Origin of the sequence: Silvanigrella aquatica (assembly GCF_001907975.1) — a bacterium.
GTDB lineage: Bacteria > Bdellovibrionota_B > Oligoflexia > Silvanigrellales > Silvanigrellaceae > Silvanigrella > Silvanigrella aquatica.
Window position 1 is genome coordinate 1060060 of the sequence record NZ_CP017834.1, and the last position, 104218, is coordinate 1164277.

The following is a 104218-nucleotide window of genomic DNA, read 5'->3' on the forward strand; positions in this document are numbered from 1 at the left end:
TCACAAATTATTCATGATTTAAAAAGTCCTCTTGCCGTTTTTGAAGAGATTTTAAATAATCGCCATATTAAAAATAATATAGTAAATAGGAAAGCAAATTTAGCTTTTGCAAAGATGAATTCTCTTATAGAAAGTATTAGAGATCCTAAAAAGGAAAAATATTTAAATAAAGAAAAAAAAATGTTCGATATGTCAAGACTATTTTCTGAAATAAAATGCTATGCAAAAACTAGAAATGTAAAAATTATTATTTCTCCACATTTCAATATTCCAGAAATATATTGTGATCATCTTAAAATTGAAAGGTGTCTTCAGAATTTAATTCGTAATGCAATTTATTATTGTCATTCTTTTTGTAAAGTAGAGTGGCAAATAAAAAATAATAGTGATCTTTATATAGAAGTTATTGATGATGGAAATGGAGTTTCTTCTGAGATTGAAAATACTATTTTTGAATGGAGAATTACAGGCAATAAATTAGAAGGAACGGGAGTAGGACTTAGTTATGTGAAATATGTAGCAGATATTCATGGGGGTGAAGTCTCATACTTCAGAAGAAATAATGCAACAGTTTTTTATTTATATATTCCAAATATTTTAAATTTTAATCAAAATAGTATGAGTTCGAAATTAGTGCGTAATTATAATTCTATTTTTGATTTAAAAAATGAAATATTTTTTTTAGTGGAAAATCATTTATATATAAATAAAATAAAACATATAAAATGGCCAAATAATATAAAAATAGTATATCTTAAAAGCTGTGATATTGAGATTGATTTTTCTAAATGTTTTTGCTTTTATACTGACTCAAGCACAGATTTTATCGAAAAAGCATTGACATTAGGTGTAAGTGTAGTGCTTCATAAGCAAGACTATAGTAGTCAAATAATTCTTAAAAAGGTCTTACAGACAAAAAAAATGAATGGTGTAAAATAATGATTCTTGAAGAGCTCAGTATTTTAATTGTGGAAGATTCTAAAGATGAATTGGAAAAATTCATTATACTTTCTCAATCATGCGGATTACAGGCTTTTGGAGCCTCTACGTTAGATGATGCCAAACAAATGCTATCTCTAAATGGATATGACATTTTATTAACGGATATTCATTTAGGAAATGAAAATGCAGAATCAAATAAATTAGGGTTTGAAGTAATTCAATTTGCATTGGAATCGCAACCGCAACTTATTATTTTAGCCATGTCATATGATTTAGACAAATCTGTGTTTGATAAGGCATTAGAATTAGGCGCCTCACATTTTATAAGAAAGCCTATATATAATTCAGATGAAATATTAATTTATATTAAAATGGCTTTACAAAAAAAACACTCTAAAAATATTAATAGCTCTACTGATTTTAGTATCAATAAATTCATTGATGATAAGTCTTTTAAAATTTTTAATAGTGGAGTTATTGTATCTGCAAAACATGATAAATTTTTATCTGGTGTTGCAAAAAATAAAAAAATTCCATTGGTTCTTTTTGGTGAAACAGGAACAGGAAAAGAAGAATTTGCTAAAATATTACATAAAAAAAGAGTGGATCAAGAAGGTGTAATTCCTTTCATAACAGTAAACTGTCCTTTGCTTGATAATGATTTGACTTCATCATTATTATTTGGACATAAAAAAGGTGCTTTTACCGGTGCAAATGAAACAACAAATGGTTATGTTGCCGCAGCAAATGGAGGGATTTTATTTTTAGATGAAGTTCATACGCTTGATTTAACAACACAAAGAAAATTACTTCGCGTTTTAAATGATGGAAATTATAATAGAGTAGGTGATTTGCGAAGCATACATTCTTATTTTCAATTGGTCGTAGCTACGACTCGCGACCTTGATGAAGAAGTGGAAGCAGGTCGCATGCTTGCTGACTTTAAATATCGTATTAGTGGTGCGGAACTAGTGTTAGATCCTCTTCGCGAAAGACTTGATGACATTCCTTTTTTTGTGGCTATTTTTTTTAGACGTGAGAAAATTGATGTCTCAGAAGATTTAATTTATGAAATCAGTGAAAAATGTAAATATTGTAATTGGAAAGGGAATATTCGTCAGTTATTCCGTGTTTTACAAAGGATGTTAATTAATGCGCAACTCCATGAAGAAGTTTTAAATATTAGTCATCTGGTCATTCCAAGTAATGACCCAAAAAATTTAATTTCAAGAAAAATTAAAAATTGCTTATCTGAAAATAAATTCGCAATGAATGAGCATGAGTCTCATGCAAAAAGTTTATTGGAAAATGCTTTTCAAAATGATTGTTCTTTAAGTGAAACTATGGATGCTATTGAAAAATCTATTTTAATTAATGCTATTAAAAGGCACAATAGCATTGCAAAGGCTCATCTTGCTTTGGGAATCAGTCGTAATGCAATTGACGCAAAAAGAAAAAAATATAAAATTTAATCATCTTATTGAGACACTCTTTCATTAGCAGATTCTAAAATTTAATTTTTATTTTCATTGCATTTTATTCATAGAGGTGATTGCAAAATCGATCCTAACAGGTGTATCTCTCCTGAGGAGTGGTGCCTTAAGCTTACCGATTTAGAGAAGGAGTTATTCTATGAAAAATGACCTTAATATGAGAACCCAGGATTTCCTAAATCAAAACTCAATCATATCAATTCAGAGCTTGCCGAAGAGCGCTCTTGCCGATCCCTCATTTCAAGATCCTATTTGGGAATTAGCTAAAGACAATGGTTGCGAAACCCCCTTTTCAAATGAATTTTTGCAGCTTTTGATTTATGTAAGAAATATTAATAAACTAGCTTTTCATACTGCCGAAGGCGCGGAGGCTTGTACAGCAAAATCATGGCGTGCCAAAGAACACAATCCAGATAGAAATTTAAATGGAGGTGGTGTCATGACTGTGATACGTGCCAACCATCTTGAAAAATCCGCTGTAAATTATAGCTGTGTTTGGGGGCCAAAATATCCCGCTATTGAAGGAGAATACGCCAATAAGCCTTTTGCGGCCGCAGGTGTATCGCTTATTTCACATCCAAGAAATCCTTATGCCCCCATAATGCACCTTAATGTGAGGTGTATTAAGGTATTTGATCAAGGCAAGGTCACAACTTGGATTGGCGGCGGGGCCGATCTCACACCTATGGTACCTTATGCGGAGGATACAGAACTCTTTCATAGTGCAATGAAAGAAGTATGTGAAAGAACTCCTCATATTGCAAATTACGACAAATATAAAAAATGGGCTGATGATTACTTCTTTATCCCACACAGAAAAGAGTCTCGTGGTGTTGGTGGTATCTTTTTCGACTTTGTAAAAATTGAACAAGAATCAGATATGTCCTTACTCCTCGATGTGGGACAATATGCAGCAAGAGCTTATGCCGAAATTTTATCTCGACGTATTGATACCCCTTTTGACAATGCCCTTCACGAAAAGCATCTTTATTGGCGCGGCCGCTATGCTGAATTTAATTTGGTTTATGATAGAGGCACAAAATTTGGTTTGATGTCCGGTGGAAATCACGAGGCCATATTTTGTTCTTTACCCCCTCAAGTAAGATGGTGAAATATGGTTGAAGTTGGTTTTTTTTCCCTTTGCTTAGGGCTCTGCTTTTCAATTTATGCTTTAGTGATGGGAATTTATTCCTTAAATAAACCATTATCGGGCGTAGTGGCTAGTGCGCGAAACGCCCTGATTGCTGTATTTGTTTGTGTTTTATTGTCATCACTTGTGATGTGGAATGCAATATTTTTTCATGATTTTTCAGTAAAATATGTCTACAAGCATTCTGCAGTTGATATGCCCCCTCTTTATTTATTTACCTCATTTTGGAGTGCCCTTGAAGGAAGCCACCTTCTTTGGACATTGATTATGAGTGCCATTGTCGCCTTTGCTCTTGCTACGGTAAGAAAATCTAACCTTTCTTTATATCCTGCACTGTGCGTCGCCTTTGGTTGCGCATTGACCTTTATGCTGTTTTTGAATGTGACTTTTTCAGCACCCTTGGAACGCTTTTTTCCTGTAGGAAAATTCGGCGAAGGGATGAATGCGTTATTGCAAAACCCCTATATGGCAATACATCCTCCTATGTTATTCACAGGATATTGTTTACTTATTGTTCCCTTTGCCTATTCTTTCGCAGCTTTAATCAGGGGTGGATTCACTACGGAATGGTTGGCCACGGTCAGAAGATGGTCACTGCTTGCTTGGGCTGTATTATCAATAGCTATTTTCTTAGGTGGAAAATGGGCCTATGTTGAGTTGGGTTGGGGTGGTTATTGGGGATGGGATCCTGTTGAAAACAGTTCACTTATGCCTTGGCTCGCGATTACTGCTGCTATTCATACTTTACTTATCACTGACAAAACAGGGCGTTTGCCGCGCTTGCTCCTCTTTCTAAATATGCTTGCCTTTGCTCTTACTTTTCTTGGGACTTTTATTACAAGATCGGGAATTATCAGTAGTGTGCACTCGTTTGCGGAAAGTGAAATTGGCCCGTCCTATTTAATTTGGGTTGTCTTTTTACTGGCATTAACTTCCGGATTAGTTTTTACACGAGGACATCTTATTCAAGGTGCCGCAAAAACAAACGAGTGGCGTGTGTCAAAAGAAAGTGCACTTTTATTTACTAATTTTTTCATTTTATTTTTACTCGCACTTGTCTTTATTGGAACTATATTGCCGCTTGTAGTAGAAGCAACTCGTGGAATTAAAATTTCAATTCAACAACCTTTCTTTAATGCCTTTGCTCCCTGGATAGGAGGGGGATTGGTGTTATTGCTTGGTGTGGGAAATTTAATGCGCTGGAGAAATGGTAAAATTGAAGATCCTCTCACCTGTTTGTTGTTTCCTTTATTATGGGCGGGTCTGTTAACTTATTTTTTAGCGGAACGAAAAAATTTTGATGCTGTAAGTTCTCTGACATTTTTAATAGTCTTATGGACTTGTGGTGTTTTGATAATGGATTTGGTTTATAAATTACGCTCCATGCGTTGGAATGGAAAAGCCTTTTTAATTTATAATCGACCTTATTTAGGTGCATTTATAATTCATATTGGTTTTTTATTTGCTATTGCCGGTTTTGCAGGAAATTATCGTGGTATTTCTGCAGAAGCTCATTTGAATTTAAATGAATCAACTCAATTTAATGGGTACACGATTACAAATCAAGGATTAGGATTTACCAGAGAATACAATGCTCAATATGTTATTGGAAAATTAAAATCTGTTGATAATCAAAGTGGCGAAACTTTTTTTGTTAACCCTATGCGGAGCAAATTTACCAATAATGAACAGTGGTTTAATGAAATAGGAATACATTCCACTTTTTGGCATGATTTATATATTGTACTCGCTTCTTTTGATGTGAATAATCAAAGTGTCACTTTAAAATTAAATTGGAATCCCACTGTAAAATTAGTATGGACGAGTTTAGTTATAATGGTATTAGGCGCCTTTATTTCTCTCACTCACCGCATTAGAAGAAGGAGTTTGGATTTTGATGACAATGGAAAAGTTTCTTCTACTGAAAATACCATAGAAGAATTTTTGCAGGAATCCATTCGCACGTCTTCTATTCAAAATCCACAATTTGCTTCTAAGGTAACTTCATTAAGCATTATTATTTTTGCTTTGTTTGTAACTTTACTTGGATTATCGGGTTCCGCATGGGGACAATCACAAAATGGGAATAGTATTCAAAAGGAAGTTCGTCCCGTAATGTTAAATCCGCAACTTGAGGAAGTTGCCAAAGAATTGCGTTGTCCTACTTGTATTGGCATGAGTGTATTAGAAAGTGGCACTTTGCAAAGCGTTGCTATGCGAACTGAAATTGAAAAACAATTGTCTGAGGGAAAGTCAAAGGCTGAAATTATAAGCTACTTTAAAAAAGCTTACGGACCTTGGATTTTAAGAGAGCCCGATGTTCATTCCTCTATAGGATTTGTAATTTGGAGCATCCCTATTTTGGGGCTTTTATTGGGACCACTATTTATAGTATTTGCCTTAAGAAATTCTAGAAAAAAGAAAAATCAAGATGATCAAAATTTACTTAACGAAATCAAAAAATTTATTGAGGAACAGAAAAAGGGAATGAAATCATGATAACAATATTGATTTTGTGTTTTATCTTGGCAATTCCCCTGTTATTTTTTGTGCTTTCACCTCTCTTATCTTCAAATAGTAAAAAGCTTATGACGCAATCTATTGTAGGATTTAGCAGTGAAAATGACTTAAGAAGCGTTATTAATATTAGAGATGAAATACTTCAAAAACTTATTTATGGTCAATCATCAAATGAACATGTCGAAAAATTGACTGAAGAAGATGCGTTAAAGGCTTTAGTTACTTTATGTGACCGTTTAAAGAATTCTGGATTAGCTTGTTTCCCTAAGCAAATAAAGAAATGCTCAAATGATTCAAAAAATGAAAACGGGTCATCCTGTTTAGGTTTCTTAATTGTAGTATTAGTCACATGCTTGAGCACGATTTTTTTAATAAATTTTAAATTGCATGCAGCGCAAGATAATGTAAATGCAAATGTAAATCAAAAAAATGTGACAGCGCCTCCCGATTTAAAAATTCCTCCACCAACAATATTACCGCAAAGTGGATATTGGTTGCCCTCAATCAATCAATATATTTTAGCTCCTATGCAGGGCGGGATACATATCTCTTATATTGGAATGTTTGCAAATACCTTTCACGCAAAGGGAGCGCTTGTTCAACTTCCCTTACCAAAGGGATTTGTTGATTTACAAATTTTTGGTAATCCTGATCTTATTTTTGAAAAAAATTCCAATGGCGGTTCTCCACTTTTAAACATGCCCTTAATTGAAGGAGTTAATCAACTGAGCGTTGAATTTTTTCTTCCAGCTCATTTTGGTACAGTACAATGGCAATCTGATGATATTCACTTCTTGCCCGGAGTGACAATTGTGATGATGCCCGAGTATTTTGGTGCTTTAAGAAGTTTATTATCAAATTTTAGCCAGTCAATAAATGTTTGGCCCCCTCGTATTTCAAATGTACCTTCAAGTTTTCGTTCCTTTGTCGGTGCAGATCCATTAGACAATTCAGTAACTTCACAAAGAGATTCTAGTGTGCTATCGCGTCAACTTGTTCGCGTAGGCGATTCCGCAGCAGATTTTCCAACTTTTGATATTAATGGAATTCTTCCTTCGCGCACACCAATTTATGTCTTTGTCGTTTTTCTGGCGTGTTTCCTGTTTGGGGTCACCATGATCTTTATTTTTAAAACGTCAAAATAATTTACTTGCTTACAATTTTTTATAAAAAAAAATGAAACTCTTCTTGCTCGGATTAATTCTCATGGTTACAATATAAATTGTCTGACATGGAGGTTTCGTTTTATGATATTAAATAGTGACTCAGTTGAACTTATAAGAACAAATGCAATTCGTCTTGCAAATTCGATCCGCACAAAAGATGATCTCGTCGATCTCGCTACAGCAAGCTCTTTCGAACAAGTTTTTTCTGCCATTGAAACAATTCTTACCAATACAGAAATGTATTTTGATGATAATTTATTGATACAGCTTGATGTTCAAACTTGGCAAAGTTTTAAAGCAATTTTACTTGTGTATACATTAAACGTTGTCAATCGCCAAATTAATCTAGCACGTGAAGCTGGTTTTGCGTCTCATGCAAACCGTGATTTTGGCGCAAGTACAACAAATCTTTAATTTATTTTCACGTCTCCCTTGCACTCTCCTTTTTCCTCAAATATGATGTAGTTGTAATTTTTTTGAAGCTTAAAGTCTGTTTCGTTAGTTAATATTGTACACAGTTTTTTTTATTGTTACTTTATTGGAGGATCTATATGAAACGTCTGCTCAAGACTGCGTCTGTTTTGTCGTTAATTGCTCTCCCATTTGGTGCTCATGCTCAAGCGCCAACTGATGTTTCGAATTTCTCGCCACGTTTAAAATTACAAAGCCGTTACTCTTTAACGGATTCATACCGTGCTAATGAACTCGATTTAATCACAGCGACGGCACGTTTTGGAATGAATTATCGTTATAAAAACGTATTTGGAACTCTTGAAGTGCAAGCGGGTAGTGCTTCTGAGCCAGATACTTCTTCTACACCTGCAACTACTTCATCAAATGGTCCTCAAAATTTAATGCAAGTTCGTAAAGCAAGTATTGGATTAGATATTATAAAATCAGATCCTGCAACTGTAAGTTTAATTATGGGTAGAGATCGTTTAGTGGGCTCTGTGTATTATGCACCCGATGCTCTAACACAAATTTTAGCAACGAACCTTGATAACGTTTCAAGTTCAACAAGCTCCGATGGCTTAGGCTTAAAGTATGCTGGGAAGTTGGATTTTGGTAAGTTAGGTGCCCAGGTGGGTATGTATAATAACTTAGCGGTTGCAACGCAGACAACAGGAGCTGGTTGGTTTGGAAATTCTTCAATTGTAGCAGGAGATAACTCTTTTGCAGCGGCACCAAAAACTCAATCTCGTGCTATACAAGCAGTAGCAAGTGCTGACATAAAAGTAGACGAAGGAAATGTTGAAGTTCGTGTTGCTTACGGCTCGCAGCCTAATGCTGTAAAAAGTGTAACTTCTGCAAAATTATATACTGTAACTGATGTGACAAATACAGAAGCATCATTAGGTTATAATTATCAAGAAGGCGCCATTAGAGCAGGTTTATGGTACCAGGGAGTAACTACGAGCAAAGACTCAACAGGAACTTTAGGAAACTCCTCTACTGTGAGTTACACAGCGAGTACAACAGATAATTCACAGACTATAACCACTATAGGTGTCGGTTTAACTGGTAATACAAAGCTATTTTCTATGACAGGTTTTTTAGCTGATGGTGATGTTTTAACATATGCTTTAGGTTATCAAAATGCTACGGGTCAATATATCTCTTCTACAAGAACATTAACAACAGATATGTATAATTTTGGCTTTGGTTACATGCAGGGTAATTTTTCTATTGAATTAAACTATGCAGCAACTTCTGCAAATTATTCCGCATATACTAATAATGATGGTGTTTCTAATCAAGATACAGCGAGTCTTGTTTACTTAGTTGGAACGCTTGCAGTCCTTTAATATAATTGACTTTTAGTAACTAAAAACTTGTCACTCCTTTTAAAATTGGAATGACAGGTTTTTTTAAATTGTACTTGTTACTTTATTTAGATTTTTTGGCAAATCCGGGTTTCTCTCTCTTAAATGTGCAAGTTGAGCGGCAAAGGGATAAAAACGGTGAATTAAGGTGACAACGTCACAGAGAGAATCTAAAGAAGGTGCTGTCGGGATGACAGTGGTATTTTTTAAAAGATTTTTATTTTCTTCAATTATATTTTCTGCCGCAATAGCAATAATTTTAGCTTCTTTTTCTTGGAACTTATCAATTAATTTTAAAATTCCCGATAATGCTTCATCTTTCTGTAAATAAACGATGAGAGGGAAGTTTTTTTGTACTAATTCAAAAGGACCGTGTAAAATTTCGGCACCACTAAAAGCTTCAGCGTGTAGACCACAGGTTTCTTTAAATTTTAAGGCAGACTCTAGAGCAATAGGAAATGTGAAACCTCGTCCAATGGTTAAGACACTTTTTTCATGTTGAAGAAGCTGAAGTGCAGAATGATATTGCTCAGAATTTTTCTGAGATAATAAACAAGGCAGTTGGGCAAGATGATTTTTTAAATCCTGATTTTGCCTCCAAAAGGCAACAAGTTGAATAACTCGAGTAAGAGAAGCAATAAAACTTTTAGTTGCGGCAACTGAACTTTCCTTTCCTGCATTTAAAGGAATAAAATATTCACTTTCTTTCTCTAAAGGCGAATTGAGTTCATTTACAATTGATAAAGTGACAGCACCTTTTTTTCTGGCTGTTGCCATACATTCAATTAAATCATCGCTTTTACCAGATTGAGAAATAGCGAACACAAAACCATTTTTATAATTGATATTAGATTTATAAATAGTATGGACTGAAGGAGCAATAGAAGATGTTGGAACACCAAGTTGTGTTTCAAAAGCATATTTTGCAAAATAGGCTGCATGATCAGAGCTCCCCCTTGCAATTGTGGAGGCAAAATAAGGAGGGTGTTTTTGCAATCTTTGCACAAGTTCTTCAATAACAGGCAATCCTATTTTTTGTTGGCTTTCAATAATAGACGAACTTTCTTCTGTTTCTGACTCCATTAAAGATTGAGAACTCATAAACAATTTCCTTTACTACATTAAGAGGGGGTAATTTTGTTCATTTTTAGCAATACTTTTTTCAATGGTTGAATTCACAATAGCTTGCACGCTTCCTGTTAACTTATCACGTAGGGATTCTTTTTTAGGAGTAAAAATTTGATAAACTTGATAATTCTTACTACATTCCAATAGGTAATCGTCCGTTGTTTTAAGTTCATCTACTAATTTAAGTTCGAGTGCCTTTAATCCATACCAATATTCACCGGTAGCAACCACATCAAGATCTACAGTGTTACGATATTTTTGCACATGATTTTTAAATAAAGTATGGACATCTTCAATTTGTTCTTGGAATTTTGCTTTTTTCTTTTCCGTAATTTCTCCTAGTGGTGTGAGTGTTCTTTTATATTCCCCTGCTGTGATTTCAAGATATTCAATATCATTTTTATTCAGTAATTTATTTAAATTGGGCAAGCTAGCAATAACCCCAATGGAACCAATAATAGCAAAAGGTGCAGCAATAATTTTATCTGCAAGACAGGCCATCATGTAGCCGCCACTGGCTGCAACTTTATCAACACAGATCGTAAGCGGAATTTTGTGGTCTTTTATACGCGCAATTTGCGATGACGCTAAGCCATACGAATGAACCATACCGCCGGGACTTTCAAGTCGAATAACAATTTCATCGCAGGTACGTGCTGTCTGCAAAAGTGCTGTGACCTGTTCTCTAAAAACGGTGACGGCGCTTGCGGCAATATCTCCGTTAAAATCTAGCACAAAAACTCTTTTAGGTTGTTCCTTGGGAGTTTCTTTTTTACTTTCAGCTTTTTCTAATTTCTTTTTTTCTTTAGCTTCAATTTTTTCTTTTTTTTCAATTTCTTTTAATTCTGATTCTGATAATATTTCATTTAATATTTTATTTTTACTTTCTTCATATATTTTATTTAAATTCTTAACATTAATTTTTATTTCTTGATTTAATTTTTTCTTTCTCAAAGTAATTAAGGCTAAAATCCCAATGAAAAGAAGGAATAAACCAATAACACCAAAAAAGGCGAGTGTGAGTTGAAACCAGTTAAAAAGCGATGGGGACATATACGAAGCTCCTTCGGTCAGTTTTTAGAATAAATATTAAAAGGTGTATTTAAAATTTTAGAAGCGGGAACAAAACCTTGAAACAAAATATCTGGCTTTTGATCGAATTGAGATTGGGAATTCAATATTCCAACGGCGGGCAGTCCATTTATTTCCCAACGCGCGATCAATTTTTGAATTTCATCTGATGTATCTGTGAAATTGAGTTCGACAGCAATAAAATGATCATTGATATATTGAATGAGTTGAGGATCTTTCCAGGTTGTTTCCTTCATTTCCATACAAGCGGTGCACCACTCAGCCCAAATATCGAATAAAATAGGTTTCCCCGTTTTTTTAGCTTTTTTAACAGCGTCATCAAAATTATATGTCCAATGAATTGAATTTTTGTCTGAAATATTTTCTTCTATAATACTTTTGTTACTTAGGTTATAAAAACTATTTGTGGACGCTAATGTTAACCATAATGCTAAAAAAGTACAGCTTAATGTTAAGCCTATTCTTGATAATTTGCCAATAAGATCTTTTTTAGGTGTGAGAATTATAAAAGTAATACTCAACATAAAAACAATACTTAATGTGAAATAATGTGGTTTGCTATAAATTTCCTGGATAATAGGAATTTTTTGAAAGGGAGTTCTCACATAATACAATGCCAGTGCAAACATCAGTGCGGCAAAAAATATTTTAACAAAATGAACGGCTCTTGGAAATTTGGGCAACTTGCTGATGCGTTGACTAAAATAACCTAAGGCAATATAGGGAATACCAAAACCTAATGAGAAAAAAAACATATAAGTAAATCCTGTAAGAGGATTTTTATTTTGGGCAATAAGTAATAAAATGGTACTTAATACGGGACCTGTGCAAGGAGCTGAAATAAATCCACTTACGGCTCCCATTGTGGCCACAGCAGCGCGAGGATAGTTTTGAGCTAAAGGAATTTTATGTGCTAGGGATTGAATTGCGGTAAATTGAAATAATCCAAGCATTGATAAACCTAAAACAAACATTAAAATAGCAACGAACCAGTTGACAATAGGATTAGCTAAATGTGAACCAAAAATGCTCCCTGTCATACCAGCAAAGACACCAAGAAGTGAGTATGTTAATATCATTCCTCCCACATATATGAAGGGTAAGGATTTTAATTTTTTCTTTGTTTTTCCTTTATCTCCAAACTGTGCCATGACATTTAATGTAATAGGGATCATAGGGTAGACACATGGTGTTAAATTCATGAGGAGTCCTGCGAGAAACAGTGCAGGAAATAGAATCCAACTCCCCTGCTTAATGGCATTTTGGATTTTGAGAGCAATATTATCATTAAGAAGAGTGATTTTTTCAGAGGAATTAGATTCCATATTTTCAATGAGCTTTATTTCATTTTGAATATTTTGAGCTTTATTTTGAAAAAAAGAGCCATGATTTTCTAAATTTGTATTAAACGCGGATTTATTTTTATCAGCCTGTGATGTTTTGCCTTCTATAATATTTAAGAAAAGTGAAGAAGGAACAAGGCAAACGGATTGTGAGCAAGCTTGTACTTTAATTTCAAGTATATCATTTTGATTTGGGCTGTGATTTATTTCTACTATAAAAACAGATCCATTTTTAAAAATATTTTTTTGTGTTTTATAAAAGGGGTCTAAATATTTTTGAGAAGGTTTTTCTGCTTGGTATTTTATGACAAAAGGAAGACTGTTTTCTGGTAAAAAACTAAATTTTAATTTGTCTTCATAAATTTTAAAATTATTTTTTGTATTCAATTGAATATAAATTTTAGATTTCGATAATAACTCTATTTTTAAAACTTTAAATTCAATAACATCTTGAATTTTTATATTATTATTTAATTCATGATTTTCTGATTGTGTTGGAGAAAATAATTCCTCTGCCCCTGTTGAATTTTGAACTAATAAATTTATAAATAAAGTGAGAAACGATAATAAATAAATTTTTAATAATCTAGTCTTTTTTTGACGCACGTTTTACCTCTGTTTAAATTCTTAATTTGACCAAATGCCGTTGCATAGGTAAATTGCTTAAGCGCTTCGTTAAAACGAATTGAGACTAACTTTGGAGCAAAATTTACAATGGGCAACACAAAATCATTTCAATTAAATCGCGTATCTCCTTCAAAGGGAAACAGAAAAATATTAACAATTGTAATGGATGGAGTGGGTTACACCAATCCTGGTGCTAATATTACTTCTGAAATGAGCAATGAAAAAGGAATTCTTCCCTCTGAATCCTTTTTAACAGGAAATGCTGTAAATGCAGCGTATACTCCTAATTTACAACGTTTGGTTTCCTGTTCTCTTTTTCGTACCCTCAAGGCTCATGGCACAGCTGTTGGTTTACCAAGTGATGATGATATGGGCAACAGTGAAGTCGGTCATAATGCTCTCGGAGCGGGTCGTATTTTTGCGCAAGGAGCAAAACTTGTAAATGCGGCTCTTGAATCGGGAAATCTTTTTAAGGGTGATGCCTGGCAAAAAGTTGTTAATAGAGAAGATCTTAAAAATAAAACAGCGACCTTACATTTATGTGGACTCCTATCAGATGGAAATGTTCACAGCCATATTGATCATTTATTTGCTTTAATTAAAGGAGCAAAAAAAGAAGGAGTGAAAAAAATCCGTCTACACATGCTACTCGACGGACGAGATGTGGGTCCTTTAACAGCTATAAATTATATTGAAAAACTTGAAAATTTTTTAAAAGAAGAAAATAGTCCAAGTTTTGATTGTAAAATTGCATCAAGTGGGGGGCGCACCTTCGTTACAATGGATCGCTATGAAAGCGATTGGAGCATTGTAGAAAGAGGATATCAAGTCCATATTTTAGGCGAAGGAAGAGTTTTTTCCTCCTTATTGGAAGCTGTTGAAAAATTAAGAGAAGAAAAAAATTATTACGATCAGGACTTGCCTCCTATTGTTATTCATGAAAATGGAAAACCCCTTGGTACAGTTGAAGACGGGGATAGCTTTATATTTTTTAATTTTAGAGGTGATAGAGCAATTGAAATATCGAGAGCTTTAACGGAACAAAATTTTACGGCATTTCCAAGAAAGCGTTTTCCTAAAATTTTTTACGCAGGAATGATGCAATATGATGGTGATTTAAAATTACCCGAGCTCTTTTTAGTAACACCACCCGCCATCGATCGCACCATGACAGAATTATTAAGCAAGGCTTCTGTAAAACAATTTGCTTGCAGCGAAACTCAAAAATTTGGACATGTGACTTATTTTTGGAATGGCAATCGTAGTGGAAAATTTAATGCTGAATTTGAAAAATATGTTGAAATTCCATCGGATTTAATTCCTTTTCAAGAACGTCCGTGGATGAAATCAGCAGAGATTGCTGATGAAACAATTAAACAAATGTATGCTAATTCATTTGAAATTGGTCGGATTAATTTTGCAAATGGCGATATGGTTGGTCATTCCGGTGATTTTGCTGCCACAGTTCTGTCAGTTGCCGCAGTAGATTTAGCTTTAGGTCGTATTATGAAAGCAGCTAAAGAAACAAACACCATTTTAATTGTTGTTGCTGATCATGGTAATGCCGATGAAATGTTTGAACTTGATAAAAAAACAAAAAAAGTAGTTTATGATAAAAATGGTTTGCCAAAGTTGAAAACCAGTCATACTTTATCTCCTGTTCCTTTTGTCATTTATAATGAGGAAATTCTTGAGCATAAAATTCAATTAAAAGATAATCTTCCTCTTGCTGGACTTGCTAATGTGGCAGCTACCATATTGGAATTGGCAGGATTTCAAGTCCCAGATTTTTATGAACCTTCTTTAATTGAAATAAAGGGAAGTAAAACAATAAATAAAAAGGAAGATATTCTGATTAAAAAAAATAATGAGAATTTATTTCAAAATAAAAATTTTTCAGAAAGATATCATCACTCTAAAATTGCTCTTGAATTTGCTGATACCATTGCAAAATTGAGATCTCCCAGCGGCTGTCCTTGGGATAAAGAGCAAACATTTTTATCCTTACGACCTTACTTAATTGAAGAAGCTTATGAAACAATTGAAGCTATAAATTCTTTAGGTGATAAGCCTTCACAAAAAAAATTAAGTCATTTTTGTGAAGAACTTGGTGATATATTGTTGCAAGTTTATTTGCACTCTCAGGTTGCTTTAGATGATAAATTATTTCAAATTAGTGATGTTTTTGAAAATATCAATCATAAAATGATCACGCGACATCCACATGTCTTTAAAATTTCTGATAATGATATTAAGAATGCAGATGATGTGAAAATACAATGGGAAAAAATCAAACGAAATGAAAAACCTGAAAATTCTCAACATGAATTTCAAACACTTCTCAAAAAAGCATTAAAAAAGAGAGCGCTTCCTACTTTAAATTTTGGAACAGAATTATCTAAACGAGCAAAAAAAATTGGTTTTAGTTGGAGAACTTTACCTGAGGTTTTTTCTGATGTGTTATCCGAAGTAAAAGAATTGCAACATGAAATAGAAAATAATGAAATTGATACGCATAAAATTGAAGATGAAATTGGTGATGTTATTTTTTCATTATGTAACCTTGTAAACTTTATTAAGGAAACAAGGAAAGATGCAGAACATTTTGATTTTGATTTGATGGCACGTGCATCCTGTGAAAAATTTATAAATAGATTTTTTGAGATGGAAAAAATTATGCTTGAAAAGGGTGCTCCACTTGATGAAGAAACGGCGCAAAAAATTTCATTAGACCAGTGGAATGATCTGTGGAGCCAGGCTAAAAAAAGACGCTATAGGTAATATTAAAAACTTGCCAAATAGCCTGTGGCGTAGCATGTTTACTAACCGTTGTGAGATGCAATTATAAAGGATGCAACTATGGTATTAAAAAATTTATTTGGAAAAAAAGACCAGTCAAAAAAGATTGAAAACACAAATACAAGTACCTCAGAAAATCAGGAAGATTCTTCGCAAAGTGAAGCCGCGCAACAACCCTCAGAACCCACACCTGCTGTGCATCTTGAAACAGCAATGGTTGACAATGCTCGTAACGATACCGCAGAAACCCGTGCCAAAGTTTATCAGGAATTACTCTTTTCTGACTTACTATTAGCACTTTCCGATTCCGCTCCAGGCGAAGAGGATGCCGATGCAGGCAAAAATGCTGGAGCAAATCCTAGCGTAAATGTGGCTATATTAGCAAATTCTCAAGGAGTTCAATTTGCCGCTGCTTTTACCAGCGCTGCCGCCGCACGCAGATGGCGTGCTGAGGGAGGACAATATGTCTCCATTCGTGGACAAGATGTTTTTAAACTTCTTGAGCCCAGCCCTGCGGAAGTCATTGTATTAAACCCGGGTAGTGCTCCTTTTATTGTTCTAAATAAAGTCGAATATCGACAGTTAGCAATGGGTATTGTTCCTCAAACTCAACGTAGTCCAGTACAGCTGAATGTTTCACCAGATCAAGCGGGCGCAGCATCGGGACAAAATGAAGGTATGCAAATTGCATTTCCTCCCGACGCCTTTAACGATATTCAAAAAGAGCATGCTTTAAAAATTCTTTCTTCCTTTGAAAATATAGAAGCGGCCGCTCTCGGTGCCATTCTACCTCCAAATGCGGCACAGGATTCAGGTTGGTTGCGCACTGTTTTCTTAAGAGTCATTGGTCTTGAAGAAAATCAAGAAAAGGTTCAGAGTTTTTGCCTGAATGTTCGAGATTCTATGAGGAAAGATAACGACTATTTTGTTGAAACTCAATTTGAAGTAGGCGTTATGCCCGACCCTAATTTCTGGCTCGCAATGCATCAAAACAATTTTATTTTATTAGATAAAAATCCTCCTCAAATGCCCCCTTCTGAAAGTACAGCTGTGCAGCATTGATTTCTTTTAAGTGAGGTTTGTTTACTTATGTTGGATTCTATTCTTGAAAATGCTGTTAAAAGAGCAGAGCATTTTTCTCAAGCATTGTTGTGGTATAAGGATAATTTAAGTCATAATGAAAATTATCGAAAGAATTTTAATTCTTTACTAAATGAACTTAATGCTTGTGCTCGATCAAATAATGCTACAAAGCAAGTTTTTTTTATTGCTGTAGGCAAATCGGCGCAAGTAGCACAGCTTGCTGTTTCTATGCTTGTCAGTGTGGGCATTGTGGCGCGGTTTGTTCATCCTACAGAAGCCTTTCATGGTGATTTAGGTGTTGTAGGAAAAAATGACACGGTTATTTTAATATCTAATAACGGAAGAAGCAGTGAATTATTGCAACTTTTACCGGGCTTACAGGAAAGAAACGTAACAACATATGTTCTCACTTCAAAAGACGATTCCCCTCTGGCAAATGCGGCGCATCATCTTTTATTAATACCACCTTTTGAAGAAATGTGTCCCTTAACTCAGGCACCGATAACAAGCACAATCACCTCTCTTGCTTTGTGTCAGCTTCTCGTTGCGGCCACTGTCGAATCAAGAGAATACCCTATTGAAGAATATGCGCGAAATCATCCTGGTGGTGCTATTGGAAAAAGAATATTTTTAAAAGCAGATTCTCTTATGATTCAAGGTAACGATTTGCCTTTGGTGAATAAAAGAGCTCCTTTTCAATCGGTCGTTTCAACTTTTACAAAGTATTCTAAAGCCGCTGTTTTGGTTGTTGAAGAACAAAAGTTTTTGGGACTTATTGCGGAAAAAGATTTGCGATTTGCTATGGAAAAATATGGAGCAAGCGTATTTGAATTGACCGCATCAGATATTATGAATAAAAATCCAACAACCATTGAACCAGGCCTTTTAGCTGCCGATGTTCTTAGACTTATGAGTGAAAAGTCGCCCCCATTTAATTTGTTACCTGTTGTAGATAAAGCGGGAAATGCGGTTGGTATTGTTCGTATGTTAGATTTTGTAGCAGCAGGTGTCAGTATATAAAAAAAGAAATAAATTTAAATTTATTTCTTTTTTTCTTGTGGAATGTTTTGTGCTTTTGCTAAAGCTTCTAAGGTATTTAATGCCAATGTGCGAATGCGGTTATCTTGATGATACTTTGAAAGCCAAACTATTTCTCTCTTAATTTCACCACTTTCTACTTTTTTCATAATGGGAAAAAGTCTAAACTGTACCCAAGGTTGCTCTCTTCTAAAGCTTAATATCCATATTTGAGGATTATTTGCAACAATTTGTGTAATTTGTTCCATAAATGTTTCGCGATAAGAAGTTGTTGTTGCAGCAAAAATAATGTTTAAATAGCCAAATTGTTCTTCTGTTAATTTATCCTTTTCATTTATCATTTCAGTTAGGTAACGGTTCATTAAAATGGGTGTCCATATTTTTACCATTTCAGGGTATTTAATGCCTTTACCATCACTCGGCGCAATTCCATAAAGAGAAGAATCCTGTAATTTTGTATTGTCTTTTCTACGAATTTCATTAGCAACTCTCGTTATCCATTTATTTAATGCCTCAATATAACCTTTGTAATTATTTGTTTTAAGATCATCAATCCAACTGCTCAAATAGCCTCTGTCAATTTCTCTTTCAATGATTTCTCGCGCTTCTGGGATTTTAGCCATTAAGGCTAAGGATAAAAAAGCTTGCTCACCAGGTTTTGGAGTATATTCTTTATCTTCTAATATTTTTTTTACGTAATCTGTAAGTGCTTTTTCGCATCCAGGTAATTTTTTTTGTGTTAAAGCATTAGCAAAATAAGCACGACGATCTTCATTTATTAAAATATCTTGAGAAATTTTTTGATAAAAATCTTTTTGGCCGTCATATTTTTCACAAAAAACATTTACAAATTCTTTTGGATTTTCCTTGTTACCTTGGGAAGCCTCTTTGTTTTGATTAGCAAATAAGCATGTTGAGTATAATAAAATTGAAAGAGTGTAGACTTTTTTAAGCATGAATAATCTCCGCTTGCCAATAACAATAATTTTTATCTTCAATTATGATGTTGAATGACACAAATTTAATTTTAGAATGTTCTTTCATAATTTTTAGAAATTCATTTAAAGTATAGTATTCATTTTTAAACTTAATACATTTTTCTTCCGCTTCGAATTTATTGCTAAATAAAAGACAAAATGGTCGAAATATAGAGGGTGAATAACATTTTTCTGGTTCCACAGAATATTTTATTTTGACTTTTAATTGTAAAAAAGTGCTTAATTCTTCTTCCAGTGATTTGATAGCTCGAACAAATATGCTGCGATGTTTTGGAAATTCGATTTTTTTTAAGCTTAACATTGGTATTAAGGCTTGTCTTAATTGAGTCGCTCTATTTTGAATGATAAACCATGCAACAGCTGCCCAAATTGCAAATACGGCAAATACAAAATGAAAAATAAAATTTGAAATCAAAAATTTCTCCTTAACTTTACAAAACGCTTGTCTTTGTGCAAAATCTATTATGCAAATTATTGCATATTGTAAGAATTCTTAGCACAAAGGGAGTTATTCCTGAATGGGATCTGAAAACAATAAAACACAACCTCCCCATGGGGCAACAACAGCTCTTGATTTACCTCAAACTCCCGTTGAAGATATAGAAAAAATTGCCAATGATGCCTACACCTCTTTAAAAGAGAAATGTTTAGGATATCTCGATCTCTCGGTGGAACCTATACTCTATAAAGCATACCGGTTTGCACACAATTTGCATGCAGGGCAAAGGCGAAAAAGTGGTGAACCCTACATTATTCATCCTCTTGCTGTTGCTGAGATTTTAGCAGAATTTAAAATGGATGAAACCTCTCTTATTGCAGCTATCTTACATGATGTCGTTGAAGACACACATGTTTCTCCCGAAGAAGTATCTAAAGAATTTGGTGAACCAGTTGCTGCTCTTGTGGAAGGTTTAACAAAATTAGCAAAGGTACAATTTCGCTCTTCCCAAGAAAAAATGGCAGAAAATTTTAGAAAAATGATCGTTGCCATGTCTCGTGATATTCGTGTGATTATAGTGAAACTTGCAGATCGTACGCATAATATGCGCACACTAAGAGCGCTTAATTTAGAAAAAAGACAGAGAATTGCTGAAGAAACTCTTGAAATTTATGCCCCTCTCGCAGGAAGACTTGGGATGTATAAAATAAAAGCGGAGCTCGAAGATTTATGCCTGAGAGAGTTAAAACCTTCTGTCTATTATAGCTTAATTGCAAGAGTTGCGCAAAAGAAAACAGAACGCGATAAAATTATCGAACAGGCTCGTGAACACCTTTCCACGCGATTGCAGGAATCCGAAATTAAAGCAAAAGTTTATGGGCGCGCCAAACATTTTTATTCTATATATCGTAAAATGTCTGATAAACAAATTGAATTTGAAGATATTTATGATCTTTTTGCTTTACGTGTGATTGTAGATACTCCTAATGAGTGTTACGAAACTTTAGGAATTATTCATAATATTTACCGCCCTGTGCCAGGACGTTTTAAAGATTTCATCGCAATGCCAAAAGCAAATCTTTATCAAAGTTTGCACACCACCATTGTTGCGGCAAAAGGGGAGCTGCTTGAAGTGCAAATTCGAACAGCTCAAATGCATCATATTGCGGAAAATGGTATTGCAGCCCATTGGGCATATAAAGAAAGAAGAAAAGATCCTAATAATACCCAATTAAATCCTGCTGATTTTGAAAAATTTAAATGGCTAAAACAAATCGTAAGACATCAAAAAGAATTGTCCGATCCCGATGAGTTTTTAGAAGCGGTTAAAGTCGATCTCTTTGATGAAGAAGTCTATGTTTTTTCACCAAAAGGCGATGTTTTTGAATTGAGAAAAGGTGCAACCTGCCTCGATTTTGCCTTCGCAATTCATACAGATTTAGGATTAAAAACTACCGGTGCAAAAATTAATGGTCGAATTGCCACCCTAAGAACCCGTCTCCACAGTGGCGATGTGATTGAATTATTAGTTGGAAATAAGGTTAGAGCTACAAAAGATTGGCTTAATTTTACAACAACTACGAAGGCGCGTAATAAAATTCGTGCCTGGTTAAGAAGCGAAGAGCGCACCCATTCAAAACAAATTGGCCAAGAAATGTTTGAGGATGAGCTTACAAAATTAGGTTCTAGTTTTGAAAAATTGCAAAAATCAGGAGTTTTTCAGGAAATTAATAAATATTTTAGCGTTGGAGGATATGAAGATTTTGTCCTACAAATTGGCTATGGAAAAATCGATGCGAAAGGTGCTGCAAATAAACTTTTAAATGCATTGCAACTACAAAAGCCGCAGGAGAGCGGCACGGCAACAGATACAAGTAAAACTCTGCAACAGGAAATGCAGGAAGCGCGTTCTCTGCAAGAGGCATTTAAACAAAGACAAGGAAAAAATAGAGCCGGTGGTGAGGATGCTGTACGTGTACAAGGCATGACTGGTATTGTGGTGCGTATGGCTCGTTGTTGCGAACCTCTGCCTGGGCAACCCATTGTTGGATTCGTTTCCCGCAGTCGTGGAGTTACGGTGCATGCGGCAAGCTGTCAGTGGGCTTTGTCAAACGATCCCGCGCGACGCGTAGATTGTTCTTGGAATGTGGTCTCAACAGCGGCGCACAATGTGCGTGTTCGCATTACAGCACATGATAAACCAGGTATTTTAGCTGCAATTACAAAAATGGTTTCGACCTCACAAATTAATATTGCGGGAATGGAGTGCTTTACCAATCCACAAAAACGTGCGGTCATATTATTAAAATTAGAATTGGCGGATATTCATCAATTAAAAGATATTCATCAAAAAATTGAAGCCGTTGATGGCGTCATTCATGTAGAAAGAACCATGGGATGATAAATAATAAATATTTTCCATTTTCATTGCTTTTACTGGCCGAAGCTTTTGAACGTTTTGCTTATTTTTTTGTTTCCTTTATTCTTATCTTTTTTATTTCTGCAACCGTTGAGAATGGTGGACTTGGATTTACCCATGAAGTAACTATAAAAATAGGAACTTATTTTTCATTTGGAATTCTTTTTTTACCCCTATTAGTAGCTCCTTTTATCGATAAAAAAATCGGTTATTTTAATGGGGCTTTTTGGGGTGGAATAAGCCTTATATTATGTTATTTCTTAGCATTCATTTCGACCTACTTTTTATCTTGGATTATTTTTGTTTCATTAATATTATGCGTCATAGGTTCTGCTTTACTTAAACCTTCTGTGAGTGTGCTTGTGGGACGCTTAACTCAATTTTCATCTCATTCTCAGGATATGGGTTATATTTTATTTATAATCATTGTAAATGTGGCTTCTTTAAGTTCGGCTTATGCTTCTGCAAAATTTGTTAATGCATGGGGGTCTTTTAAGCCCGTTTTTATTTTATCTATGATATTTATGTTATTTTATAGTTTTATTATATTTTATTTGAATAAAAATTTTCCTTTAAAAGAAACGACTGTGGAAAAAAATAATTCTTTTCACGAATCAAAAAAATTTATTCCTATGCTGCTAATTTTAAGCTTAATGATCGGTATTTCGACAACTATTTCTTCCAAAATTTTTTCATTTCCTGATTCCTTGTTATTTTGGTCTGCTTTTGTAATAGGCATGGTAGGATTATTTTATTTCTGGAAAAAATCATTTTTATTCATAAAGAAACGTTATACTATTTTAACGTGTATTTCTTTTATAATATTTATGATTATGAATTTATTTTTAAAAAATTTTGGAAGCATGTCCTCGTTTTTACCAGGAATTTTTTCTTCTTTAGATATGCTCATTAATTTTTTTATTTTTCCTTTATTGCTTTCCTTCTTGTCTCGCTCTGTTCCTTTAAGCGGTCAAGCGACATTTCAAGCCTTGGCTTTTTTCTTTTTTAGCATTTCCAGTATTATGACAAATAACTATCTTCCCTATTTAGGTCTAAGTAGCAAGGGGAATTTAGGATTGTTGTCCTGCTCTTTGGTTTTGATTGTTTCTTTGACCTTTGTCCTTTTTATGAAATGGCAAAATAACACCCTTAAAAACACTTAAGTTATTTAAATTTCGAAAAAATTTCTATCTTGAATATTTCATTTTAAGGAAGAATGGACTGAAACTTTTTAATATTTTTTTAACTGTTTGGAAAGAAAGCGGAGTATAGATGAAAGTCTTTGGATGGGATTTTTAAATGCTTGAAATCGATGTGTCAATTAATTGACACATCGATGTTTTCGTGTTTTAAAAAATCCTGATATATCATAAAAAAACACAAAAAAATGAGTGATTATGATGGTATTCAAAAAAATATTATATAAAAATAGTTTGAAGAATTGTCTTTTACTTTTATTCATTTTGATTACAATTATTTTTATATTAGTTGAAATTCGAAATGGTCGATATTGGCAAAGTGATTTTGAAGTTTACTACAAAAGTGCACTAAGAGCCTTGCATGGTGAAAACTTATATCGTCCGGATGAAGATCAATTTTATCGATATAAGTATTCACCTGCCGCAGCTTATTTATTTATACCCTTTCTACTTTTTTCTTTTGCAAAAGCAAAGTTTATATACTCATTTTTCTTAACTTTTATGATGTATATATGTCATATTCTTTGTATTAAATTTTGTTATAATGATTTGCAAAAAATGAAGGATTTAAATTATAAACGCTCCATTTTAGTTTTTATGGCGCTCATTCTTCCAATATTAGCATTCTATATCAGAGAGCTGCATTTAGGTCAGGTGAATATAATTCTTTTATTATTATATTTATTGTCGTTTTATTTTTACCGAAGAAATCTTTTTATTTCTGCATTAATTCTTACATTATCTGGTTTTATAAAGCCTTATTTTATAATATTTATTATGTACTTTATCTATGAAAAGCAGTTTAAATATGTATTTTATATAATGTTATCATCAATTATTTTTTTCTTTATTCCTTTTTTTACTTATAACTTGTCAATGTCTATTGAACAGAATATGCTATGGATTAATGAACTTAAGTTAGAAATTTTGTTAGAAAATAATATTAAAGATGGTAGAGCTATTTCTATTTTTTCATTATTTAGCAAATATATATCATTTGACATATTTAGACATAAAATTTTATCACACCTAATTATATTATTGACATGCTGTGTTTTTATAATTTCCTTTTTAAGAAAGACTGCTAAATTTCTTCCACGGGATGAAAAATTATTTTATGATTTATCTTTGTTTTGTGTTTTTATTCCTCTTTTGATATCAAATGGCTTAAATACCTATGTTATAATTCTTCCTGCATTGTATATTATCTTAAAAAATTTAAACAAAAAGTATCACATAAAAATAGTAATTTTTATAATATCATGTGTTTTTATTGGTTTTAACTTTACTGATGGGGGTGTTTTTACAAGTTGGATTAAAAAATTATTGCTTTTGCCATTAGGGGCTATATTATTATTGGGGGTTTTATATTCTTCGATTAATAAAATTAAAGATAATGATGAATATGTATATGAAAAAAAGATGAATGATTTATGAATTTATATCATCATAATTTTAATGCCAGCGAATATTTTTTTATCAAATAATTTAGAGCCATAATTAAGAGAATAAATGGCTCTAAGGATATATCTTATTTTCTGCTCTCAATAAAACGAATTTTTTCAACGTTATTATTAAGAAAAAAAGCTCTATTTTCTTTAGCTTCGTTAAAGAAGTTATCGTTATTTTCTACAAAATTTGAAATACTTCCTACTAAAAAAGCTATATTTATTAAAAATGTTTGCTTGCTTTTTTCATAATTTGGTGCTGATTTAGGAAAGTGCTCATTAGTCCATTGTTCCCAATCTATATTAGTCATTGCCTCATAAATTTCTTCTTTATAAAAAAATGCTTTCATTTCATTTTCATCATCAAATAAACTTCCAATAGTATTCATATATTGATGACCTCCCTGAGGTAAAATATATCCTCCATTTCCAAATAAAAATTCATGGTCTATAGCAATAGTAGTCCCATTTTGAGCAACTAAATAATTGTTATCATTTCTATCTGTGGCACCAATCAATTTATCGAAAATAATAATAGGTGAGCCATTTAATTTGAAATTATTTTTATTTCTTCTTGAATCTTGAGTGTGAGCGCGTTGTATAAAGACCTGTCTTACATGATAGTTTTCTTTATTTATTGGGCTTTGAAAATATATTGTGGGAGCAACAATATTTAAACCTAGTGCTTTATCGAGCTCATAAGCAAATACTTCATTTTCTGCATTTGGCAGATTTGTATTTATATTATTCATAGTTAAATAATCATAGGTCTTTTCAATAAAGAAAAAATCTTTGTGTGTACCCATATCTACATATAAACTAGCTTCGCTTAAAAAACCTAAATTTTGAGCTGAAACATATCCTTGAGAAGTCATTAAAATAAATTCAATTGATTGGTGTGAGTTTTGAGAGTATATTTCATCAATATTTTCAAATTTATATGTTTTTAGTGCTTGTATATTAAATGTAATAAGCATTAATATTAAGGATAATAAAATGCTATGGATGTTTTTTGAAAAATTCATTGGAACTCCTGAATTTATATAAAGTAATTTTAACAATAATTACTTTGTCTTATGTGTAGTGAGATGATTTAATTGAGAAAATATTTCAAAGGTTGTGAGCGCTATGATAGCATATCATGTAGTTATAGCTCTTCCAGAAATAATATGCTATATTTTATAGCAAAATTTTTGGAAGTCAATAGTTTTGTTAGTTAATGATAACAGATTGTTATTACGCTATTTTGAGCCTAAACTCTCATTTGATCCCATTTTCCTTTTCCATTCATAATACTCATGGGGTTGTATGCGGAATCATGACACATTTCCTTCATGCAAGGTTTCAATTTCTGGTGTGATCCCCGAAAAGTGGACGGTTAAATTTCATAATTTTTTTCATACTCTAATGGTGCAAGATAATCAAGGGCAGAGTGCGCACGAATTCGATTATAAAACACCTCAATATATTCTATAATCGAAGATTTTGCTTCTTTTCTAGTAAGAAAATTGCATCGATGTACCAATTCTTTTTTTAGAGTGGAAAAAAATGTTTCTGTAATAGAATTCTCATAGCAGCTATTGCTCATGCTTTGATGAAAATGATTTAATTTTAAATATTTTCTAACTTCTTTACTTGAATATTGTGATCCTTTGTCACTATGAAAAATTATTCCATTTGGAAAATGAGATCTTTTTTTGTATGCCATGTTTAGTGAATTCAAAACAATTTCTCTTTTTAGATTATCTTGCATGCTCCAACCAATTATTGCTCTTGAAAAAGTATCCAATATTATGCACAAATAAACCCAGCCCTCTTTCGTTGGAATATAAGTAATATCGCTGGTCCAAAGTTCGTTGGGCTTATAGGAAGTAAAATCCCCTGAAATTAAATTCGGAAAATGTATCGCTTGCCTATCAACCTTTGTTGTTGTTTTAAATTTAGGTTTGCCGACCCCATTCAGATTTAGTTTCTTCATAATCTTGGATATTCGTTTTTTTCCAACTTTAATAAATGACTTTTTAAGTGTTGATAAAATTCGCCGTCTTCCATATGTACCCCTTGAAGAAGTATGTATTTTTTTTATTTCTTCTTCAAGGCTAAACTCAAATTGATGATTTTTATCTTTACACTCAAGCCATTTATAAAATCCACTTTTAGAAACGCACATTACTTTGCAAAGTAAAAGAATAGGATAATTAAGCTTCTCTAGCAATATAAACTCGTATTTTAATCGAGTTGCTTTGCAAAGAAGCTTGCCGCCTTTTTTAGGATTTCATTTTCCTTTTTTAAAAGCTCGTATTCTCGCTTTAGCTTTTTCAATTCGTCAGAGTTTTTCTTTATATTTGAATTTTCCTTTTCGCCAATAGAACGCTTCCAGCTATTCAGAGTGGGGTAGGAAACCTCAAACTCCCTAGCTATCTGAGCCATGCTTTTAGGGCTATTTTCTAAGACTTCAAGGACTTGGTTTTTAAACTCAAGAGAATATTGACTTTTAACTGATTTCTTCTTTACCATGGGACAACCCTTCTATATGAACGCCTAAGTTCATAGCATATTGTCCACTAAAAGGAATCACTTTAATCTTTGTATTTTAGGAGAGCTGCAATCGTGGGTAATGATGATCCCGAACCAAGATCTATTAATCTGATTTGATGATATTTTAATCTTGTTTTTGTTTCTATGACTTTTGCAATTAGATCTGAATAAATCATCCCTTCTCCAGGATTAAGAAATTTACTCTGTTTTAGCTTACTTTTATCCATTTTAATGTCTATGATGTCAGTAAAATTAACATTCCATGTATCAAATTGACTGATTGCTATATCGGGGAGCATTGAAATAAGTTTTGAGTTATGATGGTTAATTATCATTTCTATTTCCATTGTAATTAATGATTTTTCAATTAAAACCCTAAAAATAATTTTTATTAAATTTTTTTAACCGTAATAATTTAATTTTTAAATTATAAGGTATAATAAATATAAATTATAAATAAAACATCAATGTGATATTAATCAAAATATATTTAATTAATATTATTATTTTGTAATTATACTAAAATATCAATATTTGTCAATTTTTCGAAAATAATTAATCGAAGAAAATTTATGCATTTTAAATATATGCATAGTATTGTGTAAACTAAACAAAAAAAACTCCCCACACTAAATTAGCGAGGGGAGCAAACTCAAACATTAAAAAGCACAAAAAAACATCAAACAAAAATTACTTTTTAAAAGCTGTCATATCGGGTTTGAGGTGGGGGTCAGCTTGAGGCATAACGGATTTCACTTCAGCCATGTTGATCATAGGAAGGTAACGGACGAATAAACAGAATAAATGAAAGAACAATCCTATGGAGCCAATAAATAGTGAAATATCCCAAAACGAAGGGATAAAGTAACCCCAAGAAGAAGGCAAGAAAGTGCGGCTTAAGGTTGTTACGATAAGCACAAAGCGCTCGAGCCACATACCGATGTTAATTAAAATAGCAGCGATAAATAACCAAATTACGTTTTGACGTATTTTTTTAAACCAGAAGGTTTGTGGGATAGCGATATTTAAAATAACCATAGCCCAATAAGCCCAGCCATAGGGACCATTGATGCGGTTCCAGTTCCAGAACTTTTCGTAGGGGTTTCCACTGTAGAATATAGTGAAAAATTCTATGACATAAACATAAGCCATAATAATACTTGTGAACAAAATAAATTTTGCACAAATGTCGATGTGTCTGTCGGTAACGAGATCTTTAAAATTAAAGATGGAACGCACCATGATAAGAAGGTTTAAGCAAAGACAGAAACCAGAGAAAATAGCGCCTGCAATAAAGTAGGGTGGGAATATGGTAGCATGCCAGCCCGGTAAAACAGATGTGGCAAAGTCGAGAGATACGATGCCTGCTGTGGAGAACACGGCAGGAGTTGCAATGCCAGCAAGTAAAATACAAGCGCGCTCATAGTTTACCCATTGTCTTGCTGAGCCTGTCCATCCTAAAGCAACGAGACCATAGGCAAAACGACCTATTTTTGATTTCGCTTGATCGCGGAGAGTGGCAAAATCGGGGATCATACCCACATACCAGAAAATCACACCAATACTAAGATAGGTGTTTACGGCGAACACGTCCCATTCGAGAGGGCTTTTAAAGTTCGGCCACATTTGCATTTGGTTTGGCAGTGGGAAAAGCCAATAAGCAAACCAAGGGCGTCCAATGTGGACTGCTGGGAAAATAGCGGCGGCGAGAACGGCAAAAATAGTCATGCCTTCTGCAATTCTATTAATAGAAGTGCGCCATTTTTGGCGGAAAAGAAGAAGTATGGCTGAAATTAATGTACCCGCATGGGCAATTTCAATCCAAAAAACGAAGTTTGTGATATCCCACGCCCAGTCGACGCGGTTGTTATTGCCCCAAACTCCAATTCCTTCCCAGAATAGGTAACCTAATGAAACCATTAGGAGAACCACGCCAAGGGTGGAGAGTAAAAAGGTAATATGCCAACCGGGACCTGCTTTTCGCCCTGCGAGAGAGGCAACTGATTGTGTTACCATATGAAAAGAAGGATCTTTTCCTGTAACAAGAGCAGCTCTTCTGTCTACGGGATCTCTGCCCTGAAGTTCAACCGAATGTTCCATGGTGCACCTGTATTAAATATAGGTCAAAAATAAAAAAACCAAGTGAGGTTTAACGAATTTGCACTATGTGATCAAGTATACGGGAAAATTTATCAAAAAAATACTTCACATTGCTCTCTTAACAAATTAATGTCGTGCGCGTAGGAAATAATTGATTTCTTATATTATCAGTTAAAATATAAAAGGGAATTATGCAACGTATTGATGCCTCAAAACTTATGCAAGTGCTTCTCGCAACAGAAAAGACGCCTGCGATCAAATTTATTCTTGCAGATAATCCCATTTATAAAAAAATTATAGAAGATAAAATACAAAATCAATCACATAAGCCTGCGCAAATTTTTTCAGGTAAAAATGCGGTTGTCGATTATGTTGAGTATGCGGCAACAGGCACGTTGTTTTTTGCGCTACAAAGTAGCATTGTGGTTTTGCCAGATAAGTTAACAGCAAAGCAATGGGAAGAAGAAAAAAAATTTTTAAGCAGATTGATAATGCCAATAGAGTCGTCAGCTTACTTTTTTGCACCTACAATTTATCGAAACCTCATTAAGGAAACAGACCTTCAGAATTTAGCCTCTGTTTATTTATGCTATGAACCTAATGATATTGAACTTTACAAATGTTCTGAATTTTTATTAAGCCGTTATCTTACTCTTGCAAAAAAAACAAATAAGGAAATAACTGAAATTTCTCATTTGGCAATTGAATGTTATTCCGGTGATTTGGTTTCTTGCGACATGCATTTTGCGCTTATGGAAAAGGCAGGCATAGGCTTTGCGGATGCCCTTGTGGGAACTCCTGAAGTGAATGGTTTTCATGTTGCGGAAGCCCTTGCGCGTCGCGATCTCTATTTAATTGAATTGCGTATGTCGCAATGCGAAGCCTGTGGTGAAGATGCTGGGAGTGTCTTTATGGCATTGGTTTATTTTTTAAAGCAGCTTTCTTTGGTTATGTCATCCTTTGAAGAAACAAAAAATTTAAAAGCGGCGTTTGAGAAAACAAGAATTCCATTTCCTGCCCAAGCGCGTCTGCAGAAAGCAATACAAAATATTACAAAAGATCAATTAATACGGTTTTTTATAGCAGCTCCCAAAGTAGAAATGAATCTTCGTACTCAAAAAAATGCACATAAATGGCTTGCTGCTGAATTGATAGGTTGGTTTTTAAATTAACAAACCGTTAATACCAACATAGAGTTTTTTCTACTTTAGGGTTAAAAATTGAGCCTGAAGTTTCGAAACAAATCGGTAGCTCTTTTTGAGTTACATTAAACGATTTTATAGTTTTCCATGATGGGTAAGAAGCTTCAATTTTAACTATGATGTGAGAAATATCTTTTGGAATAATTGTTGTATTTTCTTGTCCCGCATAGCCCCACCAATTCGAAAAACTCAATGGTTCTTTTAATTTATGCTGCTTATTTAATAATTGAATAGAGGCATTGTAAGCACCACCATTGTAAAATTTGATAATTTTAGGGAGCCCATAAATTGTTTGAAGTGCTTTTTTGTCACCATCACTTAAATGGTAATTAATTGGAATCGTATCTCCTTCGTTTGAAAGCATCGTAGGAGTATTATTTATAGATGATGCGTAAGAATCATAATGCATAATAGAATCTTCGTCATAGCTGAATAGGCTTTCAATCTCTTTTGTATTATCAAAATTATCTTTTTCATTTGGTTTTATGTTTTCACTAAAAATTGTAATATTATGATCTCTATCTGATCTCATATGCTCATGTTCAAATCCTAAAGTATGTTTTAGTTCGTGAAGTATTGCAGCGCGAGGACAGTCATATTCATTTAAAAATATAACACCATTTTTACCTACAGGGCCGACGTCGGCAGCGCAATATTCACTATTATAAATTGTAACGTAATTATTTCTTTTTTTTATTTCGTCTTCGTTTTCTTCGATAAAAGAAATATTAGCAATTTTTGATAGTTCTATCATTGCACCTTGAATTTGTTGTTTGTAGTTTTCTGTAAAAGGATTAGTATTATCAAATTTGAAGTATATTTTTCCTTTATACCAAAACTTATTGCTATGTGCTGCGCGTTTGACTAAATTGGATTCATTTGAAGCAGAGTAAAAATTTCTTTCTAATGGGTTCAATTTATTGTATACTTTTGCATTAACTGAAATAATAAAAAAATTGTTGACAATAAATGCAGTTATAATTTTTAATTTCATTAAATCCTCCCTAAATAGTCTAATTATATTTATTTTCAAAATAAATATAATAATTTTTTATTATCATTATTTTCCTTAAAGTCAATTTTAATTTTTTTTAAAATAATTTAATCTCTAATTTTATATATATAATTTTAAAATTATTATATTATATGTAGATTGTTAATTAATGCAGTATCGAATTCATTTAAAGGTCTAAATATATGAATTATATAAATTATATAAATTATATGAATATAAAAAATATTTTATTTTATTTCATGGCGTGCTTTTTTTTATATCATAGTTTTTCTTATTCTTTAGAAAAATCAGTACAAGATTCTTTCCCTATTTTAGAATCGTCACAAATTTTTAATCCCGTATATGGTGAAAAAGGAATGGTGGTTTCTCAAGAAGAATTAGCTTCTGGTGTGGGTGCAAAGATATTGAGTCAAGGAGGCAATGCTATCGATGCTGCCGTAGCTGTGGGGTATGCTCTTGCTGTTACTTTACCAAAAGCAGGAAATATTGGTGGAGGTGGCTTTATGCTAATTTGGTTGAACAAAGAAAAAAAAGCGATCGCTATTAATTATCGAGAAAAAGCCCCTAAATTAGCTTCAAAAGATATGTTTTTAAATGCAGATGGCACTGTTAATAATGATGTAATTGATAAAGGATATAAATCGGCAGGTGTTCCAGGCACTGTTTATGGATTAAATTTAGCTCATAAAAAATATGGTTCGTTACCTTTAGCTAAAGTGATGCAACCTTCCATTCATTTAGCACGTAAAGGAATTGTGGTCACTCATGCTTTATCAAGTTCCATTGAAAAAGCAAAAGATTTATTGCTGACAAGTGAAGAATCAACAAGAATTTTTTTAAATAAAAATAAAGAATCTTGGAAAAATGGACATATCTTAATTCAAAAAGATTTGGCAAATACTTTAGAAAAAATTGCCAAAGAAGGAACAAATGCTTTTTATAAAGGGGACATTGCACATAAAATTGTCCAAGATATGAAAGAGCATGGTGGTATTATTACAAAAGAGGATTTGGAAAATTATAAAGCGGAAGAAATGAAACCAATTTTGGGAATTTACCGTGGTTATCAAATTTATTCTATTCCTCCTCCGAGTTCTGGAGGGATTATATTAACAGAAATGCTAAATATATTAGAAAATATAAACTTAAAAGAAGTCCCTTTAAATAGTGCAAAATATTATCATACTCTGACTGAAATTATGAATTATGCCTATTACGATAGAAATAGTCAGTTGGGGGATCCTCATTTTGTCAAAAATCCCATTGAAAAATTAACATCGAAAGAATATGCAAAAAAAATATTTGCAAGAATCAATTTCAATCATCATACACCATCAAAGCAAATTCAAATAGAAGGAGTAAGAGAGGAAGCAAATCAAGAAGGGAACACAACACATTTTTCTGTGATTGATAAAAATGGGAATATGGTTTCGAATACTTATACTTTAAATTTTTGGTATGGTAATGGAAAAACTGTTAAGGGAACGGGCATCTTATTAAATAATGAAATGGGAGATTTTACAGCAAAAGTAGGTATTCCTAATTCCTTTGGGCTGGTGCAAGGTGAGGCCAATGCCATTCAACCACAAAAAAGACCCTTGAGCTCCATGACCCCAACACTGGTATTAAATGCAAAAAAAGAACCTATTTTAGCTACGGGAAGTCCTGGCGGAAGTAGGATTATTACGCAATTATTTCAATTTTTAGTAAATTATATTGATTACAAACAAAATATTGCCACTGCAAGTTCACAACCCCGTTTTCACAGCCAGCTTTGGCCCGATGAAATTTATTGCGAAGATGGTATCAGCCCTGATAGCAAAGAAATTCTTATTAATATGGGACATACTTTAAAACGCGGCGATCCTTTTGGCTCTTTGCAAACAGCAGAGCAAAGAAAACAGGGACAAGTTTATTATGGTGCCGCTGATCCCCGCTCCGAAGGTGATGGTGCTGTAGGAGTTTTTTCTTATAAAGTAGATTCAATTCCTTGAGTTTAATTAAAATTATTTAAAAAAATATAAAAAATTGAATAAAATTTTAGTAAGTGTATATATTAATGAAATATGCGTTATTAACAAAAAATAGCATATTTTATGTTAAATTTATTTCAAGTACATATTTTTTAGGAGGCATGCATGATGCCGGATAAAAAATTTTTTTGAAAGAATTGAAGGAATTGAAGGAAATTTTTAAATCATGAAAAAATTAATTGCCGTGGCTTCTGCTTTATGTTTACTTGCTTGTAATAAGAAAGAAAATGAAACAACGAAAAAGTTTGAAGATTTCTCAGATTATGAAGCCCCAAATCCTAAGCTTGTAAATGATAAACAAGGTGTAAAAGAAGTGACCGCTTTTATGTTTGATAATTATTATGTGCATGATAAAGGAATAAATGGGGCACAACTCATAAGAGATATAGATGTAAACTTACCAGATGAAGAATTTTATAATCAAATAAGCAATGTTTTTGCGAAGCATGGTGATGCTCATACCAGGTTTTTTAAACCTAAGCCTTTTTCATGTAGAGAGAGAGGAATAATTTCTGATAGTTTATTATTTGATTTAGCCAACGAAAATGGTAATTTAAAATTAGTAGTTAATCATATTAATTTTTATAATGCTTTTTCAGAAAATTTAGAATATATAAGTGCATTAGCTCAGTTTGAAGTTGGCGATGTTATTTTAAGCATTAATGGTGAAGATCCTATAAAAATGATAGAAAGTAACTCTCATTTTTCATATGGTGCAAATAATGAAAGTAAAAATATTTTTGGATTAAGAAATTTGCTATTTAGAAAAGAAGTAATTTATCCTAAGTTAATTGAGAATGAATTTAAAATAAAAATTATGAGAAATAACTTAGAAATAAATCTTCCAGTATATAGTAATAATGAATGTAAAAATGAAGAAATTAACTCTGCGATCGGATGGGATTTAAATCATTATAATATGATGCATTACTTTAAAAATGAATCATTTCAAAATATAGATAAAAATTCAGAAGTAAAGTTTTATAAGTTTGAATTAAATGAAAATACAAAATACCTTTATATTCTTGTACCTTCTTTTGCTTCTGAGGAAGTTATATTAAATAAGGATGATAATTTTGTTATTAGAAATATGCTGAGTATTCAATATAAGATTGAAAAACAAAATGATATAAATGGTGTATTAATTGATGTTAGAAATAATCCCGGTGGTCTGGTAGAGTATTCTGATTTATTAGCCCAATTATTTTATTCAACAAAATCAAATAATCCATTTTATCCAATGGAATTCTATATGAAGGCAAATAATGAAAAACTAAAAGTTTTAAATCGCTTTAATAAATTAGTTTATGAAAAGAATGATGAGGCAATTTAAAAATTCAGTGGATGAGTAATTTTCTTCGCTAGAAAAGCGAAAAGGTGTTTCTTCTGTGTTAATTATAGTTTTGCGTAAACAAATTAATGCAGGAGAAACATTGCATGGATATCACGATTTCTAAATATTGGCAAAGATTTAAAGACAAATTATTTCCGGAACCAGAGATTTATCTTGGTAATCCTACAGAAAGCCATCTTGAGCTGATGCTGATTTTGGATACAATTAAGATTGCTGATTTTTTTAATGATTACGCTTCCTGTCCTGGAAGAGGTCGTCCATCTTTGGATAGAGAATGTTTTGCAAAAGCATTTATTGCAAAATCAGTATTAAATTTACCAACTACAGTTTCATTAATTGATCGATTAAAAGTAGATATTGTTTTGAGAAGAATTTGTGGTTTTATTAACAAAAATAAACTCCCTTGCGAAGCCTCATTTAGCAATGCTTTTAAGGAGTTTTCTAAAACAAAATTGGCTGAAAAAATACATGAAGTAATAATAAAAAAATATCATAAGGGAGTTCTGGTTCACCATATTTCCAGGGATTCAACCGCCATTGAAGTGAGAGAAAAGCCAGAGAAAAAAGAAGCAAAAATTGAATTAAAGAAACGGGCAAGAGGGCGGCCTCGCAAAGGTGAATTCATTCTAAAAAAGGAACCTTCAATTTTAGAAAAGCAAAAAAATAAAAATTTAAATGAAATGCTTTTGGAGTTACCTGTAAATTGCAATATTGGATCTAAAAAAAATTCTAAAGGCTATAGTTATTCATGGATTGGCTATAAATTGCATATCGATACAGGGGATTATGGAATTCCAATAAGCTGTTTATTAACTTCAGCCTCGGTTCATGACAACAATGTTTCTTTACCACTTGAAATGATCACTGGTAATAGAATATCGAGCTTATATACCCTTATGGATTCAGCATATGATTCTAGCATAATAAAAGAAGATATTATTGCGAGAGGAAAAGTTCATGTTATTGAGCATAATCCTCGCAGAGGAGAAAAAATTGAATTCGACCCTCCAAAATCTGAACGCTATAAGTTTAGAGCAGGAGCAGAAAGAACAAATGCGCTTCTAAAAGATAGTTACGGTGGAAATTCAATAATGGTAAAAAGCCCATCTAAAGTAATGTGCCATTTAATGTTTGGTATTATTTGTATTTCAGCGATGCAAATAGCAAGAGCCATAATTTAAATTGATCAAATAAACTCTAAAATACAGATTACTCTTTTAAGAAATTTAGAGGAGTAAATTTATTTGCAATAAATAAGGAACTATTTATAAAAATACATTTATCAAATTTCTTTCAATTTATTTTGCATTATATTTGAACAAAAAAATATTTTTATTCAATTTTGCTAGGGGCATTTTTAGGAATTTTTAAATTGCCTCTGATGATATGATTTATATAAAATGGATTAAAGAGATGAAGCGCGCCATTCAATCAGGTGATAAGTTTATAAAATCTTTACCCATAACTGAAAAAGAAACATTAGATAAATCTCCAAAAAATTTATTTCCAAAATCTGAAAATAAAAAGGTCATCATTTTAACGAATGCGGCTTGTTATTCAGCATGTGATGCCTTTGTGGCTCTTATGAAAGATCAAAATTTAACCACTAAAATTATTGGTGAGCAAAAATATACGGGCGGCGGAGGAGCTAATGTTTTAAATTGGAATAAAATGCAAAAACATAAAGTATTTGATTACGAATTTGAAAACTCTATGGACATGAATTTTTCCTGGCGTGCTATGCAAAGTCGCCTCCCCGATGGCACTTATCGCACTATCGAAGGTAAGGGTACTGAAGTGGATTGTGTTATTCCAAAAACAGTGGACGATATTAAATTTTCAAATCCAGCTGATATCGTTAAAAATAGAACCTATGTAGAAAGAATTTTACAAAATATTGATAATGATACTCTGTGTGTCAATAAATAATAAAATAAAAATATTGAAATTAAGCATTTTTAAAAATTAATGCTTAATTTCTTGAATATTTTCTAAAATACGCTTTTTATTTAGTGACAGTTTACAAGCAATAAAGAAAATAAAGATGCTAAATATTACCGCAACAATATTCCCCTTTATCATAGTGAGCTGTCCTGTTCCATTTCCAAAGGTGGAAAAATAATTAATAGCAGCAAAGCCTATTAAATATAAGAATATCCAGGAAGCTCCTTTTAAATCGAGATTTTTAAAGAGTATTTTGTTTTTGCGAAATATATAAGTTGAATATATAATTGCAAATAAAAAGACAACACAAGTTAATTTTAAAAGTACAGTAAAGCCTATCCAGTGCATCATAAGTCCACAAATGCAAAAGGCAATAAGTGAAATTATTTTATAAAGTGGGAGTTTAAATACTCTTTTTCCTTCAGGATACTTGTCGCGCAATACCATTAAGGCAATAGGCGTGACAGACAAAGTAACAACATAAGAAGAAGTTAAAAAAGTCACCATTTCTTTCCAGCCGGGAAAAGGAAAGAGTAATAATAAACCGATGCCAAAACAAACCCACAACGATTTTTCAGGTGCGCCATATTTATTAAGTTTTGTTACAAAATGAGGTGCAGCGTGAATTGTTCCTAAGCTGTGCATGACGCGGGCGGTGGTCGATGCCATCATGAGACCAGAACCAAAGGGAGAAACAATAGCGTCAATGTAAAGTAGCGTGCAAAGTAACGTGAGTCCTGCGGCAAAGGCCAGTCCTGCAAAGGGGCCAAAATCACCAATGAATGTTAATTTATCCCATCCTTGAGCCAGTGAAGTTTCGGGTACAGCCACAACGAAAGCAAGCTGTATGAGAGCATAAAGGCAGGTTACAATTAATATAGAACTTATAATTGCTATGGGTATATTTTTTTGTGGATTTTTTGTTTCTCCCGCTAAAATAATTCCCGATTGGAATCCGCCAAAGGCAAAAATAATTCCACCTACGGACAGACTTGCCATAATCCCTTGAATTCCAAAAGGAGCAAAGCCATTAAATTCCGTAATATTTGAAAAACTGCTGTGTGATCCGAAAATAAAGGCAAAGGAAATAATTAAAGGAACAAAAAGTTTCCAAATTGTGGCAAGAGAATTCGCACGAGTTAATAATTTAACACTAAAATTATTAATTAAAATAATAATAAACAAAATTAAAATAGCTGCTATATAACCTATTATTGATAATTCGGATTTACCCTGCAAATTTTGATTAACAAAAATAGGAAAATAATTACTAGAATATTGCACAACTGCTAACGATTCTATGGGAGCAATTGTGACAAAACACAGAAAATATATCCAACCAGTTACTATCCCTGTAAATTTGCCATGGGTAAAAAAAGAGTAACTGGTTAGACCACCCATCATAGGAAACAAAGAGGATAATTCAGAAAACACGAGAGCAATGAAAATGAAAAACAAACCGCCTACGAGCCAAGAAAGAATAGAGGCGGGACCGGCCATTTGTGCTGCATATAAAGGGCCAAACAGCCAGCCTGAGCCGATCATACTTCCTACGGATGCAAGAGTGACTCCCAACAAACCTATATTTCTCTTTGGTAACACGACGGACTCCTGAATGCGGAAGGGTTTTTGGTGATTCCGCAAACTATTATGCTAGTATGTGTTATAAAGTCAAGGGATTTTGTTTTAACTCAAAAGAACGACTAGGATTTGAATAAATTCTTAAGGACAAAAAAGACGTTTTCTTTACGTTCTGTGAGTCTTCTTGAATAGTAGGCTTGCCAATCTTCGCCATAGGGAACGTAGATGGTCATATTATGACCTTTTTCACGGAGGCGATGCCAGGTTTTTTCGCGCATTCCATAAAGCATTTGAAATTCGTAGCGATCATTAGGTATTTTATTTTTTTCAATAAAACTTATACAATATTCAATAACTTCATCATCATGGCTTGCTATGCAAACGCGTCTACCATTCAAAAGAAGCTTTTCAATTAGTTTCTTATAATTTTCTACTATAAGAGGCATTTTTTGTAGGGCTTTTTCAGGTGCTTCTTTATAAGCGCCCTTGCACAAGCGGATTTTGCCGTTAGCCGCGAGAATGCGGTTGATGTCCGCTTCCGTTCTAAGAAGATAAGCTTGTAGTACGATTTCGGGGCTTTTAAATTCTTTCGCAGCGCGCTCATACATGGCAATGGTGCGTTCTGTGTAATCGGTACCTTCCATGTCCATGGCAACACGAATGTTATTTTCATCAGCAATTTTAAGAATACGCGAGAGGTTTTCGTAACAAAACTCGTGATCAATATCGAGACCCAGCATTGTTAACTTAACAGAAACATAGCAATCGATTTTTTTTTCAGCAATTCGTTTTAATAGAATGTCATACTCTTCAACAAACTTTAAGGCTTGAGGTTTATCTTTAATGTTTTCGCCTAGGACATCTAAAGTAACGGAGATTTTTTTTTCGTTTAATTTTTCAACGACAGTGAAAGCTTCTTCACAGTTTGATCCGGAAACAAAGCGTTTTGCGTAGAATGGTATGCTTCCCATAAATGATCCCTCATTAAATTTATAATAATAAAAAAACACCTGACGTAGTCTTTTTTACAATAATTATGAGGAATGACAACTTGATGAGGTTATTTATTTGTGGGGTTTGTCTGAGATGTGGCGAAGTTCGGAAATGAGCTGATTTATTCTTTGGACACTCGCTTTGATATTATGAATTCTTGTGGATAATTCTATTTCTTCAAGCGGTCTTGGTATGTTTGCGGAAACCGTATGCAAAGAAGTTTCTTGGGTAGATGCATTTTCTTGCATTATTCTTTTCTTGCGTAATTTAAAAAATTCAAAATCAAGAATGTTTTTTTTATCATTTAGACTATTATTTTGCATTTTTTATTTCATTCCTTGACGACAAGGTGGTTTCCGCAAGATTACCAATTACTTTATTCTATAACTTTTCATAACATTCTTATTTGCTTGTTCACGTTCTTTGCGAAGTCTTTCTTGATTTGCTTTGTTACGTGCGGCGTTTTTTTCAAAGTTATTTTTTTCATCTTGATTGATTGTTGTTGATTTTGTCATATTCGAATTTTCTCTAATGACTTTCCTTGAGAAAATATCAATTACGTCTCCCATGGATTTTTACCCCTTTAAAAAAGCATTCAAGAATTTAGCCTCGGCTTCGATTGAGCTGAGATAAATTTAATAATTTGTCAGTGAAAACAAAGTGTAATAATGGAACTTACGGTGGTGATTTGGCGAAAGGCAAAACACACTTTGCACATTAAAAGAGCTAATAGAAAATAGGGAGAGTTACAAGTAGAAGCTATCATTTTGAGCAATATTTTTTAAGTATCTGTAATTATTAAATATTGTAGATGTTGAGTTTTTTTCAAATCAACAATCTTAATGAAATTTTTGACATAATTCGTATTTTTTTAAAGAGTCTTAAGGATTGTTGCTGGCTCATTTTAATTTTAAAGTGGCAAATATATAATTGTCAATTTACAATTATTAGAGAATGAGCTAAATGTGGCGATGTGGAATGGAGAATATTCTATGTCCAATCTATTTAAGGGCAAGGAGAAATATTGCATGAAATTTGTTTATTTTTTTGGTTGTGGATTTGCCGATGGCAATGCCTCTATGAAATCGGAATTAGGGGGAAAAGGTGCAAATTTAGCTGAAATGACTTCCCTTAAATTACCTGTTCCGGCAGGATTTACAATTTCTACAAAGGTCTGTTTAGATTATATAAAAGGAGCAGGTACTTTTTCTCCTGAATTAAAAGCAGAAGTGGAATCTGCAATGAAAAAGACAGAAGAGGCTATGGGGGCTAGGTTCGCAGACTCTCTTAACCCCTTGCTTGTGAGTGTGCGTTCCGGGGCTCGGGTTTCTATGCCAGGAATGATGGATACGGTATTAAATTTAGGACTGAATCCTACCACAGCGGAAGCCTTGGCTAAAAAAACCTCTAATCCTCGCTTTGCTTATGATTCCTACAGACGTTTTATTCAAATGTATTCGAATGTTGTGAAAGAACTGGAAACTCACTACATGGAAGACGCCTTTGATTCTCTTAAAAAACAAAAAGGATATCTTGAAGACACTGACCTCAATGCCGATGATTTAAAAGAACTTATTGAAACATTTAAATTGATTTATAAAAAACACATTGGCGAAGCTTTTCCAGATGATCCTTATGAACAACTTTGGACGGCCATTGGAGCTGTATTTAAAAGTTGGAATTGTTCTCGTGCGAAAAAATATCGTGAAATTCATTCCATACCAAACGAATGGGGAACTGCCGTTAATGTCTGTTCCATGGTTTATGGAAATATGGGAGAAAACTCAGGAACGGGCGTTTGTTTTACACGTGATCCCTCAACCGGAGAAAATGTATTTTACGGAGAGTATTTGATCAATGCTCAAGGTGAGGATGTTGTTGCTGGTATTCGCACTCCTAAAACGCTTTTATTACTTGAAAAAGACATGCCTGAAGTCTTTGTTCAACTTGAGGAAGTGAGATCAAAATTAGAGAGACACTATCGTGATGTGCAGGATATTGAATTCACCATTCAAGAAGGTAAATTGTACTTATTGCAAACGCGCAATGCGAAAAGAACAACGCAAGCCGCACTCAAAATTGCTATCGATTTTGCAAAAGAAGGGACAATCACCAAGCAAGAAGCACTTTTAAGAGTCAATCCTCAAGATTTGGATAAGCTTTTGCATCCCACCCTCGATCCGAGAGCTCATAAGCAAGTCATCGCTAAAGGCTTGCCTGCGTCTCCAGGCGCTGTTTCAGGAAGAGCTGTGTTTACAGCTGTGGAAGCAGAAAGTTGGGCGGCTCGTGGGGAAATGGTGGTGCTCGTGCGCGATGAAACTTCCCCTGAAGATATTGGTGGTATGTATGCCTCTCAGGGCTTTTTAACGGCAAGGGGAGGAATGACTTCCCATGCTGCTGTTGTTGCCCGGCAAATGGGCAAATGCTGCGTGGCGGGCTGTTCTTCTTTAAATATTTCACTCTCAAATAAATCTGTAAAAGTGGCCGGAATTGAAATTCTCGAAGGGGATTGGATTACTTTGGATGGTTCTACGGGTGAAGTCATGCTTGGCAAAGTAGAAACAAAAAATGCGGAGTTGAGCAGTGATTTTGCAACGTATATGGGATGGGCAAAAGAATATAGAAAGCTAAAAGTCAGGGCAAATGCAGATACCCCCCGTGATGCTCAATATGCTCGTAGTTTTGGTGCGGAAGGCATTGGGCTGTGCCGAACAGAGCATATGTTTTTTGATGAAAACAGATTGCCTGTTGTGAGACAAATGATCTTGTCTAAAAATCGAGCTGAGCGTAAGGAAGCTCTCGATAAATTACTTCCTTTTCAAAGAGATGATTTTGTTGGAATTTTAAGTGCGATGGAAGGCTTTGAAGTTACCATCCGTTTATTGGATCCTCCTTTGCATGAGTTTTTGCCTCATACTGATAAGGATATGATGACCTTATCAAATCAACTTGGTTTTTCTGCGGATGAAATTAAACAGAGGGTAAAAGCACTCTATGAAGCCAATCCTATGCTCGGACACCGCGGCTGTCGTTTGGGTATCTCTCATCCTGAAATATATGAAATGCAAGTGAAAGCTATCGTAGAAGCTGTTGAAAAATGTCGTTCTCAAGGAAAAAAAGTCTTTCCTGAAATCATGATACCTCTCGTTGGGGAAGCTGAGGAGCTGCGTTGGCTTAAAGATCGACTTATTAAAATTGCGCCGCAAATTCCTTTTGGAACCATGATTGAAGTACCAAGGGCGGCTCTTACGGCAAATAAAATTGCAAAGCATGCGGACTTTTTTAGTTTTGGTACAAATGATTTAACTCAGACGACATATGGTTTCAGCCGTGATGATTCCGCTCCCTTTTTAAGAGTTTACAAGCAAGAAAATATTCTAACAGAAGATCCTTTTGCTGTTCTCGATCAAGAAGGTGTGGGGCAATTGGTAAAATTGGCTTGTGAATTGGGGCGTTCCATAAATTCTAATTTAAAATTAGGTATTTGCGGTGAACATGGAGGAGAGCCTTCTAGTGTGAAATTCTGCCATAAAATTGGACTGAATTATGTTAGTTGCTCTCCTTTTCGGATTCCCATAGCTATGCTTGCTGCAGCTCAAGAGGCTGTTGTTGATTTTAAAGAAACTGCATAAACGCATCTTTTTTTAGGTGATTATCAATTTGTGAATGATTAAAACTAATGTATTTATACATTAGTTTTAATGTTTTATAGATAAAAAATTAATGTTTATCAGACTTTAAATGCTCCTGAATATAGCTTAATTGTCTAAAACATCATCATTTAAGTTCTAATTTACATCTAAAAGCTCTTTAATTGTATCATAATCACTTAAGCGATTTTAACTTACCCTTAGACTGTGCTAACAGAGTGAGTGTTGTGAGTTTAGAGGAATCCAATTTATTTGAAGAGGTTTTTGAATGGTCACTGCAGCTAAGTATCAGCAACCGCGTAACCCGCAAATTGAGCCACAAGAAAAAGGCAATACAGCAGCTATTGTAGTTGTTTCAACTTTGTTTTTTTTATTTGGATTTATTACGTGCTTAAATGATGTATTAGTTCCTTATTTAAAAGAAGTTTTTTCATTAAATCATAAAGACTCTATGCTGGTTCAGTTTGCTTTTTTTGGAGCATATTTTGTTATTTCTGTTCCTGCTAGCAAACTCATATTAAAATATGGTTATAAAAAAACATTTATTATTGGACTTGCGTTTACAGCAATTGGTTGTTTGTCTTTTTTATTTTCTGCAAAAGTTGCAATATATGCCGCCTTTTTATGTGGCTTATTTGTGCTAGCAACGGGGATTGTTATTTTACAAGTGGCTGCAAATCCTTATTTAACTCAATTAGGTAATCCGGAAAGAGCTTCCAGCCGCTTGATTTTTGCACAGGGCTTAAACTCTTTAGGGACAACAATTGCGCCTAGTGTTGGTGCTGCATTTTTGTTATCTGCAGCAATTATTCCAAAAGAAGAAATATTAAAGTTACCTCACGATCAAGCGGCCGCTTATCATGCCGCTCAGGCTCAAGCAGTTCAGTTTCCTTATTTTGGTTTAGCTTGTTTAATTATAATAATTGCAGTGGCATTATCTTTTTTTAAATTTCCATCGAGTAAAACGGAACAAAATAATTTAAAAATAAATCAATCGGAAAAATTTAATTTATTTAATTATCCCAAGCTTGTTTTAGGAATTATAGCCATATTTGTCTATGTTGGTGCTGAAGTTGCCATTGGCAGTGTTATGATTAATTTTATTTCGCATAAAGATATTGGCAATATGGGATTAGAAAGCGCGGCAAAGTATTTGCATTATTACTGGGGCGGCGCCATGGTGGGGCGTTTCGTTGGCGCTTACGTTGCAACTAAATTTAAAACTCATAAAGTTTTATTAACTCACTCTGCCATTGCCTGTGCTTTGGTTTTATGCACCATTTTTGGTAGTGGTTATTTTGCTGTATTTACTATTGTGGCTGTTGGCTTTTTTAATTCTATTATGTTCCCTTCCATTTTTGTATTAAGCACACAGGGGCTCGGTAAATTTATGGAAAAAGGTTCGGGAATTATTTGTATGGCTATTGTTGGTGGTGCTATAATACCTTATATACAAGGTGCTGTGATTGATGCTGCCAATATGAATATTAGCTTTATTGTTCCTTTAATTTGCTATATTTATATTGCATTTTTTGCTTTGAAAGCGAAAGAAAAATTAATTCGTTAGTTTAAAAAGAATAATTTAAATTAAAAATAAAGAGAATAGAAAAACTTTTTGGACTATTCTCTTTATTTTTTTATATTCCTCTGAAAATTTTATAAATTACACATTTTTTAGATAAATGTTTTTAATATTTTATTTAAATGTTTTTTTTCACTAAATTTTTGACTCTGTTTTTTTTATGTAGTATTTACAAATATGGATATTCGAATCTTTAGTTATTAAGGAGTTCTTATGAAAAAAATAACACGTCGTATGTTTGCAGGATTTTCTTTAATTGGATTGACACTTTCCTTTTCTGCATTTGCTAAAGAAGTTCGTATTGGAGTTTCTCTTCCTACCCAAAGAGATATTGGATGGGTTCGCTACAAACAAGGATTAGAGGAAGCAGCAAAAAAAAGTGGAGCGCAATTATTTGTTCAAGTTGCCGATCAAAATGCGGCTGTACAAGCTTCCCAGGTTGAAAATTTAATCTCGCAAAAAATTGATGTTTTAATATTAGCTCCTCAAGATGCCGCGGCGTCTGCATCATTGGTTAATGCAGCGCATAAAGCAGGTGTTAAAGTCATGTCTTTAGATAGGTTAGCACTGAATTCAAATCTTGATATGTATGTCTCATTTAATAACGTAAAAATAGGTGAACTACAAGGACAATATTTAGCAAAGCATGTTCCTAAAGGAAATTATGTTGTTTTATCGGGAGCACCAACGGACAATAACTCAAAACTTTTAAAAGATGGTGCCATGATCCATTTAAAACCTCTGATTCAATCGGGAGAAGTGAAGGTTGTAACCGATCAACCTATTACCGATTGGCTTCCCAGTGCCGCACAAAAAATTATGGAAAACTCTTTAACGGCAAATAAAAATAATATTCAAGGTGTTTTAGCTCCTAATGACAATACAGCGGGTGCTGTTGTGCAAGCTCTTGCCGCGCAAAAATTAGCAGGAAAAGTAATTGTCACAGGTCAGGATGCCGAATTGACGGCAGCACAAAGAATTGTGGCTGGCACGCAAACAATGACCGTTTTTAAAGATCAAAAGAAACTCGCTGCGGAAGCAATAAAAGTTGCTATTCAAATGGCAGAAAATAAACCTGTTGAAGCAAATGCAAAAACAAATAATGGAAAAGTTGATGTTCCTTCGGTTTTATTAGAACCCGTTGTCGTTGATAAAAGTAACATTGAAAAAGAATTTATTGAATCTGGTTTCTTTAAAAGAGAAGATGTTTATAAATATACAAAAGGTTAATTTTACAAATATGAATTTAAATTTAATTTAAATTTGGGGGATTGTATTTGTCAAAATATGCACTTGAAATGAAAAATATTGTTAAAAGTTTTGGGTCTGTAAAAGCGCTTTCTGGTGTGAATTTTTTAGTCGAAAAAGGAAAAATTCACGCATTATGTGGTGAAAATGGCGCTGGAAAATCAACACTCATGAAAATTTTAAGTGGGTTTTATTCTTGTGATACCTATGAAGGAAATGTCTTTGTTGAAAACTCCATGCAGAGATTTAAAGACACACGTGATAGTGAAAATGCAGGTATTGCTATTATTTATCAAGAACTGGCACTTGTTCGTGAAATGACAGTTTGTGAAAATATTTTTTTAGGACATGAACTCACAAAAGGTCTATTTATTAACTGGGATTTAGCTTACGCTAAAACGAAGGAAATACTTAAAGAAGTTAAATTAAACGTAAATCCAGCGGCTAAAATATCCAGTTTAGGTATGGGTGAGCAGCAGTTGGTTGAAATTGCTAAAGCCATCGCTAAAAACGCAAATATTTTAATTTTAGATGAACCGACTGCCGCATTAACAGAAGCAGAAGCAGATAATTTACTAGAAATTATTACAGAACTTCGTTCTAAAGGAAAAACCTGTATCTATATTTCGCATAGATTAAAAGAGGTTTTTAAAATTGCGGATCACATCACTGTGTTACGTGATGGCCAAACTATTTCAACCGATGCGGTTTCCCATTTAAATGAAGAAAAGCTCATTTCTAAAATGGTCGGAAGAGAATTAACTCATATTTATCCACGCGTAGAAAGATCGTTTGGCAAAACTATATTTGAAGTTAAAAATTGGACTGTGCTCGATCCTGAAACAGGTTTAAAAGTTATTGATAATGTGAACTTTCAAATTAAACAGGGTGAAATTATTGGAATTGCAGGTCTTATGGGTGCAGGTCGCACAGAACTTGTAATGAGTCTTTTTGGTGCTTGGGGCAAAGTTGTTAGTGGTGAAATTTATTTAAATGGGCAAAAAATTAAAATAAAAAATGAATATGATGCTATTGAATCGGGGCTGGGTTTAGTTTCAGAAGATCGCAAAAGATATGGTCTTGTGCTTGGCATGGATATTAAAGAAAATACAACACTATCCAGTATAGAAAAAATTTCAGATTATGGATTTATCGATCGCAATAAAGAAATTTATTCCAGTCGCAAATATGTGAATGATCTTAAAATAAAAGCAAATTCAATTGAGCAATTGACTGGAAATTTAAGTGGTGGAAATCAGCAAAAAGTGGTTCTTTCAAAATGGCTTATGACAGGACCTAAAATTCTGATTTTAGATGAGCCTACACGTGGCATTGATGTGGGAGCAAAATCTGAAATATATCATATTATGAATCAATTAATTGAGGATAGTGTTTATTGTATAATTATGGTTTCTTCTGAATTGCCAGAAATTCTAGGTATGAGTGATAGAATACTTGTTATGCATAATGGAAAATTTTCGGCTGATCTTTTACAAAAAAATGCATCACAAGAAATTATTATGCAATATGCAACTGGACATTTAAAGGGAGAAAGTAATTATTTATGTCATTAATAAAAGAGAACACTCTTCGAAATATTTCAATAGAAAAAAAATCAACTTTTAATGAATTGGTCTTAAATTCTTTTAAAAAGAATTTAAGACAATACACCATGGTTATTGCTCTTCTTGTAATATGGTTGACGTTTACTTATTTAACGGGTTCATTATTTTTATCACCTCGAAATCTTTCCAACCTTTTTTTACAAAGTGCTACGATTGGTGTTTTAGCTATTGGTATGACAATGGTTTTGGTAGCGGGGCATCTTGATTTATCTGTCGGATCTGTTGCGGGATTTATAGGAGCAGCCGCGGCTATTCTTCAAGTAAATTACAATTGGCCAACTATTCCTACTGTTTTAGCAGCATTAGCTATCGGTGCTGTCGTTGGAATATGGCATGGCTTTTGGGTGGCACATCAAAAAATTCCAGCATTCATTGTTACTTTAGCAAGCATGATTGCTTTTCGAGGTGCCATCTTAGGAATTACAGACGGCCGAACCATTGGTCCCATGGATGATTCTTTCAAATCAATTGGTCAAGGTTACATTCCTTCTCTCTTGTTTACTCCTGCAACACAATTAGATAATTTAGGTCAAGTAGTTAAAAATAGCTTTGGTGATCCCGTGACCGGTTATAAATTTTTATTCAATAGTAAATTTTATGAAGGAGATATTCCTCCTGTAAATGATATGTCCTTATTTGTAGCTGCCCTTTGTATTGGAATTTTTCTTTATACACAAGTAAAGCAGAGAAAATCGCGCATGACATATGGTTTTGAAGTGTTACCTTTGTCTTTAGAAATATTGCGTTTGACTTTTTTCTCAGTGATTATTGCGGCATTTTTCTCAATTATGGCCTTTTATATGGGAATTCCCTACGCTGTATTAATTGTTTTTGTTCTTGGAGTTATATTTTCTATCGTAACAAGCAATACCGTTTTTGGACGACATCTTTATGCTATGGGTGGTAATTTAGAAGCAGCTAAACTCTCTGGAATCAATATTAAAAAACGCACTATGGGTGTTTTTATTTTAATGGGATCACTGGCGGGAGTTGCTGGGATTATCTTAACAGCGCGGTTGAATGCTGCTACAACCTCTGCGGGACAAAATTTAGAGCTCGATGCCATATCTGCCGCTATTATAGGCGGTACCAGTACCATGGGTGGTGTGGGTACCATATTTGGAGCTATTATTGGAGCTCTGGTGATGGCAAGTCTTGATAATGGGATGAGTCTCATGAATTTAGATGTCACTTGGCAATATATTGTGAAAGGCAGCATTTTGCTTTTAGCGGTTTGGGTTGATATCTCTTCTCGTAAAAAAAGCTAAAGTAGTTTATCAAAAAGTTTTTAAATTAGCAATTAAGTCGCTAAGATATCTTTTCTATAAAATTGATAACCGTTATCATTAATGCTATGATATTTCCGAATGGTAGCTTATCCAAATACTGGATTTGCTACTTTTATTTTTTATTTCAAATAGTTGTGAGGTTTTTAAATGTTTTACAAATCACCTTTAGGGTGTGGTTTTTTATCAAAAGAAGACTTGACCCATGCCAGCTCAACTCCCGAATTATTTCCTTTGAGTTCATTACAAAAAGGAGAGAGAGCAGAAGTGGTTCAAGTTACGGAAAAACATTTAAGAAATAATAATGGATTGCCTGAAGGAGAATTGGAAAGACGCCTTCTTGAAATGGGTTTTGTAGAGGGAACGGAAGTGACGCTTCAGCATGAGGGTTTTATAAAAAAGGATCCTATTGCAGTTTTACTTCGTGTTTGTTCCCTTGTTGCTATTCGTAGGCATGAAGCTCAGGCTATTTTAGTTAGAAAGATTTCCTAATATGTCATCACAAACTTTGACCTCCAATCGCATTGCTCTCGTCGGAAATCCAAATTGTGGAAAAACAGCGTTATTTAACGCTTTAACAGGAAGTCGCCAGAAAGTTGCTAATTATTCTGGTGTGACCGTGGAGAGAAAAGAAGGCGCCTTTGTCAGTCCTCAGGGTAGAAAAGTTCGTGTATTAGATCTCCCTGGTACTTACAGTTTAAGAGCACGTAGCCCCGATGAAGCGGTGACCCGCGATGTTGTGTTAGGTAAATTTAAAAATGAATCCATGCCTGATGCCATCGTTTGTGTGGCCGATGCTACAAATCTCCATTTGGGATTGCGACTCGTCCTTGAACTCAAAAAAATTGGCAAACCCATAATATTAGCATTGAATATGATGGATGTGGCCAGAAAAAGAGGCTACGACATTGATCTCAATATTTTATCTAAAGAAATAGGTGCTACTGTTATTCCTACTGTAGCAATTAAAAAGAATGGAATTAATGAACTTGTTGCTGCTGTTGAAAAAGAATTCACAAAATTTGAAAATTCGGGAACAGACTCTATTCCTGCACAAACCGCTTCGTGGCAAGAGCCTGCTGCGCAAGAAGTGCGCGCTTACCATAAAGAAGTGGAAAGGATTTTGTGTGCCGCGCATAGAAAACAGGGGAATGCTTCCAAATGGACTCATCGCTTGGACTCTGTACTGTTGCATCCTGTTTGGGGAATTTTAAGTCTTCTTGCCATTTTATTTGTTGTTTTCCAAGCGGTGTTTTTATTACCAGCCTATCCACAGGAACTCATAGAGGCTGGTATTGAGAATTTACAGCACGGGATTGGCGCTACTATGTCCGATGGTGTTTTAAAGAGTCTGCTCTTAGAAGGTGTTATTGCAGGGGTGGGTGCCGTTCTTGTCTTTGTCCCCCAAATTATCACTTTATTCTTTTTTATATTATTACTTGAAGATACTGGTTATATGTCGCGTGCAGCCTTCTTAATGGATAAATTAATGGGTGGTGTTGGCTTGCATGGAAAAGCATTTATTCCCCTACTTTCCAGTTTTGCTTGTGCTATTCCTGGAATTATGTCAGCTCGTACTATTGAAAATAGAAAAGATCGCTTAATTACAATTCTTATTTCTCCTTTAATGACGTGTTCGGCGAGGTTGCCGGTTTATACGCTCATTATCGCAGCTTTTGTTCCTTCAGTGACAATTTGGGGTTTTGCAAACTCTCAAGGTCTTGTTATGTTTGGGCTTTATGCTGCAGGGATATTATTTGCTTTAGCCGTTGCTTTTGTTCTCAAGAAGTTTTTCTTAAAAGGGGAATTGCATCCTCTATTAATGGAACTGCCTACTTACAAGCTGCCTAGTCTGCGTAATGTTTTATATGGGCTTTATGAGAGAGCAAAAGTTTTTATAACAAGAGCAGGTACCATCATTCTTGCTATGATGATCATCATCTGGTTTTTAAGCACTTATCCTTCAGCACCTGAAAATGCCACATTACCTGCAATCGATTACTCATTTGCAGGTATGATTGGGAAATTTGTAGAACCTATTTTAGCTCCTATTGGATTCAATTGGCAGATTGCCATTGCTCTTATTCCTGGAATGGCGGCTCGTGAAGTGGCTGTTGCTGCTTTGGGAACAGTTTACGCAATAAGTGGCAATGAAGACGCGGTTCGTGAAGGTCTGTCAGCCTCTATTGCACATTCGTGGAGTTTAGCAACGGCATTGGCCTTTTTAACATGGTATATTTTTGCGCCTCAATGTGCTCCGACACTCGCCGTTGTAAAACGTGAAACAAATTCATGGTTTTGGCCAACAGTTATGTTTACTTATATGTTGGGACTGGCTTACACAGGTGCTTTTGCCGTATTTCATTTAACAACTTTTTTAATGAGTTAGTCTCTTTATAGGATTATTTATGGTTCAAGAAGCAATTGTTTATACTTTGGTTATATTAGCTACGTTTTATCTTTTGTATAAATGGAAATTCCAAAAGTTTTTTGTCTCAAAAGCGAAAAAAAGCATGGTTAAATCTTGTTCCTCAGGTTGTCACTCCTGTCCTGTGCAAAAAGAAAAAAAGTTTTCTTAAGTTTTTTTCTAATCCATCGATTCTCTAATTAGCTGTATTTTATAAATATTTCTAATTAGAGAGGCTTTATGGGGAATAAATCTAAACAGTCCTCAAAGTCGAATGCTTATACCGTAATTCATTTAGATGACGATCCTCTCGAATTAAAAAATTTAGCTAGAATTTTAAAAAATCATACTAAAGATGTTACTTTTGAATTGCATTCATTTATATCAATTGCAGATTTAAAAAATGGGATTGAAAAATTAAATAAAATTGATTTTGCCATATTAGACATTTTTTTATCAGATGAGTTGAGTTTAACGGGAATATCCGTTGTGCAAGAACTAAAAAAAATTCATCCTAATATTATTATTTTAATGAGTTCAAACTGGGATGAGCCTGATTCTGTTTTGCAAAGTTTAAGAGCTGGTGCCGATGAATTTTTATCTAAAAAAATAAGAAATCACGATCTCATTGAAAAAATATTAATGGTTAGAAAATCAATAATATTAAAAAGAGGAATTCATATTTTAGATAAAAAAGAGGAATTTATTTTTAATAAATATTCTGGCGAAACAATGAAGAAAATAAGTAAAAGAATTCCTCAAATTGTGAACTCTGCAATTACCTCTGTTTATATTGAAGGAGAATCAGGAACAGGAAAAGAAGTCATTGTTGAATTGTTTGAAGATTATGTGCAAAAATCTCCCTTTATAAAAATGAATTGTGGCAGTATTTCTCCAAGTTTATTAGAAAGTGAATTATTTGGCTATGTCAAAGGAGCCTTTACGGGAGCAAATACGAATAAAGCGGGATTATTGGAGTCGGCATCGGGAGGATGGTTTTTTTTAGACGAAGTGTCCAGTCTTTCTGATAGTGCTCAAGTTGCTTTGTTAAGAGTATTAGAAAATCAGGAGGTGACGCGCATAGGAGAATCCTTCGCTAGAAAAGTGAATATTCGATTTATAGCCGCATCCAATGTTCCGCTAATTCATAAAGTAGCAGAAGGAAAATTTAGAAATGATCTTTGGCAACGATTGTGTGAAACAGAAATTATTTTAAAGCCTTTGCGTGAAAGAAAAAATGAAATCCCCGATCTTATTTTATATTTTTGTAAAGTAATGCGCGGTGGTCCTTATACCATTGAAAAAACAGCGATGAATGTACTATGTCAACTCCCCTGGAGTGAAGGAAATGTGAGAGAATTAAGAAATTGTTTGCGCGCCATGACGGAGCATCAATCTCAAAAAGTTTTAACCCCACTTTCTATACCGGAAAGAATTTTAGAAAAAAATCATCCTGAAAAAATAGGAAAAAGTAACGGGGATTTTTATATTAAAGTTCCTATTAAAAATGAAAAAGGTATCAATTTAAAATATAATGAAATGGTTGATATTTTATTAAGTGAATATATAAAAAAAACAGGTCTTGGGAAAATAAATATTACGAAATTGTCTAAAGAACTCGGAATAGCAAGAAGTACTTTGCAGCTAAAACTAAAGTCATTTAAAAATAAATAACGATTGTTTAATGCATCTCCTCAATAGAGGGAATATCTTCCTCTTTTTCACTCCATTTGCTTTGCGGCCTCGTTCTTTTATTCATAATATTATATACATCATGCATATATTCACGATTATTTGCTCTGCGCTCAATAAGTGCTAAGTGCATTTTCATAGAATCGATCGTATTATAAGTGGCATCAATAATGACATCGGACTGTTCATAGGATTCTTTTCTCAGCTCCCAGAGTTCATTTACTTTCTTTTCAATATCTTCAATTGTATTTAATTTAGAAAATAAGGGTCTTGTTTCTTTAGTTGGAAATATTCTTTTTGCAATTTCCTTAGGATCAAGATGCAACATGACAATAAGTCCCAGCCTTCTTGCGAAAGATAAATTTTCGGGATTTACGAGCGTCCCTCCGCCCATTGCGATGACAAAATTATGACGTCTTTCGAGCTTTAAGAGGATTTTATTTTCGAGTTCCCGAAAACCTTCTTCCCCCTCTTGCTCCATGATTTGAGGAATGGTTTTTCTTGTCGTTGTTTCAATAAAATTATCAAAATCGAGGAAAAATCGATCACTATGTTGGGCGTAAATTTTTCCAAAAGTTGTTTTTCCTGAAGCAGGCATACCCGTGAGGATGATATTTCTGAAACGTTTTGCCCAATATTTAGTCATTTAGTCCCTCTTGCCATACATTTCCTAGTCAACTCAAATGATTGCTCACCAAGAGCTTCACTTGTAAACTATAACTTAAGAAATTGTAATTGGTTTAAAAATTTTTCAAATGTATTTTTAATGCAGGGACTATTGCTCGTAAATTTTATTGTGAAAGGATAAAAATGTCAATAAATAAGCTATTTATTCCCTTTGCTGTTACCAGTTTTTTTGCATTTTTGTGTATGAACTCAGCAGCTTCTGCTGAAGCTGCTCACGAAGCCGCCCATTGGAGTTATTTTGGTGAAAATGGCCCCGCAAATTGGGCAAAACTAGATAAAGCAAATATTGTTTGTAGCTCAGGTAAAAAGCAGTCTCCCATCGATCTTATTGAAAAAAATGTTAATCATAATAAATCATTACCTAAAATTGATTTCTCCTATTTGGAAGTTCCACTAAAAGTTTTGAATAATGGACATACGATTCAAGTAAACTATCCAAAAGGAAGTATGGTAATGGTTGGAGATACAAAAGCAGAACTTTTACAATTCCATTTTCATACCCCGAGTGAGCATGCTTTTGATGGTAAGCGTACTGCCATGGAAGTTCATTTTGTCAATAAAAAAGAGGATGGTTCACTTCTGGTTGTAGGTGTATTGATGAAAAAAGGGAAAGAAAATAAATCATTGGCTGGGTTATTTAATAATTTTCCAAAAAAAGAAGGACCCGAGTCTGTTGTTTCGGGAGAAAAAATTAATCCTATGAATTTCTTACCGAAGGATGATGAATATTATACTTATCAAGGTTCATTAACGACTCCAGGCTGTGCGGAAATAGTGAGTTGGTATGTGATGAAAGATAAAATTGAGGTGTCATCCGATCAAATCAAGAAATTTAAAAAATTATTTCCTATGGACGCAAGGCCTTTACAAGCTTTAAATGGTCGTGTTGTTGAGGAAAAAGATTAGAAATGCGCAACGACTTTTTCATTGGTGTTGATGGCGGGGGAAGTAAAACTCATCTTCGACTAGAAGCCTCCGATGGAAAAGTTCTTGCCGAAGCTTTTTCCGGGCCCGCTAATATTCGTTTATCAGTTGATGTCGCTTGTCGCTCCATTCAAGATGCTCTCGATCAGGTTCTTCAAAAAGCAGACTTAAAAAACAAAAAAAATATACGTTTGCATGTCGGAATGGGTTTGGCAGGATATGAAGTTCAATCGGCGCGGGAAGGTTTTTTAGCAAAGTTAAAACACTCTTTTGCAAATTGTATTATTCAATCTGATGCTTATGTCGCCTGTCTCGGCGCACATTCAGGACATTTTGGATGCGTCATAATTGTAGGAACAGGAGTTGTTGGCCTCAAAATTACAAAAAAAGGGAAGAGCCAAGTGGGAGGCTGGGGGTTTCCTCATGGGGATGAAGGAGGAGCCGCTTGGCTTGGATTAGAGGCGGTTCGGAGTCTGTTATATCAATGTGATGGTCTTCTGGAAAATTCATCTTTGCTAATTCATTTAAGAAAAAAATTAGGAACGAAGGTTGAGGACATTACTCAGTGGGCTTGCTATGCCAATGCCAGTCAATATGCAGAATTAGCGAGAGATATTTTTAAATTTGCAGATAAAAACGATAAACTTGCTATACAGTTGTTAAAACGTTCTGCAAAACATGTGGAAAATATTTTTTTAGCATTTGATAAACAAGGTAAAGCTTTAGATAAAAATCTTCCCTATTCTTTAGTCGGGGGAGTTGTCCCATTTATTATAGATTATTTAAAACCTGCTTATAAAAAAAGACTTGTATCACCCAAAGGTGATGCGTGCGACGGCGCTCTTCTTATGATAAGAAAAAATATCAGTCAATCGGAATGATTGATATTTATAAAAAGAGGCCGAAATATGTTTTGTCTTGCAAATGCCTTAGTATTCAACGGAGAAAAATTTTTAAAAAAGAAACAAATCTATATTAAAGATAATTCTATTGCAGATATTTCTAGTAAAAAAAATACTAAAAAAATAAAAGAAATTGATTTAAATGGAAATATTCTTTGTCCTGGATTTATTGATATCCAATTAAATGGTGGCGGTGGTGTTTTTTTTAATGAAAGCCAAACAATATCTGGATTAAAACAAATTATGCAGGCGCATTTGTCATTTGGGACAACTTCATTTTTACCTACTTTTATTACCGATGATAACAGTAAAATTATACTTGCAATAAATTGTATTAACAAAGCTATACAGCAAAAAATACCCGGTATATTAGGAGTGCATTTAGAAGGTCCCTATTTAAACAAAGATAAAAAAGGAATTCATCCTGTCGATTTTATTCGTACTCCTTCAGAAGATAAAATTGATTATTTATTTCAATTAATTTCTGGGATTAAATTAATCACATTGGCACCTGAAAAAATAAATCATGAGTTTCTGAAAAAATTAATAAAAAATAATTTTATTATATTTGCTGGTCATAGTAATGCCACATGCCAACAGATGAAAGACGCTTTTTCTTTAGGAGTTAAAGGTATTACTCATTTATTTAATGCCTGTTCTCCTTTGGGAAGTCGGGAACCAGGAATTGTTGGGGCGGCATTATTAAATGATGAAATTTGGTGTGGTATTATTGCAGATGGGCATCATGTTTGTTTTGATACTCTCAAGCTTGCTTTTAAAGCGAAATCAAAAAGAAAATTTATTTTGGTATCCGACGCTATGGCTCCCATTGGGACAAATTTAAAAGAATTTTATATTGGAAATAATAAAATATTTGTAAAAGAGGGCAAATATCTCGATGCTGCTGGTACTTTAGCTGGTTCCGCTATTACAGTTTATGATGCCTTATTAAATATTTATCAAAATAACCTTGCGTCATTAGAAGAAACTTTGCAAATGACTTCAACAAATGCAGCACAATGTTTAGGAATTGACAATCCTCAATCTTCAATTAAAAAAGGAAGAATATTACCCGGATTCGACGCCGACTTTGTTGTGCTTGAAAAAAATACATTAAAAATTATGCATGTTTTTCAAGAGGGAAAACTTCATGCAATGTAAATTAAAATAATATAATTAGAATTTGAGGAGAATATGATGAAAGTAAAAACCCATTGGTATGCCAGGCCTTTTCCTAATAATTGGGAATTTTATAGCACCTGTGAAGAAGGAAATAATATTGATATTGCCATTAAAAACGATGAAAATACAGCAAAAATAGCTCCTAACCCTAAGGAGGTTATTTTACAAGGCATGGCCGCCTGTACATCTGTCGATATTGTGAGCAATTTACAAAAAATGCGTCAACCTTTGCAAAAATTGTCTGTGGAATGTGAAGCAATACAAAATGAAACTCTTCCTAAAGTCTTTAAAGAATGTCTCATGACCTATAAAGTAACAGGGGAAAATATCAATATTGAAAGAGTTGCTTATTGTGTACAGTTGAGTTTTACAAAGTACTGTGGTGTTAGTGCCATGATTGAAAAATCAGGTTGCTTTATTACACCTAAACTCATTGTGAATGAAAAAGAAATCGATATTTGGGATCCTGAAAATAAAATTTCGAATAAGTTACAAAATTGGCTTCAAGCTATGTCTAAAAAAGCACCATCGGGCTTTGTTTTAGTTACAGGATCTTCAAGGGGAATTGGGGCTGCCATGGCAAAGCAACTTGCTAAGGAAGGATACGCTGTAATTCCGACATCTCGTTCTAAAATTAATTTTGATCATGAAAATATTTTTGATTCACTTTATTTGGATGTCTCAAATTCATTTTCAATTTTAAATTTAAAGGAATTCTTAAAAAGAAATTCTGTAAAATTAAATCTATTAATTCAAAATGCAGGTATTTCATCGTTAGAAAATTCAGATGATTTAAATGCATTAGATTTGAATTTTTCTGAAATCAGGCATGTGTATGAGACAAATGTTTTCGGCATCATCGAAACAACTCGTGTCTTTCAAGAAATTATGAATCAAAATTCTATTATTGCTCTCGTTTCAAGTACCATGGGTCAGCCTGAAAGAGATTCCTATTTAAATGCTTCGTATCGCATGTCAAAAAGGACAGTCACTCAATTTGCAAAACAAGCTGCTTTACAAAGTGAAATGGAAAATAAAAAAATATCTATAATTAGCTTTCATCCTGGAAGTGTAAAAACTGATTTAAATCCTGGCGGAAAAATATCTGTAGAAAAGAGTGCATCACAAATTGGAGAATTATTTTCGATAAAAAATATCCATGATATTTACAAAAATAATGGTCAATTTTTAATTTATAATGAGAAAAATAAAACTTGGGATCCGAGTTATTAATAAAAACTTTAATATTTGAAATAATTATATATAGCGGGAGAATGATTTCATGAAGTCAGCGGGATTATTAATCACTGGAAATGAAGTATTATCTGCAAAAACAAAAGATACGAATGGTCCTTTTATGGGTATGCATTTAAGGCGACTTGGTATACCTGTTCGTGCGTCTATGATGTGTGCCGATGAGGAGTCCGATTTATTGGAGTGTCTTCATTATCTCGCAAGTAAATCAGATGTGATTTTAATGACCGGAGGATTAGGCCCTACATCTGACGATTTAACAGCAGATGTGGTGGCAAAATTCTTTCACATTCCACTAGAGTTTAATCAGGAAGCTTGGGATGCGTGCGCCGATTTTTTTATAAAATCAGGAAGAACTTCTATTCCTGAAAGTAACAAAAAACAAGCAAATTTACCAAAAGGCTGTAAATTATTACCAAATAAATTAGGAACGGCTGCTGGATTTTCAGTATCAGGTGAAAAAAATGGGAAAAAGGTGACAATTTATAGTATGCCAGGTGTTCCTTACGAAATGGAAGTGATGTTTTTAGAATATGTATTACCCCATTTATCGAATAATTCTTTGCCACCTATAATGCAAAGTTGGCAAGTCTTTTTTATGGGTGAGTCCTTTATGCAAACAGCTATTAATGAAGCAGAAAAAGCTTTATTAAATAAGTTTCAAAATGCTTCAATTTCTTATCAGGCACACCCTAATTACGTTTCATATTCTGTAACTTTATTTCCAGAATCGAAAGAAAATAAAGAGGAATGTGAAAAATATTTAAATGATGTATTTAATTGTGCTGTCGATTCTGCTTTTGGTGAATATATTATATATAAACAAGATAAAAAAGTGGCTCAATATATTATTTCTACCTTGTTAGAAAAAAATCTAAAAATTTCATTTATTGAAAACTCAAGTGCAGGATATTTGACAAAAGAATTTAGCTCTATTAGTCATGATCCCCGTTTTTTTGCAGGGTCTTTTTGTTTAGCATCAAGAAATATTAAAGAAAATATTTTTAAAATTCCTCATAATATTTTAAATAATGAAAAAAATGAACCTTTATTAATGTTGGAGTACTTATCAACAAATAGTTTTCAATTCACGGAAGCAGATATCTGTTTATCAGAATATGGTTTTCCATCTGATCCCTATTTAAAATATGAAAATCCTCCAGAAGGATTTTATTTATTACTTTCATTTAGGAAATCTAAATTTTTAAATTATGAAGAATTTGAAAAAAAACTTGCAAAATTTTCTTGGAAAAATGTAGAGGATTTGAATTCTTCTCAATTTGTTCATTTTTCTTGTTTTTTAAAGTCGAATAAACGTCATGTAAGAGAAATTCAACAATTACGAGCTTGTATTTATTTATTATGTTCTTTGGCGAAAATTCTTTAAAAACAAATAAAGTTTTAAAAAAATATTGATTATGGTAGCTTAAAGCTAATTTCTCATTAAAAAATTTGATTTTAAAAAAAAAATTTGATATTTGAAAATAAGAAAAAACTTACGGTAAAAAAATTTATATAATTTTAAATTTCTCATGATATAAATGAGGTTTCATATGTCTTTATATAAAAGAATACATATAGCAAATAAATTGTTTTCTAAAGATATTAACTCCTTAATTAAGGATGAAATACTTGCTTTAATTGTGGAGAAATTTTATGCTCATGAAAGTTGTATTCAATTATCATCAAATATTTTAAAAAGCAAAGAATCTGAAAAATATATGCATGAAAATATTGAAAATAAAGAAATAGTTAATTATTATTTTGGCGTTGATAGATTGGGGGTTCCATTTAATTTGACATATAATCAAAGTTTTGAATCTGAAATTGTTCATAAATATTATGACCAAATATTACCTTCCCGTGAAAGACTCCGTAAATTTGCCAAACCGGCTGTCACATCGATAGATAAGCTCAGATTAGAACTTGACGAACAATATGAATACGGAGCAAATGTTGCACATTTTCAAGGGAAAAAAATGTTAACTGGTATTGCACGAATCGCAAAAGCAAAACTATCTTACATGAGCGCGGAACAACCACATTTTGATGCATTACCTGAAAAATATTTTAATTTAGATAAACAATTTGCTGCTAATATTTATTTAAAAGTACCTCATGTAGGCGGTGAATTAGAAATATGGGATGTTGCTCCTTTACCTCCTTTATTTAATGCGCCTAAAAAATGGAGAGAACAATTGCCAACTTCAATTAAAATCACACCTAAAACGGGCGATCTTATTATTTTTAACTGCAGAAGACCGCACGCAATTGGTGCATTTGAGGGTGAAGATAGGATTAGTGAGCAAACTTTTATTGGATATAAATCAAAACAATCACTAAAATTATGGAATTAAAAAAGGTTTATAAAATGGTTACTCATAACTTAACGGATTCAATTAATTTAGTTTCAGATTGGATCGGATATTATAATGAAAATATTCATAAATTATCAGTTTTACCAAAGGTTGAATTTGGTGAAATTTTGAATCAGCTTCCAAAAAATCCCGAAGAATTTCCCGAAGATTTTAAAAAAATATTTGAAGATTTTAAGACAATTATTTTACCAGGTATTACGCACTGGCAACATCCTAAATTTTTTGCATATTTTCCTTCAAATACAAGTCCTCCATCTCTTCTTGCTGAAATGGTTATTTGTGCTTTAGGAGTTCAGGGTATGAGTTGGGTAACTTCACCAGCAGCTACCGAACTTGAAATTTGTGTGATGGATTGGCTACGTAAGATGATTGGATTACCGAGTTGTTTTACAGGTGTTATTCAAGATTCGGCATCGAGTTCTACTATGATTGCAATGACGGTGGCGCGTGAAAAAATATCGAATTTTACTACTAATAAAACCGGTATTCAAGATCTGAAATTAGTAGCTTATTGCTCTGTTGATGCTCATTCTTCAGTGGAAAAATCTGCAAAAATAATTGGTATTGGAAGTGATAATTTAAGAAAAATTCCAATTAATCAAAAGCAACAAATGGATATTGAAATATTAAAAAGAACTATTGAAGATGATATCAAAAATGGATTCAAACCTTTTTTTATTGTAGGGACTTTTGGAACAACCAGTTCTGCATCTATTGATCCTTTACAAGAAATTGCCCAATTATCTAAAAATTATGGAATTTGGTTTCATGTTGATGCTGCCTATGCTGGTTCTGCTCTTATTCTTCCTGAAATTAGAGAAATGGCCATAGGAATTTGTGAGGCGGATAGTATTGTATTTAATCCTCATAAATGGCTTTTTACTTCATTTGAATGTTCCGCTTTTTTTATACGTAACAAGAATGAGCTTTTAAATACCTTTGAAATATTGCCTGAATATTTAAAAACAAATGATTCTAAAGCAGTTGTTAACTTTCGAGATTGGGGCTTAGGTTTAGGAAGAAAGTTTCGTAGTTTAAAATTATGGTTTGTAATTCGGTGGTATGGCATACAAGGATTACAAAATATGATTCGTTCACATATTGAATATGCAAAAAAATTAGAAAATATAATAAAAGAAGATAATCGGTTTGAATTTATGGCTAATAGATATTTCGCTCTTATTTGTTTCAGATTAAAAGGAAGTGACGAATTAAATTATAAATTTATGGATAAAATCAACAAGTCTGGAAAATTATATTTGTCACATACAAAATTAAATGAAAAATTTGTTTTGCGACTTTCCTTAGGCCAAACTAACTTAACAGAAAAAAATGTTATTGAAGCCTGGCAAGATATTTTAAGCTTGGTAGATTGAACAAATATTATGTTAACATCCGATTTCTACCTAACCTAAAAATCTTCACTTCACCTTTTTTAAGTTTTGAAATATTTCCACAATATTGACAGGATATTTTGGGTTTTGCACGGCTTCTAAGGGGATCTGTAAATTTTCAGCAATTATTTCTTGGATGCGCGCTAAGTGCAAGTTTTTGCGTTCAAGTTGGCTCTTTTTCGCCCATTTTGCCGCCGCTACTATGAGGCTTGATACCTGATCGGCGGTTAATTTTTCGGTATTAATTGTGATATCGAAATCGCTATGGTCTTCAATATCTAAACCATAAAGCCTTAAGTATCTTTTTCTATTTTGCTCATCTCTTTTTAAAGTTTTATAGAGAACTTGCTCGTAACTGGATTCTTTTTCCGTTTCCCGACGGTTGATTCGCGATGCACGTGCCTCTAAGGGGGCATGCAGCCAAATGCGCAGTTCGGCATCCATGAGCCAAGCTGCCAGTCTTGTTCCTATCACGATGTTTTCATTTGAAACAGCATTTCGAATGAGGGTGAGATCGGTAAGGTAGTCGTAAATGAGATTTGATGATGCTTCCTTGTGTAATTCCTCAAAATTTACAGAAAGATCTCGCGCTAAATCACGAAAAGTGTAATTTACTATTTTTAGCTGTAGGGCTTTGCCAACATTTGTTGTTGCTGTTGTGTTTCCGCAGCCGCTATGTCCTGATATCGCAATTCTCATAAGTGTCTCCATTTTAAATGAGCCATTTTATCCATAATTGCATTTGATAGTTGATTCAATGCTCCTGTCAGATTACTTTGTCAATTTGTTCTATTTGAAGGCTTTGAAAGGATTTTTCTAATATGGCAACAGAATTTTCTCGTGAAACGGTAAAACGCATTGCAGAATTAGGTAGGCTATATCTTTCTGAAGAAGAGATAACCATTTACCAAGCAGAGTTGGCTAAAATTTTAGAGGCATTTAACGCACTGGCAAATCTACCCTTACCTGAAGATTTTGCGGGTGATGCCCGTTCCGCTCTCGTTATGGCAAACGCGAAATCGCGTGGGGAATGCGACTCGATTTCGCGTTTGCGCCCCGATGAAGTGGACAACTCCATTGCAACTCAAGTCTTTTTAAATCAGGCTCCAGAACGTGAAGGCGTTTTTGTGCGTGTTCCTGCCATTCTTGCTCCTTCAACTTAACAAATGGGTTTGAATATATGAAATTTAAAAATAAATTTGCTTCTGAGTATACAGCAAATCTTGAGAGTCATTCTGCCAGTGAGTTGGCTAAAAACTTTAAAAGTGGAAAAAGTTCTCCTAAAGAATATTTAAAAGATCTTTTTGAAAATATTGAAAAACTCAATCCTGAATTAAATGCTTTAACTAGTTTGCAAAAAGAGTACGCTTTTGCAAAAGCTGAGGAATTAGAAGCGACGAGAGCAACAGATGAGCATACCTTATTTGGTGTTCCTGTTATTATTAAAGAAAACATTCAAAAGTTAAACTTCCCATTAGAGTGTGCTTCTAAAATATTAAAAGGTTACAAAGGTCAATTTAATGCAACGGCCGTTTCGTCATTAGAAAAAGCAGGAGCTATTCTCATTGGTACTGCGAATATGGATGAATTTGCGATGGGTTCGGCCAATGAGCACAGTGCTCATGGTGTGGTGAAAAATCCTCATGATACCTCTCGGGTCAGTGGGGGATCTAGTGGGGGATCTGCTGTCGCTTGTGCTGCAGGTTTTGCGCCACTCACTTTAGGCTCTGATACGGGCGGAAGTGTGCGTCAGCCTGCCGGGTTTTGTGGTATTTTTGGGATCAAGCCTACATATGGACGCGTTTCTCGTTATGGCTTGGTTGCCTTTGGTTCTAGTCTCGATCAAATTTCTCCCTTTGCGCGTAATGTAACAGACCTAGACATCATTATGAAAACAATGGCTCATGAAGACTCAAAAGACGCGACGTGTTTGAAAGGAAGTTATGAATCACAGCTCAATCATGTTTCTTTAAAAGGTAAAAAAATAGGCGTTTTAAGAAGCATTTTAAAAGAAGGTGTTGATGATAATGTAATGGCTGAATTTTCTAAATTGGAAGAAAATTTAAAGAAACGTGGCGTTACTTTTGTTGATATTGAAATTCCTTCCTTAGAACACACATTAAGTGTTTATTACTTAATTGCCTGTGCAGAAGCATCTACGAATTTGTCCCGATTCGATGGTATTCGATTTGGGCATCGTGCGCAAAATACCGAAGATTTATTTGATTTATATTGTCGTACGCGCTCGGAAGGATTTGGCAAAGAAGTGAAACGTCGTATTATGTTGGGTACTTTTTCATTGAGCGCAGGCTTTTATGATGCTTTTTATGGAAAAGCCCAAGCGGTAAGAGATTTAATGTCTCGTCAATTTGACGAAGCATTTAAAAGCGTAGATTATATTTATCTGCCAACATCTCCGGCGAGTGCTTTTCATTTTGGAATAAACGCTTTTGATCCCATAAAAGAATATTTATACGATGTATTTACAATTCCTGCCAATTTAACTGGAGTTCCGGCAATCTCTGTACCTGCACCTGTTAAAAATGGTGCTTTACCCGTTGGGCTACAATTTATGGCACAACGTGGAAAAGATGCCGAATTAATTGGTTTTGCTGCTGCTCTTGAAAAAGAACACCTTGTGGCAACAACACCTTTAGTATGAATCTTGAAGAAAGGTAACAAAATAATTTATGAGTATAAATAATCTGCTCAATTACCCTCAACTTTCAGAAATAATGAAGAAGTATGATGTTGTGATAGGAATTGAAGTGCATTGTCAATTGGCAACAAATAGTAAAATGTTCAGTTGTAGTAAAAATGCTTATGGTGATGCGCCTAATTCAAATATTGACCCTACTTGTTTGGGTTTACCAGGAGCTTTACCAACTATTAATGAAGAGGCTGTTAACTTAGCTATTCGTATGGGAATTGCATTAAAAAGCGAAATACAAACGTTAAGCGTTTTTGCTCGTAAGAATTACTTTTATCCGGATCTCCCTAAAGGTTACCAAATTACCCAGTATGATAGACCCATCTGCTTTGGTGGTGAAATCATTTTATCAAGTGGTAAAAAAATAGGAATTGAACGCATTCAAATTGAAGAAGATGCGGGTAAAAATATCCACGTGGGTACGTGCTCATTGGTGGATTACAACCGTTCTGGGGTTGGATTGATAGAAATTGTGAGTGCTCCTGATCTTTCTTCACCAGAGGAAGCATCTGAGTATTTAAAGAAACTTCATAGTTACGTTGTTAATTTAGATATTTCTGATGGCGATTTAGAAAGAGGGAACTTTAGAGCAGATGCCAACGTTTCCATTAAACCCAAAGGCTCTACAATTTTAGGACGTCGCTGCGAAATTAAAAATGTAAATTCCTTTAAATACATTGAAAAAGCCATAGCCTATGAAATTGAAAGGCAATACGATGTCATTGAATCTGGTGGTGAAATTTATATGGAAACCAGAGGCTATGACAGCGATAAAAATATAACCGTGAGTCAGCGTTCTAAAGAATCTGCAAAAGATTACCGTTACTTTCCAGAGCCGGATTTGCCTCCTCTTGTTGTAACTAAGGAACGCATTGAAAAAGTTAAAGCAAGCATGCCTGAGCTTCCCGAATCAAAAGCAGCGCGTTTGATTTCAAATTACAGCTTGCCTGAGTACGATGCCAAAGTAATTACAGCATCTCGTATCAATAGTGCCTATTTTGAAAAATTAGTAAAATTGCTTGAAGGAAAAGTGGAACCCAAAGCAATTTCGAATTTTTTTATGACTGATATCATGCGCGCAAGTAAGGTTTACTCAGAGAATAAAGGAATTTCACTTGACGAGTTAACGGAAGTACCAGTTTCTTTGGAACACAGTGTTTCCTTATTGAATTTGCAAGCCTCTGGCACGATCAGTGGTCGTATTGCAAAAGAAGTTTTTGAAGAAATGTTGTTAACTCATAAATCTCCAGATGAAATTGTAAAATCTAAAAATTTGGTTCAAATTTCTGATGACACATCAATTGCTAAAATTTGTGAGCAAGTTATTAATGAAAATCCCGCTGTTTTAGCCGATTATTATTCTGGTAAAGAAAAGCTATTTGGTTTTTTTGTGGGGCAAGCAATGAAACTTTCTGGCGGAAAGTTGAACCCTGCGAAAGTGAACGAAATGCTAAAAAAATTATTAGAAGCTAAAAAGTAATTTTTTGTAACCTTATTGACAATTTTTTGTTTTTTATAAAATTTTTTTAGTAAGTAAATATTTAGATAAATAAAGGCCTTCTCCTGGAGATTTACTTTTCCAGAAGAAGGTGTTTGCCTTTAGCATTGTCGTTTGATGTTAACTTTAAGCTATCTTAATAGAAGAAAGCTGTCAAATTTTTTTTTAAAACCAATTTAAATTAATAAGCAAAGTTTAGCAATAGTAAAGGGGGTTATGAAAACAGAAAAGCGTATTAAATTTGTTTATTAAGTATAATAAATTTTAAATACCCGAAGAAATTAATTTGGCGTAGCGTTTTGCTAACGAGAGGCATTCTTCTCTTGGAATTCCTAATAATGATCGTCTATTAAAGCCTAATATAAAGGTTATAGAGTAAATTAAAAGCGCCAGTGCTTCGCAGTCATAATCGGCAGAAATTTCCCCTAATTTTTGTCTTTCTTTAAAATGATCAACTTGAATTTTTAAAAAACTTGTATCTTTAAACACTGATTTATATTCTTCAAAATCAGGATCAGTGAGTGCTCTCGATAAAATAACGCGAATGAGCTGTTCTGAGTCTTTAAATTTATCAATATAAAGTTCCATTATTTTATAAATTTGTTCTTCGACGCTAACAGAGAAAGAAAAGTTTTCTTCAATCTCTTTTTGACTATTAATTTTACCTTGCTTAATTATGGCAAAGAGTAAATCAGATTTGGATTTAAAGTAACGAAACATAAGACCATCTGAGCACCCCGCTTCACGAGCAATGTCGCGAACTGTGGTCGCATCGTACCCTTTTTCCGAAAATATTTTTTGGGCACTCTTCATGAAATCGTTAAGTCGAGTTTCTTTACTTTTTCTTTGTCTTTTCAGTAATACGGGTTTTAAGTTTTGAGCTTTTTCTGTGTACATAATAAATTGGCCAATATTCATAGTAAGTGATTGTTCATTAACGCAACTTATGTTGCAGTATCTTATTTTTAGCTATGAAGTCAATAGTTTGATTTTAAAATATTAAATGCAAAATTTTATGACAATTTAATAAAATGGTTATCTTAATTTTTCAGGTTGGGTGTCATAGACTTTCGGAAGTTCTCTCGCGCAGCGAATTAATTGGGCTTGTTCATTGCGTAAAAAATCGGAAACTTTCTTATCTTTTGGATTTGTTCTCATTTTATCAATAACCTGTTGAAGAGTAAGAATTCTCTGTTTATTGTCTTTTTCACTCATAACATCATCCATGATGTTATTAAATTTGTCTTTTTCATCAGGTGTTAAACCTGTGGTCAGAGAATGGCGGTGATATCTTTTAATAGCGTCTTTATCTGTATCAATTATAATTGTGCCATCTTCTTTTTTTTCCGCAACGACACCAGGGTTGGTATAAATTCCTACTTTGGGAACGTAATCACCTAATTGTATGAAGGACGACCGGGAGGGAGGTGGAATAAAGACCATAAAAAAATCTCCTTATTAAAAATAATTTTTTTAAACACCTAACGTAAGTGGATCGACTTCAAAATTTTCAGGAGTAAATTTCTCGCGAACAATCCTATATTGAAGTTCGTTTTCCAAATATTTAATGACACGAGGATCGGCATTGGCATGCTTCATTTTCGTAATTTGATTATATAAATCACGTATTTCTTGTTGCCTATCATCTTGATTATCTTGATTTGATAACGTTGTTAAGTAAGCTTCTTTTTGATTTGGCTCCAAGCCATTGCGAATTCCAAATTTGGCTGTTTCTTGAATGTTATCAAAATCAGAATCAAGTATAATTTTACCATTCTTATCATTTCGTTCGGCAATGCGAACGGGATCCCCATTTCGTGTCCATAGAATGTCATTTGGTGCAATTGTGAAGGCCATAGTTTTTTTCCAATATAAAAATAGAAAATGATTTCTTTTTCATTTGTATCAGGAAATATCTATGCTCTGGGGGAATTTTTGTTTAAGTGAACAGTGTTTTGACATTATTTAATAATTAACAATAATTAAGTACTAAATTTGTAAATCCAAAATATTAAGAATGCTTAAGGAACTCTTTGTGTGAGGATGCGAATATTTTCCTGCTGAAATTCATACAGTTCTTTTGTAAATGTAAAGAGTTTTTCATTTGATTTTTGAACACCGTCAGCTTGAAAGAGTTTTTTAAAGTCAGCGGCTTTTATTTGTGAGCAAAGCTCCATTCCTTTTGTCAAAGTTGCAGAAGTGCTATTTATGTTACTTTGATTTTCGATAAGTACTTGTCCTGGCAAATTTTGAGAAAGACCTAGAACGATATAATTACTAAATTGTGTTCCTAATTGAATGGGAGTGGCATTAGGAAATTTTGTATCAATTTCATTTTCAGAAACAACACCAATGGTTGCTAAATTATCATCGATTGCTTGAAATACAGAAGAAAAGCTTCCTACAAAAATTGCAGCGCTAGGAAAAATATTTCGCTGCAAAAAATACATGCGAGGGACAAAAAATCCAATCACGCTTTCCGGATTTTCATAGGCTACTGTTGCTTTATTAAAATATTGTAACGTGGCTTCATGATGAAAGGTAAATGCATTTAAGGCCAATCCTGATTTTTGAAAAAAGTTTTTCCAAACGGAAGTGTTCCCAATAATCACAGCGCGAGATGATGGGGATCCTTTTTGAGAGAAAATTAAAATACTTTTCAATGGAGTGCGCGTTGAAGCACCCACGTAGGCAATGGAAGAAATGACACCATATTGAGCGGTTCCTCTTGTTAGTGCAGATATGACCGCCTTTTCATCGGAAACAAAATTAAAATTAACTCTATATCCCGTTTTTTCTTCAATACAGCTTTGTAAATGAGAAGGGGCATCATCGTTTTTAAAAAAGGGATTTGGTGAATTTATATAAAATTCAATGGGAAATGATTTTGACCCTAATTCTGGAGTCCCCATCCAAAGTTTAGTACAACCTGAAATAAGGAAACAAAATAAAAGAAGCTTGAATATTAAAATGAAATTCAAATATTTTGGAGCTTTGCTCATGAACTAAGTTCCTTTTTTTATCCACTCTAAATTTATTTCTGGAATTTCATCGCTTTCAGTCATTTTATAAATTTCTCTATCCATGAATGCACGTATCAGTTTAATTTTAGGCTCCTTTGTTTTTTTTGAAAAAGCAAAAAAATAATCTTTCCAATACAAAACATTTTTATACTGGAAAATAGTTTCATCGGCACCTATTTTTTTTAGAATGACATTGACTCGTTCTCTATCTGCTATAAAAAGATCGATTTTTTTTTCTTTTAGTTTTATAATATTGTCACGAAATGTGTAACTTTCAACGAGATGACTATTTAAAACCCGATTTTCAAATGGGTAATAATCCCAAAATATCTTAGGATAAGTAAATCCCACAATAATTCCCACTCTGTAATGATGAGCTAAAGCATCTTCAAAAGACATGACTTGGGACTCACCCACTTGTTTCGTTAAGCCATAAAAAGAATAATTTTTCGAACGGACAGGAAGTCTGGTAAAATTTACAAATTTATCAAATTTGCTATTTTTTTGAATCCCAAGAGCCATATCGGCTTCCCCATTTATCATCATGGGGAGAAGCCGAGTCCAATGAACCAATTCAATTTCAACCGGAATTTTTAATTTATCAAATATTTTCGTTACAATTTCTATGTCGGAACCTACTAAAACAGGTTTGGGTTCTTCACCGGGTTTGTATACGATTTTAGGAACAGGAGCTTTCGATTCTGATTTAGATTTAGGTGCGGGATTACTTCCTGGTATTTCTAAGAAGGAGTGAATGGGAGTTTCTTCAACAATAATTTTAAATTTTTTTTCGGCTGCAAAGGATATGCTTTGCGTACAGAGAAATAAAATAATAGTTAAGCAGAATGACTTGTTATGAGGAACTTTCACAGGATTCTCCGCAGGGATGAATTCATCTAGAAAAGATGAATATTTAAGTTATATTATATAATTATATCATGCTTAAAAGGACAATTATGAAAATATGGATAGATGCTGACGCTTGCCCTGGAGCCATTAAAGAAATTGTATTTAAAGCGGCTGAAAGGGTAAAGGTGCAAACACATTTGGTCGCAAATCAGCACATAAAAAGTCCACCTTCTGCCTATATTTCGTCCATAGTAGTTCCCAAAGGTTTTGATGCTGCCGATGCCTATATTGTGCAAAATATATCTGAAAATGACTTGGTAATAACTGCAGATATTCCTTTGGCTGACTTGGTTGTTAAAAAAGGAGCTATTGCCATAAATCCCCGTGGTGAATTGTATAACGAAGGAAATATAACGGAACGGTTATCGATGCGAAATTTCACCCAAGTCCTTCGTGAAGGAGGTCTCATTCAAGGGGGGCCTCCCCAGTTTGGTGCCGGGGACAAACAAAAATTTGCTTCAACCTTTGATAAATATCTCAATATTTTAATCAAAAAAGACAAGCTTAAATTATGATAATTGTTTAAAGAATATATTCTATTAATTTTCTCGTATGACTTCCAGCACGAAGCATAAGTTTATTTTCTATGGTAAGCATTTCAATCTTTTTATTTTCAGATTGTTGATTTAAAATAGTTAAAGAGTCGAAATTATCATTATATATATATTTGGGATCAAAAGTATATTCAGAGGGAAATGATCTTCCGATAATTGCAGAAGTATCTTTATTTAGCAGCCAAAAAATATAACTTCCATAAGTGGGATTTTCTTCTTGTGAAGCTTCTTGTGTTATTATATTTCTCACATAATTTTCATCATATTTTGGATATTTATGGTCAAAACTTGAATTATTCAGTGCCAATATAATTGGCGATTGTATGAAATTATTTTTTATAGAATAAACAAGTTTATCGTAAATATACTTTTCTAAAATAAGATGTCTATTGGTAATAACATTAATAGAGTCATTTATTTTTGTATGACTTTTACAAAAAGCATCTTGAATTTTGTCTAAAATATTTAAAGAAATTAAGTCTGCGGTTGAATATCCAGGAATGGGGGAATTGTGAAAAGGTTGAGTTAAATCTTGAATATAATGTAAACTCCATCCTAAAAAGCGCAGTCCCCAATAAGGATGCCCTGTTTGAAAAGCAAAGCGTGACATTTCTGTAAATAATTTAATACGATATTCAGCATAAGTTTGTTTTAAATAGGGAGCTGTTTTATAAATCAGGGGTGATAAATGATAAAATCCCATATGAAAGGGAGCTTGACTGTTAAATGAAAATTGCGCATTACCAAAAGGTTGTTGGCCAAACGCATAATTTTCGTTAAAATCTTTTGGATTGTCTTTAAACAAATTAATATCCATTCCGTAGTCTGGCTCATCGGAAGCAGTTGCCACTACTTTTAAAGGATCAACAAAATCCTGTTCATTAATTTTGATAAAAATATATTCTCCCATATCGTTCATAATTGAGTGGAGCATGACCTCCTCTTTTTGCAAAATGGTATCGAAATTTTGAGGAAAATCTCCGGGCAAAATTTGTAAATAAAGAGGAAATTTTACTGAAGAATTAACACGAATGGCATTTAAAAATTTTTCTACAATTTTCGGATCATTTGATGAACTCTTAAATTTTAAATTTTCTGGAGTTTTGGGGTATGTAAAGTCGAAATTTTCTGAGCGGTTTATTGCCCACTGTTCAACAGAGGCAAGTACTTTTGGTAAATTTGTTGTACTTTGTCTTAAAAAATCTTCTAATTTTTCTGCACGGATATTTTTAAAACTGTCAAAATAATGTGAATCTTGTAATGAGTAAGTTGTAATAATACTGTGATTTTTCCAGGCAAATGAATTTTTTTCTTGAAAAATGAGAATTGTGAGGAAAATAAAATAACAAAAAAATTGATTTTTAATTTTAAAATAAAACATATATCCCTTATTTTTTCTTAAATATTAATTTAATGAACGTACTTTTTTAATGACTTCGTTCATTTTACTTATGTCAATTATTTTAACTTTTTTGGAACACATAAAATGTCTATATATTTCTTCTGTGCTTTCCGGAATGGTTTTATATGTTAAGATATCAGAAAAATTAGGATTTGTTTGAATATAATATTGAAATTCATTTAAGGGCATTAATGTAAAATCACCTTCATTTTCTAGTAATTTCTTTAAAATATCTTCCTGAATTTGTGAAGTCATAACTATATTTTTATTTTTTTGATCATTTAAATTAAAAATAGAATATCCTCTATATTTTTGCAATATACCTGTTACCGATGTTCCATAAGTGTAGCCTACTTTTAAAATAGGGGTAATGTTGTTGTCGGAAAGAATTTCAATTAAATTATTCGCGCCTTTTAATTTTTCATTATTTTTTTTTGTTATAATAACGAGTCTTTTATCTTTTAAATAGGGCAATGTAAACCGAGCATATTCTTCTCTCATTTTATTTTTATAAGTATAAGTCACACAACAAGGAATTTTATTATCTTTGATATTTTGTAAAGATCTAATTATGGGAATTTGCTCATATTCATATTTTACTTTTGAATCTGTCAATATTTTATTGACTTTTTTGAATGCAATGCCATCGACTATTTTTTGTTTTGATGAATCTAATATAAAATAAGGAGGTCTTTCTTCATAGTATATTGTGATTTTATAACTTTGCGCAAAAGAATTTAACGAAAATAATAAAAATGAAAAAATATACAAATAAATTTTAAACATCATTCAATTCCTTACTTTGTTTTTACAAGGATAAGGAATGTGTTTTCAAGTTGTCAAGTTGCGATGAAAAGATTTTAAAGCCCTTCTTTTTTTATAACTATATAAATTATTTAGTAATTATAAAATTTTAAAACCACCTAAAGCTTAAGATTATTATATATTTTAATTTCATAATTCATAAATTGCCTCTAGAATCAATTTATGATAATGCCGAATTGTCTTAGTTAATTTGAATTTTAGAACTCATGATTAGGAATAAAGAATGCTGAATCCTGAATCGAATGCAAATCAATTCATTTTCGTAAAAATTAATCAGTTAAAATCGCTAAAAGACTCACAAAACTCAAATGAATCATTTTTAAAAGCATATAAATCTCATAAAAGGGTTGCGGAATGTCTTATAAGCAATAATTTATAAAGAGATTCCTATTTTTCCTTAATCATCGCTTCTGAATGTCTTTTGAAAGGTATTTTTAATTCGTTAAAAATTCATTTATTTGGGACAAACGAGAATAAAATGCAAACTTGGATTCTTGTTGAGTCAATTCATAAGCATAAAGAAGAATTTTTGCCTGCTAAAGAATTTAAGCATAATCTTAATAAGTTAACTTCTACAATAAAGGATCTATTTTATGAGTTTAATAAAGGTGATTATATAAACCATTATGCTCAATTTACTAATGCCATTGATGCGACAATTGATTTGCAAAATGAACGTTATTGTGATCCTGAGTATAGAAAAAAAATGAATTGGGAAAAGAAAAGTATTGATTTGTTAGAAGCGTTAAATAATTTAGAAAGCGCCGCTCTTAAGAATTTATTTGGAGTTCAAAATGACAGATATTGAAAGTTGGAAAAAAAAAATTAAAATAACAGGCTGTTCTAAGGTAGAAATAATTCCAATTCATGCTGGTATTTTGGTTCAAACAATTTCGAGTCAATTGAATCTTGATGACCTTAAAAAACAAATTCTGAATATTTGTTTAGAAATTCATAAAGATCTTCCTCAGGGACAAAACGCTTTTCCCTTTAAGATTTTTTGTTATGAAAATGAAAATGATGCTTATGTAGTTGAAGCATCTTTTAAAACTAAATTAAATGATATTAGTGATGGAATTTCCACTACGTATTTAATGCCTGAAGATGCTATTATCATAATGCGAGAAATTGATGCTGAAGCAATACTTTATGAAGTATCTAAACCATTTAAATTTAATTTTAAAGAAGAAAACTCTCTTTTTCAATTTCATCCAAATAGAAAATATAAGTCATTATCTTTTAGTGGATTTAATTTTTTAATAGAAAATATGACTGTAAAACCCTCTGCTAAAAATCCGAGAGAAGTTACTTTAGAATAAGTTGTTAAATTTTATAGTAAAAAAGCTTAAACATAAAAATGTTTAAGCTTTAAAATGAGAGAAGCATTTAAAATATTAATGAATTAATTTTTTAAATTTAATTCTTTTTGGATTGACGGCATCGTCACCTAAGCGTCTCTTTTTATCAATCATATAGTCTTGGTAATTTCCTTCAAACCAAACCACATTACTGTTACCTTCGAAGGCAAGAATATGAGTGGCAATACGGTCTAGGAAATAGCGATCGTGAGAAATGACAACGGCACATCCAGGGAAGGAGATGAGAGCATCTTCGAGAGCGCGTAATGTGTCCACATCGAGGTCGTTTGTGGGTTCGTCAAGAAGAAGCAGGTTTCCGCCATTCATCACCATTTTTGCGAGGTTTAAGCGGTTACGTTCTCCTCCGGATAATTTGCCAACAGCTTTTTGCTGATCGGCACCACGAAATCCAAAACTCGAAATATAAGAACGTGCTGGAATTTCGCGATTGCCTACTTGAATAAGATCTTTCCCTTGGCTTAATTCTTGGTAGACGGTTTTATCGCCATCGAGAGTGGCACGGTTTTGATCAACGTAACTGATTTTTACCGATTCGCCCATTTTGAGTTCACCTTTATCAGGTTTTTCAAGGCCGGCAATCATTTTAAATAAGGTTGTTTTACCAGCACCGTTGGGACCGATAATGCCAACAATTCCTCCGGGAGGAAGCTTAAAATTTACATTTTCAAATAATACAGTGTCATCAAAAGCTTTTGATAAATTAACAGAGTCAACCACATTGTCGCCAAGTCGGGGTGCTGGTGGGAATACAATTTCGCGCATTCCGTCTTGTCTATCATTTTGATCTTTAAGAAGTTCATTATAAGCAGAAATACGCCATTTGCTTTTTGCTTGGCGTGCTTTAGGGGACATACTCATCCATTCGAGCTCGCGCTTTAATGTTTTTTGTCGAGCGGATTCTTGCTTTTCTTCTTCAGACATACGTTTGGTTTTTTGATCAAGCCAAGAAGAATAATTTCCTTGCCATGGGATGCCTTCGCCCTTATCAAGCTCCAAAACCCATTCCGTTACGTTATCGAGGAAGTAACGGTCGTGCGTAATAGTAACAAGAGTGCCCGTGTATTCTTTAAGGTAACGTTCGAGCCATTGCACACTTTCCGCATCAAGGTGGTTTGTGGGCTCATCAAGAAGGAGTAAGTCAGGTTTTTCCATTAATAATTTGCACAGAGCCACTCTACGGAGTTCTCCTCCGGATAAATTTGTTACCTTAGCGTCGCCTGGAGGACAACGTAACGCATCCATAGCAATTTCAATGGTACGATCAATTTCCCAAGCATTTTTTGCATCAATTTCATCTTGAAGAACAGCGGTTTGTTCAAGAATCTTATTCATTTCATCGTCGCTAAGAGGTTCGCCCAGTCTTTCGTTTAAGGCATCAAATTTACGAATGAGATCTTTCACGTCTTTAACCGCTTCTTCTACATTTTCAAAAACTGTTTTCGTGGGATCTAATTGGGGCTCTTGAGGAAGGTAGCCAATTTTTGTGCCTTTTTGTGGAAAAGCTTCACCACTAAAATCTTTGTCAATTCCCGCCATAATGCGGAGCAATGTCGATTTACCAGCTCCGTTTGAGCCGATGACGCCAATTTTTGCGCCATGAAAAAATGAGAGATAAATATCTTTTAATATGTCTTTGCCAGCAATATTTTTGCGCAGTTTTACCATATTGAAAATGTAATTAGCCATGTTCTGGTCGTCCTTTCCAGGTAATATTAACATTAATTATATAATTCCAAATTGCGGCAATAAAGTAACCAAAGGCATTGGCGATATAAACATCAACTCCAAAAGTTAAAAGCTTGAGCGCAATGGCTTGATTGATAAGAGCTCCACCTAAACAAATGGCATGAAATGTAATTATTCCTCGTAAAATATTCCATATACCAAGCAATCTTTTAGGTCTAAATGTCCAAAAATTATTTAGAAAAAAGTTGGTTAAAATACTAATTTCAATAGAAATGGCAATCGAATAGGCTTCTGATAAATGAGTGAACATTCTGCATAAATAAATGACAAAAGTTGCTACAAAAAGACCTGAAATACCAATGATTCCATATTTAATAAATTGAGTGGGAAAAACTTTCCCAATACTCAATTCATATAAAGCGATAATTAAATCAAAAACAACGCTGCTTGAAATTTTACTTTCGCCATGAACACGCCCTTTAAATACGTATCCTACTTCTTCTATTTTGCAATGCTTAGCACGGGCTAAAAATTCGAGAAGAATTTTAAACCCACGGGGATTGATTTGATTTTTATTACTCACATAAACATGTTTTTTTACAGCAAAAAATCCACTCATAGGGTCGCTTACGGACTGAGGTAAAGCAATTTTTGTGAGTAGTGTGGCAACCCCGGAAATAAATTTCCGGATGGGACTCCAATCGACAATACCTCCTCCTTTCACTTTTCTTGAACCTACAACAATGTCCGCACCACTTTCCATTTCTCTGATAAAAGAAATAAGCGCCTGTTCATCATGTTGCAAGTCAGCATCCATGACAGCAAGAATTTCTCCCTCTGCAATTTCAAATCCTGCAAGAACTGCTGAGCTCAAACCTTTATCTGTCATGCGTCGAATGACTCTTAGCCATGGGTATCGAGCGCTCAAAGTGCGTGCCACTTCCCATGTTCGGTCAGGAGAATTGTCGTCCACAACTATGACTTCCTTCTCTACACCTTCTAAAACTTTTGCAATGCGTTCTATTAAAATAGGAATGTTTTGGCATTCATTGTACGTAGGAATAACTAACGATAATTGCATAAATACTCCAAAAAGTTAGGAATAATCTCTTTAGACTATTAATTAACTCAGGACAACAGTATCTTTTTTATAATTTATGTCATCTGTGTAAGGATAATCGAGAGAGTAATGAATTCCACGACTTTCCTTTCTCATTCTTGCGCATTTCACAGTTAATTGAGCCACGGCAGCAAGATTTCTCACTTCAATTAAAGCGCGGCTGGGAATAATGTTCCAGTAATAAGTTTCTATCTCTTGGCAAATTTGATCAATCCGTGCTGCTGCGCGTGCCAATCTTTTTTCTGTCCGCACGATACTGACATAATTCCACATTGTTCTGCGGATTTCATCCCAAAGTTGACTGATTACAACCATCTCATCGGGCTCACCAGCTTTTCCTAATTGCCATTTTGGAATTTCTGGAGAAATATAATGTTGAAGATCAGGCCATAAAATCTGTATATCTTCATAAACAAATTCGGCAAATACCAGGCCTTCTAATAATGAATTTGAGGCCAAGCGGTTTGCGCCATGAAGTCCTGTACAAGCCACTTCGCCAATAGCCCAAAGAGCTTTGACTCCCGTTCTGCCCCGCATGTCAGTCACAATGCCGCCACAACTGTAATGTGCTGCGGGAACTACAGGGATAGGATCGGTTGTGATATTTATTCCAAGACCTAAACATTTTGAATAAATTCCTGGAAAATGTGTTTTTATAAACTCAGGATCTTTGTGAGAAATATCTAAGTAAACAAAAGGTTCTCCCGTTTTTTTAATTTCGGCATCGATAGCGCGAGCTACAATGTCACGTGGAGCGAGTTCTTTAAGTGGATGTTCATTTTCCATAAATCTTTTTCCACTTTTAGATTTTAAAATAGCTCCTTCACCGCGCAGTGCTTCGGAAATTAAAAAGTTTTTTACCCTTGGACTATATAAACAAGTCGGGTGAAATTGCATAAATTCTAGATTGGCAACACGCGCTCCTGCGCGCCAGGCCATAGCAACGCCATCACCCGCGGCGACATCGGGATTGGTGGTATATAAGTAAAGTTTTCCATGTCCACCTGTAGCTAAAATGGTCGCTTTTGCAATAAATGCCGATATAATATTATTTTTTTCATTAATCACATAAGATCCTAATACTCTATTTCTTGAGAAATCAGGAGATACTTTATCTGTTACAATAAGATCAATTGCTGTATGAAATTCAAAAATAGAGATATTTTTATTTTCAGATATTTTTTTTACAAGTGTTTTTTGAAGGGCTGCGCCTGTCATGTCATCGGCATGGATAATGCGTCGTGCGCTGTGTGCCGCTTCCTGAGCTAAATGAAATTCATAATCGTGATGATTTTGCTGATCGTTCGGTGTAAAAGCAACACCCATATCAATTAATTCTTCAATGGCTTTGGGGCCTGCACTGACAACTTTACGCACGGTTTTTTCGTGGCATAATCCTGCTCCCGCAACTAAAGTGTCTTGAGTATGTGATTCATAGCTGTCATTTTCACTGAGAACAGAAGCAATTCCTCCTTGAGCCCATTGGGTATTGCAGTCAAAAAGAGTTTCTTTGCATAATAAACCCACTTTTCCTAAAGCACTCAATTTTAAGGCCACAGAAGCTCCCGCCACCCCGCTTCCGATGACAAGGAAATCAAAATAAATATGTTCGCCAACTTGAATAGATGCTTTTTTTGCCACCACGTATTTCCTCAAAGAGCATGATTATGAAACCCGCAGAGCACATTATGCGTGTTAAGGTACTCTTGCAAGTATGATAATAAAAGGCATATACTCGCGTTTGTCCAATTTAGGTAAATCTAAATGTTGACTAATTTATTTTATATTAATGAATAGGAAAGGGTTTTAAATGTTAAATGCAAAACGAGTTTTGTATATATCGCCTTTATTAGTTGCTGTTTCATTAGCTTTGTCCGGATGTACTTCTTTTCAAGGAGACTACGGTGATCCCGAGCAAGCGCAAATAATAGACGATCGTTGGAATCCCACCGATGCCACAATGACGGTTAAAAAAATGGTTAAAGATATGTCCGCCGCACCTTGGGTTCAAAATTGGCGTGAAGACATGAAAAAGAAACCAACGGACAGACCTTTTCTTCTTGTCGATGACATGGAAAATCGTACTAGTGAAGTTATTGATACAAAAGCACTTTTTGAAGATCTCAGAAGCCAAATTTTAAATGATGGCAAAGTGCGCTTTTTAGATGGCGACGCGCGTAATAAAATATTAAATGAATATAAATATCAACAGTCCGGTGTTGTTAAAAAAGATCAAATTAAGGGGCCAGGCAATCAGTTTGGTGCCGATTTCTTTTTAACAGGCGCTATTTCCAGCATTGTTTCTAAGCAAGGCGGCAAAAGCTCTGTACAATATCAAATAGAAATGCGACTTACCAATATCTCCACTGGAGAACTGGTATGGAGTGGCGTTGAAAAAATTAGAAAAAACTTTAAAAGAAGCAGCGTAGGCTGGTAATTTGTAGTATCTATTAAACTCTAAGAAGCAGTTTTTTGAACTGCTTTTTTCATTTAGTAATTATATTGTGTAAAGGATTTTATTATGGATAAAAAACAACTTGTTGATAAAGTAAAAGAAGGCATGGACAAAACGATTCATTCTTTACAATCTGATTTGCAAAAAGTGCGCACCGGAAGAGCATCTGCTTCTTTGCTTGATGATGTCAGAGTCGACTCCTATGGGGATAAGGTACCTTTAAATCAGGTCGCTACTTTAGCAACTCCAGAAGCGCGTCTCATTACTGTGAATCCCTTTGATAAAAGCATGTTACCTATTGTTGAAAAAGCTATTTTAACATCCGGTTTAGGATTAACACCTAACAACGATGGCAAAATCATCCGTATTCCAATTCCTGCTCTTTCCGAAGATCGCCGTAAGGATCTCGCAAAACAAGTGAAGAAAATTGGTGAAGAAGCGAAAATTGCAGTTCGTCATCATAGACAAGAAGGCAATACAAAAGCAAAAGCTTCACAAAAAGAGCACGGTTGGTCAGAAGATGAAGTCAAACGCGCCAATGAAGATGTACAAAAATTAACCGATTCTTATGTAAAAAAAGTCGATGAAATTTGCTCTGTAAAAGAAAAAGAAGTTTTAACTGTTTAATGAGTTAAATTATTTTTTAAATTTTAAATTCAGAGAAAAGCCAAGTATAAATTAAACTCTTATATTAAATTCATACTTGGCCTTTCTCTAAAAGACTTTAAAGATGAGTACAAATTGAAGGAATTGTAAAATAAAATTCAACCTTTCCGAGTGGAAAATCTTGATTTTTATCAGAAGTACACCAAATTTCTCCGCCATTTTCAGAAATTATTTTTTTTGCTATTGCAAGCCCTAATCCAGTTCCGATTTTTTTATTTTTTGTATAAAAATTATCGAAAATATTTTTCAAATCTAATTTAGAAATATAGGAGTTATTATTTCCAATACAAAATTCAACAAAGTATTTATTATTAATTAAAATTTCTTTAGAATTAATCCAAATGAAGCCTTTGTGATTCATTGCCTCAATTGCATTGGAAATTATATTTGAAAAGACCCGTTCGAACTTTAGGGGGTTTCCTGTTAACATTCGCTTATGCTCAAAATGATAATTAAATTATGCCAGTTAAGAGTTGAGAAAATTATTGTGAGGATTGAAGAAATAGCTCCAATTTGTTAAATAATTTTTGCGAAAAAAAAGTAAGAACAAAGGAGCTACCAATGGATTGGCAGAACCAACTCATCACCGTTTACCTTACTACCTGCAATTTCTTTTCTCAACTATCGTCAAAAATTTTTTTAAAAATTAGTCCTAATGCAAATCCTTTGTTTACAGATGAAGAAGTCATCACTATTTACATTTTTGGAATTCTAAATGGACTTAAAAATATTAAATCAATTTTTGACTTTACTAAAAATTTCCTTTCCGAGTGGTTTCCACAGCTACCTTCTTATGAAGGATTTTTATTCAGACTAAACTCTTTAAATTCTGTTTTTCCTGAACTTACAAAATTCTTACTTAATGCCGACAAATTTAAAACAACATACTACTCAGCTGAAAATATTACTTTAGTAGACTCACTACCAATTATGATTACAAAAAATTCAAGGGCGTATAAGTGCAATACTGCCAATGATATCTCTTCTGTAGGTTACTGTTCCTCAAAGAAAACATACTACTATGGAATGAAGCTTCATCTTATTGCATCATTTAAAAATAAAAAATTACCTACACCTAGGTTACAAAAGCAAGTATTCATGACTTGAGGGCTATTAAGAAAGAACTTTTAACTCAAAAAAATACGAAAATTCTTGCCGACAAAGCTTATATTGATAAAAAAACTAAACACAATTTAGCTCTTATTGGTACAGAACTTCATACTCCTATTAAAACCTCTAAATTTAAAAAAGAACTCTCCCATGATGAAAAATTTTATTCAAAAATTGTTAGTTCATTTAGGCAACCAATCGAAATATTATTCAATTGGTTGATTGAGGTCAGCGGTATCCAAAACGCTTCAAAAGTTCGATCTACCAAAGGACTCATTGTTCATGTCTACGGACGTTTTTCTGCCTGTTTATTTAAATACTTATTTACATACTAATTTAACTTTATAAAGTATTTTCAACTCTTAACTGGCATTAAATATTTAAAGCATATGAATAACTCTGAAGCGCAGCATGTTGTTTATTCGATTGTTAATTTTGAGTTAAATAACTATATTAATAGTCAATTTGAGTTTAATGAAAGTGAAATAGAAATTATTAATGATCAGGATGATTTAAATGTTATAAGAATAAATAACTATATTAAAAAGGAGAAATGTTTGTGAGAATAATACAAATTTCAGATTTGCATATAAAAAAAAATAAGGATGCTATTTTATACAATGCAAATCCAAGAAAAAGTTTAGAATTAACCTTAGAACAATTATTAAAAGAAAAAAATGATTTTGATATATTATTACTCACAGGAGATATTTCGGATGATGGGAGTTTAGAATCCTATGAATTTGTTTTAAATTTATTAGAAAAAACAAATAAAATGATTTATTATATAAATGGTAATCATGATAATAAAAATAATTTAATATCAAAATTTTCAAAGTCGATTTATTTTCGTCAATTAGACGAGTTAGTAATAAATAACTGGTTATTTATTGGTCTTGATTCATGTGTTGAAGGCAAGGATTTGGGTTTTTTATCCAATATTGAAATTCAAAAATGTGAGAGTTTAATTCGGAAATATGATAATTCTAAATATAATATTGTTCTTGTTGTTCATCATCATCTCCTTCCCGTGGGCACGCCTTTAATTGATGATTGTCCTATTATAAATAGCACACAATTATTAGATATTATAAATAACAATAGACAAATAAAAATAGTTATAACAGGGCATGTTCACAATGATTATTCAATTCCAATTAATGAACTTGCAAAGTTAGAAACAGGTCTTTCTTCATTTGCTCAATTTAAAAAAGGAGGTTCAAATGAGGTAGAAGACATTGTTAAAGGTTACGGCTATAAAATATTTGAATTTACAAAAGATTTTTATTCAACTTCACAGGTATTTATAAAAAATTAAAAATGTTAAAGATCATCACTCTTAACCATCGCCCAAGCGTTATGGTTATGAATGGATTCAAAGTTTTCGGCACTGACTTCAAAGCGCAGAGCGCAGTTTTTTTCTTTAAGTTGGATGGCAGCCTCGCGCACGAGGTCTTCAACAAAACGGGGCGTATTGTAGGCTTTTTCGGTGACAAACTTTTCGTCTACTCTTTTTAAGACAGGATAAATAGCACAACTCGCTGCTTTTTCAGCAACTTCAATACATTCTTTTATGGATAATTTAGGATTCCAAAGGGAAAGAGTCATATGGCTGCGTTGGCTGTGTGCCCCATTCTCTGAAATAGCTTTGCTACAAGGGCAAAGGCTCGTTACAGGAATTTGAAGTGTCAGTTGCGTTTCTGTATTTTTAGAGTTTTTTTTCGCTTTAATTTTTAAAGCAACTTTAATGTCGGTTAATCCTCGCGTTTTTGAAACAGGAGCAAATTTTTCGTAAAAATAAGTGAATTTTGTTTCAATAAAAGCAGTGTCACTTTGTAATTTTTCATTGATTTCATGAGCCATATGTTCAAATTTTTTTAAATTAAAATAAGGGGCAAACTCATATAAGATAGAAGGGAAGCGACTCATATGAGTGCCTTTTTTTTCGGCAGGGAGCTCTACAAAAAAAGAAAACACTCCTGTGCTTGGCAAGGCGGCAGATTCCTTTTCATCACGATCATAAAAAAAGAGGGGATGAGAGACTTCTTTAATTCCTACTTTGGAAATTTTTACCATTCTTTGATCGCGAATATTTTGTGTATCTTGCATAACAGACCGTCTTTATAATTTAAAAATAGAATTAATTTGAGCTTACTTGAGTAGGGTATTCCATAAATAGGGGGCGGCCAATTTCTTTACGGGAAGGCCAAGGCATGCCTGCAATTAAAATAAGCAAAGCTATGGTATTATAAATAGCGCATTTTTTATGCTTTGTTATTGAATTTTGTGCTTTCTTAGAAAGAGTTCTTCCTAATTGTACAAAAATGACAAAAATAATCATAGCAACGATGTGCTCCACAGCCCAAAAACGAAGTGACTGATTTTTCATAGCAACACCCATATTATTCATTGCCATGTTTGTTATGGGGCTCAAGCTAAAATACAAAAACAGTCCTATGAGCAATTGCAAATGAGTGAATCCAATAAAAATTCCGCCCATTATTTTATCGAATTTTAAATATGCGGAGCTCTTTATCCAACCTGAAAATGATCTGAAAAGAACAATTATGAGACAAAAAGTCACAATCCAACGTAGCCATGAATGAATAAATAAAATGACGTCATACATTGATAAAAATCCCTCCTATTGACCTCACATGTCACTAGTGTTATGCCGTCCGGAGTTATACTGCAAGGATTTCTCCAACTTTTTTAAAAGGCAAAAAAATGTCATTTAATTTAATAGGTCAATTGGTAGTGCCTCAGTCCACAGAACTTACCCATGTTTATTCGGGCACGAAAATTAAAACCACCCCTCCTCTCGACAATGGAGGTGATGGAAGTGCTTTTTCTCCCACAGATTTATTTGCTATTTCTTTAGGTGCTTGTGCAACAACTATAATGTCTATGTTCGCTCAAAAAAATAAAATCCCCTTGGAGCACATTCGTTTTGAAGTCGATAAAATTATGTCTGCTTCCCCGCGTAAAATAGCGAAAATTATGGTTAAATTTTATATTAAATCCTCTGCGTCTGATGATGATTTCAAAAGAATTATGGGCGCTGGCAAGGCCTGTCCTGTGCGTGTCACAATTCAGAATTCAGTAGAAATTGAAGAAGAGTATTTGCGAGTTTAGTGTTCTTTTGGAATGACAACAGTGAATCCTTTTGTATTAGGATATGGTGTTAAAAAAGCCATAAAATGTTCATCTTCCCAAACTTGAAAACATGTTTCTTTATGTCTTGCAAAATCACAAAATAAACAGTTTGTAGACATATTAAACCCCACGTTATTAAATAGAAATTTAAAATAGAAAACAATTAATATTTTGTCAATTTTTTAAATTAAAAATAATTTTATTTAGAAAAGAATGTCATTAAAGTAATTTCACAATTTGTGCCAAGACGCATGGGTGGACCCCAAAAACCTGTACCTTGATTGACATAAATTTGTTGATTTGAATTAATTTGATATAAGCCTTTTACGTATTTTTGATCTTTTTTTACAATATATTGCAATGGCCATATTTGTCCTCCATGGGTATGACCCGAAATTTGCAGATCTATAAAAGGAAAATGTGCTAAAAGCCGGGCGTCTTTGGGTTGATGCGCCAGTAAAATATTTAAAGCTTCTTCTTTAGGAGCACCATTGAAATTTAAATGATTCACCGCTTGTTGTAGCCTTTTATCTAACTTTCGCGGAATTTTTTCATAACTTAGCCAATGTCTATCTTCAATTCCTAAAATATTTATTGCAATATTATCAATTGTTACAGTTTGTGAAGAATTAGAAATTACTTTCCATTTAAATTTATCGGCAAAATGATGTTTCCAATTTTGTGGTCCACTATAATATTCATGGTTACCTGTGATATAAAAAATTCCATATTTTGCATAAAGATCTCCCAAGGGAGCAATTTCTTTCTTAAGTTGATTTAAAGAGCCATCCATTAAATCACCTGTGATAAAAATAATATCTGGATTTAATGAATTTACAGTTTCTGCTAAATACTTCATTCTTTTTTTGCCAATAAGACCTGAAACATGAATATCGCTGAGTACAACAAATTTTAAATTTTTAATGTTATTGGGGAGTATGCTTTTTACTTTAATGTGCGTATGAATGACTTCAGGCCTTTTTAATGCTAAGTACATTGCGTAAAGTGTTAAAATAGTTCCTGAAAAAATTACAAAGAAACAAAGATGAATTGTACTTTGATGAGTTGCTTTTAAATACATATTTATGGGAGAGGTGAGAAGGCAAACAATTGTAAATAAAAATGCCACACCCATCCAGATAAACATGATGAGTTCAAATATCTTTCTCAAAAAATGAGGGACAATGCGCAATATAATAAAACCAAAAAAAGTGATTGACCAGAGGCAGATAAATATTGTGATCCAAAGTGTGCTTTTGCCAAAAATAGGATCTACAAGTCTAAGATATAAATAATAATGCCCAATTAAAGTAACAAATAAAGCAACAGAAATTGAAAAAAGCATTTTTAAAAACATAACACCTTACTTCCAACTGCTGTATAGAATTGTAAAATTTGGAGGATCTTGAGGTTTATTCGTATTATTGTTTGAATTTGGGGGTTGATTTGTATTTGGATTATCTTTATTATTTGCTGAATTATTTGTATTTTGATTGTCTTTATTATTTGCTGAATTATTTGTATTTGGTTGAGCTGCTGAAGTTTTTTGTTGTAAGATAACCACAAGCGTTTTTTCAACACCATTGACAACACCTCTAGATTCTACTTTAAAAATCGTATCTTTGTTCCCAAAGAAATTCTTTGCGATATCTTCAGAATCGGAATTTCCTTTGAATCCACTTAAGTTTTTTGAGAACCAGTCAGAAATATTATCTTTAAACCCACTTTTATCTTGGAATATTTCAAATTTATCCCAATCTTGATCAATAATTTCTTGGGCTTGTGGTGTTAATAGCGCAGTTATCAGTTCAATGGGAACGGAGTTTAGATTTAAGGATTGTGACGCCTTACCTGAAATAGGCCATATTGTAAAATAAGGGGAGTACATCTCATAGATATCATCGATATGAAAGCCAGGAATACGTCTCAGTTCCTCTAAGGACTCTAACGCCGCATTTTTAGGTCGGTATTTTGCGCCGATGGCATCGTAATCTTTTTGTGTTGTATTTTGTAAGTAGTTATTTGTTGTTGATATTTTAATGTAACTTGTTAAGTTATCAACCAATTGCTGAGGTGTATATCCTAATGTTTCTAAAAATTTTTGGGAATCGGGGGCTGAGAAAATACGTAGCAGAGCTTTTTGTGCCGTAGCTGAAAAATTAGATTGCAAAGTATTTAAATTGAATTTTGCATTTTCAGAGGAGATATTTAGGACAAAGTAACCAGGCACAACTTTCAGAGCTTCTTGAATGCTGGGTGAGATGGCTCCTGATATTTTTGCGCCAGAAAGTTCTTCAAGTTTTTGTAATCCTGAAGATCCTATAGGTTGTCCATTTAATAAGTTATACATATTTTTAGGAATAGGAATAAGTGGGTTTCCTTGGTATTTTTCAGATAATATACTTAATGAGAGCATGAGTTTTGCAAATTCAATACCTGTTAAAGCTGTGGATTGGGCATCGAGAGCGTTTCTTTCTTCGATGGCGCTGCGCGCTCCGACTTGAGTTTGGTAAACAATATCACTAATTACACCCATAATCATAGCAACAAAGACTAAGACAAAAATTAATGCGAAACCTTTTTGTTTATTTCTTATTTTATGAATAATTTTTTTTAATTCCATTTGTATTCTCCTGAAAAGGGAGTGAGATCAGGAGAATCTAGCGTTTTTAAAATATAAACAATGGTATCTAAAGTAATCGTTTTTCTTTTTATAGCAGTTGCAGGAGACAATTCCTGCAACTGTTTATCTCTACTTGATTCGGTAATATAACTTTCTAAATGTATTTTAACCAATTTAGGAAGTTTATTTTGTGTTTCATTTGTTGTTGAGTCCCAACTTGTACGATATTCATGTCCATCCCAAAATGAAACATAAAAATCTTTTAAATCGGGAACGATAATTTCAGAATAACCAACACCTTGAAGTTCAATATTTTCAATCATATCTGTATCTACAATGCGAATAAGTTGACTCTTTTTTGAGTCCTTTGGGTCAGGGCGTGCATAATAACGCACAAGTGCAAAATTACTTTGGTTTGAATCACCTAGATACGATTTATGATTCTGTACTGTAAAAATAAAATTAAAATTTTTATATGTAAATTGTGGTGGAATTTGTCTGTTTGAAATATTTAATGAGCCATAATCACTTGTATTTGGTAGATAAGATCCTTGTATATCGTCAAATATACGCTGCATAGCCATATTTATGGAATGATGTGCCGCGTTTTGTTCTGTTACTTTTTCTCTTGTTAAAATTTGTGTCGATAAAATATTAATTGTCAAAACACCTATTGTTGCTAAAATTGAAATAGCTAAAATGATTTCAAGTAATGAAAAGCCTTTTTGGGAAAAATTTTTCACTATGGCCCCCCATTATTTTGATTGTTGTTTGATGGTGTATTGTTACTATTATTTGAATTATTTTTTGATCCGCCAAAGTCAGGTAAAACCATGTTTGTAAAAATTTTTTTATCAATAAAAAAGAAACCTTCTTCTATGGTTTTTTGAAGAACGCCACTGGTCCATTTCACTTCAATAACAACATTGCTAAAAATTCCTTTTGGATTTGTTCCCGAAGTGGAATCAAGCATTCCTGTAACTGAGGCAAGCATTTTATCTACATCAAGATTTTCATTTCCCCCTGGATTAACAAGGTTATATACTCCTAGAGAACTGGTTAAAAAATGTGATACCTTTACATCTTTAAGTTCTTTGCGTGTGATTGTTGTAGTAAATTGGTTATCTGTTTCCCAAGGAACGGTCGTTTTTTCAGGTATTTCTGCTTGCCCTTGAACATCTACTATATACTGCATTTGTGAAATGGCAGAGCGGGCAGCCCAGGATGCACGCATGCTATCGCTTGCGATTTGAGTAACTGAAATAATAGAAGATTGTAATCCAACAACACTGGCAACAACGATAGATAAAATTCCAATGGCAAGAATACACTCAAGTAATGTAAAGCCTTCTTGCTTATTTTTAATTGTAGAGTTTAAAATATTTTTTTTATTTTTTAGGTATAGTGAAGTTTGCATCTTGAAACCCTTCAAGCAAATGAGATTCGCCTGTTAAAGTATTTAAATTTATTGTATACCGTGGTCCCTCATCATCCAGAGCATTTTTGTTGTTACTTTGTGTGGTTCCTAATTTGACAGATGCTGGGGTGGCTGTGCCATTTGGTAAAAAATAAATATATGCATAAACTTTTTTTGTTTTATCTTGACTTGATAATACTTCAACATAATCATATTTTTTAAGTGAAACCATAGATGATATTTGTGCAAAAACAATATTACCTGGGAGTTTTTGTCGGTAAGTAACAGAGTCGTTAATTTCGCGCCAAGCAAGCGGACGAAGTATTTTTCTTTGAACCACAGGAATACTGCGTGAAGAATAATATTTTGGATTTGTACTTGTGCTGCCTGTCATTTCTCGGCTAGCAGAATTTTTTGCTTTTTCGTCAAAACTTTTAAGCAATTGTTTTTTTTTATCTTGTTTTGCGAGAGAGTCAATTTCACTGTCGGTATCGGGCAGAGGAGGGCGTCCTTCAAATCCAAGAGGAGCTTGTTCTACCCAATATTCTCCGGATTTGATATCGAAAATCATACGATTTAAGCGTCCTGAAAAAATAGCATCGTCGTAGGCATTACGAATTTGAGCTGTTACGTTACGTAGAGCAGAAGACATTTGAGAATCTACTGTTAAGGTTAAATTGGGCAAAATCACAATCGCGAGAGTTCCAATTAAACCAAGAACAATGATGATTTCAATTAGGGTAAATCCCTGTTCATTTGTTTTTTTCATATTTCTTTTTACAGAGGCTTTCCTGTGCAAAAGCAGGCAAGAATTCAGTTGGCAGCTCCTGCTTCAGAGCCTTTGCAGTCGACTTTTTTTCCATTAAGATAACAAAGAGAAGTGGGGCTATTTGGAGTTCCTTCAGATCCATAAGATGCAATATAAGGACCCTTTGGTGTTAACTTATATTCAAAAGCATTTCCCCAACCGTCTTTTAAATCATCATCAGAAGCAATGGGTGTCCCAGGATTGGTTGTCAAGGCAGAGAGTCCTTGAGCTGTTGTAGGAAACTTACCTGTTGCAAGTTGATATTGAATGAGTTTTGATTGAATAGTATAGGCTTTTGTATCTGTAATTCCTGATTTAGCATTATCGGTACCACCTGAAATACGTGCCACAATAATACCCATTAAAGTACCAATAATGGCAACCACGATAATGATTTCAATAAGAGAAAAACCTGCTTGTGGATTTACTGATTTTTTTAATTTAAAAAAATTTTTTATTTTCATAAGTACGGACCCTCATAGTCTAAAAGAATTTTTATTATACTGATACCTTGACTCAATGCAACTGATTCATTGCGGCCATCATGGGGCCAATAACGGCCATCACCATCATAAACACAATGATTGCCATAAATATCATCATGGCTGGTTCAATAAGTCGTGTTGTTGCTACAATTTGGTTATTGACATCTTCATCATAAACTTCTGAAATATTAACGAGCATTTCTTCTAATTGACCCGTTTTTTCACCAGTGCGTAACATGTGAATAACCATTGTGGGAAAACGTCCTGTACGTTCTAAAGCCGTTGCTAATTTGTCTCCATCTTGAACTTTTACAATAGCTTCATCCAGTGCTTTTTCCATTACCGTATTTCCAACGACTTTCCGAGTGAGTTGGAGCCCTTCCACAATTCTTACTCCACTGGATAAAATTGTGGAAAGTGTTTTTGAAAATCGCGAAACGGTTACTTTTTGAATAAGAGGACCAATAATAGGCGCGGTATAAATAAATAAATCAACTTTGTATCTTCCTTTTTCTGTTTTTGACCAGGAATATAATGCAAATAAAGTACCTAATAATAAAATAATACAAATCAACCACCAGTCTTGTAACCATGTTGAGATGTCATTCATGATAATTGTATACCAAGGCAGTGTTACTTTAAGGGTTGAAAATGATTTCGTCATTTGTGGCATGACTTTGACAAATAAATAAATGACAACGGCAATAGCCATGACAACCATAAGAGCAGGATATGTTAATGCGCCAACTACTTTTCTCTTGATTTCAATTTGATAGGAAATAAATTCTGATAATCTTTGCATGACTAAAGGAAGTGCTCCTGCCTTTTCTGCCGCTGCAATCATATTAATATAAATTGATGAAAATACTTTAGGAAAATTTTTATGTGCATCAGATAATGATTTTCCTTCGGAAACCAATTCTCTAATTTTAATATACACTGATTTTAGTTCTTCATTTTCGACTTGTTCAGAAATGGCTCTGAGTGCATCATTGATATCTACTGCGGAACGTAACAAAATAGCAAATTGTTTGGTTGCAATCGCAATGTCTTCTGGTTTAGGTGGTTTGCGATTTAATATCGCAATAATACTTGTGTTACCTTCTGCAGCACTCGCTCTACTATCGAGTCTCATTTCAATAACATAAATGCTTTGTTTTTTTAGTTTTAATTTTGCATCTTTCGGCGACTCTGCTTCAATATATGCTTTTATTTTTTTTCCGGTTTTTGAGTGCTGGCCTCTGTAAAAATACATCGGCATATTATGTTACCTCTTTTTCTTGATCAGACTCTACTTGTGTCGCATAGAGTGCTTCTTCAAGAGTGGTTTCACCGTTTATAAAGCGTTCTTGTGCAGAATCGCTTAATGTTTTCATGCCGCGCTGCACGCACATTTTTTTCAAACTGGCACCATCAGAACTTTTTAATACAAAATTGCGAACGGCATCATCAAAGACAAGAAGTTCATAAATTCCAATTCGCCCCGAATACCCAGAGGATTTGCATTGATTGCATCCGCCATCTTTTGCTTTGTAAAATACTTTACCTACGGTATCTTTTTTGCTTAAGCCAATTAAATTCAGTTCCTCTGCCGTGTGATTTGCAGGTTCTCGACAATGGAAACAAACTTTTCGCACTAATCTGACTGCTAAAATAGCAACAACCGCAGTGGTAATTTGGAAAGGCTCAATTCCAAAATCGACTAACCGCGTTACAGAAGCAGCTGTATCATTGGTGTGTAAAGTGCTAAAAACCAAGTGACCTGTTATGGATGCTTGTACCGCAATTTGTGCTGTTTCTGAGTCACGAATTTCACCTATAAGAATAATATTTGGGTTTTGACGTAAAATGGAACGCAATGCGGCAGCAAAACTCAAACCTGCTTTGTCGTTGACTTCCACTTGACTGACACCAGGTAATTGAATTTCCACGGGATCTTCAACTGTAATAATGCTCACATCAGGTTTGTTAATATGCATTAATGCCGATGCCAGAGTGGTTGTTTTACCTGATCCTGTAGGGCCTGTTACCAAAACTATGCCGTGTTTTTGATTAATCATTTGCTTAAAGTTTTTGAGAACGGCTTTGGGAATGCCAATGTCATCAAGATGAGGTAGGCCGCCGGATTTATCCAAAATACGTAGCACAATACGTTCGCCGAATTTAATAGGAAGAGTACTTACGCGCACATCGATTTCTCGCGTTCCCACTTTTAATGTAATACGTCCATCCTGAGGAAGACGGCTTTCAGCTATGTTTAATTTCGCTAAAATTTTGATACGTGTTGAGACACTGGATTGATATTTTTTAGGAATGACACGAACTTCGCGAAGCCGGCCATCAATACGAAAGCGAACTGAAACGCGATCTTCAAAAGGTTCAATATGAATATCTGAAGCTTTTTCTGAAATACTGCGACGAATAATCGCTGTCACTTCACGACGAACGGGCGCTTCTTCGTTGTCTTGCAAAAGGTTATGAGCGACATCCAAACCTTCAATGCCATCAATTTCATCATCAGCACCCAAACCTTTATTTTGATCAACAAGTTCTTGTCTTTCAAATACATTATTGATTGCCATTTCAACCAAATCTTTGGGAGCGACAATACGTTTGATATTTTTATTTAATAACACACGCAGATCATCAATACTTTCTGTATCCAGGGGATGTGATACAGCTACTGTTACGTTAAGATTATCTTCACTAATCGGAATAAACATATGTTGTAGACAAAAACTAATATTTAATTTTTGAATAAGCTTAGGACTGATTTCTTGGAATGGAAAATTTTCCCTGAATTCCAAATTTAAATGTTTTGCTAATGCTTTGAGCATATCTATTTCGAGAATGACTTCATTTTCAATTAATATTTCGCTTAAGCTTCTGCTGGTCGCTTTTTGCTCTTCTATTGCTTCATCTAATTGCTTTTGGGAAACACGAAAATCTTCAACTAAAATTTCATCTAAACTTTTAATTTTAGATATAATTTTATTCTGTTGAAAATTTTCTTTGTTTACTTTTATTTTAGAAAGAATGTCATTTGCCACATCATTCTTTCCCATGTCTTGTTCCCTTGTTGTCATTGAACTACATGCGCCTCTTGAGTTAGTTATTATTAAATGGAGGAGGTGGTGGTGGCGGTGCGGACTGTGGAAAGCCAAAACCTCCTCCCCCACTTTGATTGCTTGAGGGAGCATTAATAGGATTAGGGTCTTCACTAGGTAAAATTGTTTTTTTAGGCAAAGGATCCATTCCATCTACAAGGGGATTTGCTGTTTCTTTATTATTTTGAGAGTCATCATTTTTAGGTTGCGGTGCTTTACCTGCATTTTCGTCAGGAAGTTTTGAATAAAATTCTTCATCTTTAAATTTTGAACCATAATAAACTTTTAAAAACTCATCTCTGTCTTTAATTTTTTGCAGATATATTTTTTCAAGATCTTCTGATTTCCGAACAATATGTGGTGTGACAAGAAGCGTTAAACTTGTTTTCACTTTTTTATTTGTTGATGTTTTAAATAACCACCCAAGAATAGGGATATCTCCTAATAAAGGAACTTTAGCTTCGGAAACCGTTGTTCTGTCTTGGGTAAGGCCACCAATAACTGCCGTTTGTCCATTTTGCACAACTAATAAAGACTCCGCCGTCCGTTTACTTATAGGATTTGGATATCCGGTAGCTGCATTAGGAGGACCGCTGTCGTCCAATTGCAGGTTGATTTTCATAGATACGAAATCGGCACGTGATATTTGTGGTGTTACTTTTAGAGCTGTTGTTACGGTATATTTTTGATTTTGCGCCACAGTCCCCCCACTAGAAGTAGGATTGGGAACATAGGTAGTTACACTGTATTCTTGGTTTGAGGAGAAGCTCGCAGGCTCATTGTCTGAAACCATCATACTTGGTGTTTGTAATACATTGGAGTTTGTATCCGTTTTCAAAGCAAAAATGAGGGCTCCTGGAGTTAAACTAAAAGGTCCTAAATTAATTGAACTTGTACTCATAATGCCCAGTAAAGCTTGCTGTCCGGCACCTTTCATTAGACCGCTAGGATCGGGAGTTTGACCTGTTTGGTTAAAAAATAAGGGAGCTCCTTGGGCGGCATTAAAACCAAACGGAGAGGTATAACGGCCATTGGCAACAGTAGAACCACCTAAAACCGAAGGGCTCCATTCAAATCCATTATCTATATTCAAATCGATAATGTTGGCTTCCACATAGACCTGAGCACGGCGTTTATCGAGCTGTGCAATAATGTTATCCAGTTCGTCATAAGCCGATTTTGTACCCTGTATGACTAATGAATTCGTAGCTTTATCCGCAGTGACTTTAACGCCATTGAGATCGGCTACTGCCTGTCCTGTTGTGCTCGATCCACCAGGAGTTCCAGGCATAGGAGGTGGCGGTGGATAAAAAGGAGGTCTGTAGGGGCTGTTTTGATTTTTAGAACTTTGAGTTAATGCTTGTAAGGTTTGCGCGAGTTTTTCGGCATCAGCGTAGTCAAGGGGGCGAACGCGTACCATAGTTTGAGAGTTTTGATCCATGGCGGGTTTGTCAATGCGTTGAATAAAACGAACGACATCGTCTAAACCACTGGCAGGCCCTACCAAAATGACGGAGTTTGTGCGCTCGTCGGCCAAAACTTTTTGAACGCTTAAGGAAGGACCTGTTTTATTGCCAAATATATCATTTACTTTTGCAACGGTGTCTTTAGAATCCATGTAATTAATGGGAATAATAGAGACCACGGGTTGATTGACTTTGGAATCAAGGAGTTTAATCACTTCTAAAATACGTCTTATGCGATTTCCTGTATCGGTTAAAATAAGGGAGTTTGTTGTTGTAAAAGCAGCATATTGTGTCACCCCAAGTAAAGGGCGTAATTGATTGATTACAGAATTGGCGTCAATATAGCGTAAGGGTATAACTTGATTGATGATTTCGTCTGTAGAAGGCGACCAATTTTCCCCATAATAAGTTTTAATATTAGAAGATTTTGCATTTGCAATGGGGAGAATTTTAACGATAGATCCTGTGTCAACAGTTGTAAATCCTGAAATATTTAAGGCGCTTAAAAAGGCTTGATAGGCCTCTTCTTTTGTTACAGGTTCTGGAGAAATAATAGAAATACGTGAAGAACCCGCTACGCCCTGTGCCAAAACAAAGTTTTTACCTGTCCACATGCCCACTGTCTTAATAAGATCGCTCAGATTTGCACCATTAGGAAAATCGATGGTTACTAAATCCTGACCGTGTGGAATGGAGTCGGATTGTGATTTTTTGGAGGATTCGAGTTGGACTTGTGGAGTGGACTTAGGTTTACTTGGCTGTATTTTTGAAGAATTATTGTTATTCAAAGGTTGCGATGGGGGTGCGGGTGTTGGGTTTGGAGGTGCAATGGGAGGGGTTTGTGCAATAAGTGCGTTATGAAAAACGGAACTTACCAATGTTGCTGCAATGGCAATCTGTAGCCTTTTCCCTTTTGCTTCTTTTTGTAATGGGATAAAAAATTTATTTTTTTTCTTTAATTTCTGATTCATCTAACTGTTACCTTTTTAGTCATCTGTACGCCAGCCCTTTTAATTTGCAAAGTAATGTTTGTCTCATCTTGCAATGCTTCATAGATTTTAAAGCCCTGCGAAGGATCTTCTAAGTTGATGCCATTAACACTTGTGATAATATCTCCATTTTCAAATTTCATTTTTTCAAAAATACTGCCTGGTGAAATACCATAAATTTTAAATCCCACTGTTTTTCCACTTGCGGATTCGGGTACAAGACGTGCCGAATTTAAAATTTTTGAAAATCCAGGACCAATTTGATCACTTACATATTCTGAATCAAGTTCGTAAACTTGTTCATTATCCATGTCAGTATTATTTTGGGAATTTTTTACTGATGCTTTTACTTGAGTTCTTGTGTAAAGACATATTTTTTTATTGAGATGTCTTATTTGTACTTCATAAGGACTTGCTATTTTATAAACTTGATAAACATCATGTTCAATAAATGTTTGTCCTTCTCTATAAACATCAGCTGTTTCTACTCGAGAGTCTTTAAATGTTACTAAATTTGTATTTGAATTTCCAGTATAAAGAATGCCTACAAGGTCAACAGGAAGTTTTCCATCGCTTGTGTTACAAGAAACAGATTCAAAGTTTTTAATTAAGCCTAATGGATTATCATCTGAATCTTCCGAAGGAATATCTCCCGTTGCATTAAAGACATTTCGATTGATCACATTTTTTTTAATTTGTGTGTAGGATTGTCCAGAACTATGCACAAGATTATAAGTTAATGGTGCTTGAGCCCCTGATTTTTGAGAGTTCAGTAAATTTATTGAAATAATAGTATTGAATACTGAGGTTCCAACAAATATTCCACTGACAGCAATGGCAAAATTACGAATAAATAATACATTTTTTTTGTTGCTAATTTTCTTTAGCAATTTATTTTTCTTTGTTATTTTTAAATGAATTTCTTTTATTTTATGTATCATTGTACATTCACTTTAAATGAAATAGACTGTCCCCCTCTAATTACATCAAGTTCGATAGTGTTTTCATTGCGCATCGAATTTAAAGTTTGGATGGCTCTTGCGGCGTCATTGAGTTCAATGCCGCTGATGCTCGTGACGATATCTCCATCTTTTAAACCGAGCTTCGAGTAAACACTATTAGGAGTGATATTTGAAATAATAAATCCTTTGACTTGACCTCCTACAAGATTAGGGCTTGCTTTCGCTTCTTCTAATGTTTTTGCGAAATTATTTGTTAAAATATTATTTACCCATTGTCTTGTCGCTGTTGTATTTAATCCGTCTCTTTCAAATCCATCTTCTTTATAACTTGCTCCCGAAGCATTTTGAGGCGTTCGTGATAATCTTTCGCTAGGTGGTTTGGGGTAATTTAAAGCGATGTATTCGGGGCATTGTTTTTTTGTAATTAATATTCGGCTTTTTTCAATAGATGTGAGAACGCCGCCTTGAGGTAAAGAATCTCCTTCTTTGTAAACACTTCCGACGCCGCTTTCGAAAACAACGAGACTGTTTATTGATGAGCCTCCATATAATATTCCCGTTATTTTATAGGGTAAGTCGGATTTATAAGGTTCCATAGGACAGACGGTATTTCCATTATCTTCGGCATCTGGAATTAAACCTTTTACATTAAATATATTTCGGGTAATAATGGGATTTAAATTGTGCTCAAAAGAGTTTTTTTGTTCATATTTAGGTATGCTTGTATGGTATGTTTCCTTATTAGGAGAGGGTTTCCACACCAGACTTATGAGTGTCGTTGAAAGACCAAATAAAAAAACAACTCCTGTTATAGAATAAGCATATGGTAATACTTTTTCAGCTTGAGGTATAGTTAAGTCAGGTGAATATAATTTATATTTTAACTTAGAAACAAATGGTATCATTTTATACAAATTCTTAAAATTAAGGTTGTTTGATCCTTGTAACGACAACTGTAATATCATCTTCTAAGGGCTTTCCAGCACCATAGAATTCAAGGCTATCTTGCAAAAGCAGTGAAATAAATTCTGAACTCGCTTTTGTGTAGTTTTTTTCGATAAACTTACGAAGCCTGCGTTTGCCGTACTCTTCATCTTTATCATTTTTATTTTCAATTAAACCATCAGTATAAAATAAAATAAATTCCCCTCCTAAAAGTGGAATTTCTTTTTTCTCAAAGACCTTATTATCAATGCGCGTTGCACCAATATTTCCTAGGCGATTTCCACTCGCAATCAGTGTTTCCACTTTTTTGTCTTCCCTAACAATTAATGGAAAATTATGACCTGCATTAGCAAATCGGATAACCTTCTTTTCAAAATCAAATACACATGAAAAACATGTCATGTTGTAACTGACGTCACTATGACCCATGCTGGAAAGCACTGTATCAAATCCTGATAGAATGTCATCTACATCAAGATTTTCTCCAGCAAAAAGTTTGCTCTTTACAGATACAAAATATCCTGAGATTGCAGCTGTAACCATGGCGCTGGCTGTACCATGTCCGGTCACATCGGCAATGAAGACGTAAAATTTATCTTTAAGTGTTATGGTGTTCCACCAGTCTCCTCCACAAAAGGCTGCTGGTATAGCAGTTCCTGCACAATCTATTTTGTCATGTTCGGGAGCAATTTGAGGTAAAAAAGTTTTTTGTACCAGTTGGCTTGTTGCTAATTCCATTTCTAATGTTCTACGCTGTCCTTCTTTTTCCTCAATTTCTTTTTTTATTTGATCATATCGTTTTGCCAACTCTTCATTGGCACGTCCCAATTCATAATTACTTTTATTGACCTGATTAAAGAGGCGAACGGTTTCTGCTTGGTTTTTTGCGATCATAGTATAACCTAGCAAAACACCCGTGGTGCTTTCAATTTTTACCCCATTAATAGAGAAAGGTAATAATTCTCCTTCTGAGGTTTGTACAAACACTTCAACGTCTCTCACAAAACCCTGCGTTGTAAATTGAATTTCAAGTTCCAGATAATAATCTACGAGACTTTCGGCATGTGGAAATAATTTACGAATATGTTGTCCAATGAGATCGGACTGTGAAAAATGAGTTGTTTCACATGCGGATTTATTGGCTTTCATAATAATGCCATCTTGATTTAACAAGAACATCATTTCAAACATATTGTCGACAACTTGGTCGATGAATCGTTGGTGCTCTAGAATTCCACGTGCGACTTCAAGAAGTTTTAAATGTGATTCAGAGGTAAAACTATTAAGTTGTTCTTCTGGGAGAAGATCTAGTTTTTGTAAAGAAACCATTTGAATTGTCTGTAAAAGTTTTTGTGTAGGATTTGAAAATTCTTCGTGCCATTCTCTAATTAATGCTTGAGTTTTTTGCGCCATAAAAAACGTAAAAAATCCAGAAATGATAATTATGATAATAATTAAAATATTAAATACAATGTTAGGAATGAGGATATTTGCAATAATACCAATTACAATTATAAGACTAACAAAACCATACAAATTATTTAATAAGCTTGTAAGGTTTTTTGTCCATTTTTCAATGATGTCTTCAATTGTTATCGCACTCAAACTATAAGTCTCCTCGTCTCCATCCTAGCCCTATCGATGGAAATGGGATGTCAGTTAAATGAAACTTTGAAATCTTCTTTCACTATGTCAATACTGTGGCTCCTCATTAAGATGTTACATTAACCGATGACACTAAAGGACAAGAATTTTCGACTGCGGCTGGAGAACTTCATGGAAGAGATCCGATTTAAACCAACAATATTTGTTCTTATTGCTATCATTGGAGCCGTTGCTATTGCTGCCACGGGATTTTTATCAACTGACTGGATGTTAACGACAGCTGTCAGTGTTGTTTTGTTTTTACTTTCCTATGTGTGGTTTTTTTCTGTAAGAAAAAGAATAGATGAAATTCTTACCCATGATCTCGATAAAATTGCGAATGAAGCAGCAAGAGCTATTCGTGATGAAATTGAATCAGGACCTGCAGTAACATCAGAAAGATCTTCAGTAGAAAAAGAAAAACATCTTGAAGGCAAAGAAAAAGAATTAATTGCTCGTGAAAAAGATTTACAAAAGAAAATAGAGGATTTGGAGACAAAAAGAAAATCATTTGAACAAGCAACAACAATACCTTCTATTTCTCCATCATCTTCTTCTTCCAAAGATTCACCATCTAAAGAAGATCAATTACAGCGAGAAATTATTGCCTTGCGTCACCAGCTGCTTCATATGGAAGAAGTCAATAATGCTAGGTTATCTACATTGCAGCATGAGTTTCAATCTAAAAATGTTCAAGCACAAAAAAATATGGAATTTTGGAAATCCAGTGCTGAAAGCATGAATAAAAAACTTCAAGATCAAAAGAGAGAGTTTGATTCCTTAGCGAAATCCTTAGAAAGTCGAGCTGTTCTTGCTGAAGAAAGAGGACTTGATCAACAAAATAAATTAACAAGATTGCAGCTTGATGCATCACAAAAAGAAATTGGTGTGAGTGAACAGGTGCAAAGACTCGAAGAAATTATTTCACTCGTTCCAGAAATGACCAATCAACTTCATAACGTAACACATCAGACAGAGCGTAGTGCGATTGAGATTGGCGATAAAGTACGCTTTATTTATGAGAAAGCTCAAGAGCATCTCGAAGAGTCCAATGAGATATCTGCTCAGTTTAGAGGAGGTAAAGGTAACAATAGCAATACCTCTTTAAGTGAAGTTATTCAAAGTAGCTTATCTTTGTTACGTGAAATGATTGAAATGTTGGAACACAACTCAAAATTGAACATGGATTATTCTCAAGCTATTGATACCATTCTTGTGAATACAGCAGAAATTAATAAAATCAGTGACGAAATTCAATATATTTCTGACCAAACAAACCTCCTTGCGTTAAACGCCGCCATCGAAGCGGCACGAGCTGGTGAGCATGGTCGTGGATTCTCGGTGGTGGCAGAAGAAGTTCGTAAACTTTCGGATCGTACCAGTTTAGCAAGTAACAATATTATTCAAATTGTCGGCAAAGTGAACTCCAGTGTTCGTGACATTAGTAGGAGTTTATTAGAAAACTTAAAGAAAAATACGGAAAAGAAGACACATGTGGATCATGCCGTGAATGAATTGGTTCGTACCGCTGAAGAAAGTACAGAAGTGTTTACGAAACTGATTTCAAACGCTGTGGCAAGCTCGGAAAGTGTGGCAAAGAATATCGATCAGATTATCTTAAGTTTACAATTCCAAGACATAACGAAACAACAAATTGATCAAGCCTTGCAACCCTTGGACAAAATAAAAATTAATATAGAAGAATTGCTGAATAAAGCCTTACAAAACGATGCTCTTGCCTTAAAAGCGGCGCATCAGCAAGGTGGTAGTGGAGGCGGTGGTTCTGAAGGTGGTGGCAACAGTGGAGGAGGTGGTGCCTCTGGTGGTAGTACACCACCTCCTACAATGCCTTCGGGAACGCCACCGCAAACTCCTCCAGCTGGAGTAGCTCCAAAAGCCAGTGCACCTCCTCCTAGCGCTCCAAAACCGGCGCCTGTGGCTCCCAAACCTGCGGAATCGGCTCCTCCTGCCGCTGATGATGAATCTCTTGTAAAAGGCGATGTGGTGTTTTTCTAGTTCTTTCTCAGCCCTCTTGAACTCCTTAAAAGATTTGCCGAAAAAACTCCCATTTGTGGTCTTGTTTAAATAATTGCAAGGTGCAATAATATAAGACAGTAAACCAAATAAATCTTTTTTTTGAACGAGTGACACATTTCATGCCACTAATGTAGAGGGGGAGTCCGTGAACGGATCGTACGCGCTTATGGGTTCAAGTGCCATTATTCGGCATGTGCAACACCTCGTATATAAAGTTGCAGAATTATCAACGGCTGTCTTGATTACGGGGGAGCCGGGGACAGGCAAGGATGCTATTGCAAAAATCATTCACGAACGTTCCAATAGGGGTAAAAATCCTCTTATCCCTTTGAAATGTAGCACAGGGCAGGATGAGAGTTTAGAATTGGATTTATTTGGCTATGAAGCAGGATATTTTCAAGGCAATGCACAAGCGAGACTGGGATATTTGCAAGAAGCTATAGGTGGTACTCTGTATTTAGATGAAATTGGAAAGCTGCCTTTAAAGTTACAAGCGTCTTTATTAAAAGCAATGAATGATGGGATGATTCGGAGTTTTGGAGGAAAGACAGATATTCCTATCAATGTCAGAGTGATTTGTTCTACTTCTATTGATTTAGAGCAACTTGTGAAACGGGGGCATTTTTTAGAGGATCTTTATTATAAACTATCAAACTCTTCAATTTATTTGCCACCTATTAGGGAAAGAAGAGAAGATATTCCTATTTTAGCAGAGTTTTTTGTCCAAAAGTTTAATCAATTAAAATCTAAAAAAATTGTTGGTATTTCTCATGATGCCATGAATGCTTTATTGCAAAATGTATGGACTCATAATATTCAAGAACTTGAAAATTTAATCGAAAGAATTGTTGTATTAAAAAATTCGGGAAGTATTGATATTTGTGATTTGCCACCCCGGTTACGTAATTTAGTGACAGATAATATTGATGCTTTTTATGATAGAACTAGTCAAGTTCAACAAAATATATCTCCTATTCCGATGGGAAATCAGAATAATTATCATAATGTTTCACAGCAAAATATGCCTCATTTTTCAAAAATGGGACAGCAAAACATGAATTCTGTCAATAATTATTCACAATCTTTATCAAGAGATATTAACTCACAAAGTAATCATACTCCGACTCTTTCAAAAGGAAATTTAAATTCGAATAATTTGCAAAATAATTATTCGCAAAACAACGCTGTTCAAAATAATTATAACCAAAATTTTAATCCGTCACAATCTTCAAATCATTCGAATCATAACCCTCTAGCGCGCCCGAATATGTTTGAGGATATTCCTAGTGAAATTGATCAATTTATTAAAAAAGAAATTGATTTAGGATCTGGTATTGATTTTTATAGAGTAGTTGAAGAGTTTGAAAATCGTCTTATTTCTGAAGCTTTAAGAAGAACAAATCATAATAAAAATAGAGCTGCTCAACTTCTCTCTATGAATAGAACAACTTTGGTTGAAAAATTAAAGAAACGGGCAACCTCATCTCCAATTAAGGCAGAGACGGGGCGCGTAAAAAGAAATTCAGCTTTTACTATTTTTGATGGCCTAGGAAATGATAGTTCAGATTTTGATGCCATTGATTTTGTAAATTTATCAACCGAAGATAGCGCTTCATAAAATTTAAAATAAATCGTAAAAATTTACTACAAATAGCTTCATGATAATTTAAAATATCCAACTTTTAAAAAATATATTCATAAATATTTAATTTATTTGTAATGTTTTATTTATTAAATTTTAATAATTAATTAATTATTAAATTATCCTTATTTTTATGTATAAAAAAATAAAATATTGACTATAAATTATATTTCTCTTTTGTTTTTTAAAAAAAATACGAAAATAAAAATGCGGTTTAATTTAAAGTGATTTTTATTTAGGTATTGGAACTCATATATGTTTTATATTTTTGAATTAACGTTAGGAGTTTATTTGTGAAAAAATCAAATTTTCTTTGGTTGTTTTTTTTAATTCCTATTTACTATTTTCATAGTTGTACACCATCACGTAATTTACAAGATCCTCCTATGATACTAGAGCAATTAGAGCAATCTTTGAGCTCTGCTGGTTCACTTAAAGATTTAGCAAACTCATCACTCGCTGCAGGGAAAGTTGCTCAATATACAACACATGGAGGAAAAAATGGACTCATCTCTTTGGGAGACGCTAATGGTTGTGTTGTGATGGTTAATGGAAGGTTAAAATGTTGGGGATTGAATGCTAATAATCAACTTGGGTACATGCCAGGCTTAGGTCACATATCAACTGATCCAGATGAATTTTTAATTCTCGATCCTACTTTGGCTACGGCTGTTAATCCTAAAGAGGGCGATAATGACATTATAGCTTCTGTTGTTATGGGAAGATCATCGACATGCGCCAACTATGCAAGTGGTTATAAGTGTTGGGGAAAGCAAGATTATGGTGTTCTTGGGAATGGCATCACAATAGGTGATGCATTAACACCTCAACATGTCACAAATGCGGCGAGGCTCGTTTTAAAATCCGTGCAGCTTAATGATGGATATTCGTGTGTTCTGGATGAGGGGGGAAAAGTCACCTGCTGGGGGAAAAATGACAAGGGGCAACTTGGCAATGGAAATAATGTGAATTCGTATTCTGGAACTGAAGTTTCTTTGGGAGGTGTCGCAGCAACTCAATTAGTTTCTCATAATTTGGATAGCTGTGTTGTTTTATCAAAGGGAGAGGTAAAGTGCTGGGGGGGGGGATTTCCCAAATTCAGCAAAACTTTATACTCCCGTTTCAATTACGACAACTCATCCTGTAAAGTTTTTGGGAGGAGGTACAAGTCCTAGTCCTGTATTAATTTGTGCTGTTTTACAAGACACCACTGTTGAGTGTTTTGGAAATTCACAAAACACTCGTGGCGGATTTGGTAATGGAACTTTTGACACGCCTTCTTCTTCTACTAAAGGACAACCCGTTTTAAAAGATGACAAAACTTTTCTTACAGATGTTACAATGGTTGGCTCTGGTGTGGTGAAATCACAAACATCACAATCAAATATTAAAGTGCACACCTCTTTCGCCTGTGCCGTAGTTTCTAATACCTCTGTTTATTGTTGGGGTGGTAATTCAACGGGAAATTTAGGTAATGGCACTCTCGATGATTCTAACGTTGCAGTTAAAGTAAATCAATTGTGGAATCATAATTTGCATCCTGATTTAAAAATTATAGATTTAGCAGTTTCAGATGGTCGTGCCTGTGTTTTATTAAAAAACGACGATGTGTGGTGCTGGGGCGGTGGAGTTTATAACTCTGGTGAGCTTGGTATAGGAGGGCATAACCACAGATCTTCAATTCCCGTTAAAATATTAAATAGAACTGATCACTAATTATTAATTGCCGTGTTTCATTGAATAAGTAAAAATAAATTCAGCTTTTACTATTTTTGATGGCCTAGGAAATGAGAGTTCCGATTTTGATGCCATTGATTTTGTAAAATTATCAACCGAAGATAGCGCTTCATAAAATTTAAAATAAATCGTATCTTTTTTTTGAATTTTTTAATTAAATTTTTTTAAAAAATATATTCATAAAT

At 33.9% G+C, this 104218-nt stretch carries 92 protein-coding genes and 1 pseudogene (1 of these 93 cut by a window edge); 50 read left to right on the forward strand and 43 right to left on the reverse strand.

Annotation, left to right across the window (positions count from 1 at the left end; all coding sequences use genetic code 11):
- The 7 genes from AXG55_RS04465 to AXG55_RS04495 all read left to right on the forward strand — a co-directional run.
- Window positions 1-939, forward strand: partial view of a sensor histidine kinase gene (locus tag AXG55_RS04465; protein WP_233231376.1) — the 3' portion only. 675 nt of this gene lie to the left of the window's left edge; the window shows 939 of its 1614 coding nt (coding positions 676-1614); the start codon falls outside the window, past its left edge; the stop codon is at window positions 937-939.
- Window positions 939-2414 carry a sigma-54-dependent transcriptional regulator gene (locus AXG55_RS04470; RefSeq protein WP_148696932.1) on the forward strand — a complete coding sequence of 492 codons (1476 nt, stop codon included), beginning with the start codon at window positions 939-941 and terminating at the stop codon, window positions 2412-2414. The genes AXG55_RS04465 and AXG55_RS04470 overlap by 1 nt, the downstream gene beginning before the upstream one ends.
- A 160-nt stretch (window positions 2415-2574) precedes the next feature.
- Entirely contained in the window at window positions 2575-3546 is a 972-nt protein-coding gene (locus tag AXG55_RS04475; protein ID WP_148696933.1) for a coproporphyrinogen III oxidase, read from the forward strand.
- 3 nt (window positions 3547-3549) lie between these two features.
- Window positions 3550-6084, forward strand: a complete 2535-nt coding sequence (locus tag AXG55_RS04480; RefSeq protein WP_148696934.1) for a cytochrome c-type biogenesis CcmF C-terminal domain-containing protein — start codon at window positions 3550-3552, stop codon at window positions 6082-6084.
- Window positions 6081-7250, forward strand: coding sequence for a hypothetical protein (locus tag AXG55_RS04485; RefSeq protein WP_148696935.1), 1170 nt, complete (start codon window positions 6081-6083; stop codon window positions 7248-7250). Before AXG55_RS04480 ends, AXG55_RS04485 begins: the two co-directional genes overlap by 4 nt.
- Window positions 7251-7352: 102 nt before the next feature.
- Window positions 7353-7685 (forward strand): hypothetical protein, encoded by a 333-nt coding sequence (locus tag AXG55_RS04490; protein WP_148696936.1) that lies wholly within the window; start codon window positions 7353-7355, stop codon window positions 7683-7685.
- 137 nt (window positions 7686-7822) lie between these two features.
- Window positions 7823-9076, forward strand: coding sequence for a hypothetical protein (locus AXG55_RS04495; protein WP_148696937.1), 1254 nt, complete (start codon window positions 7823-7825; stop codon window positions 9074-9076).
- Window positions 9077-9139: 63 nt separating this feature from the next.
- Here AXG55_RS04495 and AXG55_RS04500 read toward each other — a convergent pair whose 3' ends face one another.
- Genes AXG55_RS04500 through AXG55_RS04510 form a run of 3 tightly spaced genes read right to left on the reverse strand, consistent with a single transcriptional unit; the run spans window position 9140 to window position 13263 of the window.
- Window positions 9140-10195 (reverse strand): SIS domain-containing protein, encoded by a 1056-nt coding sequence (locus tag AXG55_RS04500; protein ID WP_148696938.1) that lies wholly within the window; start codon window positions 10193-10195, stop codon window positions 9140-9142.
- 15 nt (window positions 10196-10210) lie between these two features.
- Complete coding sequence (gene sohB / locus AXG55_RS04505; RefSeq protein ID WP_148696939.1) at window positions 10211-11275, reverse strand: protease SohB; 1065 nt, start codon at window positions 11273-11275, stop codon at window positions 10211-10213.
- A 17-nt stretch (window positions 11276-11292) separates the two neighbouring features.
- Complete coding sequence (locus AXG55_RS04510) at window positions 11293-13263, reverse strand: protein-disulfide reductase DsbD family protein (RefSeq protein ID WP_148696940.1); 1971 nt, start codon at window positions 13261-13263, stop codon at window positions 11293-11295.
- Between the two features lie 108 nt (window positions 13264-13371).
- On the opposite strand from AXG55_RS04510, the gene gpmI reads away from it, so the two are divergent.
- The 3 genes from gpmI to AXG55_RS04525 all read left to right on the forward strand — a co-directional run bounded on the left by gpmI (window position 13372) and on the right by AXG55_RS04525 (window position 18186).
- Window positions 13372-16065, forward strand: a complete 2694-nt coding sequence (gene gpmI, locus AXG55_RS04515) for a 2,3-bisphosphoglycerate-independent phosphoglycerate mutase (protein ID WP_148696941.1) — start codon at window positions 13372-13374, stop codon at window positions 16063-16065.
- A 78-nt stretch (window positions 16066-16143) separates the two neighbouring features.
- The gene (locus tag AXG55_RS04520; protein WP_148696942.1) at window positions 16144-17145 is read left to right on the forward strand and encodes an SseB family protein; all 1002 of its coding nucleotides are present in this window, start codon (window positions 16144-16146) and stop codon (window positions 17143-17145) included.
- 27 nt (window positions 17146-17172) lie between these two features.
- Complete coding sequence (locus AXG55_RS04525) at window positions 17173-18186, forward strand: SIS domain-containing protein (protein WP_148696943.1); 1014 nt, start codon at window positions 17173-17175, stop codon at window positions 18184-18186.
- A gap of 20 nt (window positions 18187-18206) precedes the next feature.
- Here the strand turns inward: AXG55_RS04525 and AXG55_RS04530 are convergent, their stop codons facing one another.
- Both AXG55_RS04530 and AXG55_RS04535 read right to left on the reverse strand, forming a co-directional pair.
- Complete coding sequence (locus AXG55_RS04530; protein ID WP_148696944.1) at window positions 18207-19160, reverse strand: hypothetical protein; 954 nt, start codon at window positions 19158-19160, stop codon at window positions 18207-18209.
- Complete coding sequence (locus tag AXG55_RS04535) at window positions 19153-19617, reverse strand: hypothetical protein (protein WP_148696945.1); 465 nt, start codon at window positions 19615-19617, stop codon at window positions 19153-19155. Before AXG55_RS04535 ends, AXG55_RS04530 begins: the two co-directional genes overlap by 8 nt.
- 103 nt (window positions 19618-19720) lie before the next feature.
- Between AXG55_RS04535 and AXG55_RS04540 the strand changes: the two genes are divergently transcribed.
- The 3 genes from AXG55_RS04540 to AXG55_RS04550 all read left to right on the forward strand — a co-directional run bounded on the left by AXG55_RS04540 (window position 19721) and on the right by AXG55_RS04550 (window position 24696).
- Entirely contained in the window at window positions 19721-22042 is a 2322-nt protein-coding gene (locus tag AXG55_RS04540) for a RelA/SpoT family protein (RefSeq protein ID WP_148696946.1), read from the forward strand.
- A complete protein-coding gene (locus AXG55_RS04545) occupies window positions 22039-23223 on the forward strand; it encodes an MFS transporter (protein ID WP_148696947.1) in 1185 nt (394 codons plus the stop codon). Before AXG55_RS04540 ends, AXG55_RS04545 begins: the two co-directional genes overlap by 4 nt.
- Before the next feature lie 234 nt (window positions 23224-23457).
- Window positions 23458-24696: a glycosyltransferase family 87 protein gene (locus AXG55_RS04550; RefSeq protein WP_148696948.1), complete on the forward strand. Its 1239-nt coding sequence runs from the start codon at window positions 23458-23460 to the stop codon at window positions 24694-24696.
- Window positions 24697-24790: 94 nt separating this feature from the next.
- On the opposite strand, the gene AXG55_RS04555 is transcribed toward AXG55_RS04550, so the two are convergent.
- The 5 genes from AXG55_RS04555 to nrfD all read right to left on the reverse strand — a co-directional run bounded on the left by AXG55_RS04555 (window position 24791) and on the right by nrfD (window position 29345).
- Window positions 24791-25732, reverse strand: a complete 942-nt coding sequence (locus AXG55_RS04555) for a hypothetical protein (protein WP_148696949.1) — start codon at window positions 25730-25732, stop codon at window positions 24791-24793.
- 353 nt (window positions 25733-26085) lie between these two features.
- Window positions 26086-26922, reverse strand: coding sequence for an IS3 family transposase (locus AXG55_RS04560; protein ID WP_148696237.1), 837 nt, complete (start codon window positions 26920-26922; stop codon window positions 26086-26088).
- A 14-nt stretch (window positions 26923-26936) separates the two neighbouring features.
- On the reverse strand, window positions 26937-27224 hold the full coding sequence (locus AXG55_RS04565; RefSeq protein ID WP_148696238.1) for a transposase: 288 nt from the start codon (window positions 27222-27224) through the stop codon (window positions 26937-26939).
- Between the two features lie 62 nt (window positions 27225-27286).
- Window positions 27287-27580, reverse strand: coding sequence for a hypothetical protein (locus tag AXG55_RS04570; protein WP_148696950.1), 294 nt, complete (start codon window positions 27578-27580; stop codon window positions 27287-27289).
- 355 nt (window positions 27581-27935) lie between these two features.
- A complete protein-coding gene (gene nrfD, locus AXG55_RS04575) occupies window positions 27936-29345 on the reverse strand; it encodes an NrfD/PsrC family molybdoenzyme membrane anchor subunit (RefSeq protein ID WP_148696951.1) in 1410 nt (469 codons plus the stop codon).
- 191 nt (window positions 29346-29536) lie between these two features.
- On the opposite strand from nrfD, the gene AXG55_RS04580 reads away from it, so the two are divergent.
- Window positions 29537-30517, forward strand: a complete 981-nt coding sequence (locus tag AXG55_RS04580) for a DNA polymerase III subunit delta (RefSeq protein WP_148696952.1) — start codon at window positions 29537-29539, stop codon at window positions 30515-30517.
- 7 nt (window positions 30518-30524) lie between these two features.
- Here AXG55_RS04580 and AXG55_RS04585 read toward each other — a convergent pair whose 3' ends face one another.
- Window positions 30525-31541 carry a M12 family metallopeptidase gene (locus AXG55_RS04585; RefSeq protein WP_148696953.1) on the reverse strand — a complete coding sequence of 339 codons (1017 nt, stop codon included), beginning with the start codon at window positions 31539-31541 and terminating at the stop codon, window positions 30525-30527.
- Between the two features lie 203 nt (window positions 31542-31744).
- On the opposite strand from AXG55_RS04585, the gene ggt reads away from it, so the two are divergent.
- From ggt to AXG55_RS04605, 4 genes are all read left to right on the forward strand, one after another.
- Window positions 31745-33556 (forward strand): gamma-glutamyltransferase, encoded by a 1812-nt coding sequence (ggt, locus tag AXG55_RS04590; RefSeq protein WP_148696954.1) that lies wholly within the window; start codon window positions 31745-31747, stop codon window positions 33554-33556.
- A 205-nt stretch (window positions 33557-33761) separates the two neighbouring features.
- Entirely contained in the window at window positions 33762-34928 is a 1167-nt protein-coding gene (locus AXG55_RS04595) for a S41 family peptidase (protein ID WP_148696955.1), read from the forward strand.
- A gap of 104 nt (window positions 34929-35032) precedes the next feature.
- Window positions 35033-36130 carry a transposase gene (locus AXG55_RS04600; protein ID WP_233231089.1) on the forward strand — a complete coding sequence of 366 codons (1098 nt, stop codon included), beginning with the start codon at window positions 35033-35035 and terminating at the stop codon, window positions 36128-36130.
- 232 nt (window positions 36131-36362) lie between these two features.
- Window positions 36363-36878, forward strand: a complete 516-nt coding sequence (locus tag AXG55_RS04605; protein WP_233231377.1) for a S41 family peptidase — start codon at window positions 36363-36365, stop codon at window positions 36876-36878.
- Window positions 36879-36914: 36 nt separating this feature from the next.
- Here the strand turns inward: AXG55_RS04605 and AXG55_RS04610 are convergent, their stop codons facing one another.
- The 4 genes from AXG55_RS04610 to AXG55_RS04625 all read right to left on the reverse strand — a co-directional run bounded on the left by AXG55_RS04610 (window position 36915) and on the right by AXG55_RS04625 (window position 40036).
- The gene (locus AXG55_RS04610) at window positions 36915-38495 is read right to left on the reverse strand and encodes an APC family permease (protein ID WP_148696957.1); all 1581 of its coding nucleotides are present in this window, start codon (window positions 38493-38495) and stop codon (window positions 36915-36917) included.
- A 101-nt stretch (window positions 38496-38596) separates the two neighbouring features.
- Complete coding sequence (locus AXG55_RS04615) at window positions 38597-39445, reverse strand: proline dehydrogenase family protein (protein ID WP_148696958.1); 849 nt, start codon at window positions 39443-39445, stop codon at window positions 38597-38599.
- A 93-nt stretch (window positions 39446-39538) separates the two neighbouring features.
- The gene (locus tag AXG55_RS04620) at window positions 39539-39790 is read right to left on the reverse strand and encodes a hypothetical protein (RefSeq protein ID WP_148696959.1); all 252 of its coding nucleotides are present in this window, start codon (window positions 39788-39790) and stop codon (window positions 39539-39541) included.
- A gap of 48 nt (window positions 39791-39838) precedes the next feature.
- Window positions 39839-40036, reverse strand: coding sequence for a hypothetical protein (locus AXG55_RS04625; protein WP_148696960.1), 198 nt, complete (start codon window positions 40034-40036; stop codon window positions 39839-39841).
- 459 nt (window positions 40037-40495) lie between these two features.
- On the opposite strand from AXG55_RS04625, the gene ppdK reads away from it, so the two are divergent.
- The 9 genes from ppdK (at window position 40496) to AXG55_RS04665 (ending at window position 52939) form a co-directional block, all read left to right on the forward strand.
- Entirely contained in the window at window positions 40496-43099 is a 2604-nt protein-coding gene (gene ppdK, locus AXG55_RS04630; protein WP_148696961.1) for a pyruvate, phosphate dikinase, read from the forward strand.
- A 286-nt stretch (window positions 43100-43385) separates the two neighbouring features.
- On the forward strand, window positions 43386-44684 hold the full coding sequence (locus tag AXG55_RS04635) for a sugar MFS transporter (protein ID WP_148696962.1): 1299 nt from the start codon (window positions 43386-43388) through the stop codon (window positions 44682-44684).
- Window positions 44685-44912: 228 nt separating this feature from the next.
- Window positions 44913-45929, forward strand: coding sequence for a sugar ABC transporter substrate-binding protein (locus AXG55_RS04640; RefSeq protein ID WP_148696963.1), 1017 nt, complete (start codon window positions 44913-44915; stop codon window positions 45927-45929).
- A gap of 47 nt (window positions 45930-45976) precedes the next feature.
- Window positions 45977-47521 carry a xylose ABC transporter ATP-binding protein gene (locus AXG55_RS04645; RefSeq protein ID WP_148696964.1) on the forward strand — a complete coding sequence of 515 codons (1545 nt, stop codon included), beginning with the start codon at window positions 45977-45979 and terminating at the stop codon, window positions 47519-47521.
- Window positions 47512-48840 (forward strand): sugar ABC transporter permease, encoded by a 1329-nt coding sequence (locus tag AXG55_RS04650; protein WP_148696965.1) that lies wholly within the window; start codon window positions 47512-47514, stop codon window positions 48838-48840. The genes AXG55_RS04645 and AXG55_RS04650 overlap by 10 nt, the downstream gene beginning before the upstream one ends.
- Before the next feature lie 168 nt (window positions 48841-49008).
- Window positions 49009-49350: a FeoA family protein gene (locus AXG55_RS04655; RefSeq protein WP_148696966.1), complete on the forward strand. Its 342-nt coding sequence runs from the start codon at window positions 49009-49011 to the stop codon at window positions 49348-49350.
- A gap of 1 nt (window position 49351) precedes the next feature.
- Window positions 49352-51247: a ferrous iron transport protein B gene (gene feoB, locus AXG55_RS04660; RefSeq protein ID WP_148696967.1), complete on the forward strand. Its 1896-nt coding sequence runs from the start codon at window positions 49352-49354 to the stop codon at window positions 51245-51247.
- Window positions 51248-51266: 19 nt separating this feature from the next.
- A complete protein-coding gene (locus AXG55_RS14820) occupies window positions 51267-51437 on the forward strand; it encodes a hypothetical protein (protein WP_233231378.1) in 171 nt (56 codons plus the stop codon).
- A gap of 68 nt (window positions 51438-51505) precedes the next feature.
- The gene (locus AXG55_RS04665) at window positions 51506-52939 is read left to right on the forward strand and encodes a sigma-54-dependent transcriptional regulator (protein WP_148696968.1); all 1434 of its coding nucleotides are present in this window, start codon (window positions 51506-51508) and stop codon (window positions 52937-52939) included.
- 7 nt (window positions 52940-52946) lie between these two features.
- On the opposite strand, the gene AXG55_RS04670 is transcribed toward AXG55_RS04665, so the two are convergent.
- Window positions 52947-53603, reverse strand: a complete 657-nt coding sequence (locus tag AXG55_RS04670; protein WP_148696969.1) for a shikimate kinase — start codon at window positions 53601-53603, stop codon at window positions 52947-52949.
- 164 nt (window positions 53604-53767) lie between these two features.
- Here AXG55_RS04670 and AXG55_RS04675 point away from each other — a divergent pair, with 164 nt between their 5' ends.
- The 7 genes from AXG55_RS04675 to AXG55_RS04705 all read left to right on the forward strand — a co-directional run bounded on the left by AXG55_RS04675 (window position 53768) and on the right by AXG55_RS04705 (window position 61660).
- Entirely contained in the window at window positions 53768-54550 is a 783-nt protein-coding gene (locus AXG55_RS04675) for a carbonic anhydrase (protein ID WP_148696970.1), read from the forward strand.
- A gap of 2 nt (window positions 54551-54552) precedes the next feature.
- The gene (locus tag AXG55_RS04680) at window positions 54553-55449 is read left to right on the forward strand and encodes a glucosamine kinase nucleotide-binding domain-containing protein (RefSeq protein ID WP_148696971.1); all 897 of its coding nucleotides are present in this window, start codon (window positions 54553-54555) and stop codon (window positions 55447-55449) included.
- Between the two features lie 27 nt (window positions 55450-55476).
- Entirely contained in the window at window positions 55477-56631 is a 1155-nt protein-coding gene (nagA, locus tag AXG55_RS04685) for an N-acetylglucosamine-6-phosphate deacetylase (RefSeq protein WP_148696972.1), read from the forward strand.
- Between the two features lie 36 nt (window positions 56632-56667).
- Window positions 56668-57885 carry an SDR family NAD(P)-dependent oxidoreductase gene (locus tag AXG55_RS04690; RefSeq protein WP_233231379.1) on the forward strand — a complete coding sequence of 406 codons (1218 nt, stop codon included), beginning with the start codon at window positions 56668-56670 and terminating at the stop codon, window positions 57883-57885.
- Window positions 57886-57934: 49 nt separating this feature from the next.
- Window positions 57935-59293, forward strand: coding sequence for a competence/damage-inducible protein A (locus AXG55_RS04695; RefSeq protein WP_148696974.1), 1359 nt, complete (start codon window positions 57935-57937; stop codon window positions 59291-59293).
- Between the two features lie 166 nt (window positions 59294-59459).
- On the forward strand, window positions 59460-60263 hold the full coding sequence (locus AXG55_RS04700) for a 2OG-Fe(II) oxygenase (RefSeq protein ID WP_233231380.1): 804 nt from the start codon (window positions 59460-59462) through the stop codon (window positions 60261-60263).
- Window positions 60264-60277: 14 nt separating this feature from the next.
- The gene (locus AXG55_RS04705; protein ID WP_233231381.1) at window positions 60278-61660 is read left to right on the forward strand and encodes a pyridoxal phosphate-dependent decarboxylase family protein; all 1383 of its coding nucleotides are present in this window, start codon (window positions 60278-60280) and stop codon (window positions 61658-61660) included.
- Window positions 61661-61705: 45 nt separating this feature from the next.
- On the opposite strand, the gene cmk is transcribed toward AXG55_RS04705, so the two are convergent.
- Window positions 61706-62377: a (d)CMP kinase gene (gene cmk, locus AXG55_RS04710; protein WP_233231382.1), complete on the reverse strand. Its 672-nt coding sequence runs from the start codon at window positions 62375-62377 to the stop codon at window positions 61706-61708.
- 122 nt (window positions 62378-62499) lie between these two features.
- On the opposite strand from cmk, the gene AXG55_RS04715 reads away from it, so the two are divergent.
- The 3 genes from AXG55_RS04715 to gatB are packed head-to-tail and all read left to right on the forward strand — an operon-like array spanning window position 62500 to window position 65868.
- Window positions 62500-62841: an Asp-tRNA(Asn)/Glu-tRNA(Gln) amidotransferase subunit GatC gene (locus tag AXG55_RS04715; protein WP_148696978.1), complete on the forward strand. Its 342-nt coding sequence runs from the start codon at window positions 62500-62502 to the stop codon at window positions 62839-62841.
- Window positions 62842-62858: 17 nt separating this feature from the next.
- Entirely contained in the window at window positions 62859-64340 is a 1482-nt protein-coding gene (gene gatA, locus AXG55_RS04720) for an Asp-tRNA(Asn)/Glu-tRNA(Gln) amidotransferase subunit GatA (protein WP_148696979.1), read from the forward strand.
- A gap of 28 nt (window positions 64341-64368) precedes the next feature.
- A complete protein-coding gene (gatB, locus tag AXG55_RS04725; protein WP_233231383.1) occupies window positions 64369-65868 on the forward strand; it encodes an Asp-tRNA(Asn)/Glu-tRNA(Gln) amidotransferase subunit GatB in 1500 nt (499 codons plus the stop codon).
- A 282-nt stretch (window positions 65869-66150) separates the two neighbouring features.
- Here the strand turns inward: gatB and AXG55_RS04730 are convergent, their stop codons facing one another.
- From AXG55_RS04730 to AXG55_RS04750, 5 genes are all read right to left on the reverse strand, one after another.
- Window positions 66151-66783, reverse strand: a complete 633-nt coding sequence (locus AXG55_RS04730) for a TetR/AcrR family transcriptional regulator (protein ID WP_233231384.1) — start codon at window positions 66781-66783, stop codon at window positions 66151-66153.
- A 138-nt stretch (window positions 66784-66921) separates the two neighbouring features.
- Complete coding sequence (locus AXG55_RS04735) at window positions 66922-67329, reverse strand: hypothetical protein (protein WP_148696981.1); 408 nt, start codon at window positions 67327-67329, stop codon at window positions 66922-66924.
- Window positions 67330-67359: 30 nt separating this feature from the next.
- Entirely contained in the window at window positions 67360-67743 is a 384-nt protein-coding gene (locus AXG55_RS04740) for a hypothetical protein (protein WP_148696982.1), read from the reverse strand.
- A 164-nt stretch (window positions 67744-67907) separates the two neighbouring features.
- Complete coding sequence (locus tag AXG55_RS04745) at window positions 67908-68888, reverse strand: PhnD/SsuA/transferrin family substrate-binding protein (RefSeq protein ID WP_148696983.1); 981 nt, start codon at window positions 68886-68888, stop codon at window positions 67908-67910.
- A gap of 3 nt (window positions 68889-68891) precedes the next feature.
- Entirely contained in the window at window positions 68892-69779 is an 888-nt protein-coding gene (locus tag AXG55_RS04750; protein ID WP_233231385.1) for a substrate-binding periplasmic protein, read from the reverse strand.
- Between the two features lie 86 nt (window positions 69780-69865).
- Here AXG55_RS04750 and AXG55_RS04755 point away from each other — a divergent pair, with 86 nt between their 5' ends.
- Window positions 69866-70333: a YaiI/YqxD family protein gene (locus tag AXG55_RS04755; RefSeq protein WP_148696985.1), complete on the forward strand. Its 468-nt coding sequence runs from the start codon at window positions 69866-69868 to the stop codon at window positions 70331-70333.
- Between the two features lie 7 nt (window positions 70334-70340).
- Here the strand turns inward: AXG55_RS04755 and AXG55_RS04760 are convergent, their stop codons facing one another.
- Together AXG55_RS04760 and AXG55_RS04765 are read right to left on the reverse strand one after the other, a co-directional pair.
- Complete coding sequence (locus AXG55_RS04760; RefSeq protein WP_148696986.1) at window positions 70341-71753, reverse strand: hypothetical protein; 1413 nt, start codon at window positions 71751-71753, stop codon at window positions 70341-70343.
- Between the two features lie 24 nt (window positions 71754-71777).
- Window positions 71778-72563, reverse strand: coding sequence for a substrate-binding periplasmic protein (locus AXG55_RS04765; protein WP_148696987.1), 786 nt, complete (start codon window positions 72561-72563; stop codon window positions 71778-71780).
- Between the two features lie 514 nt (window positions 72564-73077).
- Between AXG55_RS04765 and AXG55_RS04770 the strand changes: the two genes are divergently transcribed.
- Both AXG55_RS04770 and AXG55_RS04775 read left to right on the forward strand, forming a co-directional pair.
- Window positions 73078-73407: a hypothetical protein gene (locus AXG55_RS04770; RefSeq protein WP_148696988.1), complete on the forward strand. Its 330-nt coding sequence runs from the start codon at window positions 73078-73080 to the stop codon at window positions 73405-73407.
- Window positions 73394-73918 carry a hypothetical protein gene (locus AXG55_RS04775; protein WP_148696989.1) on the forward strand — a complete coding sequence of 175 codons (525 nt, stop codon included), beginning with the start codon at window positions 73394-73396 and terminating at the stop codon, window positions 73916-73918. The genes AXG55_RS04770 and AXG55_RS04775 overlap by 14 nt, the downstream gene beginning before the upstream one ends.
- Before the next feature lie 75 nt (window positions 73919-73993).
- Here the strand turns inward: AXG55_RS04775 and ettA are convergent, their stop codons facing one another.
- Genes ettA through nadB form a run of 3 tightly spaced genes read right to left on the reverse strand, consistent with a single transcriptional unit; the run spans window position 73994 to window position 78425 of the window.
- A complete protein-coding gene (gene ettA / locus AXG55_RS04780) occupies window positions 73994-75664 on the reverse strand; it encodes an energy-dependent translational throttle protein EttA (protein WP_148696990.1) in 1671 nt (556 codons plus the stop codon).
- Window positions 75657-76745 (reverse strand): glycosyltransferase, encoded by a 1089-nt coding sequence (locus tag AXG55_RS04785; RefSeq protein ID WP_148696991.1) that lies wholly within the window; start codon window positions 76743-76745, stop codon window positions 75657-75659. Before AXG55_RS04785 ends, ettA begins: the two co-directional genes overlap by 8 nt.
- 42 nt (window positions 76746-76787) lie before the next feature.
- Entirely contained in the window at window positions 76788-78425 is a 1638-nt protein-coding gene (gene nadB, locus AXG55_RS04790) for an L-aspartate oxidase (RefSeq protein ID WP_233231386.1), read from the reverse strand.
- A 169-nt stretch (window positions 78426-78594) separates the two neighbouring features.
- Between nadB and lpoB the strand changes: the two genes are divergently transcribed.
- A complete protein-coding gene (gene lpoB, locus AXG55_RS04795) occupies window positions 78595-79221 on the forward strand; it encodes a penicillin-binding protein activator LpoB (protein WP_148696992.1) in 627 nt (208 codons plus the stop codon).
- Window positions 79222-79305: 84 nt separating this feature from the next.
- Window positions 79306-79866, forward strand: coding sequence for a ribosome recycling factor (gene frr, locus AXG55_RS04800; protein ID WP_148696993.1), 561 nt, complete (start codon window positions 79306-79308; stop codon window positions 79864-79866).
- 97 nt (window positions 79867-79963) lie between these two features.
- Here the strand turns inward: frr and AXG55_RS04805 are convergent, their stop codons facing one another.
- Window positions 79964-80335 carry a sensor histidine kinase gene (locus AXG55_RS04805; protein ID WP_148696994.1) on the reverse strand — a complete coding sequence of 124 codons (372 nt, stop codon included), beginning with the start codon at window positions 80333-80335 and terminating at the stop codon, window positions 79964-79966.
- Window positions 80336-80466: 131 nt separating this feature from the next.
- On the opposite strand from AXG55_RS04805, the gene AXG55_RS04810 reads away from it, so the two are divergent.
- From AXG55_RS04810 to AXG55_RS04820, 3 genes are all read left to right on the forward strand, one after another.
- Window positions 80467-81012 carry a hypothetical protein gene (locus tag AXG55_RS04810; protein WP_148696995.1) on the forward strand — a complete coding sequence of 182 codons (546 nt, stop codon included), beginning with the start codon at window positions 80467-80469 and terminating at the stop codon, window positions 81010-81012.
- A complete protein-coding gene (locus AXG55_RS04815) occupies window positions 81009-81350 on the forward strand; it encodes a hypothetical protein (RefSeq protein WP_148696996.1) in 342 nt (113 codons plus the stop codon). Before AXG55_RS04810 ends, AXG55_RS04815 begins: the two co-directional genes overlap by 4 nt.
- Before the next feature lie 224 nt (window positions 81351-81574).
- Window positions 81575-82333, forward strand: a complete 759-nt coding sequence (locus AXG55_RS04820; protein WP_233231387.1) for a metallophosphoesterase family protein — start codon at window positions 81575-81577, stop codon at window positions 82331-82333.
- A gap of 5 nt (window positions 82334-82338) precedes the next feature.
- Here the strand turns inward: AXG55_RS04820 and folE2 are convergent, their stop codons facing one another.
- On the reverse strand, window positions 82339-83124 hold the full coding sequence (folE2, locus tag AXG55_RS04825; RefSeq protein ID WP_148696998.1) for a GTP cyclohydrolase FolE2: 786 nt from the start codon (window positions 83122-83124) through the stop codon (window positions 82339-82341).
- Window positions 83125-83155: 31 nt separating this feature from the next.
- Window positions 83156-83644 (reverse strand): hypothetical protein, encoded by a 489-nt coding sequence (locus AXG55_RS04830; RefSeq protein WP_148696999.1) that lies wholly within the window; start codon window positions 83642-83644, stop codon window positions 83156-83158.
- A gap of 98 nt (window positions 83645-83742) precedes the next feature.
- On the opposite strand from AXG55_RS04830, the gene AXG55_RS04835 reads away from it, so the two are divergent.
- The gene (locus AXG55_RS04835; protein WP_148697000.1) at window positions 83743-84150 is read left to right on the forward strand and encodes an OsmC family protein; all 408 of its coding nucleotides are present in this window, start codon (window positions 83743-83745) and stop codon (window positions 84148-84150) included.
- Here AXG55_RS04835 and AXG55_RS04840 read toward each other — a convergent pair.
- From AXG55_RS04840 to AXG55_RS04900, 13 genes and pseudogenes are all read right to left on the reverse strand, one after another.
- Window positions 84150-84290: pseudogene (locus tag AXG55_RS04840) on the reverse strand (HIT family protein); the annotation flags it as partial. The gene AXG55_RS04835 and the pseudogene AXG55_RS04840 sit on opposite strands and share 1 nt — an antisense overlap.
- Before the next feature lie 80 nt (window positions 84291-84370).
- The gene (locus AXG55_RS04845) at window positions 84371-85528 is read right to left on the reverse strand and encodes a metallophosphoesterase (RefSeq protein WP_148697001.1); all 1158 of its coding nucleotides are present in this window, start codon (window positions 85526-85528) and stop codon (window positions 84371-84373) included.
- 6 nt (window positions 85529-85534) lie between these two features.
- Window positions 85535-86794 carry a type II secretion system minor pseudopilin gene (locus AXG55_RS04850; protein ID WP_148697002.1) on the reverse strand — a complete coding sequence of 420 codons (1260 nt, stop codon included), beginning with the start codon at window positions 86792-86794 and terminating at the stop codon, window positions 85535-85537.
- Entirely contained in the window at window positions 86785-87537 is a 753-nt protein-coding gene (locus AXG55_RS04855; protein WP_233231389.1) for a type II secretion system protein, read from the reverse strand. Before AXG55_RS04855 ends, AXG55_RS04850 begins: the two co-directional genes overlap by 10 nt.
- On the reverse strand, window positions 87537-88211 hold the full coding sequence (locus AXG55_RS04860) for a type IV pilus modification PilV family protein (RefSeq protein ID WP_148697004.1): 675 nt from the start codon (window positions 88209-88211) through the stop codon (window positions 87537-87539). Before AXG55_RS04860 ends, AXG55_RS04855 begins: the two co-directional genes overlap by 1 nt.
- Window positions 88183-88980 carry a prepilin-type N-terminal cleavage/methylation domain-containing protein gene (locus AXG55_RS04865; RefSeq protein WP_148697005.1) on the reverse strand — a complete coding sequence of 266 codons (798 nt, stop codon included), beginning with the start codon at window positions 88978-88980 and terminating at the stop codon, window positions 88183-88185. The genes AXG55_RS04860 and AXG55_RS04865 overlap by 29 nt, the downstream gene beginning before the upstream one ends.
- 44 nt (window positions 88981-89024) lie before the next feature.
- Window positions 89025-89483 (reverse strand): type II secretion system protein GspG, encoded by a 459-nt coding sequence (locus AXG55_RS04870; RefSeq protein ID WP_148697006.1) that lies wholly within the window; start codon window positions 89481-89483, stop codon window positions 89025-89027.
- A 52-nt stretch (window positions 89484-89535) separates the two neighbouring features.
- Window positions 89536-90765, reverse strand: a complete 1230-nt coding sequence (locus AXG55_RS04875; protein ID WP_148697007.1) for a type II secretion system F family protein — start codon at window positions 90763-90765, stop codon at window positions 89536-89538.
- Between the two features lies 1 nt (window position 90766).
- Window positions 90767-92590 carry a GspE/PulE family protein gene (locus tag AXG55_RS04880; RefSeq protein ID WP_233231390.1) on the reverse strand — a complete coding sequence of 608 codons (1824 nt, stop codon included), beginning with the start codon at window positions 92588-92590 and terminating at the stop codon, window positions 90767-90769.
- Between the two features lie 22 nt (window positions 92591-92612).
- Window positions 92613-95048: a type II secretion system secretin GspD gene (gene gspD / locus AXG55_RS04885; protein WP_148697009.1), complete on the reverse strand. Its 2436-nt coding sequence runs from the start codon at window positions 95046-95048 to the stop codon at window positions 92613-92615.
- Window positions 95045-96007 (reverse strand): PDZ domain-containing protein, encoded by a 963-nt coding sequence (locus AXG55_RS04890; protein ID WP_148697010.1) that lies wholly within the window; start codon window positions 96005-96007, stop codon window positions 95045-95047. The genes gspD and AXG55_RS04890 overlap by 4 nt, the downstream gene beginning before the upstream one ends.
- Window positions 96004-96933 carry a PDZ domain-containing protein gene (locus AXG55_RS04895; protein WP_233231391.1) on the reverse strand — a complete coding sequence of 310 codons (930 nt, stop codon included), beginning with the start codon at window positions 96931-96933 and terminating at the stop codon, window positions 96004-96006. The genes AXG55_RS04890 and AXG55_RS04895 overlap by 4 nt, the downstream gene beginning before the upstream one ends.
- 19 nt (window positions 96934-96952) lie before the next feature.
- The gene (locus tag AXG55_RS04900) at window positions 96953-98578 is read right to left on the reverse strand and encodes a SpoIIE family protein phosphatase (protein WP_148697012.1); all 1626 of its coding nucleotides are present in this window, start codon (window positions 98576-98578) and stop codon (window positions 96953-96955) included.
- 171 nt (window positions 98579-98749) lie between these two features.
- Here AXG55_RS04900 and AXG55_RS15025 point away from each other — a divergent pair, with 171 nt between their 5' ends.
- The 4 genes from AXG55_RS15025 to AXG55_RS04920 all read left to right on the forward strand — a co-directional run bounded on the left by AXG55_RS15025 (window position 98750) and on the right by AXG55_RS04920 (window position 104012).
- A complete protein-coding gene (locus AXG55_RS15025; RefSeq protein WP_272866911.1) occupies window positions 98750-100633 on the forward strand; it encodes a methyl-accepting chemotaxis protein in 1884 nt (627 codons plus the stop codon).
- A 166-nt stretch (window positions 100634-100799) separates the two neighbouring features.
- Window positions 100800-102272, forward strand: a complete 1473-nt coding sequence (locus tag AXG55_RS04910) for a sigma 54-interacting transcriptional regulator (protein WP_148697013.1) — start codon at window positions 100800-100802, stop codon at window positions 102270-102272.
- Window positions 102273-102589: 317 nt separating this feature from the next.
- Window positions 102590-103471: an RCC1 domain-containing protein gene (locus tag AXG55_RS04915; protein ID WP_148697014.1), complete on the forward strand. Its 882-nt coding sequence runs from the start codon at window positions 102590-102592 to the stop codon at window positions 103469-103471.
- A complete protein-coding gene (locus AXG55_RS04920) occupies window positions 103449-104012 on the forward strand; it encodes an RCC1 domain-containing protein (protein WP_148697015.1) in 564 nt (187 codons plus the stop codon). The genes AXG55_RS04915 and AXG55_RS04920 overlap by 23 nt, the downstream gene beginning before the upstream one ends.
- The last annotated feature ends 206 nt before the right edge of the window (window positions 104013-104218 follow it).

What these genes read in the sequence shown, in the direction of transcription:
- AXG55_RS04470 (WP_148696932.1), top strand. Translation starts at nt 939, where the DNA reads ATGATTCTTGAAGAGCTCAGTATTTTAATTGTGGAAGATTCTAAAGAT.
- AXG55_RS04475 (WP_148696933.1), top strand. Translation starts at nt 2,575, where the DNA reads ATGAAAAATGACCTTAATATGAGAACCCAGGATTTCCTAAATCAAAAC.
- AXG55_RS04480 (WP_148696934.1), top strand. Translation starts at nt 3,550, where the DNA reads ATGGTTGAAGTTGGTTTTTTTTCCCTTTGCTTAGGGCTCTGCTTTTCA.
- AXG55_RS04485 (WP_148696935.1), top strand. Translation starts at nt 6,081, where the DNA reads ATGATAACAATATTGATTTTGTGTTTTATCTTGGCAATTCCCCTGTTA.
- AXG55_RS04490 (WP_148696936.1), top strand. Translation starts at nt 7,353, where the DNA reads ATGATATTAAATAGTGACTCAGTTGAACTTATAAGAACAAATGCAATT.
- AXG55_RS04495 (WP_148696937.1), top strand. Translation starts at nt 7,823, where the DNA reads ATGAAACGTCTGCTCAAGACTGCGTCTGTTTTGTCGTTAATTGCTCTC.
- AXG55_RS04500 (WP_148696938.1), bottom strand. Translation starts at nt 10,195, where the DNA reads ATGAGTTCTCAATCTTTAATGGAGTCAGAAACAGAAGAAAGTTCGTCT.
- sohB (WP_148696939.1), bottom strand. Translation starts at nt 11,275, where the DNA reads ATGTCCCCATCGCTTTTTAACTGGTTTCAACTCACACTCGCCTTTTTT.
- gpmI (WP_148696941.1), top strand. Translation starts at nt 13,372, where the DNA reads ATGGGCAACACAAAATCATTTCAATTAAATCGCGTATCTCCTTCAAAG.
- AXG55_RS04520 (WP_148696942.1), top strand. Translation starts at nt 16,144, where the DNA reads ATGGTATTAAAAAATTTATTTGGAAAAAAAGACCAGTCAAAAAAGATT.
- AXG55_RS04525 (WP_148696943.1), top strand. Translation starts at nt 17,173, where the DNA reads ATGTTGGATTCTATTCTTGAAAATGCTGTTAAAAGAGCAGAGCATTTT.
- AXG55_RS04530 (WP_148696944.1), bottom strand. Translation starts at nt 19,160, where the DNA reads ATGCTTAAAAAAGTCTACACTCTTTCAATTTTATTATACTCAACATGC.
- AXG55_RS04540 (WP_148696946.1), top strand. Translation starts at nt 19,721, where the DNA reads ATGGGATCTGAAAACAATAAAACACAACCTCCCCATGGGGCAACAACA.
- AXG55_RS04545 (WP_148696947.1), top strand. Translation starts at nt 22,039, where the DNA reads ATGATAAATAATAAATATTTTCCATTTTCATTGCTTTTACTGGCCGAA.
- AXG55_RS04550 (WP_148696948.1), top strand. Translation starts at nt 23,458, where the DNA reads ATGATGGTATTCAAAAAAATATTATATAAAAATAGTTTGAAGAATTGT.
- AXG55_RS04555 (WP_148696949.1), bottom strand. Translation starts at nt 25,732, where the DNA reads ATGAATTTTTCAAAAAACATCCATAGCATTTTATTATCCTTAATATTA.
- AXG55_RS04565 (WP_148696238.1), bottom strand. Translation starts at nt 27,224, where the DNA reads ATGGTAAAGAAGAAATCAGTTAAAAGTCAATATTCTCTTGAGTTTAAA.
- AXG55_RS04570 (WP_148696950.1), bottom strand. Translation starts at nt 27,580, where the DNA reads ATGATAATTAACCATCATAACTCAAAACTTATTTCAATGCTCCCCGAT.
- nrfD (WP_148696951.1), bottom strand. Translation starts at nt 29,345, where the DNA reads ATGGAACATTCGGTTGAACTTCAGGGCAGAGATCCCGTAGACAGAAGA.
- AXG55_RS04580 (WP_148696952.1), top strand. Translation starts at nt 29,537, where the DNA reads ATGCAACGTATTGATGCCTCAAAACTTATGCAAGTGCTTCTCGCAACA.
- AXG55_RS04585 (WP_148696953.1), bottom strand. Translation starts at nt 31,541, where the DNA reads ATGAAATTAAAAATTATAACTGCATTTATTGTCAACAATTTTTTTATT.
- ggt (WP_148696954.1), top strand. Translation starts at nt 31,745, where the DNA reads ATGAATTATATAAATTATATAAATTATATGAATATAAAAAATATTTTA.
- AXG55_RS04595 (WP_148696955.1), top strand. Translation starts at nt 33,762, where the DNA reads ATGAAAAAATTAATTGCCGTGGCTTCTGCTTTATGTTTACTTGCTTGT.
- AXG55_RS04600 (WP_233231089.1), top strand. Translation starts at nt 35,033, where the DNA reads ATGGATATCACGATTTCTAAATATTGGCAAAGATTTAAAGACAAATTA.
- AXG55_RS04605 (WP_233231377.1), top strand. Translation starts at nt 36,363, where the DNA reads ATGAAGCGCGCCATTCAATCAGGTGATAAGTTTATAAAATCTTTACCC.
- AXG55_RS04615 (WP_148696958.1), bottom strand. Translation starts at nt 39,445, where the DNA reads ATGGGAAGCATACCATTCTACGCAAAACGCTTTGTTTCCGGATCAAAC.
- AXG55_RS04620 (WP_148696959.1), bottom strand. Translation starts at nt 39,790, where the DNA reads ATGCAAAATAATAGTCTAAATGATAAAAAAAACATTCTTGATTTTGAA.
- AXG55_RS04625 (WP_148696960.1), bottom strand. Translation starts at nt 40,036, where the DNA reads ATGGGAGACGTAATTGATATTTTCTCAAGGAAAGTCATTAGAGAAAAT.
- ppdK (WP_148696961.1), top strand. Translation starts at nt 40,496, where the DNA reads ATGAAATTTGTTTATTTTTTTGGTTGTGGATTTGCCGATGGCAATGCC.
- AXG55_RS04635 (WP_148696962.1), top strand. Translation starts at nt 43,386, where the DNA reads ATGGTCACTGCAGCTAAGTATCAGCAACCGCGTAACCCGCAAATTGAG.
- AXG55_RS04640 (WP_148696963.1), top strand. Translation starts at nt 44,913, where the DNA reads ATGAAAAAAATAACACGTCGTATGTTTGCAGGATTTTCTTTAATTGGA.
- AXG55_RS04650 (WP_148696965.1), top strand. Translation starts at nt 47,512, where the DNA reads ATGTCATTAATAAAAGAGAACACTCTTCGAAATATTTCAATAGAAAAA.
- AXG55_RS04655 (WP_148696966.1), top strand. Translation starts at nt 49,009, where the DNA reads ATGTTTTACAAATCACCTTTAGGGTGTGGTTTTTTATCAAAAGAAGAC.
- feoB (WP_148696967.1), top strand. Translation starts at nt 49,352, where the DNA reads ATGTCATCACAAACTTTGACCTCCAATCGCATTGCTCTCGTCGGAAAT.
- AXG55_RS14820 (WP_233231378.1), top strand. Translation starts at nt 51,267, where the DNA reads ATGGTTCAAGAAGCAATTGTTTATACTTTGGTTATATTAGCTACGTTT.
- AXG55_RS04665 (WP_148696968.1), top strand. Translation starts at nt 51,506, where the DNA reads ATGGGGAATAAATCTAAACAGTCCTCAAAGTCGAATGCTTATACCGTA.
- AXG55_RS04670 (WP_148696969.1), bottom strand. Translation starts at nt 53,603, where the DNA reads ATGACTAAATATTGGGCAAAACGTTTCAGAAATATCATCCTCACGGGT.
- AXG55_RS04675 (WP_148696970.1), top strand. Translation starts at nt 53,768, where the DNA reads ATGTCAATAAATAAGCTATTTATTCCCTTTGCTGTTACCAGTTTTTTT.
- AXG55_RS04680 (WP_148696971.1), top strand. Translation starts at nt 54,553, where the DNA reads ATGCGCAACGACTTTTTCATTGGTGTTGATGGCGGGGGAAGTAAAACT.
- nagA (WP_148696972.1), top strand. Translation starts at nt 55,477, where the DNA reads ATGTTTTGTCTTGCAAATGCCTTAGTATTCAACGGAGAAAAATTTTTA.
- AXG55_RS04690 (WP_233231379.1), top strand. Translation starts at nt 56,668, where the DNA reads ATGAAAGTAAAAACCCATTGGTATGCCAGGCCTTTTCCTAATAATTGG.
- AXG55_RS04695 (WP_148696974.1), top strand. Translation starts at nt 57,935, where the DNA reads ATGAAGTCAGCGGGATTATTAATCACTGGAAATGAAGTATTATCTGCA.
- AXG55_RS04700 (WP_233231380.1), top strand. Translation starts at nt 59,460, where the DNA reads ATGTCTTTATATAAAAGAATACATATAGCAAATAAATTGTTTTCTAAA.
- AXG55_RS04705 (WP_233231381.1), top strand. Translation starts at nt 60,278, where the DNA reads ATGGTTACTCATAACTTAACGGATTCAATTAATTTAGTTTCAGATTGG.
- cmk (WP_233231382.1), bottom strand. Translation starts at nt 62,377, where the DNA reads ATGAGAATTGCGATATCAGGACATAGCGGCTGCGGAAACACAACAGCA.
- AXG55_RS04715 (WP_148696978.1), top strand. Translation starts at nt 62,500, where the DNA reads ATGGCAACAGAATTTTCTCGTGAAACGGTAAAACGCATTGCAGAATTA.
- gatA (WP_148696979.1), top strand. Translation starts at nt 62,859, where the DNA reads ATGAAATTTAAAAATAAATTTGCTTCTGAGTATACAGCAAATCTTGAG.
- gatB (WP_233231383.1), top strand. Translation starts at nt 64,369, where the DNA reads ATGAGTATAAATAATCTGCTCAATTACCCTCAACTTTCAGAAATAATG.
- AXG55_RS04730 (WP_233231384.1), bottom strand. Translation starts at nt 66,783, where the DNA reads ATGTACACAGAAAAAGCTCAAAACTTAAAACCCGTATTACTGAAAAGA.
- AXG55_RS04735 (WP_148696981.1), bottom strand. Translation starts at nt 67,329, where the DNA reads ATGGTCTTTATTCCACCTCCCTCCCGGTCGTCCTTCATACAATTAGGT.
- AXG55_RS04740 (WP_148696982.1), bottom strand. Translation starts at nt 67,743, where the DNA reads ATGGCCTTCACAATTGCACCAAATGACATTCTATGGACACGAAATGGG.
- AXG55_RS04745 (WP_148696983.1), bottom strand. Translation starts at nt 68,888, where the DNA reads ATGAGCAAAGCTCCAAAATATTTGAATTTCATTTTAATATTCAAGCTT.
- AXG55_RS04755 (WP_148696985.1), top strand. Translation starts at nt 69,866, where the DNA reads ATGAAAATATGGATAGATGCTGACGCTTGCCCTGGAGCCATTAAAGAA.
- AXG55_RS04760 (WP_148696986.1), bottom strand. Translation starts at nt 71,753, where the DNA reads ATGTTTTATTTTAAAATTAAAAATCAATTTTTTTGTTATTTTATTTTC.
- AXG55_RS04765 (WP_148696987.1), bottom strand. Translation starts at nt 72,563, where the DNA reads ATGATGTTTAAAATTTATTTGTATATTTTTTCATTTTTATTATTTTCG.
- AXG55_RS04770 (WP_148696988.1), top strand. Translation starts at nt 73,078, where the DNA reads ATGCAAACTTGGATTCTTGTTGAGTCAATTCATAAGCATAAAGAAGAA.
- AXG55_RS04775 (WP_148696989.1), top strand. Translation starts at nt 73,394, where the DNA reads ATGACAGATATTGAAAGTTGGAAAAAAAAAATTAAAATAACAGGCTGT.
- ettA (WP_148696990.1), bottom strand. Translation starts at nt 75,664, where the DNA reads ATGGCTAATTACATTTTCAATATGGTAAAACTGCGCAAAAATATTGCT.
- AXG55_RS04785 (WP_148696991.1), bottom strand. Translation starts at nt 76,745, where the DNA reads ATGCAATTATCGTTAGTTATTCCTACGTACAATGAATGCCAAAACATT.
- lpoB (WP_148696992.1), top strand. Translation starts at nt 78,595, where the DNA reads ATGTTAAATGCAAAACGAGTTTTGTATATATCGCCTTTATTAGTTGCT.
- frr (WP_148696993.1), top strand. Translation starts at nt 79,306, where the DNA reads ATGGATAAAAAACAACTTGTTGATAAAGTAAAAGAAGGCATGGACAAA.
- AXG55_RS04805 (WP_148696994.1), bottom strand. Translation starts at nt 80,335, where the DNA reads ATGTTAACAGGAAACCCCCTAAAGTTCGAACGGGTCTTTTCAAATATA.
- AXG55_RS04810 (WP_148696995.1), top strand. Translation starts at nt 80,467, where the DNA reads ATGGATTGGCAGAACCAACTCATCACCGTTTACCTTACTACCTGCAAT.
- folE2 (WP_148696998.1), bottom strand. Translation starts at nt 83,124, where the DNA reads ATGCAAGATACACAAAATATTCGCGATCAAAGAATGGTAAAAATTTCC.
- AXG55_RS04830 (WP_148696999.1), bottom strand. Translation starts at nt 83,644, where the DNA reads ATGTATGACGTCATTTTATTTATTCATTCATGGCTACGTTGGATTGTG.
- AXG55_RS04835 (WP_148697000.1), top strand. Translation starts at nt 83,743, where the DNA reads ATGTCATTTAATTTAATAGGTCAATTGGTAGTGCCTCAGTCCACAGAA.
- AXG55_RS04845 (WP_148697001.1), bottom strand. Translation starts at nt 85,528, where the DNA reads ATGTTTTTAAAAATGCTTTTTTCAATTTCTGTTGCTTTATTTGTTACT.
- AXG55_RS04850 (WP_148697002.1), bottom strand. Translation starts at nt 86,794, where the DNA reads ATGGAATTAAAAAAAATTATTCATAAAATAAGAAATAAACAAAAAGGT.
- AXG55_RS04860 (WP_148697004.1), bottom strand. Translation starts at nt 88,211, where the DNA reads ATGCAAACTTCACTATACCTAAAAAATAAAAAAAATATTTTAAACTCT.
- AXG55_RS04865 (WP_148697005.1), bottom strand. Translation starts at nt 88,980, where the DNA reads ATGAAAAAAACAAATGAACAGGGATTTACCCTAATTGAAATCATCATT.
- AXG55_RS04870 (WP_148697006.1), bottom strand. Translation starts at nt 89,483, where the DNA reads ATGAAAATAAAAAATTTTTTTAAATTAAAAAAATCAGTAAATCCACAA.
- AXG55_RS04875 (WP_148697007.1), bottom strand. Translation starts at nt 90,765, where the DNA reads ATGCCGATGTATTTTTACAGAGGCCAGCACTCAAAAACCGGAAAAAAA.
- AXG55_RS04880 (WP_233231390.1), bottom strand. Translation starts at nt 92,590, where the DNA reads ATGACAACAAGGGAACAAGACATGGGAAAGAATGATGTGGCAAATGAC.
- gspD (WP_148697009.1), bottom strand. Translation starts at nt 95,048, where the DNA reads ATGAATCAGAAATTAAAGAAAAAAAATAAATTTTTTATCCCATTACAA.
- AXG55_RS04890 (WP_148697010.1), bottom strand. Translation starts at nt 96,007, where the DNA reads ATGATACATAAAATAAAAGAAATTCATTTAAAAATAACAAAGAAAAAT.
- AXG55_RS04895 (WP_233231391.1), bottom strand. Translation starts at nt 96,933, where the DNA reads ATGATACCATTTGTTTCTAAGTTAAAATATAAATTATATTCACCTGAC.
- AXG55_RS15025 (WP_272866911.1), top strand. Translation starts at nt 98,750, where the DNA reads ATGGAAGAGATCCGATTTAAACCAACAATATTTGTTCTTATTGCTATC.